Origin of the sequence: Chitinophaga sp. Ak27 (assembly GCF_012726295.1) — a bacterium.
Taxonomy (GTDB): Bacteria; Bacteroidota; Bacteroidia; order Chitinophagales; family Chitinophagaceae; genus Chitinophaga.
This window is the reverse complement of the sequence record NZ_JABAOB010000001.1, coordinates 576,714-692,056: the sequence shown is the minus strand read 5'-3', so window position 1 is coordinate 692,056 and position 115,343 is coordinate 576,714. Positions and strand designations below refer to the sequence as shown.

Annotated in this window: 79 protein-coding genes and 2 pseudogenes (2 of these 81 cut by a window edge); 56 read left to right on the top strand and 25 right to left on the bottom strand. The window is 47.9% G+C overall.

The window, feature by feature from the left end; translation table 11 throughout:
• Positions 1–215 carry the final stretch of a carboxypeptidase regulatory-like domain-containing protein gene (locus HGH90_RS02705; protein ID WP_168763467.1) on the top strand. 3,049 nt of this gene lie to the left of the window's left edge, so 215 of the gene's 3,264 nt are visible here — the last part of the coding sequence; its start codon lies beyond the left edge, outside the window; it ends in the stop codon at positions 213–215.
• Between the two features lie 21 nt (positions 216–236).
• Entirely contained in the window at positions 237–2,411 is a 2,175-nt protein-coding gene (locus HGH90_RS02700) for an IPT/TIG domain-containing protein (protein WP_168763466.1), read from the top strand.
• A 130-nt stretch (positions 2,412–2,541) separates the two neighbouring features.
• Here HGH90_RS02700 and HGH90_RS02695 read toward each other — a convergent pair whose 3' ends face one another.
• Entirely contained in the window at positions 2,542–2,919 is a 378-nt protein-coding gene (locus HGH90_RS02695) for a hypothetical protein (protein WP_169190332.1), read from the bottom strand.
• Positions 2,920–3,524: 605 nt separating this feature from the next.
• Here HGH90_RS02695 and HGH90_RS02690 point away from each other — a divergent pair.
• The 7 genes from HGH90_RS02690 (at position 3,525) to HGH90_RS02660 (ending at position 10,161) form a co-directional block, all read left to right on the top strand.
• Positions 3,525–5,069 (top strand): S8 family peptidase, encoded by a 1,545-nt coding sequence (locus HGH90_RS02690; protein WP_211172573.1) that lies wholly within the window; start codon positions 3,525–3,527, stop codon positions 5,067–5,069.
• A gap of 339 nt (positions 5,070–5,408) precedes the next feature.
• Positions 5,409–5,555: a hypothetical protein gene (locus HGH90_RS02685; RefSeq protein ID WP_168763464.1), complete on the top strand. Its 147-nt coding sequence runs from the start codon at positions 5,409–5,411 to the stop codon at positions 5,553–5,555.
• Between the two features lie 168 nt (positions 5,556–5,723).
• Positions 5,724–6,197 carry a hypothetical protein gene (locus tag HGH90_RS02680; RefSeq protein WP_169190331.1) on the top strand — a complete coding sequence of 158 codons (474 nt, stop codon included), beginning with the start codon at positions 5,724–5,726 and terminating at the stop codon, positions 6,195–6,197.
• A gap of 50 nt (positions 6,198–6,247) precedes the next feature.
• Entirely contained in the window at positions 6,248–8,128 is a 1,881-nt protein-coding gene (locus HGH90_RS02675; protein WP_169190330.1) for a GMC family oxidoreductase, read from the top strand.
• 24 nt (positions 8,129–8,152) lie between these two features.
• Entirely contained in the window at positions 8,153–9,223 is a 1,071-nt protein-coding gene (locus HGH90_RS02670; protein ID WP_168763461.1) for a ferritin-like domain-containing protein, read from the top strand.
• Between the two features lie 46 nt (positions 9,224–9,269).
• A complete protein-coding gene (locus HGH90_RS02665; RefSeq protein ID WP_169190329.1) occupies positions 9,270–9,533 on the top strand; it encodes a hypothetical protein in 264 nt (87 codons plus the stop codon).
• A gap of 49 nt (positions 9,534–9,582) precedes the next feature.
• Positions 9,583–10,161, top strand: coding sequence for a hypothetical protein (locus HGH90_RS02660; protein WP_168763459.1), 579 nt, complete (start codon positions 9,583–9,585; stop codon positions 10,159–10,161).
• 109 nt (positions 10,162–10,270) lie between these two features.
• Here HGH90_RS02660 and HGH90_RS02655 read toward each other — a convergent pair whose 3' ends face one another.
• From HGH90_RS02655 to HGH90_RS02640, 4 genes are all read right to left on the bottom strand, one after another.
• Positions 10,271–10,798 (bottom strand): class I SAM-dependent methyltransferase, encoded by a 528-nt coding sequence (locus HGH90_RS02655; RefSeq protein WP_168763458.1) that lies wholly within the window; start codon positions 10,796–10,798, stop codon positions 10,271–10,273.
• A 317-nt stretch (positions 10,799–11,115) separates the two neighbouring features.
• The gene (locus tag HGH90_RS02650) at positions 11,116–11,991 is read right to left on the bottom strand and encodes an AraC family transcriptional regulator (protein WP_168763457.1); all 876 of its coding nucleotides are present in this window, start codon (positions 11,989–11,991) and stop codon (positions 11,116–11,118) included.
• A gap of 67 nt (positions 11,992–12,058) precedes the next feature.
• Positions 12,059–13,075: a zinc-binding alcohol dehydrogenase family protein gene (locus tag HGH90_RS02645; protein ID WP_248276960.1), complete on the bottom strand. Its 1,017-nt coding sequence runs from the start codon at positions 13,073–13,075 to the stop codon at positions 12,059–12,061.
• A 9-nt stretch (positions 13,076–13,084) separates the two neighbouring features.
• Positions 13,085–14,596, bottom strand: a complete 1,512-nt coding sequence (locus HGH90_RS02640) for an alpha-L-fucosidase (RefSeq protein ID WP_211092931.1) — start codon at positions 14,594–14,596, stop codon at positions 13,085–13,087.
• A 334-nt stretch (positions 14,597–14,930) separates the two neighbouring features.
• On the opposite strand from HGH90_RS02640, the gene HGH90_RS02635 reads away from it, so the two are divergent.
• From HGH90_RS02635 to HGH90_RS02595, 9 genes are all read left to right on the top strand, one after another.
• On the top strand, positions 14,931–15,542 hold the full coding sequence (locus HGH90_RS02635; protein ID WP_168763456.1) for an RNA polymerase sigma factor: 612 nt from the start codon (positions 14,931–14,933) through the stop codon (positions 15,540–15,542).
• Positions 15,543–15,700: 158 nt separating this feature from the next.
• Positions 15,701–16,777 (top strand): FecR family protein, encoded by a 1,077-nt coding sequence (locus HGH90_RS02630; protein ID WP_168763455.1) that lies wholly within the window; start codon positions 15,701–15,703, stop codon positions 16,775–16,777.
• A 371-nt stretch (positions 16,778–17,148) separates the two neighbouring features.
• Positions 17,149–20,733 (top strand): SusC/RagA family TonB-linked outer membrane protein, encoded by a 3,585-nt coding sequence (locus HGH90_RS02625; RefSeq protein ID WP_169190328.1) that lies wholly within the window; start codon positions 17,149–17,151, stop codon positions 20,731–20,733.
• A gap of 36 nt (positions 20,734–20,769) precedes the next feature.
• Positions 20,770–22,371, top strand: coding sequence for a SusD/RagB family nutrient-binding outer membrane lipoprotein (locus HGH90_RS02620; protein WP_168763453.1), 1,602 nt, complete (start codon positions 20,770–20,772; stop codon positions 22,369–22,371).
• Between the two features lie 134 nt (positions 22,372–22,505).
• Complete coding sequence (locus HGH90_RS02615; protein WP_169190327.1) at positions 22,506–22,958, top strand: SRPBCC family protein; 453 nt, start codon at positions 22,506–22,508, stop codon at positions 22,956–22,958.
• Entirely contained in the window at positions 22,939–23,274 is a 336-nt protein-coding gene (locus HGH90_RS02610; RefSeq protein WP_168763451.1) for an ArsR/SmtB family transcription factor, read from the top strand. Before HGH90_RS02615 ends, HGH90_RS02610 begins: the two co-directional genes overlap by 20 nt.
• A gap of 24 nt (positions 23,275–23,298) precedes the next feature.
• On the top strand, positions 23,299–23,664 hold the full coding sequence (locus tag HGH90_RS02605) for a nuclear transport factor 2 family protein (RefSeq protein WP_168763450.1): 366 nt from the start codon (positions 23,299–23,301) through the stop codon (positions 23,662–23,664).
• 116 nt (positions 23,665–23,780) lie between these two features.
• On the top strand, positions 23,781–24,668 hold the full coding sequence (locus HGH90_RS02600) for an AraC family transcriptional regulator (RefSeq protein WP_169190326.1): 888 nt from the start codon (positions 23,781–23,783) through the stop codon (positions 24,666–24,668).
• 72 nt (positions 24,669–24,740) lie between these two features.
• The gene (locus HGH90_RS02595) at positions 24,741–25,463 is read left to right on the top strand and encodes an SDR family oxidoreductase (RefSeq protein ID WP_168763448.1); all 723 of its coding nucleotides are present in this window, start codon (positions 24,741–24,743) and stop codon (positions 25,461–25,463) included.
• Positions 25,464–25,595: 132 nt separating this feature from the next.
• Here HGH90_RS02595 and HGH90_RS02590 read toward each other — a convergent pair whose 3' ends face one another.
• From HGH90_RS02590 to HGH90_RS02585, 3 genes and pseudogenes are all read right to left on the bottom strand, one after another.
• Complete coding sequence (locus HGH90_RS02590) at positions 25,596–29,252, bottom strand: hypothetical protein (RefSeq protein ID WP_169190325.1); 3,657 nt, start codon at positions 29,250–29,252, stop codon at positions 25,596–25,598.
• A gap of 263 nt (positions 29,253–29,515) precedes the next feature.
• Positions 29,516–29,653: pseudogene (locus HGH90_RS31715) on the bottom strand (IS5/IS1182 family transposase); the annotation flags it as partial.
• Complete coding sequence (locus HGH90_RS02585; RefSeq protein ID WP_168763446.1) at positions 29,649–31,139, bottom strand: PLP-dependent aminotransferase family protein; 1,491 nt, start codon at positions 31,137–31,139, stop codon at positions 29,649–29,651. The gene HGH90_RS02585 and the pseudogene HGH90_RS31715, both read right to left, overlap by 5 nt.
• 68 nt (positions 31,140–31,207) lie before the next feature.
• Here HGH90_RS02585 and HGH90_RS02580 point away from each other — a divergent pair, with 68 nt between their 5' ends.
• The 11 genes from HGH90_RS02580 (at position 31,208) to HGH90_RS02530 (ending at position 47,763) form a co-directional block, all read left to right on the top strand.
• Positions 31,208–31,813: an FMN-binding negative transcriptional regulator gene (locus HGH90_RS02580; RefSeq protein WP_168763445.1), complete on the top strand. Its 606-nt coding sequence runs from the start codon at positions 31,208–31,210 to the stop codon at positions 31,811–31,813.
• 10 nt (positions 31,814–31,823) lie between these two features.
• Positions 31,824–32,360, top strand: a complete 537-nt coding sequence (locus HGH90_RS02575) for a GNAT family N-acetyltransferase (RefSeq protein WP_168763444.1) — start codon at positions 31,824–31,826, stop codon at positions 32,358–32,360.
• A gap of 38 nt (positions 32,361–32,398) precedes the next feature.
• Entirely contained in the window at positions 32,399–32,839 is a 441-nt protein-coding gene (locus HGH90_RS02570) for a YqgE/AlgH family protein (protein ID WP_168763443.1), read from the top strand.
• 241 nt (positions 32,840–33,080) lie between these two features.
• A complete protein-coding gene (locus HGH90_RS02565) occupies positions 33,081–33,641 on the top strand; it encodes an RNA polymerase sigma factor (protein WP_168763442.1) in 561 nt (186 codons plus the stop codon).
• A gap of 106 nt (positions 33,642–33,747) precedes the next feature.
• Positions 33,748–34,896, top strand: a complete 1,149-nt coding sequence (locus HGH90_RS02560; RefSeq protein ID WP_169190324.1) for a FecR family protein — start codon at positions 33,748–33,750, stop codon at positions 34,894–34,896.
• 283 nt (positions 34,897–35,179) lie between these two features.
• Positions 35,180–38,521 (top strand): TonB-dependent receptor, encoded by a 3,342-nt coding sequence (locus HGH90_RS02555; RefSeq protein WP_168763440.1) that lies wholly within the window; start codon positions 35,180–35,182, stop codon positions 38,519–38,521.
• 6 nt (positions 38,522–38,527) lie between these two features.
• Positions 38,528–40,276: a RagB/SusD family nutrient uptake outer membrane protein gene (locus HGH90_RS02550; protein ID WP_169190323.1), complete on the top strand. Its 1,749-nt coding sequence runs from the start codon at positions 38,528–38,530 to the stop codon at positions 40,274–40,276.
• A gap of 119 nt (positions 40,277–40,395) precedes the next feature.
• Positions 40,396–42,102: a family 43 glycosylhydrolase gene (locus tag HGH90_RS02545; protein ID WP_169190322.1), complete on the top strand. Its 1,707-nt coding sequence runs from the start codon at positions 40,396–40,398 to the stop codon at positions 42,100–42,102.
• A gap of 628 nt (positions 42,103–42,730) precedes the next feature.
• A complete protein-coding gene (locus HGH90_RS02540; RefSeq protein ID WP_169190321.1) occupies positions 42,731–45,202 on the top strand; it encodes a beta-galactosidase in 2,472 nt (823 codons plus the stop codon).
• Between the two features lie 21 nt (positions 45,203–45,223).
• The gene (locus tag HGH90_RS02535) at positions 45,224–46,837 is read left to right on the top strand and encodes a glycoside hydrolase 43 family protein (protein WP_169190320.1); all 1,614 of its coding nucleotides are present in this window, start codon (positions 45,224–45,226) and stop codon (positions 46,835–46,837) included.
• A gap of 341 nt (positions 46,838–47,178) precedes the next feature.
• Positions 47,179–47,763, top strand: a complete 585-nt coding sequence (locus tag HGH90_RS02530) for an RNA polymerase sigma-70 factor (protein ID WP_168763435.1) — start codon at positions 47,179–47,181, stop codon at positions 47,761–47,763.
• 121 nt (positions 47,764–47,884) lie between these two features.
• On the opposite strand, the gene HGH90_RS32235 is transcribed toward HGH90_RS02530, so the two are convergent.
• Complete coding sequence (locus HGH90_RS32235; protein ID WP_410493670.1) at positions 47,885–48,415, bottom strand: hypothetical protein; 531 nt, start codon at positions 48,413–48,415, stop codon at positions 47,885–47,887.
• On the opposite strand from HGH90_RS32235, the gene HGH90_RS32230 reads away from it, so the two are divergent.
• The 5 genes from HGH90_RS32230 (at position 48,414) to HGH90_RS02505 (ending at position 57,331) form a co-directional block, all read left to right on the top strand.
• Positions 48,414–49,160, top strand: a complete 747-nt coding sequence (locus tag HGH90_RS32230) for a FecR family protein (protein WP_410493669.1) — start codon at positions 48,414–48,416, stop codon at positions 49,158–49,160. The genes HGH90_RS32235 and HGH90_RS32230 overlap by 2 nt on opposite strands.
• 231 nt (positions 49,161–49,391) lie before the next feature.
• Entirely contained in the window at positions 49,392–52,742 is a 3,351-nt protein-coding gene (locus HGH90_RS02520) for a TonB-dependent receptor (protein WP_169190318.1), read from the top strand.
• 98 nt (positions 52,743–52,840) lie between these two features.
• On the top strand, positions 52,841–54,640 hold the full coding sequence (locus HGH90_RS02515) for a RagB/SusD family nutrient uptake outer membrane protein (RefSeq protein ID WP_168763432.1): 1,800 nt from the start codon (positions 52,841–52,843) through the stop codon (positions 54,638–54,640).
• A 41-nt stretch (positions 54,641–54,681) separates the two neighbouring features.
• Entirely contained in the window at positions 54,682–55,779 is a 1,098-nt protein-coding gene (locus HGH90_RS02510) for a discoidin domain-containing protein (RefSeq protein ID WP_168763431.1), read from the top strand.
• A gap of 31 nt (positions 55,780–55,810) precedes the next feature.
• On the top strand, positions 55,811–57,331 hold the full coding sequence (locus HGH90_RS02505; protein WP_169190317.1) for a discoidin domain-containing protein: 1,521 nt from the start codon (positions 55,811–55,813) through the stop codon (positions 57,329–57,331).
• A gap of 65 nt (positions 57,332–57,396) precedes the next feature.
• Here the strand turns inward: HGH90_RS02505 and HGH90_RS02500 are convergent, their stop codons facing one another.
• From HGH90_RS02500 to HGH90_RS02490, 3 genes are all read right to left on the bottom strand, one after another.
• Positions 57,397–58,332, bottom strand: coding sequence for a DUF6454 family protein (locus tag HGH90_RS02500; protein ID WP_169190316.1), 936 nt, complete (start codon positions 58,330–58,332; stop codon positions 57,397–57,399).
• Between the two features lie 146 nt (positions 58,333–58,478).
• Positions 58,479–60,569 carry a family 20 glycosylhydrolase gene (locus tag HGH90_RS02495; protein ID WP_169190315.1) on the bottom strand — a complete coding sequence of 697 codons (2,091 nt, stop codon included), beginning with the start codon at positions 60,567–60,569 and terminating at the stop codon, positions 58,479–58,481.
• Between the two features lie 167 nt (positions 60,570–60,736).
• On the bottom strand, positions 60,737–61,099 hold the full coding sequence (locus HGH90_RS02490; RefSeq protein ID WP_168763427.1) for a winged helix-turn-helix transcriptional regulator: 363 nt from the start codon (positions 61,097–61,099) through the stop codon (positions 60,737–60,739).
• A 106-nt stretch (positions 61,100–61,205) separates the two neighbouring features.
• Here HGH90_RS02490 and HGH90_RS02485 point away from each other — a divergent pair, with 106 nt between their 5' ends.
• Complete coding sequence (locus HGH90_RS02485) at positions 61,206–61,958, top strand: SDR family NAD(P)-dependent oxidoreductase (RefSeq protein ID WP_169190314.1); 753 nt, start codon at positions 61,206–61,208, stop codon at positions 61,956–61,958.
• Positions 61,959–62,029: 71 nt separating this feature from the next.
• Here HGH90_RS02485 and HGH90_RS02480 read toward each other — a convergent pair whose 3' ends face one another.
• Complete coding sequence (locus HGH90_RS02480; RefSeq protein WP_168763425.1) at positions 62,030–62,752, bottom strand: AAA family ATPase; 723 nt, start codon at positions 62,750–62,752, stop codon at positions 62,030–62,032.
• 231 nt (positions 62,753–62,983) lie between these two features.
• Here HGH90_RS02480 and HGH90_RS02475 point away from each other — a divergent pair, with 231 nt between their 5' ends.
• On the top strand, positions 62,984–64,399 hold the full coding sequence (locus HGH90_RS02475) for a PLP-dependent aminotransferase family protein (RefSeq protein WP_168763424.1): 1,416 nt from the start codon (positions 62,984–62,986) through the stop codon (positions 64,397–64,399).
• Positions 64,400–64,401: 2 nt separating this feature from the next.
• Here HGH90_RS02475 and HGH90_RS02470 read toward each other — a convergent pair whose 3' ends face one another.
• Entirely contained in the window at positions 64,402–65,262 is an 861-nt protein-coding gene (locus HGH90_RS02470; protein WP_168763423.1) for an AadS family aminoglycoside 6-adenylyltransferase, read from the bottom strand.
• Positions 65,263–65,408: 146 nt separating this feature from the next.
• Between HGH90_RS02470 and HGH90_RS02465 the strand changes: the two genes are divergently transcribed.
• From HGH90_RS02465 to HGH90_RS02420, 10 genes are all read left to right on the top strand, one after another.
• The gene (locus HGH90_RS02465) at positions 65,409–65,987 is read left to right on the top strand and encodes an RNA polymerase sigma factor (RefSeq protein ID WP_168742393.1); all 579 of its coding nucleotides are present in this window, start codon (positions 65,409–65,411) and stop codon (positions 65,985–65,987) included.
• Between the two features lie 63 nt (positions 65,988–66,050).
• Positions 66,051–67,208: a FecR family protein gene (locus HGH90_RS02460; RefSeq protein ID WP_168763422.1), complete on the top strand. Its 1,158-nt coding sequence runs from the start codon at positions 66,051–66,053 to the stop codon at positions 67,206–67,208.
• Positions 67,209–67,349: 141 nt separating this feature from the next.
• Positions 67,350–70,712, top strand: coding sequence for a SusC/RagA family TonB-linked outer membrane protein (locus HGH90_RS02455; RefSeq protein ID WP_168763421.1), 3,363 nt, complete (start codon positions 67,350–67,352; stop codon positions 70,710–70,712).
• A 10-nt stretch (positions 70,713–70,722) separates the two neighbouring features.
• Positions 70,723–72,219 (top strand): RagB/SusD family nutrient uptake outer membrane protein, encoded by a 1,497-nt coding sequence (locus HGH90_RS02450; protein ID WP_169190313.1) that lies wholly within the window; start codon positions 70,723–70,725, stop codon positions 72,217–72,219.
• A gap of 1 nt (position 72,220) precedes the next feature.
• A complete protein-coding gene (locus tag HGH90_RS02445) occupies positions 72,221–72,976 on the top strand; it encodes a DUF4397 domain-containing protein (RefSeq protein ID WP_169190312.1) in 756 nt (251 codons plus the stop codon).
• A 20-nt stretch (positions 72,977–72,996) separates the two neighbouring features.
• Positions 72,997–73,923, top strand: coding sequence for an ABC transporter ATP-binding protein (locus HGH90_RS02440; protein ID WP_168763418.1), 927 nt, complete (start codon positions 72,997–72,999; stop codon positions 73,921–73,923).
• A 9-nt stretch (positions 73,924–73,932) separates the two neighbouring features.
• Positions 73,933–76,266 (top strand): Gldg family protein, encoded by a 2,334-nt coding sequence (locus HGH90_RS02435; RefSeq protein ID WP_169190311.1) that lies wholly within the window; start codon positions 73,933–73,935, stop codon positions 76,264–76,266.
• Between the two features lie 11 nt (positions 76,267–76,277).
• Positions 76,278–77,585, top strand: a complete 1,308-nt coding sequence (locus HGH90_RS02430) for a MutS-related protein (RefSeq protein WP_169190310.1) — start codon at positions 76,278–76,280, stop codon at positions 77,583–77,585.
• Between the two features lie 10 nt (positions 77,586–77,595).
• Positions 77,596–78,912 (top strand): MutS-related protein, encoded by a 1,317-nt coding sequence (locus HGH90_RS02425; RefSeq protein ID WP_168763415.1) that lies wholly within the window; start codon positions 77,596–77,598, stop codon positions 78,910–78,912.
• 28 nt (positions 78,913–78,940) lie between these two features.
• Positions 78,941–80,425: a S41 family peptidase gene (locus HGH90_RS02420; RefSeq protein WP_169190309.1), complete on the top strand. Its 1,485-nt coding sequence runs from the start codon at positions 78,941–78,943 to the stop codon at positions 80,423–80,425.
• A 67-nt stretch (positions 80,426–80,492) separates the two neighbouring features.
• On the opposite strand, the gene HGH90_RS02415 is transcribed toward HGH90_RS02420, so the two are convergent.
• The 6 genes from HGH90_RS02415 to HGH90_RS02390 form a co-directional block, all read right to left on the bottom strand.
• The gene (locus tag HGH90_RS02415; RefSeq protein ID WP_168763413.1) at positions 80,493–80,870 is read right to left on the bottom strand and encodes a 5-carboxymethyl-2-hydroxymuconate Delta-isomerase; all 378 of its coding nucleotides are present in this window, start codon (positions 80,868–80,870) and stop codon (positions 80,493–80,495) included.
• A 93-nt stretch (positions 80,871–80,963) separates the two neighbouring features.
• A complete protein-coding gene (locus HGH90_RS02410; RefSeq protein ID WP_169190308.1) occupies positions 80,964–84,386 on the bottom strand; it encodes a carbohydrate-binding protein in 3,423 nt (1,140 codons plus the stop codon).
• Between the two features lie 118 nt (positions 84,387–84,504).
• On the bottom strand, positions 84,505–85,956 hold the full coding sequence (locus HGH90_RS02405) for a RagB/SusD family nutrient uptake outer membrane protein (RefSeq protein WP_169190307.1): 1,452 nt from the start codon (positions 85,954–85,956) through the stop codon (positions 84,505–84,507).
• 30 nt (positions 85,957–85,986) lie between these two features.
• Positions 85,987–89,256: a TonB-dependent receptor gene (locus tag HGH90_RS02400; protein ID WP_169190306.1), complete on the bottom strand. Its 3,270-nt coding sequence runs from the start codon at positions 89,254–89,256 to the stop codon at positions 85,987–85,989.
• Positions 89,257–89,519: 263 nt separating this feature from the next.
• Entirely contained in the window at positions 89,520–90,731 is a 1,212-nt protein-coding gene (locus HGH90_RS02395) for a FecR family protein (protein WP_169190305.1), read from the bottom strand.
• A gap of 123 nt (positions 90,732–90,854) precedes the next feature.
• Positions 90,855–91,439, bottom strand: coding sequence for an RNA polymerase sigma factor (locus HGH90_RS02390; RefSeq protein WP_168763408.1), 585 nt, complete (start codon positions 91,437–91,439; stop codon positions 90,855–90,857).
• A gap of 176 nt (positions 91,440–91,615) precedes the next feature.
• Between HGH90_RS02390 and HGH90_RS02385 the strand changes: the two genes are divergently transcribed.
• Positions 91,616–92,161 (top strand): hypothetical protein, encoded by a 546-nt coding sequence (locus HGH90_RS02385; RefSeq protein WP_168763407.1) that lies wholly within the window; start codon positions 91,616–91,618, stop codon positions 92,159–92,161.
• Here the strand turns inward: HGH90_RS02385 and HGH90_RS02380 are convergent.
• Positions 92,158–92,448: a hypothetical protein gene (locus HGH90_RS02380; protein ID WP_168763406.1), complete on the bottom strand. Its 291-nt coding sequence runs from the start codon at positions 92,446–92,448 to the stop codon at positions 92,158–92,160. The two genes, HGH90_RS02385 and HGH90_RS02380, sit on opposite strands and share 4 nt — an antisense overlap.
• 10 nt (positions 92,449–92,458) lie before the next feature.
• Complete coding sequence (locus tag HGH90_RS02375) at positions 92,459–93,085, bottom strand: hypothetical protein (protein ID WP_169190304.1); 627 nt, start codon at positions 93,083–93,085, stop codon at positions 92,459–92,461.
• Positions 93,086–93,089: 4 nt separating this feature from the next.
• Here HGH90_RS02375 and HGH90_RS02370 point away from each other — a divergent pair, with 4 nt between their 5' ends.
• Together HGH90_RS02370 and HGH90_RS02365 are read left to right on the top strand one after the other, a co-directional pair.
• A complete protein-coding gene (locus HGH90_RS02370) occupies positions 93,090–93,257 on the top strand; it encodes a hypothetical protein (RefSeq protein ID WP_169190303.1) in 168 nt (55 codons plus the stop codon).
• Between the two features lie 36 nt (positions 93,258–93,293).
• The gene (locus HGH90_RS02365; protein WP_168763403.1) at positions 93,294–93,437 is read left to right on the top strand and encodes a hypothetical protein; all 144 of its coding nucleotides are present in this window, start codon (positions 93,294–93,296) and stop codon (positions 93,435–93,437) included.
• Positions 93,438–93,511: 74 nt separating this feature from the next.
• Here the strand turns inward: HGH90_RS02365 and HGH90_RS02360 are convergent, their stop codons facing one another.
• A complete protein-coding gene (locus HGH90_RS02360) occupies positions 93,512–93,898 on the bottom strand; it encodes a hypothetical protein (protein ID WP_169190302.1) in 387 nt (128 codons plus the stop codon).
• Between the two features lie 179 nt (positions 93,899–94,077).
• On the opposite strand from HGH90_RS02360, the gene HGH90_RS02355 reads away from it, so the two are divergent.
• The 4 genes and pseudogenes from HGH90_RS02355 to HGH90_RS32220 all read left to right on the top strand — a co-directional run bounded on the left by HGH90_RS02355 (position 94,078) and on the right by HGH90_RS32220 (position 112,773).
• Positions 94,078–95,262, top strand: a complete 1,185-nt coding sequence (locus tag HGH90_RS02355; RefSeq protein ID WP_169190301.1) for a hypothetical protein — start codon at positions 94,078–94,080, stop codon at positions 95,260–95,262.
• A 227-nt stretch (positions 95,263–95,489) separates the two neighbouring features.
• The gene (locus HGH90_RS02350; protein ID WP_169190300.1) at positions 95,490–103,325 is read left to right on the top strand and encodes a SpvB/TcaC N-terminal domain-containing protein; all 7,836 of its coding nucleotides are present in this window, start codon (positions 95,490–95,492) and stop codon (positions 103,323–103,325) included.
• Between the two features lie 82 nt (positions 103,326–103,407).
• Positions 103,408–108,987, top strand: a pseudogene (locus HGH90_RS32225) (neuraminidase-like domain-containing protein); the annotation flags it as partial.
• Between the two features lie 1,419 nt (positions 108,988–110,406).
• Positions 110,407–112,773: a hypothetical protein gene (locus HGH90_RS32220; RefSeq protein WP_410493673.1), complete on the top strand. Its 2,367-nt coding sequence runs from the start codon at positions 110,407–110,409 to the stop codon at positions 112,771–112,773.
• Between the two features lie 81 nt (positions 112,774–112,854).
• Here HGH90_RS32220 and HGH90_RS02340 read toward each other — a convergent pair whose 3' ends face one another.
• Complete coding sequence (locus HGH90_RS02340) at positions 112,855–113,166, bottom strand: LamG domain-containing protein (protein WP_317166135.1); 312 nt, start codon at positions 113,164–113,166, stop codon at positions 112,855–112,857.
• A 312-nt stretch (positions 113,167–113,478) separates the two neighbouring features.
• On the opposite strand from HGH90_RS02340, the gene HGH90_RS02335 reads away from it, so the two are divergent.
• The gene (locus tag HGH90_RS02335) at positions 113,479–113,904 is read left to right on the top strand and encodes a hypothetical protein (protein WP_169190297.1); all 426 of its coding nucleotides are present in this window, start codon (positions 113,479–113,481) and stop codon (positions 113,902–113,904) included.
• Between the two features lie 3 nt (positions 113,905–113,907).
• Here the strand turns inward: HGH90_RS02335 and HGH90_RS02330 are convergent, their stop codons facing one another.
• Positions 113,908–114,360 (bottom strand): macro domain-containing protein, encoded by a 453-nt coding sequence (locus tag HGH90_RS02330; protein WP_168763396.1) that lies wholly within the window; start codon positions 114,358–114,360, stop codon positions 113,908–113,910.
• 195 nt (positions 114,361–114,555) lie between these two features.
• On the opposite strand from HGH90_RS02330, the gene HGH90_RS02325 reads away from it, so the two are divergent.
• Both HGH90_RS02325 and HGH90_RS02320 read left to right on the top strand, forming a co-directional pair.
• A complete protein-coding gene (locus HGH90_RS02325) occupies positions 114,556–114,861 on the top strand; it encodes a DUF493 domain-containing protein (protein ID WP_168763395.1) in 306 nt (101 codons plus the stop codon).
• 126 nt (positions 114,862–114,987) lie between these two features.
• Positions 114,988–115,343: the 5' portion of a YceI family protein gene (locus HGH90_RS02320; protein WP_168763394.1), read on the top strand. 316 nt of this gene lie beyond the right edge of the window; only the first 356 of its 672 coding nucleotides appear in the window; the start codon lies at positions 114,988–114,990; its stop codon lies beyond the right edge, outside the window.

Sequence of the window (115,343 nt, the reverse complement as noted above, 5' to 3'; positions counted from 1 at the left end):
TGACTAACCTGTTGAATAAAGATTGGGGAAGAGCCTATTTCTCTCCCAATACTTTCAACTCTACCGCCAGTGTGGGGTTGACGCCGGTATATCCGGGCAGGCAAAGCAGGGAGAATTACCCGGTATATACTTTCGGGGACCCTGGAAAGCCTTATGCTACGGACTTCTTCGGTTCCCGTTATCAGCTGCAGCTGGGTATGAGATATTCATTTTAGGTGTTACATCAAATAAAAGCAATGAAACAATATTTATATGTGCTAGCAGCTATGTTGTTCTTACTGGCGGCCTGCAAAAAAAATCGTGATGAAATGGTGCTGCCATTGTCGATCAGCGGATTCCTTCCCAGCAGTGGAAATCCCGGTACAGTCGTCACTATCCGGGGTACTGGTTTTGGTGCTGGTATCGGCGGCAATACGGTGTCTTTTAATGGCGTCAGCGCTACGGTTGTCAGTGTGAGTGATACGGTGTTAATTGTACAGGCGCCTGAAAAAGGAAGTACCGGTCCGTTGACTATTACTGCCGGTAATCACACGGCGACCGGCGCCGTATATACGTACCAGGCGTTGAGCATTCACCAGGTGTCGCCCGCGAATGGACCGGAAGGCACCAATATTTATATTTCCGGCGCGGGCTTCAGCAGCCTGGCAGGGCCGGCAGCAGTATCGATTAACGGTCACCCCGCTATTGTATCGAACTCAAATGATACTTTGTTGACGGCCATTGTGCCGGCAGGCGCGGGGAGTGGTGCAGTGGAGGTAACGGTCAACAATACCCATGCCACCGGCCCGGTATTTACTTTCCAGTCGATCGCCAAAATAAAACCGGCTACCGGTGGCGCCGGTACGCTGGTTACCATCAACGGAACAGGCTTCAATACCACTGCAGCCAACAACGTAGTGGCATTCAACGGCCTCCCTGCAACAGTGGTAAACGCTTCTGAAACTGTGCTGCAGGTATTGGTACCGGCACAGGCAAAAGCCGGACCTGTATCCGTTACCATTAATGGACAGAAAACTGCAGGCCCGGTGTTTACGCCGGTGCCGCCACCTGCCATTCGTACCATAGCGCCGTTGAGCGGTCCCGTAGGAAGTATCATCACGATTACCGGCGATAACTTCAGCAGCCTTAGCGATGAGGACACCGTTTTACTCAATGGTAAACCGCTGACGATTATGAGCGCTACCAGCCAGCAATTGACGTTGACGGTGCCGGTTACAGCTACTACCGGTATATTGAGAATAGCGGTCAACGGCCAGGCTATCAATGGGCCGCAGTATACGGTGCAGGCGCTGGGTATCACCCAACTCCTGCCAGACAATGGCTTGGATGGATCCGTAATTATAATGAAAGGAACCGGGTTTGATAAAATAGCTACCAACAACCGCGTATCTATTAACGGGCTGGAGGTGACCGTCACCGCTGCCACTGACACTACGTTAACGGTAACTATGCCTGCCGGTTTCACCACCGGCTCGCTCAACGTAAGTACGGGCAGCTTGTCTGCCACTGGACCCTTATTCCGCAGAGCCGGTGTCAGTCTCTTCTATAAAGGTGCTATGGCATCCGGTAATGTAAGAGGAGTGGTGGTAGACAGCAAGGGCAATGTGTTTACGGCCGGCGACGGGCATATTGGTAAAATTACCCCGGATGGCACTGGCAGCCTGTTTGCCGGTGGCGACGACAGGGGGAATACTGATGGTACAGGCATTAATGCACGGTTCTTTGCTATCTCTGGTATGGCTATCGATGCACAGGACAACCTATATGTGAGTGATGCATTTAACAATAATATCCGCAAGATAACGCCTGCTGGTAAGGTGAGCACCTTCTATGCCGGACTGGACTTCCAGCCAAAATACCTCGCCATCGATGCCACTGGTAATTTATATGCAGGCTCGGATTATAACGGCGTTTTCAAGATAACCGCCAATGGTGCGCAGATAGCGCAGGTGGCCAGGAATGGTATTGCTTCCCAGTTTAGCTGGTATAACGGTTACCTATATATGTCGAACGTAGATGGAGCTATAGAACTGCGACTGAACATAGCTACGGGAGAGAATCTCGTATTCGCCGGCGCGTTTTACCAGAGCGACTATATCGATGGTCCGAAAGGGATAGGCAGGTTAAACGGACCGGCCGCATCAACGTATGACCCGGTATCCGGCCTACTCTATATCGTAGACAGTTATAATTATTCCATCAGGACCATTAATCCGAACGACGGCACCATCGGCACCATTACCGGCGCAGAAGGAAGTTATCAGCCTTTCCGTAGCGGTAATAAAAACGGAACGCTGAAGGAAGCGCTGCTGAGCCCTACCAGCGGCTCACCATTAGCAGTAGATAAAGCCGGCAATATTTACCTGGTAGAAGAAAACCTGGGACAGATCAGGAAAGTTACCCTTAGATAGTCAATCAACACAACGCTAAAACAACAACTGGTCCGCAGATGCTGGTATCTGCGGACCAGTTGTTGTTTTGTAGGGTTGATTACCGGTGAAAATTCACTGAACAAAATCCTGATGAAGCTACCTGTTGCAGTTAGCGATTACAGTCAGCGGTCCATGTTCTGCCATTCCTGGTAAATCCAATTACCAGTTTATCTTTATTGATAGTGATTAGTCCGGTACCATCAGATCCAACGCTGGTTAAGGTATTAGCATCTTTTTTTTCAAACTGTACACCGGTGAGGTCTGGAATGCCATCAGAAAAACGGAAATCATAACGGGTATCTACCTTGGTAACGAAGACGCTGCCGTTCGCCTGACTAATATTTTTTTCATTATCGATGTAGCCGACTTTTCCCCTGAAGGTACCTGCAAAAATATCTGTATCTGCCGGGTCAGTATTTTTACTGCATGATGCAAGTGCGATGGCGGCTAAGAGTAGTATCCCAACAATTTTAAGCATAGATTTCATAAATTAAAATTTATGGTTACAGAATAATAGTCTGTACCAGAAATACAATTAGCATACCAGAAGCGGGTTGTGAAACTATTTTCCTGATCACACTCATCCTTTGAAAAAGCCCTTTTTACGCTATAGTGCGGGCTTACATGGCTATTTTGGGCGCCTTATTATTTCACAAGCAGACTGTAGTGAAAGCACATGCATTAATTATCAGGAACGTGCCTGGTTTTAATGAGCAAGGCTTTTTTATATTAAAGAATTATTCCTATATTTATTGAAGCCCTGTTGCTTGCTTTATTAATTAATAGCAGGCACTAATAGCCAAATGCTCTGCTCCGCATTCCACCTGCACAGCAAGCCCCAGCAATTTATATAACAACATCACTTTTTGTTTACGTTGATGTAAATATTTACATGCTTCCAGGGGCATATAACTTTTATATCTATACGAAATAAAAAGCGGTTTTTACTGCCGGCCATTTGATGGTCTGGCAAAGAGAGTATTATTTTTAGCGGAGCCAGGTTTGCAGCATATCCGCTAATGGTAAGCTATTGAATTAACCCGATACCCAACATCTTTATCCATTTATTTTTTAATCAATCAATTCTTACAGATGAAAACTTCTAATTTGCTGATGACCGGAGTAATGTGCCTTGCCTTGTTCTCTTGTCGAAAAAATGAAAACGCTCAAACAGGTACCATTTCAAACGAGAAAAATCCTGTGGCTGCAGTACCAAGATCTGAAATCAATCGCTTTATCCGTGAAAAATTAGCTGATAGCGGATACTTTAAATGGGAGATGGCAGGCAATGATATTGCCTGGAGCGCCCTGGTACAGGGAGATAGCATCCTCTCAGTAGGTTATCAACCGGCAGATTTCAATGATCTCTCTCATAATATTCATGCTATTGATCTTAATAGCACCAACTGGAGGGAAGCAAAACAGCAGGTAATTAACCTGATCCTGGAGAATGAAAGAAAGGACAATCCTGCTTTGACAGAAAGGGAAGTAGTGTTGTTATCCCATACCAGGCTGCCGAGTATCAATGTAAAAGTTAGCCGCATGGCTACCTTAAAATCATTGAGGAACGCTAAGTTGGTACGATATGCCGAACCTATTGGCTATGGGGCTTATATGGCGGGCAAGGTTGCTGACGGCAAGGCAGGAGTGGAATCTACGCTGCTGAATTTTGGATGTGGCAGTAATACTGCTGAACCAGGCCTGGTGGCAGGCGCCGACTACACAAACATTACACCGGGGACAAAGCAATCCTGGAATTATGCTTATCATAATATTCCGCAGGCCTGGACAAAATCTACCGGCAGTGGCGTAAAGGTAATGATCATTGACACCGGTGTGAGTGCCGATCAGCCGAATTTTGGCAGTTTGTTTAACCAGGGATCTTCTTCGGGCAGAACTATTCAGAAACTGGTAACTTACCCGGGAGGTACGCCTGATGATCTTTGCGGCCATGGCACCAGCATGGCAGGTGCTTTGGCGGCTCCCAGAGGTACCAGTGGCAGCGCGGCAGGCATTGCCTATAATAGTAACCTGGTAACAGTGCATGCTGCTGAAAATGTGGTGATCCTGTCACCCGAGACTGTAACCGGTGTAACTAATGCATATGTCCTGGCTGGTGACGATCCGGATGTAAAGATTATCAGCATGAGTTTGGGCACCATCATCGATGTGAGTGTGATCATAGATGCTATTCGTTATGCCTATAACAAACAGAAGTTGATCTTCTGTGCAGCGGGCACTTCTAATAGTTTTTTCGGAAGTTTTATAGGTGTTATTTTTCCCGCAAATCAGCCGGAAGTATATGCAGTCACCGGTATGAAGGATAACCTTACGGACCGTTGCGGCAATTGTCATGTGGGAAGCAAGGTAGCGTTTACCGTGGTAATGGAAAAGGCCTCCAATGGCCACCTGGCGCTTTCTACGGCTATGACGGGCAATGATCCTTCTACCGTTGGAGGTTCCTCTGTAGCCACCGCCAGTTGTGCAGGTATTGCTGCTTTGGTGTGGAGCAAATATCCGTCGTATCCAAAAGACAGTATTGTGGCACGTATGATCAGGGCAGCCAGTTTGAGCCAGCATAAAAGTAGTCAGTTTGGTTGGGGGAATGTGGACGCCAGCTTAGCGGTAGGTCAGTAGAAAAATCAGCTACATAGAAGAGAGGTATCGAAAGTAATTTTATCCGATTTTTATTCGGACCCTGGTGAAAGGAAATTTCGTTTACGGAATTTTTCTCCGTCAAATTACTTTTGATACCTCCTTTTTATTAATGTGCTATGCCTAAGGTAATAAGGATTCCAAATGATTTATAATAATCAATTTCTTTCTTTTAGAAATTTATTCTACATTTATAAAGAACTACTATCCAGGCCCTGCTGCCCGTAATATTACAGAACCAATAGCAAGTACGAGAAATAAGAACAGGCAGCCGGCAGATATGAAAAATTCTGATGAATCCCTCAAATACGTGACCAGAAAATGTTTACACACATCGAAAAGGAAGTCTCCCTGCTTCTTTATTCCTATGACGGCTGCTCTGCAGGCCAATACCTCGCAATACCCGGCATGACCGGTGTTCAGCAACCACGGTATACTATTATACAATTTGAAGTCACGGATGCCTAGCTATGCGTAGGCTTTCCGGAAAGATGTCATGTGGCGGCACAGTGCCGGCGGGTATGCTATGCCCACAGGTATATGAATAATTAGCAGCCCATATACGATGACCCTATTTAAGGGGCCGCGTTACAGCGGTCTTCTCTCCTGTATATACTAAAATTTAAATTGCATTTTATGGAAAAGACAACAGCTGGTCTGGACAATTTTATTGCCATTTCAGTACCACTCACCGGTTATTCCAGGGTAGCGCTACTCGCTACGGGGATGGCTGCCGACTATTACCATGCCGTACGCCGTATTATCGGTGATGACCGGATGAACGATTTCCTCTCAGTGGCGGCAGATATCCTGCAGTATACTCATGGCAAAGCCCCCGCACAGGAACGGGAAATCAGGCAGCAGTTGCTGGCCAGTTTGCTGTATGGGCCTATTACCCGCAATATTATCCAGCTATGGTACTGGGGCGCCTGGCTTCCCTTGCCTGACGCCTGGATCGCCAAATATGGTAAAGGCGTCAAAGGCAATGAAAATCATTTTATCTCCCCTGCAGCCTACCAACAGGGATTGATATGGCAGGTAATGGGAAGTCACCCGGAAGGTGCCAAACAACCTGGTTTTGGCTCCTGGAGTATTGCCCCTTTGTCATGATAACAATTACGACTATGCGAAGTTACCTCATCCTGTAAAAATCCTCAGAAATGGAAAACAAAGAATATGATGTAGTCATTGTAGGCTCCGGGATTGCCGGGGCTATTGTAGCTAAAACGCTTACCCAGGCCGGTAAACAGGTGCTGCTGCTGGAAGCCGGGCTGGAAGCTGGTATGGCATTCGACGCTGATGGCGCCTATAAGAATTACCAGGAATACCTCCGTTCTTACTACCTGGCCCTGGCTAAAGTGCCCAATGCCCCTTATCCTGATGTAAAAGATGCGGAGTCGCCCAATGTGCTGGACATGACCCAGATCAACGGGAAGCCGGATACCAAGGGATATTTTGTGCAAAATGGTCCCCTGCCTTTTGCCAGCGACTATGCCCGCGCGGCTGGAGGTACCACCTTGCATTGGCTGGGTACCTGCCTGCGGATGCTACCCAACGATTTTAAAATGCATTCCAGGTACGGACAGGCGGTCGACTGGCCCATCGACTATGAATACCTGAAGCCTTATTACGAAATGGCAGAGCGGGAGATAGGCGTGTCATGCGATGTGCAGGAACAGCAATACCCTAATATGGGCGGCGATTTTTTCGGGAAAGATTATGTGTTTCCCATGTATAAAATTCCACAGAGCTATATCGACAAACATTTTATAGAAGGGCTCAATGGTCTCAAAGTATCGCTGAACGGTGATGTATATGTACCCTGGTGTACCAGCACTCCACAAGGCAGAAATTCTACGCCCAATGAAAAATACCGCTATGCGGGCACCGGATGGAATGCTACCAAACAAAAACTGGAATTGCAGCCTTTCCCCAAGAGGAGCGAGGTATATGAGCCGGTAGGCGCTATCTGGGATCCTTATGCCGGGCAGCGTTGCGAAGGCAATGCCAGCTGCGTACCCATCTGCCCCGTGCAGGCAAAATACAATGCGCTGAAAACACTGAAGAGCGCCAAAAAAGAACATCTCACCCTGATGAGTCAAACCGTAGCTACTGAAATCCAGATCGACTCCACTACAGGCAATATCACGGGGGTGGCTTATAAGCAATACCCACAGGCCGATAGCAAGGAATATGTAAGCGGGGTAGCCAAAGGAAAGATCTATGTGCTGGCAGCCAACGCCATTGAGAATGCCAAATTACTGCTGGCCTCCGACGCCTGCAAAACCAGCGACCAGGTAGGCCGTAATCTCATGGACCATATGGTGCTGCTCACCTGGGGACTAATGAAAGAAAAGGTATTCCCTTTCCGCGGTCCGGGATCTACTACCAACATCCCTACTTTCCGTGATGGCGATTTCCGTAAACAGCATGCCGCCTGGATATCACCGATCGATAACTGGGGCTGGGGCTGGCCTACCGGCTCACCTGATACAGACCTGGATCATGCCGTATCTACACTCAACCTGTTTGGCAATGACCTGAAAAATTACCTGGGTGATTTATTGTCGCGGCAACTGCTGCTGCATTTCGAATGTGAGCAGCTACCCGAAAAAAGCAACCGGGTAACTATCAGCAAAAAATACCTGGACAATATCGGCAACTACCGCCCGGTGATCGACTATAACGTGTCTGATTATACGAAAAAAGCTTTTAAAGCTTCCAAAAGCGTATCGGATCAGATTTTCGCCGGTATGGGCGTACAGGATTTTACCAGCTACCCGTCTAATGAACCGGATTATACCACCTATGAAGGACAAGGGTATGTTTTCCGCGGTGCAGGACATGTGGTAGGTACGCATTGCATGGGTACTACGGCTAAAAATTCGGTAGTGAATCGTGATCAGCAGGCCTGGGATCATAAAAACCTGTTCCTGGTAGGGGCCGGAAATATGGCTACGCTGGGAACTTCCAATCCCACGCTCACCCTGGCTGCTCTGTCGTTTGCTGCCGCAGAAAATGTATTGAAAGCGCTTAAATAATCATTCATTTAATCCATCCCACATATGGAAACGAATCAACTGATATCCGGCATTCGCCACCGTCTGGTGCGAAGCGGAGAACCCACGCTGACAGATTTTAACAAGATCACTACGCTGGATAGCCTGCGTAAACATTTACAGGTAGCTATTGAGCTGGAACATTCTACCATTCCGCCCTACCTGTTTGCCTTGTATTCCATCCGGGAAAATACCAACGAGGTAGCCTCCAGGATCATAAAAGGAGTAGTGATGGAAGAGATGCTGCACATGATATTGGCTTGCAATATCCTGAATGCTGTGGACGGGCGTCCGGATATTTCGCATCCCGGCTTCATCCCGGAATATCCTACCTACCTGCCTCATAGCAACCAGTCGTTTGAAGTAAACCTGCAAAAATTTTCCAAGCCGGCTATTGAAACTTTCCTGAAGATAGAAAAGCCCAGCGGGAAAGGCGCTCCGCCGGAAGCAGACCGTTATGCTTCTATCGGGCAGTTCTACGAAGCTATCCTGGATGGTATGGAACGGCTGCAGGCAAAAGGAAATATTTTCACCGGGAAAGCATCGCGGCAAATTACCCCCGAACAGTTTTATGGCGGTGGCGGAGGAGTAGTGGTGGTACACGACCTGGCTTCTGCCCACGAAGCCATTGCCGAAATAGTAGGGCAGGGCGAAGGCATTGATGGTACTATAGAAGACAGCGATCATCTGTTATTCGGAGAAGAGGTAGAGTATGCCCACTATTTTCGCTTCAATGAAATTCATGAAGAGCGCTACTACCGGCCAACAGATACGCCCAAAAGCGGTCCTACCGGGGCAAAGCTGCCCGTAGCCTGGGACCAGGTATATCCTGTCAAAGAAAATATCAAGATGAAAGATTTCAAGAAGGGCACGGAAGAATGGGGCAGGATGTACCAGTTTAATAAAAGTTATTGCGATATGCTGCGGGCTTTACACGATACGGTAAATGGTGATAAGGACAAATTAAGAGAAGCGGTTATCATGATGTACGACCTGAAGTACCAGGCATTGGGATTGATGAATATACCTATGGGCAATGGGTTACATGCAGCGCCCAGTTTTGAGTATGTGAAATAACAACCCCTTTTTCCTTCTACTAAAACAAATTATCACATGCCATCATTTGCAATTCCCCGGTCTGAATGTGAAGAACCCCAATGCTGCGCTGCGGGAGGTATTAGCCAACCAGCAGATAGGCAAGGTAACTACCTTTGTATTGGATTCTTCCGGCTTACTGAATATTCTTTTTACACAGCAGCATGTGACGCCCAATAAATTCAGTGCCGTATTCTGGGTGGAAGAAGTTGTTTACGGTATTTTTCAACAATGCCGGGGCGTGTGCCCCGGCATTGTTATACTTTATGGTTTGTTCAAACATCCCCAATAGAAAGTCGCGGAATTTTGCTTAAGTTCAGGGCGGATTTAAAAACTATACTATGCTCCAACGACTCTGTTACTGCCTGCTGCTAATGATCAGCCTGCCGGCCCTGGCTCAGAAAACCGCTGAAAACCTTCATTTTACCAGCAGCAAACAACAGCTGATCGCGGTATATAAAGGCACTATTTTCGTAAATGGCAACAAAACCTACCAGTTGTCGCCCGATAAAATCGTATATAACAGCCGGCGTAACCGTCTTATTGAAGACGGCGGAAATGTGTTCCTGTTCCTGGAAGTGACCGCTGCTCCCAATAAAAACAGGTTGATTGTATTCGGTATCAACAACTCCATTGCCGATTCTCTGCTCAGCGCAGTAGCTTCCGATGTAAAAGACTATGACCACGATGGGCAGCTGGAGTTTGGCGGCAGCGAAGCGCCAAAGGCACATCCTTCGGCAGATTCTATCTACTATCTCCCTTCCCGGTTTTATGAAATAAAGAAAGGAAGAATCAATGTAGATGCCGAGTATACAGAGAAGATAGATAAGAAAGTAAATGGCGTATACCTGGCAGATCCGTTAGATAGCAACGGTAACTGTTGTAAAGCCATTCCTAGAACCAAAGGTCGCCCCAAATAATCACGCAAAGGCGGAAAGCAGCAAAGCAGCAAAGGGAGTAAGTTTTATACTTCTTTGCTGCTTTGCTGCTTTCCACCTTTGCCTGCTTCATTCCTCGTCTTTGCGTGCTTTATTTTCTACTGAACAGCGCCGCGTACATTTTCCCTGACCGGAATACGGAGGGGCGTTCATTTATTTTAACCGCGTTACCAAAGCCTTGCTGCCGGAACAGCTGTGCCAGCTCTTTAAAAGGAACAGGATAAGGTACCCATGTATTGGCGGAAGATGTATCGTATTCGACTACGAGGAAAACACCATTGGGCTGAAGATGAGATTGTACTTGCCGGATAAAAGCGGCTTTATCAGCCACATAGTGAAGGGAGTTAGCCATCAGGAGGCCATCCAGGTGTTGAACAGGCAGCAGCGTTGTTACAAAATCCAGTTGCCCGGTGCGAATGTTTACCCCTGGAGGGTTGGGTAAAGACTGTAACCTCACTGGCACTTTATCATAGGCGTACACGGTACTGTTGCTGCCCAGCAAATGCGCCAGTGCATAGGTAAATAAGCCGCTGCCGGCGCCTAGGTCTGCCCATATCTGGTGGGGACTCCTGTTGAAATAAGGGTGATTAATCAGTGAAATAGCGTCGCTCAGCTCCATAGGGTGTAAATATACACGACAACCGGAAATTTTCATGAATAGAGGGATGCGCGCTTTATCCCGTTTTATAAGTGAAAACCAATATCCTCATAATTGACTACAGTGTCCTTAAACGGAAACCCATGCATTTTAGCACAGGCAAGCGAAGCCATATAACGTGGCCCCCTATACGGCATAACAGATTAACGCAAATTTCGATGGCACTTCAACAGCCCGGTAAATAGTACTTTATCGGAAAGGGCGGTAATAAGACATATGTTGTCTCTGTTTCACCGGCCGCCGGACGATTGTCCGGCGGCCATTTTTTACTGTGGAGATCATCTTACATCCAGGCGGCAATGAAATTTCTTATACTCCATGGGTGTTTTACCGGTGATCAGTTTAAACATGTTAATGAAGTGGGAGAGGGTGTTATAGCCGCATTCATAGCAGATTTCACTGATGCTGGCATCTGATTCTATCAGCAGGTTACAGGCATGACCTATCCTGAGTTCCGTGATAAAGCGTACATAGGTAATGCCTTTCTGTATTTTAAAATACCGGCAGAAGGAAGTGCTGGTCATGTGCATGATGGCGGCTGCTTCTTCCAGGCTGACTTTATTTTTAAAATGGGTGAGGGTATATTCCATCACTGCCTTTAGCCGTTCATTTTCATGGTGACCGGTGTTAGCCGGTATACTTTGAGTAGATAGCAACCGGTAGTCGCCGCTGTCGGCAATCAGGAAAAGGATTTGCAGCAGCGACAGCAAGCGGCTACCGGGCGATTGCTCGGGCAGCTCTTCCATCATGCGGGCTACTTTGGTGGCAGTGGGTGCTTCTACTTTCAGGCCCAGTCGCGAAAGCGATAACAGGTGTGTGAGCTTCCGCATTTCCGGTAAAGCAGTGAGCATCGGTGTAATATCCTGCTTGAATAAGGCTACTACGGCTTCCCCGGAAACATCTTTCTGTTCGCATACAAATGTTTCCTCATGGCGGAAAGCGTGGGGAAGGTTAGCGCCAATCAGCACCACATCCCCGCTTGCAAAAGGACCGATATAGTCGCCTATCAGCCAGGTGCCGGAGCTTTTCTTAATGTACAGCAGCTCCAGTTCAGGATGATAATGCCAGTTATTGCGCATTTTTTCCCCGATATCCCTTCTCACGGTGAAGGAACACTCGGGGGAGGTAGATACATTTTTTAATACTGCTTTCATACACGTGGTGGATTAAGACAGTCATCAGATAGCGCTAAAATAGTTGTTTTCTGTCATCATTCCTTATTTACAGGGTCACCATCGCTTTAACCACTTTGGTGGCCGGATCGGCCAACGAGGGGAACGTATCTTTTATTGCCATAAAATCGATGTGATGGGTGATATAGGCTGCCGGGTTGACGAGTCCCTGTTGAATAGACCTGATCACATGCTCAAAATCGGCCCGGGTGGCATTCCTGCTGCAAAGCAGGGTAGTTTCCCGTTTATGCAGTTCCGGGTTGGAGAAGCTCAGGACTTCCTTTTGCAGGCCTACCAGTACGTAGCGGCCTCCATGCGCCAGGTAATAGATGCCATTATTCATGGCTTGCAGGTTGCCTGTGGCATCCATGACTACCGTGGGCATATCGCCCCCGGTGATGGCTTTTACTTGTTCCCTGGCATCGGCATCGCGGGCGTTGACTGCAAAAGGGATCTGGAACCTGGAGGTGCAATATTCCAGGCGTTCGGCATTTACATCCAGCGCGATTACCTGTGCGCCGGCAATACGGGCAAACTCCATGGCGGCGAGGCCTATTGGCCCTGCGCCGGTCACCAGCACATATTCGCCGGGTTGTATGGCTGCCCGCCTCACGGCATGGGCGCCAATTGCCAGCGGTTCTACCAGTGCCAGCGCTTCGTAGCTCAGTCCCTCGCCATGCAGCAGCGATGCAGAAGGAATGGAAATATATTCCTTCATCCCCCCGTCGCTATGTACGCCAAACACATTGATTTGCTCGCAGCAGTTGGGAAGTCCCCGGCGACAGGCAATACAGGTGCCGCAGCTGAAGTAGGGAATGAAGGTAACGGCCTCACCTTCCCGGAAACCAGGTGCATTGTCAAAGGCCACCAGCTCCCCGGATAATTCATGTCCCAGTACGCGGGGATATTGAAAGAAAGGCTGGGTGCCTTCAAAGGCATGGAGATCTGTGCCACAGATGCCTATCCGTTTAATTTTGATAATGGCATGGCCCGGTGTTAATACAGGTAAGTCCGTGCGTGCATAGGTCAGATGACCGGGAGAAGAACAGATCAGTTCGTACATCATATCGTTGTCTTATTTCAGGCTGATTTTCAGGCCGGTAACGGTCCAGGAGGGGAGTTGTGCCGGCATATCTATCACCAGTGCATCTGCTTCCACTTTCCATTTCAGCGGTTCCTTACTACCCAGCAGTTGTATAGCTGTAATTTTTTTATGATTCAGGTTGGCGTTGCTGCCTAATGCTTTAATCCGTACAGCCCTGGCGGGCTTGTCGAGGATATACGCGTAAAGGTAGTTGTTGCGCGTGGTAAACCGGATATCTTCGGCGGTATATTTTATTTTGTCTTCGTTAAAATTGCCTGCTTTGACAGTGGCCGTGTTGCCGGATTTCTCTCCGAAAACTTTCCAGGGGCGGCTACCATAGATACCTTCTCCGTTTACAGCCATCCATTGGCCTATTTCATCCAGGGTATGCAGGATATCGGGTTCCAGGTCGCCTTCCGGTGTTTGCACGATATTGATCAGCAGGTTCCCGTTTTTGCTGACGATATCGGCGAGCATGCGCAGGATATCGGTAGCCGATTTATAATGCTGCCCGGTACGGTAGTACCAGTCGCCGATAGAGGTATCTGTTTGCCAGGGGAAGGGGCTGATACTATCCTGTACGCCTCTTTCCAGGTCCTGCGCCCACTTGCCATCAGACGGTTGCTTACAATTGTATACGGCTGTCGCCTTGCCTTTATGGTATTGCAGGTTGTCGTTGTAAAAGTTGGCCAGCATACTGCGCCCGGTATCTCCAAAGGGTAGCTGGCTATCGGAATAGAGCAGGTCCGGATGATAGGTTTCTACCAGTTCTTTTACATCGTCGTACCATACTTTCATCCAGGCGGGGTTGGTGGTGAGCCAGCCATTGTCGTTGTCGGCGGCGCGGGTATGATACAGCGAGGCATAGGCAGTGTCATTGCCATCGTAGGGAACGTCTTTGTACTGGCCGGCTTTATCGGCGCGATGGCTGGGCTGGAACCAGGTGTAGCTGGCGGCCAGGTGTTCAGATACGCCGAAATAAAGTCCCTCTTTTTTGGCCGCCTTTTGCCAGAGTCCCACTACATCTTTTTTCGGGCCCATTTTTACGGCGTTCCAGGGGTGGATGCGCGAGTTCCATAGGAAGAAGTTGTCGTGGTGACTGCCCATGCTCACGAAGTACCGCGCCCCGGTTTTTTTATAGAGTGCCATTAATTTTTCCGGGTCCCATTTTTCTGCTTTCCATAATGGGATGATATCCTTGTAACCAAATTTGGATGGATGCCCGTAATGTGCCACGTGGTATTGGTAGTCGGCGCTGCCTTCTTCATACATTTGGCGGGCGTACCAGTCGCCCATACGAGGTACGGCCTGTGGTCCCCAGTGTGCCCAGATACCAAACTTGGCATCACGAAACCAATCGGGGTACTTGTATTGTTGAAGGGATGCATCGGTAGGTTGATAAGGGCCTTTTGTAACGGGTAGTTGCTGTGCCACTGCTGCCTGGGTCATGGCAATGGCCAGGGTAGCCGCATACAGGGTGTGTTTGATAAATGGTCCGGTCATAGTAGCAGTGTTGTTTAAAATCAATGTCCGTCAAAAATAAGATGATCACTTCCCGCGCTGGTCGACAATTTTATCTGGTTGATAGTGTATTTTGTCTTTTTACCAGGGGGCAAATCCCCTGTAATATTTTGCCGGAAGATGATAACCGTTTTATTTACATTTATTGTTTTGGCCGGCCAGCGGGCTGGTTGACTGATATTTTTATGTGCATCACAGATGCTATTTGAATGATTTTTGATCAATTGCTAAAAAATAGCTACATTGACAGTACTAATAAAAGTTTTAGCCAGCTATTATTAAGACCAAAATCAGTTTTGCTGTAAAAGATCCACGCATGCCTGCAATGAGAGATGCTCGTTTTGACGAAGCGGCTTTATGGAAGCGATTTAAAGCTGGTGACAAAGCTGCCTTTACCTTCATTTACCGGGAATATACCGTGTACTTGTTTCAATATGGTTTTAGGTTTTGTACCGACCAGGAGAAACTAAAAGACATGATCCATGATCTTTTTATAGAAATATGGAATAGCCGGGATCACGTGAGTGAAGATGTGGCCATACGGTTTTATTTGTGCCGAAGTCTTAAGTATAAATTGATCAGGGCTAATTACCAGTACCGGAGTATCGCCGGCAAGCAAGACCAATACCTGCACGATCATATTCAGCCGGAAGCGACGGTAGAAGAGCAAATCATTGATTCGGAAACAAAGGATTCACGCAGCCAGTTGCTGAACAACGCCATTAAAAAGTTATCCCGGCGTCAGCAGGAAATTATTATGCTCCGATTTTATATGGGTTTTACCAATGCCCAGATAGCTGAAATGATGCATATGAAATACCAGTCTGTCAGCAACCTCCTTTACAATGCGCTGGGACGGATTAAAGAAACCCTGGAAACCACTCCTTTTGCCCGGCGTTTGCTGAAAACCTTTTATTTCTTTCTATAAACGGCCTTTATTTCTTCTTTGCCATCCCTATGAATGTCCTTTATGGAGGGGCGTTTCAAAGAAAAGTTAAAAAAACTTTATTTTTTTTGAGTATAAAAACAAAGCTTTTGTCATTTATGATAAAAGGGCAGTTTTATTGCCGTTTAAATCATCGTTGCATGAAGTATTTTGGAGAGGATACCTGGGAATTTATACAGGACGACCATTTTGTTCAATGGGTATTGTTTCCCGATGCGGCCAATACCGCACGGTGGGAACAATGGATGGCAGACCATCCCGAGCGGGTGCCTGTGCTGGAAAAAGCCCGGACAATGGTGCAGACTTTGGGTAAAACTGTTCCCCACAAAGTAGACCGCCGTTTACTGGACGAAATATATGCCTCTCTTGATCAATACCTAGACAAGGAAGTGCCTTCGCCTGCGCCAACTACCGCCAGGATAGCTTCCCTGCGTAAATGGTGGTGGGCGGCAGCAGCTGTAATAGCGGGTGGTATCGCGATGGTATCCATCTCCCGGAAATCCGCCACTAAAGAAAACCTGCTGGCCGATAAACTGCAAAGCCATATGGAACAGCAGCAGCTGGTGCGGGTTAATACCAGTACTACCGACCAGGTAGCGTGGCTGACAGACGGCTCCTCTGTTATATTAAAAACAGGCGCCACCATCAAGCACGACGCCTTTCTTACCCAATCTAAAAGAGAAGTATACCTGAAAGGAAATGCTTTTTTTGATATCGCTAAAGATGCGGAACGGCCATTTTATGTATATACGCCCAAAGTAGCCATCCGCGTACTGGGCACCAGCTTTAATGTATCGGAAGAAAGTGGTAGCCTCACGGTTACCGTAAAGACAGGAAAAATTGCCGTGTGCAGCATGACTGATAAGCAGCACAGTTATATTATTACACCCGGTCATCAATTGCGGTTCGATGCCCGCACTGCTGCCTTTGTAGCCGATTCGCTGAACAGCGAGCAGCTGGCGGCCCTCCAGCCGGCGGCGGAAATACCCGCTTTTGCGTTCGATAATGCACCGGTCCTCAGCATTTTTAAAGCACTGGAAAGCGCCTACAGTATTAAGATTAATGCCAGCGAGGAAACGTTTGGCAAGTGCCTTATTACCACCACTATCAGGAATGAAACGTTTGAAAATAAGTTAAAGATTATCTGCGCGGCTATCAACGCCAGTTACGCTATCAGGGACGGCCAGGTATTTATTACCGGCAAACCCTGTAACTAACCGTATTGTTCATTTATAAATCGCTTGTTATTCACTTGTAAATCACTTGTAATTCTCGAAAAACGAACCCAATGTTTACATAATGTATCAACCAAAAAAGAAAGTGGCGATGCGCTAACATCGCCACCCGGGTAATTTTTCCTGTAATGTCTGGACAACTGCACAGGAAATGAATTGTCGTACTAATCGATTTTATTAATCACAACAAAACATTTGAAGTTATGCACAAATTTGCAAACTCCAACAGGACTGTCATATTTTTTATGAGGGTTGCCTTACTACAAATAGCGCTTCTGTTTTGCCTGATTACCTGCACATTCGCAAAAAATGTTCACGCGCAGGAAGTTTTGAGTAAAAAGGTGTCATTAAATATGCCACCCAGTGATCTGCGCAGTATACTCAAAACTATCACGGAGAAAACATCCGTCAACTTTACCTATAGCAATAATACGCTGCCGGTGCGCCAGCGTATTGCGGTTACTGCCCGCGATGAGCAATTAGGAGAGGTATTATACCGTTTGCTTAACCCATTGCACATCACTTTTGAAGTGATCAATGAACAGATTGTTCTGAAGAAAGAGAAAAGTAATGAAGGTGGTATGGAGATAGACGGCCTGAATGCACTTTTCCAAAAAATCAGCGGCTTCGTAAAATCAAAGGAGGGCGATCCCCTGCCCGGCATTAACGTAATGATTGCCGGCTCCAACAGGGGGACCGTTACCAATATAGATGGACACTTTGAGCTGGAAGCCAAGGATGGCGATGTGCTGATCTTTTCTTCTGTAGGTTTTGCCCAGCAACGGGTGACCGTTAGCGGTAATGGCATCATGAACATCGTGATGATATCTTCCGCTACCTCGCTAGACGCAGTGGCCATTACCGCATTGGGTATTAAAAGAAATATAAGAACACTGGGCTATTCTCAGGAAGAAGTTGGTGGTAAAGAAGTGGCCCGCTCCAATGCGCCCAACGTGTTGAATGCACTGGCAGGTAAAATGGCCGGTGTAAACGTGACCAGCCCCAACGGCGTGGATGGAGGTACTACCCGTATCCTGATTGGTGGTAACAATACCATCCAGGGCGATAACCAGCCGCTGATCATCGTAGATGGTATGCCGATGGCCAATGACCTTGCCCGTCCTTATGATGTACGTTCTGCTCCCACTGGTAGCGCCCTGTATGCCGGCAATAATGCAGATGCCGGCAATACCAGTGCCCCCAAAGATTTCGGTAGCCCGATCAACATGATCAACCCGGAAGATATTGAAACCATCAGCGTACTGAAAGGCCCAACCGCCGCCGCATTATACGGTGGTAAAGGCGCCAACGGCGTTATTCTCATCACCACCAAAAAAGGAAATAAACGCAATGGCCTGGGCGTGGACTATACCTATGGTTATAAAACCGTAGATCCCTATCGCTATCTGCAATTGCAAAATGAATATGGCGCAGGTGGTATGGTGTCCCTAAATGCTCCTCAATACCTCACAGACGCCAACGGTAATAATCCGCGGCTCACAGAGAACTGGAATGGTATGTATGTGGATCCAAAAACAGGCTCTGGTCCTTATGGTATCAATACCTACAACCAGGTAGGATGGCCCGGCTCCGGCGTTTCCTGGGGGCCAAAAATGGATGGTAAAATGATTACCTGGTGGGATGGTACCCAGAAAGCGGATGTACCGCAACCCGACAATATCAAATTGCTTTTCCGCAACGGTATGCAATCTTCCCACAACGTATCGTTATCTGGCGGTAATGAATGGGGATCTATCCGTGCGTCGTTTTCCCGGTTGGATAATTCGGCCGTATTACCCAACAGCAAATACTATCGCAATACTTTCAACCTGGGCGCCAATATGAAATTAACGAAGAGAGTTAGTGTACAGCTCACCTCTTCCTATATCGTGAACCAGTATCATAATCCTCCGCAATTGGGTAATGATGATGGTAATTCCTGGATGAAACGCCTGGTATATAATGCTGGCAGAAACTATCGGGGAGAAGATATTGCCATCTACAAAAATCCTGATGGTTCTCAGAACCAGCTCACCAACTTCCCCTGGGTAGGTAATGGTGGCGCTACTGTATGGAACATCCTGGAAAATAACACCGACCAGAACAGGCGCAAATTACTGGCCGGCGTACAACTAAATTATGAAGCCACCGATTTCCTGGATTTCATTTTCCGCGGTGGATTGGATAATAACACCAACGAGCTGACGACTAAAAATACACCGACAGATGTGTTAGGTATCAAAGGCTACTATGCCCATGGCGTAGAGCGCGACAATGCTTCCAACATGGACTTCATCGGTACCCTGCATAAGGATAAAATATTTGGCGGCGACTTTAACGGTAAGTTCTCATTGGGTGGAACCATCTACCAGCGGGAAGCGGCGGGTATGTTTAACTACAACGATAACTGGGCAATGCCATATGTATATTCGCTGAATTCAGGTACTTACCTGGGTAATCCGCATCCGACCACAGAAAGCCAGTTGCGCAAACGCATGAACTCTGTGTACAGTTTCATTAACCTGTCTTACAAGGATTACCTGTTCCTGGATATCACGGGCCGTAATGACTGGTCTTCTGCATTACCTAAGGGCCAGTGGTCTTATTTCTTCCCGTCTTTCGCCGGTAGCTTTGTATTTTCCGATGCCTTTAAAATTGATCCGTCTGTATTGAGTTTCGGTAAAGTAAGAATAGCCTGGGCACAGGCGGCTACCGATCCGGCTCCTTACCAAGTTAACTATACTTATGGTACCTCTACGTTTGCAGGACAAGCAGCTACCATGCTGCCAGGTAGTTTACCAGCGCTGAACTATAAGCCAACTGTTAATACTACTGCAGATTTTGGTTTGGTGTTAGGCTTCCTGAACAACCGGTTGAATGCTGATTTCAGGTATTATAAAGGAAAATCGCGTAACCAGATTTTAGCATCCCCGCTGCCTATCAGCTCAGGCGTGAGTAGCATTATTGTGAACTCCGGCGTACTGGAAAATTCCGGTATAGAGTTGATCCTGCGGGCAAAAGTCATTGCGCAGAAGGACTTCGGTTGGGATGTCTCTCTTAACCTGGCACATACAAACAATAAGCTGCTGTCTTTATCTGATGGAACTGACCGTGTAGATATGGCCAGTGCCTGGAATGACGGCGGCGCGCACGGTCCCGTAATATCTGCCCATGTAGGCGACCAGTTTGGTACCATTTACGGTTATGACTATGTATATGATCCGAAAACACATCTGCCATTGATGGTAGCAAGTCCTTACGGCAAGCCGGAAATGAATGGTACATTGTACCAGGCTACTGATGGACTGGTGCCATTAGGTAACTCAACGCCTAAATTAACCGGTGGTATTACCAACACCTTTACCTACAAAAATTTCTCAGTAAGTGCATTGATTGATGCAAAAATAGGGGGTGATGTATGGTCAGGTACCTATGCAACTATTATGCAGCAGGGACAGGCAAGAGAAACGTTGAAAGAAAGAGATGGAGGCGGATTGCCGTACACCACACCGGATGGGACCAAAACCAATTGGGGCGTGATTTTACCGGGAGTGTTTCCTGATGGTAAGATCAACGACAACGTAGTACACTATTATTATAAATATATGCCTTATGGTGTGTGGAGCAGTACTGACCTGGGTAGTGGTGTAAAAGGAAGTGACTGGATCGACAGGAATGCCGTTCTGGAAAATACCTGGGTGAAGATGAGGGAAATATCCATTAACTACCAGGTGCCATCAAGCTTTATTAAACGGACAAAAGTATTCCAGTCAGCATCGCTGTCACTCGTAGGAAGAGATCTTTTCTATCTCTATACTTCCTTACCGGATCATATCAACCCGGAAGGTGTGAATGGCGCAGGCAATGCCCAGGGACTGGAGTATATGTCTTTGCCAAGTTTCCGTTCATTAGGTTTCCAGGTAAGGGTTTCTTTCTAAGGGAACAGATCTACTCACCGATTAAAATGTGCAAACATGAACAAGACAAAAAAAATATTCCTTTATATAGCGGGTGTTTCGATGACGTTGGGCGCCTGTACGAAAGATTTCCAGGATATCAATACCACTCCGGGATTGCCTACTACCACTACCGTTCCTCCCATGGTAAATGGGGTGATCAGTACCCTGTTTCTGAAAGGACAAGAGCAGGCGGCCATTCATAATGAGTATTATTATCCCATCACCCAGCTGGCTACCATTAGCGGTAATTCTGGTTACCTTGTGCAAAATGGCGCTTCCGATATCTGGAACGACTACTATGCTGCGCTCCAGAACATCAACCAGATCCAGGATAAGATCAATGCTTATACGGGTGATAAAGCGGAGATGGATAATATACAGGGGATCACTTACATCCTGAAGGCTTATAAAACGCTGCGTATAAGCGATCAGTTTGGGGATATGCCTTATTCTAAAGCGGGACTGGCCTACACCAATGAGTCGGCTAATTTCAGGCCGGCGTACGACTCCCAGGAGAGTATTTATAAAACTACCCTGGACCAGCTGAAATGGGCTTCCCAGCACCTTACTACCGCTGCCAATACACCTGGAGGCAAGCCGTATGTAACGCTGGGCTCTTCTGAAACGCTGTTCAACAACAGCATTACCATGTGGCAGAAGTTTGGCAACTCGTTGTTGCTACGTTATGCCATGCAGATAGTAGAGAAAGATCCCGCTACAGCTACTCCTTACCTGCAATATGCGCTGAGTGGGATACCATTGATCGGGGAACATGAAGATGCGGGGATGTGGCCACAGAAGCTGAACAATTACGTATTAAATGATAGCCGTTTCTGGTCTTTCACTTCTCATAAATTTGTGCGCATGAGTACTACCTGCTGGAATATGCTGGCAGATGGTACCGCTGATGCACAGATCTTTGATCCGCGGGCGAAACTGTTTTTTGAAACCAACCAGGCTGGCAAGTGGGCGCCACTGGCGCCAGGCAGCACAGCCAGCGATAACACCAACCCTTACCAGGATAAAAGGGATGCCGACTTTTCAAACAAAGACAACTGCGTATTCTCCCCGGTGAATTACCTGTTGGTGAGGGATATCTACTATCAGCCTGAATTGTTCATGACCGCAGCAGAGGTGCATTTCCTGAAAGCGGAAGCTTATGCGCGTGGCCTCGGTGTAAACAAGGACATGGTCAGCGCCGGCAATGAATATTTCAGTGGTATTACTTCTTCCGTTAACTTCTGGGATTCTATTGCACATACCACCAATGTAACCAATGATAACTGGTCGGCGGTGGCGCCTCCAAGTCCTACGGCGGTGCAGATGGCAGCACTTTTTGCCAATCCTAAGGTGGCCTTTACCGGTACAGATGATCAGAAGCTGAATAAAATTTATGCGCAGGAATGGCTGTCTTTCTTCCGTCAGCCCTGGCTTGCCTATAACCTGTGGAGAAGAACCGGTCGTACCCCGCGCGATGGTAACCCGGCTGCTTATGTCAACTTTAACCGTTTGCAATATCCGCAACAGGAATCAGTGAACAACACTGCCAATTATAACGACCAAGCCAACCGCATGGGAGGAAACTCAACTACGGTGAAGGTATGGTGGATGAAGTAAGTTTTATGCATATAATAGTTATATAGAAGGCCCCGGGGAAGTATTTCTCCGGGGCTTTTTACTGCCCGCACAAAAATAAATTTGCGTAACTCAAAAGTTACATATACTTTTGGGTAACTTAAAAGTTACATATCATGACTAAGACCATTCGTCACGAATTTTTCTTTGCGCATCCGGTGGAGAAGGTTTGGACCTACCTGACTACCGCTGAGTTGATGTCGCAATGGTTAATGCCCAACGATTTTGAACCCATTATCGGGCATGACTTTCAGTTCAGGACCAAACCAATACCCAGCCTCGACATAGACGGCATTATGTATTGTAAGGTGCTGGAGATAGTACCCTTTAAGAAGTTGACCTATTCCTGGAAAGCAGGCCCCGGGAGTGGCAAAATATCATTGGATTCGCTGGTAGAGTGGACGCTCTCATCGGATGAAAAAGGTACCACCGTTAAACTGGAACATAGTGGCTTCCGGGAGATAGAAGATTTCAATATCTACAATGGCATGAACGATGGATGGAGGCAGAAGCTGCAGAAAATCGATGATCTTTTAAACGCCGTACCACATGATGCAGCCAACGCCTGATATATTCCAGGCTATTGGAGATCCCAGCAGGAGGCAGATCTTACAGCTATTGTCGCAGGATACGCTCACCATCAATGCCCTGGCGGCGCATTTCGAGATGAGTCGCCCCGCGGTGTCGAAGCATATAAAAATACTGCACAGCACCGGGTTCATTGTCATAGAAGACAAAGGTCGGGAAAGGTATTGTACCCTGCACCGGGACGGCTTCCAGGCTCTGCAGCAGTGGATCAGCTTCTTCGATGTATTCTGGCAGCACAGGCTGAAAAAGCTGGAGAATTTATTGGATAATACCGGCCATAAAAGTAAAGGCCATTGATATGAACCGCTAAAATCAATGATTATGACAATGCTCAGTACCCAGGACGTGGCCACCAGGTTTAATGAACTGGCCATGCAGGAAAAATGGTTTGATATACAGGAGGAGCTTTTCTCTGCAGATGTAAAAAGTATAGATCCTGCTGACTCTCCTTATTTTGGATTTGCGGAAGGCAAAGCAGCCGTGCGCAAAAAAGGAGAAGACTGGGTAAAAAAAATACAGGAAATCCATCAACTGACTACCTCCGCGCCAGTAGTAGCCGGGCGGCACTTCGCCGTGAGCCGGATGATGGACTTTACCGTAGCGGACTTTGGAAGAGTGAAAATAGATGAGATCATGTTGTATGAGGTAGCGGATGGGAAGATTATATCTGAACAGTTCCTGTATTAACAAGAATATTTTCACGCAACGGCGCGAAGAAGCAAAGCAACGAAGAGCCTTCTTGACAGCTTTGCTTCTTCGCGTCTTCGCGTGAACAAACCTTTGAAAATGGTTATCTTTAATACATGGAAAGTAATACCCTCGTTAAAAATATTCCCCGCAGCCCGATGCTGGGAGCCAACGGACAACCCATACACTTCGATATCTGGGAAGTCAACGGCGAACACAGGGAATATCCCGCTATTTTCCTGAAGCCACACCGGAAGGATTACTACTTCCTGGTATTGGTAGAAGAGGGCAGCAGCCGCCATTGGGTGGATATGCAGCCTTATACGCTGCAACCATCCCGTTTTTATTTTTCTGCTCCTCACCAGGTGCATGTAAAAGAGCAGGCAAAGCCCATGAAAGGTATCATACTCCGGTTTACAGATGCTTTCCTGGCCAGGGACGAAACCCGTTCCCTGAAACAACTTCCTATCATCCAGAACCTCCATAATGGACATGAGATCAGTCTCGACGCCACCGCCATGTGCCATATCAAAGATACGATGCAGCATATGGTGGCAGAGTACCATGCACAGGACACCTGGCACAACTCCATGCTCATTGCCTATTTGCAGGTATTGCTGATCTTCCTCAGCCGGTTATATAACGAACAGTTCCAGGATGCCGTGCAACCCGGGCGGGAGCTGCTGAAGCATTTCACCGCTCTCGTAGAGCAACATTACCGCGATCTGCACGAAGTAGCTGCCTATGCCAGTCTGATGAATATCAGTGCCGGTCACCTCGGAGACACCATACGGGAACAGGCGGGGAAAACCGCTATTGCGTATATCCATGACCGCGTGTTACTGGAAGCGCGGCGGCTGCTGTTTCATACCGATCACTCTATTAAAGAAATCGCTTACGAACTGGGCTTTGAGGACGCATCTTACTTCAACAGGTTTTTTAAACGTCTCGGCGGACAAACGCCCTTACTATACCGGAACGCCACCCGGAAAATGTACCATTAATGCCGGTGCCGATACCATTTATCGGCATTCCGGGCTCCTAATTTTGTACCATCATTTTAAACAATAGATGGTATGAAATCAGTATTTATTACAGGCGCCAACAGGAGCATAGGTTTTGAAACCGCCAGGCGTTTATGGAACGACGGCTATTTTGTATACATAGGTAGCCGCGACGAAGATAAAGGTAAAGCCGCGGCCGCGCAGATAGGCACTGAGCGTATTGCCGTTGTACAACTGGACGTTACCGATCCGGCCTCTATCCAGGCAGCGCGCAACCAGGTAAGCAACACCACCGGCACCCTGGATGTATTGATCAATAATGCGGGTATTCTCGGTGGTTATTCTCAACAAGCCACCAATGCGCCTGGCTCCACTATCCGGGAAGTATTTGATACTAACTTTTTCGGCGTTATCAGTTTAACCCAGGCATTGATGAGTCTTTTGCAAAAGTCTGCCCAGCCAAGGATTGTAAACGTTACCTCCGGTTTAGCTTCGCTTACCAACCACTCCGATCCGTCGTGGAAGTATTATAACGTAAAAGGCGCTGCCTATGGTCCTTCCAAATCTGCATTAAATGCCTATACGGTAGTACTGGCGTATGAACTGAGAGATACCACCTTCAAGGTAAATGCCATAGATCCGGGTTATACTGCCACCGACTTTAACCAGCACCGGGGAACAGGCACTGTAGAAGATGCTGCCGCTATTATTGTACGCTTTGCCACACTTGATGAGAATGGGCCGACGGGAAAGTTTTACAGCAATGATGCGGAGGGCGGTGAAATGGCGTGGTAGTAGTGGACTTCAGGCATCTGCTATTCTTCGCAATGCCGGCAGCGGCAATTGTTTACATTATTAATCGTATCTTAACTATCAAACCATTCGCATAGTAATGAAAATAAAATGGATAAACCCTGGTCTTCATATCTATATCTGCTCAAGAACAGCAGCAAGCGTATCATCATCTCCTGCTACAATCACCGGAATTTTTTCTCCATGATATAATATATATCCATCTTCAGCTTTTCCACCCATGTTTTCGATCAACCTTCTCTTATCTTCCTCACTTTTGCAGATGATAGCAATCACATTTGACGGTAGTGGTATCCGCTCCCAGAACATTTGTTCATTATTACTAACTCCCTCCGGGCTATCTTGATTTATGGCACTATTAAAAGCGCTGTTCCTTCCACTTTCTGTTTGCTGTTGCCATAGATCAAAAGTGTCCAGCGTTCTGGCCGTATCCAGCTTCTTAGCAGCTTCCCCACCTGGTGCATTGCCCATGAGGTCGGTGGAGCTATGCCTCCACACCATGTCTGATGCCAGTATCTTCGGATGGAGCACTATTTGTGCCTTCTTGTCTCCACTGCCTACGCCATATCCATGCGCTGGCCATTTAATATGTTTCTTACCAACTGCCCTTGTATACACAGCCAGTCCACCACCTCCCAGGCGATCTGCATCACGTGAATAATTTCCATAGGGCCCCTCCCTCATATAAGCGCTTGAAAGGAATCCACTTTTAAATGCACCTGGTATATATTCACTGGAAATACCATGTACTAATGCCAATGCATTCTCTGCATCCACCTCCTTGGGCTTTCCAGGTTTATTCGCTGATCTGAATTCCGGTGTTTTCCCTTGTTTGAAGAACGTACCCTCCTTGGGTATCGTCTTTGTAATACGTGTACCCGAACTGCTACGGGGGTAGAAATTTATCAAACGTCGCTTTGTACTGGCAGAACTGTCTTTCTTCGCGTCGGAAGTGCGTATTACCGATATAGTGATTTTCTTTTTCAGGAGAACATTCTTTTTCTCCAATCTTTTTTTGGAGGAGGGCGCTGTAGCTCGTGATGTTGGTGAGGGGCCCGAGAATGTGTTCAATATTCCTAAAATATCCACCGGGCCAGCCTGTGTGCCGGTATTTGCAAATTCAGCGAAAGCTGCATGGAGGAGACTATCCGACTTCTTTACGGCCTCAATGCCATGGTACTCGAAGTAGCTGGCCAGTTCAACTGGATTTTCCACGCTTGTTTTAGCACCTCCGGTATTACCAGCCGTATCGAGAATGAGTTTCATAACGGCATCAAAATGTTCGCTGTCTTTACTTTTATCCATGGCCCCCGAGCTAAATAATATATTTCTATCGCGCTTATAAGATCCTTTCATGTCCGGGTAAGAACGCACATATTCATAAGAATCAGCACCGGCTATTAAAGCTGCGCCCTGTTCCTCACTGGTCATGTCATTCCATTTTTTCTTACTGATTGAAACTGTACCTTTTAATTTTAAACACCTTATTGCCCACTTATACGCTTCCTCTTTAATTCCTTCAATGGGCATGCTTTTACTGTTCTCTCTAAACTTTTCTTCGAACAGCTGTCCCTGCTTCCCTTCTGCTAACTTGTCATCTTCACGCATGTTGGCTGCATCATGCCATAGCGCAGCCATGGACAATGCTGCCAGATGGTCCTGATCAGTGCTGAACTTTATTTGCAGCGATGACGATTGAGATATCGTATTCACTAATTTCAGTACGCTGGCAGATATCCTTAACCCATGCCCCAGGCCATGTGCTCTCCTTGCCCTGTACTTTTCATCTGTTTTTCTCTTGTTACTGACATTTTTAAACGGACTATGATACTCTTCCCTGGCCAGATTATACATTCCCTGCTGGAATACATCTGTCGGTGAAACATCCTCAGGTATTTCACCGGACGAAACCTTTCCTGTATCAGCAAATTTTCCAGGGTCATCCACCGTAACCAGCCGTTCGAAATGCGTGCCGCTGGAATAAATGGGGATAATAGGCTTCTCTGCTGCAACATTCACCGGAGCTGTTTTCTGAACGCCTCCCATAAAATCATTTTCAAATAATTGAATGCTTTTTCCATGTATGATAGCCAGAGCTTCCAATTGCTCAGCATTCAGCCAGTGATACTGATGTTTCAGCAAGGCGAGATAAGCATCATGAACTTCCCGCTTTTCTAAAGCACTTTTTAAAAATAATTCGGTATCTATTTTCCCTTTTTTATAGGGTTTAAGCAACTCATATATTGAAGATGCCTTTACTTGCATTCGTTCCGGCAATACACCCATAAGTTCCTCCGCTTTAATGCCCGGATTAATAACAGTACCGTCATCACCTACAACGTTCAATTTCACCAGTTCCTGTAATATTTCACCACCGCTGATACCTTCTATAACATCATTAAAGGTAGTTTCCGTTATATGTTTGTTTATGGAAGCCTCATAGTTGTCTGCATTGGCAGCATGGATGGCCCACTGTAAATTGTTTCGCAGTTCACCAATAGAAAGCTCTTTTCCACTTTCTTCGCTTTTCTCTTTATCTGTTCCTTCTTTCCCGCTCACTTTCATACTGCTACCTTCGTTGTTGATATGTTCCTGCAGCAGGTTATAAGATACATGCCTGATGGTATTATTACGACCGGCATGCATTAATTCCATGGCTTCTGGAGACAAGAGTTCATTACTATAATTTTCGGCAAGCTGTCGCCTTATTTCCTGGGCATTTTCGCATACCAGTGTACCAGTGTCATTGGGTGTTCCCAAAAGCGCATGAATGGAACAATTTCCATCACCAAGGGTTGGCTGTGGTTTCAGGCCAAATGTTCCCAGGTGATCAGATTGTGATGACAATGTATAATCGGCCTTCCCTTCATCAAACGTAAGTCCTTCAAGTATGTTACTGCTGGTTTCATGTAACACCTTTTCATCAACATCAAAATAGCTACTGATTTCATTCGTTATATACTCGCGCATCATAACCTTGTTTACATTCGTAAAAAAGAGCAGCGTTTCTGCTCTGGCATGAAGATCGTATATAAATTCCCGGGGAATCCCCTGGATGATATCTTCTTCTTTTTCAAGGTTGTCAATCGTACTTAGCTCTTCTTTTCCGGGAGATATACTTATTTCCTCTTTGGGGACAGACACCACAGATTCTGGCTTTTTGACTGTTGAAGAAGATATAGCCTTTTCATTCGGAGAAAATGAGTCAGGTTTGTTGATCCGTGCAGTGCTGTTTTTATCTGGCAGCTTGTGTGTGGGTGTTTTCCTGAGATGCGCAGACATAGATGGCCGATTCGCTGCAACTTTCCATCGATTAAGATTTGTACGCATCACATTAGCTCTCACACTTGTATCCGTCTTGATATCTTCCAAGAACGTGTTTATCTCAGCAAGCATCTTCGTCTTTTCACCGCGTTCATTCGCCATTTTCCTGATGGCAGCGAAACGTTTTTCCTGTTCACCCGTCACTCGCTGTATCAATGGCGAAACAATGGGCGGCACTACTCGTAATGGCTCAGATGTTCTACCCGCATCTGCCATAGCCTGAAAAGATTGTGACTGTTTTATTACCAGGCTATTGTTTGCCATAGCCTGGAGCACCGTGGCATGTTCAAGATGGGTACTATTTTCTACCTGCGCTAACAGGGCTCTTTCGGCAATAGTCTGTGGACGGTTATCAATTGCCTGTCCGCTGTTCTCTGTTATAGCCGAAGAATTCCCCATGTTCTCCGGGGCTTTATGTTGCTGCGTCTTATTTAACTGGGTTTTCATGAACGTAAGATGGTTATGCTTTGCAGAGATAGGGATAAGTCAATATAAGTTACAAATAATTCACATCACACAATCAAAAATAGTGATCCTCTCCAACTACAATACATATAAAAGGAAACTGATATCATTACTATAATCAGAACTTATTTTATAGATACCTGACAATATTTCTTAAAATGATAAAAGCAAAAGCGAGATGAACAAAAGCCTGATAGCGTTCGATATCTCTATCATGACGATTAATAACGCGTTTGAGGGCATTGGGCAGAAGAGGTGTGCCCGGCGAGTGGAAGACCATTAGCGTCAACAATGACCATGAGCTTCGTACCTTTGCCCCGCTTGGTCTTTCCCACCTGGGCCCCTTTTTTAGCCACTACAAAAGTGCCATCAATGAAACTATGAAATAAGTTCTGGCAATGATTTTAAAATGGCTATACTGGCGGTCATATCTTCTTTTGTGGAGGAGGCAAACCCCAGCCGGATAGCGTTGGTGTGATAGCTGGGATACTGATGTACTTTTCCGTCGGAAATATATAACCCTTTCTGAGCGGCCTGCTGTGCCAATGTTTCGAGATTGATGTGTTCCGCAAAGTTGGTCCATACCGTCATGCCTCCTTCGGGAATGTCGAAGTGGACCAGCCCTCTCAATTCCCGCCGCAGCAGGTCGCAGAAAAAATCCCTTCTCTCTTTGTATACAGCCAGCGTTTTTCTCAGGTAACGTTGTACAGTGCCGTCGTTGAGGATTTCGGCCATGGCATTGTCCAGGATATGATCCCCTTGCCTGTCCAACAGCATACGCACGCTGGCCAGGTGTTGTATCACGTTTTCGGAAGCCACTAAGTAGCCAATACGTACGGCGGGAGAAAAGCTTTTGCTGAAGGAGCCGCCGTAGATTACCATGCCCCTGTCGTCGGCGCTGGCCAGGGGCAACAGGGGGCGGTTCTTGTAATGGAAGTCGTAGTCGTAATCATCCTCAAAAATGATGAAGCCATATTCCTGCGCCAGTTGCAGAAGTTCCAGCCTACGGTCGATCCGCAGCGATACCGTGGTAGGGTAGTGGTGGTGCGGGGTTACATATACCATGCGGACTTTTTTCCTGCGACAGATTTTCTTTAGTTCCTCCGTTACAAGGCCATGTTCATCTACGGGGACGCCTATATGTTCGGCGCCGGCATGCAGGAAGTTTTGCTCTGCCCGCCCCCAGCCTGGTATGCCGGATACGATGATGTCGCCAGGCTCAATTAGCCCGTTACACACCAGGTTAAGCCCCATTACCGTTCCGTTGACCGACAGAATATTTTTGGGGCTCGTGTTGAGTCCCCTGGTGTCGTTGAGGTAGTTGGAAATGGCTGTCCTGAACAGCTCCGGCCCTTCGGGGCGACTGTAGCTACCGAATTTATGATACAAGCCACCACGGGTCAATTGGCCCCGCCACGCCCGGTAGAGTTCTTTCAACGGGGCAAGGGAGGGGTCGGGAAATCCATCGTCTAAATGTAATCTGCCGGTAACGAGCGGCAGCCGTGCGGTGAGGTATGCGGGAGCAGGCACCGAAAAGCCGGCTGTTTCATTGGACCCGACAGTAGGTAAAGGTTGCAGCGGCTTGGGCTGCATGGTGGGCAAATGCCGGGCAACGAATGTTCCCCGTCCCACAAAGCTTTCCACCCAGCCTTGTGTTTGCAGCTCTTCATATGCCTTGGCGGCAGTGATCCGGTTGATTTGCTGCCATTCGGCCAGGTCGCGCGAGCCGGGCAACTTTTGCCCCGGCCGGAGCCTCCCCTTTTTTATCAATGCCAGCAGGGCATCGGCCAACTGCAGGTATACGGCGCGTTTGCCGGTATTTTGCAGGCGGATAGCACTGAATATTTGTCTTGAAATTGGCCTATTCATTTTGTTAAAATTGGTCTACTAAGATAATCCAATTGCCTGGTATTTTTGTATTCATTAAATGCAAGGATATGTACACTCCCCGTTCTTTTCAGTTCCAGGACCAGGAAGAAATGATTGGCTTTATGAAGCAATACAGCTTTGCCACCATCGTTACCATAAAAGACCGATTGCCCATAGCCACACACTTGCCTTTTGTGGTAAACGACAACACTGGCAAACTGGTGCTAAGCGCCCATTTTGCCGCGGCCAATGAGCAGGCTAAATATATTGAAACCACTCCTGCCCTGGTCATATTTTCCGAACCGCATGCTTACATTTCGCCGGTACATTACGACAAGCACGAAAGCGTGCCCACCTGGGATTATATCGCGGTACATGCATATGGGCAGGCTCAGGTCTTAAGCGACACAGCCGCTAAAGTAAAGGTGCTGGAGCAAATGATTACCTTTTACGATCCGGCTTACCTGGCCCAGTGGCATAGCCTGCCTGACAAATACCGGCAAGGCATGATACAGGGCATCGTGGCATTTGAGCTGGAAGTGACCAACCTGCAGGGACAAAAGAAATTAAGCCAGAATAAAACGGCGGCAGAGCGGGAGCGCATTGCCGCACACCTGGAAAAGAGTGAACAACCCCTCGACCAGGACCTGGCACGTCATATCAGGAATCTATAAATCATGTATCATGGAATTTACGTTACAACCCGTGCTGGAAAATGAACAGGTGATCCTGTTGCCATTAGAGGAAACTGACTTCCCCGCTGTGTATGCTGTTGCCTCCGACCCCAAAGTGTGGGAACAACATCCTAATAAAGACCGCTGGCAGCATGATATATTCCGTACTTTCTTTGAAGGCGCTATCCAGAGCAAAGGTGCATTTAAGATCGTGGAGAAGGCCACCGGCCAGGTAATTGGTAGCACCCGTTATTATGACTTCGACGCCACCGCCAGTGGCGTGGCGATTGGCTATACTTTTTATGGAACCGCTTATTGGGGAACCGGGATTAATCCGGGCGTGAAAAAATTGATGCTGGACCACGCTTTTCAATTTGTTGACCAGGTGTATTTTCATATTGGGGTCAATAATATCCGCTCCCAGGTCGCCATAGGTCGATTGGGCGCAAAGAATATCGCTACGCAGGAAGTGAACTACTACGGGGAACCGCCTAAGCTGAATTTCTTGTATCGCATCGGCAAAGAAGAATGGGCGGCACGTAAATAGTACGAAAAAAAGTACCTTCATGATACAATGTAGAACCAATGAATGCAGGTATGTTTTTGCGCAGTACCCCACTGCTGGATGATAGTTTTTTTGAGCGTACCGAGTTGTTTATTACAGAAGTGAACGACAAGGGCGCGATGGGTTTCGTTGTCAACAAGCCCTTTCCCCGTAAGTTCAATGAGCTCGTGGAGTTCCGCCATAGCATTGCCTTCCCGCTGTATGATGGCGGTCCGGTAGACCGGGAACATCTTTATTTTATTCACCGGCGGCCGGACCTGATTGAAGGCGGTGTGCTGGTAGCCGGTGATATTTATTTAGGGGGAGATTTTAAAGCTGCCGTAAAATACATAAATAATAAAACGATCACAGAAAACGATATACGATTGTTTATCGGCTATTGTGGCTGGGATTCGTTTGAGCTGGAAGAAGAAATAGCGGAAGGCAGCTGGGAGATAATAGAAACGGGGAACCTGTTTTAACAGGATCTTTTCCGGATACCTGAGATGCTTTGTGCGGGCAATTTGGCAAAAAAAGCATCTGAATTTGTCAATTCCATGGATAAATGAATGAAGTACATACTGGATCTTTGAAGACGCAGTATCCTATTAACGGTACCAGCGCCAAATCAGCGAAATATGGCTGTTCAGCAGCAAGTGAACAACCGTGACATTTTTATTTAGTTCAGTCCATGTATTATAGTTTGCATAAGCATTTGCCCGGATGATAAATCAGCTTTCTGACAAGGAAATATTATCACTCGGAAACGATGATGCCGCTTTCCGTGTATTATATGAAAGATACTGGAAAAGCTTATACCATAATGCTTTGGCCCGGTTGGGCAATCACGAAGATGCCCAGGATATTGTTCAGGATATTTTTGTCAGTTTTTGGCGTAATAGGGAACATATACAAACAGATGGTTCTTTTTCCTTTTATTTATTTGGGGCATTAAGATTTGCTATCATTAAGCATGTATACAGAAAGGCTGAAAAGGGCACTATTTTGCCGCTGTCGGTAATGCACCTGGAGTTGTCTGAAGTAGCTTTAGGTAAACACCTGGAGTTGAAGGAGCTTCAATCTGTGTTAGAGGATGAAACCAGCAAGCTGCCAGCCAGGATGCAGGAAATTTTCCGTTTAAGCAGGGATGAAAACCTATCTCTATCCGAAATTGCACGGCGTTTCGATATTTCAGAACAGACGGTTAAGAATACTATTACTACCGCACTAAAGAGGCTGCGCTCAAGGCTTCGCGAATATGCCTCTCTTTTTTTCCTGATTTAATTTTTTAAACACTAGTACTTCCACTTTAATCCCGGTATTTGTATGACAGGGAATGCTTTCGGATTGATAAACCTGAAGGGAAAATTTCCGGTTAAAAACAGAAGGAATGAAGTATCCCAATGCAATCAGGCTTTTAAGACGATATCTAACCGGGAAGGCAACTCCCCATGAGGTAGAAAAGATTAATGATTGGTATGGGCCTGTTCAGCAGGATATACCAGCTACGACAGATTTGGATAGCGTAGAAGAGCAGCTTTGGAGCAAGATCCAATGTAAGATTGTCGATGACCATAAAATAGTGCCGCTTTATCAAAGGCCGCTATTCAGAGTAGCAGTAGTGGTATTGGGAGTGATGGTATTAGTTACCGGCGCCATATTTTTTTTACAAAGAAGTCGGCATTTGCCAACATCGTCGCTGCCGAAAGTTTTGGTCAACGACATTCCAGCCCCTGCCGCCAACAGGGCCGTGCTTATACTGGCGAATGGCGAAAGGATATTGCTGGACTCAGTTACCGGCACAGCTGCCGCGGGCGCTTCATTGGCCCGGGTCACTAATGGCAACGTTGCTTACCGGCAGATACCAGGCAGCAAATCTTTAGGGCCAGCGGGTAACAATACTTATAATACCTTGTACAATCCGCCCGGAAGCAAGGCTATTTCACTTTCCCTGGCAGATGGCACCATCGTATGGTTGAATACAGGTTCCCGTTTGCACTACCCCGTTGCGATGGAGGGGGCAGAAAGGCGGGTAGAGGTAGAAGGGGAGGCTTATTTTGAAGTAGCCGCTGATGAGCACCGGCCATTTGTTACCGTTAACCTTAAAAGAAATGTCGAGGTAAAAGTGTTGGGCACTTATTTTAATATCAATACCTATGACGATGAACCTACGACTAATATCACTTTGTTACAGGGAGCCATTCGTGTCAGTAAAGATCATCAATCTGTGGTGATGCGGCCCGGGCAGCAGGCGAGGATAGGCAGCCGGTTACAAACAATAGATAACGCCGATGTAGAAGAGGCGATTGCATGGAAAAACGGGCGCTTCCTGTTTCCCGAAGGGACCGATATACAAACAATTATGAGACAGGTAGCCAGGTGGTATAACGTAAAAGTCATATATGCCGGAGATATTCAACAAAAATTTGGCGGATCAGTCTCCAGGTCTTCCAATCTATCCCAGGTACTGAAAATACTGGAGGCCACAGGCAGTGTTAAATGTAAAATGGAAAATAATGCCATCATAGTCAGCCCGTAGCGGATATCAACCAGGTAACTTAAGTATTTAAAGAAAGATAGTATTGGCTCAAAAAACAACCGCTCCGGGTCGCGACCGGAGCGGCGGTAAGTTGAGTTAATAACTCCACGTTCCAATGAAAATGTAGTAGTGGAAAAAAGTAATCCGGACAGACTACCTATTTATTAACCACATTGCTCCTTTTAGAAGGGTGAGCAAAATGAAAAATGAATGTATGCAATTTAATGCAATTAGCAATGCTTTGCCTGGATGGCGAAGAAAACTACAACTAACGTTAAGGATCATGAAACTCTCTGCAGCCTTTCTGTTTGTTTCTGTCATGCAAGTGGGGGCCACAGCGTATTCCCAGGTTACGCTGTCGGTACGGAACATGCCTTTAGGAAAAGTTTTTACACTTATTAAAAACCAAACCGGCCGGGAAATATTTTATGCAATGGATTTACTCCATCCGGCGGAAGATGTAACCCTGGAGTTAAAGAATGCATCGCTTCGGCAAGCGATGGAAGAGGTCCTGAAAGGGAAAGGGCTCTCTTTTGAGATAATAGAAAAAAACATTGTTATCACCAGGAAAAAAGCAGAACTGTCAAAGGCTGTAGAAGAGCAGGTGATCACGGGTAGAGTAACGGATGAAACAGGTAAACCTTTGCCTGGTGCCTCGCTTAAGTGGAAAAATACCACACAGGGAACGAACACTGATGCCGCTGGTAATTTTTCGCTGAAAGTGCCATTCGGCGGTGGAATGCTGGTAGTTACCTTCGTGGGTTTTGAAATGCAGGAAATACCTGTTTCAAAAGGTGGCAGTATGCAAATATCCCTGAAATCATCTACCTCCAAACTGGAGGACCTGGTGGTAGTTGGTTATGGCAGCCGGAAAAGGGCCCTGTTAACTTCCGCAATATCTACCGTAAAGGCGAAGGAGTTTGAATCGATACCTACCGGAAGTTTGTCTAACGTGTTGCAAGGCCGTTTGTCTGGCACCTATGTGCAAACAGGAACCGGATTCCCAGGCGAAGGGTCGAGTATCCGGGTAAGGATAAACACTTCCTGGAACAACTCTCCCCTGGTATACGTGATTGATGGGGTAGTAAGGGATGAGCAGAGTTTTAACGCCCTGGATGCAAATGAAGTGGAAGACGTAACCGTTTTGAAAGATGCTGCTTCTGCAGCGATTTACGGCTCCCGCTCCTCCAACGGGGTATTAATGGTAACAACCAAAAAAGGTAAAAGTGGTAAGCCTTCTTTTACAATTGGTTCTACTGTAAGCACCGAACGATATACACAATTACCAAAGTATATGGAGGTGGGAAAATCGATGGATGCTATTTCCAGTGTTTACAACAATGTCGGACCTGATGAAAGAGACTGGATTATAAAAAATAACCCCGATGGGATGGCGATGTTCAAGGCTGTTTATCGTAATCCGCGTGATCAGCGATACACGGCCAGCTTATCGGGAGGTAGTAATGACGTTACTTATTATTTAGGAGCTTCTTACTATAACCAGGATGGTTTTATGCCTAAGCTGAACTATAATAAATATAACCTGAGAGGTAATGTGCAGGTGAAGTCTATCAAAAACCTGACAGTGGGTTTAAATGTTAGTACCAACAGCGGTATCTATAATGGTTATAGCTTTGGGCAAACAAGTAAGAATTCATCTGAGCAGGGTTTCTATAAAAACCTGATGTATATGAATCCGTGGGCGCCTCCCTACATCGATGGCAAAATTCCGGATGTTGGTTGGATTGGTAACCCAATTGCCCTGCTAACAGGCCCTGGTTATAGAAAGAACACTAACCAGCAAATTGATGCGTTGTTGAATTTTGAGTACAAGATCCCTTTTGTGGAAGGGTTAAGTGTAAATGGTGCATTCAGTAAAAATTACAATAACAATTTTACCAAAGAATTTGCTGCGAAAGTACTCCTATACAAATTTAAAATGGCCGGTACCAATAGCAGGTTGTTTACCAATGAAATAATCGGCACTACTTACTCCAATTCACCGAATGAAGAGTTTGTGGCTAACGCGAATGCACAGAGTCGTTCTTACCAGCTCAATGGGCAAATTAACTACCACCGTTCATTTGGAAAGCACCAGGTGGAAGCAAATGCCATTGTTGAGCAGTACGAGTATCACTTTAACACCATGAGTGCCGCCAGGAAAAATTTTCCACTATATCCGCAGGACCAGTTTTTTGCAGCATCTGGGGATAGTAAGTACTGGTCTGCCAATGCCAGTGAAGATCAGGATGGGCGCTTATCTTATATCGGGAGGGTTAACTATAACTATGATGAACGTTATTTGCTGACTGTTTCGGCGAGAAGAGATGGCTCTATAAAATTTGCACCGGATAAAAGGTGGGGCATTTTCCCGTCTGTTTCCGCAGGCTGGATTATTTCCAATGAATCCTTTTTTAAAAATAGTACAGAACTGAGCTTCGTCGACTTCCTGAAAGTACGTGGTAACTTTGCACAAACAGGTAACGATGCCATTGGCGGCTGGGGATGGCTGGAACAGTATAATATTTCCACCAACAGTTATTTTGAAGGAACCAACGGTACCCCTAAGCCCAGGTTAACCTATGGAGGAATTCCCAATCCCGCACTTACCTGGGAAAAATCAAATTCTGTGGATCTTGGGCTTGAATTAGGCGTGTTCAGATCAATTAACCTGACAGCCGACTTTTGGTCCAGGCATACTTATGATATCCTGGGAGCGCGTATCCTGGCAGTGCCGAGGGAATATGGAGCAGATTTGCCCAAAGAGAATTATGGCATCGTGAATGGCCGGGGCGCTGATTTCGAAGTGGAATACAAAAAGAACCTGGGATATGGATTTTCCTTGGATGTAAAAGCTAATTTCGGTATCGCGGCAAACAAGGTGATAAAGAAAGATGTTGCCGCCAATGCGCAGGATGTGGATAATCCCAATGGAAAATCATTGTCTTACCAGGCTGGTTACGAAACAGCAGGTATCCTTCGTTCCAAGAGTGATATTGATAAGCTGCCGCAGGGGTACACCATTTTTGGCGCTAAACCAGAATTGGGGATGATGAATTTCCTGGATATCAGCGGTCCTAACAATGTTCCGGATGGAAAGATCGACGGTTACGACAGGGTTGTACTGGGCAGTAATTTTGGCCCAGGTGGCGCTAAAGAATCTTTCGGGTTACTGTTGAACCTGGGGTGGAAAAACCTGCACCTGGAAATGTTGTTTTCCGGCCTCACCGGCTTTAAAATAGCCTATAACGACCCCTGGGGAAAACAATTCAGCGGAGGCAATCTTACACCGATCTATCATGAAGATGCCTGGTCGCCCGAAAATCCCAATGGAACACACCCTAAGCTATATTCCTGGGGGGATGCCAGGGCTAGAGGATATGTGGAAGTATCCAACTTTAATAGCTATCCTGGTGGCTTTGTCAGGCTGAAGAACCTTAATTTGTCGTATTCACTTACTGGAAAACGCATGCAACGGGTTGGTTTAACAGGTGCCCGTGTATGGGTTTCCGCTGCAAATTTATTTTACCTCTCCAGGTTTAAGTTTTACGATCCGGAATTAAGTGATTATTCAAGTTATCCTGCTTCAAAAACATATTCTCTGGGTTTAAATATCAATCTGTAATCTGTTATGAAATATCATCTTAGAAATATAACTATTGCATTGGCAGCAGTTGTCGCAACTGGTAGCTGCCAGAAGGTATTGGATAAAGACAACCTAACGGCTGTGGATCCTACTATGGTATGGAGCAATGTTAAAATTGCCTCTGCTTACCTGGATGAAATTTATGCTAACCTGATGCCCGATAATCCTTATGGAACAGGAAATGATACTGATGAGGGGGTAGCTTATCAAAAGCAAACAAATGATTGGTTTGTGGGCACTGCTACTTTTGATAGCAACGACGATTTTGATGTGTATAAGAATATACGGTCTATTAATACCTTGCTGGGCAATATTGACAAGGCTACTTTTGGACAGGCGGATAAAAACACCATCAAAGGCCAGGCGCTGTTCTGGAGGGCCTGGGCTTATCACCGGCTTGTAAGCGCCTATGGCGGGGTGCCACTGATACTGGAGGCACAGGCGCCTACATCGGATCTTTCACAGTTACAGAAACCAAGGAACAAAACGTCGGAGTGTGTAACCCAAATTGTAAAAGATCTGGATGATGCGATTGCTCTGCTGCCGGAATCCTTTACTGGCGAAGACGTGGGTAAGATCGACAAAGGAGCTGCGATGGCCTTTAAGGGAAGAGTATTGCTGTTTTTTGCCAGCCCGCTATTTAACGGACTCAATGGCGTAGCCTCCTGGCAAAAAGCCTATGATGCAAATTTAGCTGCCAAACAGTTTTTGGATACGCATGGTAAAGGATTGTATAGCCCATATAGCAAAATATGGGATGATAAGCTGAATAAGGAAGTGGTAATGGTGCGCCGCCACAGCTACCCGCAGGATACTTATTTTCAGGGTGGTCTGATTCCGTTGAACTGGTCTGCCGATGACGTAGGCGCTGATAAGCCTTCACTGGAATTGGTGAACGCTTTTCCAATGAAAGACGGAAGCGCATGGGATGCGATGCCAAGGCTGTACGACACCCTTTTCAGAAATCGCGACGACCGGTTCTATGCTAATATTTACTATAATGGAGCACCCAACCAGTACCTGCAGGGCATGCGCGATGAAAATACTTATCTGTGGACCTACTTCAATACGGTATCCGATTATGACAGTCCTGTGGGAATAGAAGGAGATCATAACCAGGTAACCTCAGACCCATTGTGGAGTAATTCCAGTTTTTACCGCATTAAAGCCATAGATAAGAATATAAATAAGAGCCAGGTATGGCAGGCTTCTGTCGACTGGATTGAAATTCGCTATACTGAAGTGCTGATGAACCTGGGAGAATGTGCCAATGAAGTGGGTAAATCCGGGGATGCGCTGGACGTGTTGAAACAGATAAGAAGCCGTGCGAGTATTTTGCCGGGGAGTGGCGGTAACTATGGCATTAAAGCCACCTCGCAGGAACAGATCCGCGAGGCCTACAAGAAGGAGAGTTTTGTAGAGTTTTGTTTTGAGGGTAGACGCTGGAATGACCTGCGCCGCTGGAAAATGTTTGGATATTTGAATGCGCTCCCACAGCGACATGGATTGGGTATTGCATTGAAGCCCGGCCAAACAGGGGCGGTAGGGAATCCCAAGGCTGATATTAATGTCATCTGGAACCAGTTTACTTACACCGTGATACCTACTGATAAACAGAACTTCGCGCTGAAAGATCAGTATTACATCTATGGAATTCCTAAAAAAGTACTGGACGGAAATCCTCTGCTTACACAAAATAATAACTGGGGAGGAGGATTTGATCCTTTGCAATAGAAGGCCAACGATTTTTACAAACAGGTATGGGAGAAACAGGGTTCTCATACTTGTTTGTTTAGATTGGAAGAATGAAATTTAATAAATGCTTGCTTATAAAACGTATAATCATAATACAGATGAGTCTAAAATACCTGATCGCGAGTTGTTGCCTGTTGTTGAGCTGTCAGACCGTTTGGTCGCAACAATCTTTCACATTTTGTAATCCGCTGGACCTAAATTACCGTTTTGCATATGATGATGCCAGCTACCGGGAAGCAGCTGACCCCGTAATTCACCTGTTTAAAGGGAAATATTATCTGTATGCATCTAAATCGGGAGGGTACTGGACTTCGGATAACATGGTACAATGGAAATATCTGCGCTGTACTACATTGCCAGTGGAAGACTATGCGCCAGCCGTTGAAACGATCAGGGATACTGTTTTTTTCATTGCATCGGGAGGAAACCCCAAACTATATTACAATACCGACCCGCAAAAAGACAACTGGAAAATATACAATGCCCATTTCCCTATATCTATGACAGATCCTGCTATCTTCCGTGATGACGATGGCAGGATATATTTTTATTATGGCTGCTCTGCTACTAACCCCATCATGGGAGTAGAACTGGATCCTGACCGGCGGCTTGATACCATCGGTACACCGCAAGTATTGATTGATCACCGTTTCAGGGAGCATGGCTGGGAGGAGCCTGGAGAAAGTAACAACAACGGGAAAGCGGGATGGAACGAGGGCAGCTGGATGAACAAATACCAGGGGAAATATTACCTCCAGTATGCGGCGCCAGGTACCGAATTTAACGGTTATGGCGATGGCGTGTATATAGCCGATAGGCCGCTGGGGCCATTTACCTATATGGATAATAGTCCGTTTAGCTATAAACCACGGGGCTTTATTAATGGAGCTGGCCATGGCTGTACTTTCCAGGATAAATACGGTAATTATTGGCATGTGACTACCATGACGATTTCGGTACGGCATATGTTTGAACGGCGTTTAGGCTTGTTCCCTGCATGCTTCGATAAGCAGGGACAGTTGCACTGTCTGACAGCCTTTGGCGATTATCCGATGAAGATGCCGGACCGGAAAATAGATATTAAAGCGTCTTCGCTTTTTACGGGTTGGATGTTGTTATCTTATCATAAGAACGTAGCGGTTTCTTCGGCTTTACCCGGCCACGACCCCGCATTGGCTGCAGATGAAGAGGTACGTACCTGGTGGAGCGCTGCCAGCGGTCGTTCTGGAGAATGGTTACAGATGGACCTGGCAAAGGAGTGCACAGTAAATGCGTTACAGGTAAATTTTGCCGACCAGGATAGCCGGCTGCAGGCCACGAGCACCATCAAGCCTTACAGGTATAAAATAGAAGCGTCATCGGATAGCTTGCACTGGAAGCTACTCGTTAATAAGGCACGGAACGATGCCGATGTTACCCATCACTATATTATGCTACCTAAACCTACTCTGGCCCGTTATATCCGGGTTACCTGTTTACAGGTACCGGACGGATGCTTTTCTTTGTCCGACCTGCGGGTGTTTGGTAAACATGCAGGCCACCTGCCTAACGCCGTGACCCAGGTATCAGTCAGCAGGGATAAGGCTGATAACCGCCGGGCTACGGTTTCATGGAATGCCGATGAAAATGCCACGGGGTATGTGGTTTACTACGGTACAACCCCGGAAAGTCTCTATACGTCGGTGATGGTTTATGGAGACCATCAATTACGGCTAACAGGGCTCAATAAGGATATTCCTTATTATTTCCGTGTAGATGCTTTTAATGAGAGCGGGGTAAGTAAAGGAAAAGAAATGAATAATTAGATATTAAAGAGGTTATCAGAACTCCGAAAGAGATGAAGCGTTTTCCTGAATAAAAACAATGCCTTTATTTTAAAATTTCACGCTTAAGCCGGCGCTATTCCTGGCGCCGGGTAATTTAAAAAGCTCACAACAGAAAAAGACAACCAGGAGAGCATGTTATGGATGACGATGATGGAATCTGAAAAAACGCTACCGGATACCCCGACCACTTGCCATTTCGGGCAAAAAAAGCATTTGAAATAGTCAGTTTTATGGAGAAATAAATGAAGTGCATGCCGCATCTTTGGCGGCGGTAAAAGTGAGATACCCGGGCCATGAATTGTTGAGAAAACAATCAAAGGTCCATCAGCAATATGGAAAGGCTTCCCGATAAAAGCAAGTCTTTTATTTTAAAAATTCACGTTTAAGCCGGCACTAGTCCTGGTACCGGGTAATTTTAGCAGGCAACCGCTGAGTGTAAAAAACTTTGCAGCATTGATGGTACAAAATGCTATCCGCGGCGTTGTACTAACATAAATGGAAAAAGGGGTATTCCGGTGTTTTAATACAAGTTGGCGTTGGCCAATAGGTGTTGATGGTTAACCTGTTTACCACGGCTATTGACAGATAATTTTTAAACAGAGAAGGAATGAGACGAATCCTCGGTGTTACCCTGGTATTGGCATTTATGGCAAAAGTCAACATCAGCGCTATGAGTATGCATAGCGATACCACCCGGTATTTCCCGTATCCGGATAGGATACGCTATGATGGCAGCTGTATGACTATTGACGGAAAGGATATATTTATTTACAGTGCAGCCTTTCATTATTTCCGTTGCCCGCAGGAGCTCTGGAGGGATCGTTTCAGAAAAATAAAACAAGCCGGATTTAATACGGTAGAAACTTATATCCCATGGAACTGGCATGAGCGTACTATGCCGGATAACATCAGCGATACCTCGAAGTTCGATTTCCGGGAGCTGAAAGCCTGGTTAAAGATGGCCCAGGAAGAATTTGGTCTTTATACTATTGTGCGCCCTGGCCCATTTCTATGTGCGGAATGGTCGGGAGGCGGATATCCCCGCTGGATAAGCTTGTTTGGGCCGGGAACAGGAGAGCTCTGGCTGCGTGGAGCAGATCCGGTGCATGTAAAATGGTCGGAACACTGGTTGAATGCCGTGTCAAAAGTAGTAGCCGGAGAGCAGCTTACCCGAAAAAAGAAAGGACAGAAGGGCGTGATCCTGTTCCAGCTGGAAAATGAATATGATGCGCATGATACGCCCAACAAGGACGTACTTTTAAAAGCATTGTACCGTTCGGCCAGGAGCAATGGTATTGAGGTGCCATTGTTTACCTGTCTTACCAATGAGTGCCGGGCCAGCAAGGACGAGGAATTGTCGCAGGTGTTCGATTGCGACAACTATTATGTAGACCTGACTGAAGCGCCCAGTTGTGCCCGCCGGATGGTGAACTTGCGCAAGGCACAGCCGGATGCCCCAGGTATGGTGACTGAATTGCAAGGTGGTTGGTTTTCGCTGGTCACCGGCCGGTTAAGTGAAGAAAATTATTCCGATGCCCGTCATTTAAAGGCGATCAGCTTAATGTCGTTGTTGGGAGGTGCTACGGGGATCAACTATTATATGTTTTATGGCGGAACTCATTTTGCAGGGTGGGGCGCCCGTGGAATGACCACCAGCTATGATTATAATGCGGCTATCCGCGAAAATGGCGGGGTAGGAGCCAAGTATACCGTAGCAAAGGAGATAGGCGATTTTCTCCGGGTGTATGGCGGCCAGTTGGCCCGGTCGGCTGGTGGCCCTTGTGAGTTGCAGGCATCCGGTAAATTGTTTGGTGGCGTTCGTGTAGCGCCGGATGGTACCCGGTTTGTTTTCCTGCATAATACAGATCCGGACCATGGTGTAAAAGAAAAGGTGACACTGGTGCCGGGAAAAATAGACAAGCCATCCGTTCCCATGTATAATATTAATCAGCATGGCGAAAGAATACTAATACGCGACACGGATACCAGTGCGGCTGGTTCGCTGGCTATGGCAGCTTTTACCATTGAGGCGGATTTACCGGCGCTGGGCGCTGGCATCCTGGTACTCCCTCCGGGAGCATCACCGGAGCAAGGGGAGTGGTGGCCTAAAGCGGCCGTTGCTACCCCGCGTCCGGTACTTAACATACAACCTGTACGTATTGCTGTTGCCAAACGGGTAGAAGACCCGGTAGCAAAGGCGGTGTGGAAGCCATTGCCAGCGGCTACTTCCTTACCGGCGTTGGGAATCAGCGACTTCCGGTATAGTCTTTACCGGTCGGTTTTTCAGCTCACTTCAACGGAGGTGAGCAGGGAGCCGTATTTGTTGTTTAATATGTTCACACGTGATATTGTTGCTGTAACCGTGAATGGCGTACCGGCAAAAAGACTTTTCCCTGATCGTGCGGATGCACAGTCCTGGCCCACCCGGAATGCCGACAAACGGATTGGCAATAACGAATTCGACAACCGTTTTGAGGTGGCCGGGCTATTGAAAGCCGGAACAAACGAAATTGTAGTTGCCTATGAAAATTTAGGACATGCACATGGGTACATGCCTATGGAAGAACCGGCGGGCATCAGGGCAGGAGGCCTATCGGTAACGGATACCCTGTTATCACATCCTTTGAGCTGGGAATATGCAGCAGATGTAGCCGGTATTACGCAAAACTACTGTCAACCTGGTTTTGATGCATCTAGCTGGGAGAAGATGGCATTGGATACAACGGGCGACCTACCGCGTAAAGGCAACCGGATCCAGCCCAAAGACAGGCAGACGGGTTTGTTTACCTGGTACCGTATTGAATTTTATCTCCCTGATATTTCATCCAATATATGGATACCCTGGATGGCCAGGATTAATGCTTCGGGCAACGGCTATATGTGGTTGAACGGTCATAACATAGGCCGGCATTGGGAAACAGGACCGCAGCGGGAATTTTATCTCCCCGAATGCTGGCTAAATATGGGAAAACAAAAAAAGAACGTATTGGTGTTTGGGCTTAGGCAAACAATCAACGGCGCACAGCTTCATGCGGTGGAAATCAGGCCCTGCATAGAAGACGCCGCATTCAAACAGTAAAATATTAAAGTAACAGGAACAATGAAAAAGATATTACTTCCGCTTTTGGGGCTGTCTATGTGGTTTGCTTCCGGCACGGTTTCCGCGCAAAAAGCAGGTGCAGGTATTGGGTGGACGGCAGACAACGGCGATGGAACCTTTACAAATCCGCTTCAATGGGGCGATTGGCCCGATCCTGATGTGATCCGCGTGGGCGATTGGTTTTACATGGTATCTACCAGTATGCATTATGTGCCCGGCTGCCCGATATTAAGGTCTAAAGACCTGGTGAACTGGGAAATGGCCGGTTATGCAGTAGATCGCTATAACGAAGATCCAAGGTACGATATGAAAGGCGGCACGTTATATCTCAATGGCTCGTGGGCTGCTACCATCCGGCATCATAACGGTTTGTTCTACGTTGGTTTTTGCACCCCTTATGGATGGGGTACCGAGAAAGGACATTTTTCTATCTGTACGGCAAAGGATGTGAAGGGACCCTGGACCAGGACCATCTTCCCGGAGTTCCTGTATGACCCGGGATTATTTTTTGATGATGATGGCAAGGTATACGTGGTGCATGGCCAGGGTACACTGTACCTGACTGAGCTGGCGCCTGATGCCTTGTCGGTGAAAGGAAAGGCGGTGAAGATCTGGCAGGGTGGAATTGAGCGTCCGCAAGGCTCTTCGGCGCCTAATGACAAATACGGTATGGAAGGATCGCACGTATATAAGATCAATGGTTACTACTACATCGCTAATGCAGCCGGTGGAACAGAAGGATGGCAGGTTTGTTTACGCAGCAAGTCTATTACAGGTCCTTATGAATCGAAAATCATTTACCAGGACGAAAGTTCTTATCCCAATAATGGCCTTCACCAGGGTGGTATGGTGCAATTGAAAAACGGTGACTGGTGGTTTATTATCATGCAGGATCGTGGTCCTATTGGGCGCGTACCGCATTTGCTGCCGGTAAAATGGGTTGACGGGTGGCCCATATTGGGCGATAACGGGAAAGGATTTGTTACCGGAAAAAAGCCGGATGTGGGACGCACCTATACGGTTATGGCGCCGGCAGCTTCGGATGAGTTCAATACCACTCCGCTGGGATTGCAATGGCAATGGAATCATAACCCGGATAACAGTAAATGGTCTCTTACCAGCAGAAAAGGATATATGCGGATGCAGGCTTCGTATGCAGGGGCTTTAAAGGAGGCGCGTAATACGCTTACACAGCGGGTACAGGGGCCATCCAGCGAAGGTAGCGTGGAAATGGATATTACCGGGTTAAAGGAGGGAGATGTAGCAGGCTTAGGCATTTTCCAGGACCCGTATGCTTTTATCGGTGTTAAAAAAGAGGCTGGACATACGGTATTAGTAATGATCAACGATGGCAAAACCATAGACAGTATAGCAGGAATATCGCAAACGAAAATCTGGTTGAGTGCGGCTGTTACGGATAAAGGGTTTACGGCCAGCTTCTCGTATAGTTTGGATGGTAAAAAGTTTATTCCCTTTGGAGATCAGTTGAAAATGGGGCTAGGTTATCCGTGGACAGCCAACCGTTTCGCGCTATTTAATTTTAATACACTCGCTGGAAATGAAGGCGGTTATGCAGATTTTAACTGGTTTCATTTTACCGGTGGAAGGCAATAAGGAGTAAAAAAGAAGATGCTTTTATTAATAGCACGTGGAATAGCTCAAACCTGGCCTCCCGTTCCCGGGAGGCCACTCTTTTATAACAGGGGCAATTTTTTCCTCAGCCGGGGTAATTTTTTGCAAAAAAATGTACCGCAAAGAAAACATGTAAATAAATCAATTTTAGTGTAGTTTTACGAAGTATCGCCCGATACTTTAGTGAACATGCAATTTTTTATTCCTGATGAAAGAAGAGTAGGGGCTACAAGCGACAACTGTCCTGCCGGCTACGGCAGTTTTTTTCAATCGCCGGAAAATCTGCATTTTTAATTTACTAACATAAGGTGCTTGCCTGTGCTATGGTTTTAGAAGTATTAGATGACGAGGATTGTTATAATCGGTTAAGGGCAGGAGATGAGTCCGCGTTTCGCCACCTTATTGGCGTATATGGACCTGCGCTTTGTCGTTATGCAGATAGGATCATCATGAACAGCGCTGCCGCAGAAGACATTGTTACCGAGGTATTGGTAAAAGTGTGGGAGAAGCGGGAAACGTTTCACTCCTTTACCAACGTGAAAAGGTTCTTTTATGTTGCCGCCAGGAATGCCTCGCTGCAATATATCCGGGACCGGCAGCGGGAACAACGGAAATTTGAAGCATTTAATGAAGTGCATACAGATATAGCGGTAGATGAAGTGATTTACGCAGAAATGATGGTGGAACTGCAAAAAGCCATCGCCGCATTGCCGGCCAAAATGCGGGAAGTATTCATCCTGGGATATATACGTCAACTTAGCAACCAGGAAATAGCCACACAATTAAATCTCTCCGACCAAACGGTTCGCAACCAGAAAACAAAAGCCCTCTCTATTATCAGGAGTAAATTGGGGCACCGGTCTCATTTGGAAATTTACCTTGCATTATTACTGTTGTTTCGGCAATAAGCGAAAATCTGCTGCCAGGGCGCCTTGGGCGCTTCTTCCCATGTTGCGGTGGCTATATTTACTTCCCTGAAAAAAAACTTTGTAATACCGATGGTACAAAACGTACCATGCGGCGTTGTCATTATAGATAGAAAATTCCTTTGCATGCCATGAAAGAAGAACGGATAGATGAAGCGTTGCGCATAGCGGCGCTGATACAACAATTGAAAACCGGAAATATTACAGCGGAGGAGTTACAGGCGCTGAAAGCCTGGATAGCGGCAGACAAAGGGAATGAAGCCCTCTTCCAGCGGCTCAGCGATCCTGCACATTGGGAAAGTGAGTTGCAGGCTATAGAAAAATATGATGCACATGCATTGACCCAACGGGTAATGACGTCGGCTGGCTTATCATTGCCGGCAACGGATGCAAATACCAACCGCCGGGAGCCACGCCTGTGGAACCTGTCGGCCTTTTGGAAATGGACGGCAGCGGCAGCAGCGGTCTGTTTTGCGGCTATTCTCATCCGGCATGTCACGAGTAAACAGACACCGGGACATAATGTGGCGATTAACAGCGGTGCTATTAATCCTGGTGGCAATAAAGCCACACTGGTATTGGGAAATGGCGCAACCGTAGCTTTAAAAGATAGTACGGCTGATAGCGTGGCCATGCAGGGAGGTAGCCTGATTGCCCAACAGCAGGCAGGCGTATTGGTATATCAGCGGGCCGGCGCGGTGACGCAGGGCGAAACCTGGAATACGGTGTCTACCCCCAAAGGAGGGAAGTATGAAGTGGTGCTGTCTGACGGTACGCATGTTTTTCTCAATGCCGCTTCCACGGTGAAATTCCCGGTACCCTTCAATGAAAATGGCCGGGAAGTAGTGCTCACCGGCGAGGCCTATTTTGAGGTGTCACATACACCGGGTGAAAAGGCAGCATGGCCTTTTGTCGTAAAAATACGGCGTGCTGGCGAAGATGGCGGAGAGGTAAAGGTACTGGGTACCCACTTTAATATCATGGCCTATGACGATGAGAAATTCGTAAAAACTACGCTGGTAGAAGGTTCGGTGAACATGCACAAAGATGCAAATACCGTCATACTCAAACCCGGGCAACAATCGGTATGGTTTCCGCAAACCAACACGCTACAGGTAAGGCCAGCCGACCTCGAGGCGGAAATTGCCTGGAAGAACGGACGGTTCCTGTTCCGGTCTACCGATATAAAAACTATTATGAGACAACTATCCCGGTGGTACGATGTAACTGTCGACTACGACGGAGATATGACCGATATCCGGTTTGCCGGGAATATAGAGCGAAAAGAGAATATTAAAGAGTTAATAGAAATATTGGAGGCAGACGGCCGGTTACGCTTCCATATCACCGGAAATAAAATTATTGTATCACGTATTTAGAATAAGGAGGAACTGAACAATGAAATAATACCATTTACACCACGTATCAACCAAAAATAAACCGGAATCCGCGGCCAGGCGGTATTCCGGTAGAAATGTCCGCTTTCTTGACAAGGCGTAGTAATCCTGTTATCAAAAACGAAACTATACAAATATATGTATTTGCACGTGCAAAATGCGCGCTCATTTTATGGGAGTTGGCGCAGAACCAGAATCTTGCTACACATCGTTATGAGACTTGCTTTTTTTGTTATGTTGGTCACCTGCTTGCAGGTCCGGGGCAACGCTTATTCTCAAAAGATTAATTTATCTGGGAAGAACCTTTCCCTGGAAAAAATATTTTGGGTAATCGGCCAGCAGAGCGGTTATCAGATGATTTATAATCCTGACCTACTGAAAAATACCTCCAGCATTGACCTCAACGCAAAGGATATGCCTTTGCGGGACGTACTGGATAAATGCCTGGACAAACAAGGGCTTACCTACGTGGTCAGGTATAATACGATCATCCTGAAAAAATCGGTGACGGCCCCGGAAGCAGAAAGTGCCACCGCGCCACCGGTAACCGTTCGTGGGCATGTAACCGATGAAAAAGGACAACCCCTGGAAAGGGTAGGCGTACAGGAGAAAGGTACCGCCAACGGTGTTTACTCCGACAAAAAGGGTGAGTTCGTGATCCAGGTGAAAGATGGGCATGCCATCCTGCTGTTTAAATACCTGGGATATGCCACGAAAGAATTACCGGTAAATAATCAAACCTACCTGGAAGTACAGCTTGCGCCGTCTTCTATCGGTATCGACTCCGTGGTGGTGACCGGTTTTAACACTAAACAAAAGAAGATCAGTATCGTAGGTGCTATCACTACTATTTCTCCACAGGAGTTAAAGACGCCTTCCAGTACGCTATCGTCCTCCTTTGCAGGTAGGCTATCAGGGGTTATTGCGCGGCAATCTACCGGGGAGCCTGGTAGTGGCGCCCAATTCTGGATCAGGGGGGTATCCACTTACGGAGGAACCGGTGCATTGATCTTCCTCAATGGCGTGGAAATATCTGCCGGCGATCTTAATAGTATTGACCCTAGCAATATCGAAAGCTTTTCTATCCTGAAAGATGCTTCGTCTACCGCATTGTATGGCGCAAGAGGCGCCAATGGCGTCATCCTGATTGAAACCAAGCGCGGTAAGATCATGGACAAACCGAAGATCTCCGGGTTAGTGGAAAGCACTGTTTCTACTCCCACACAGATTGTGAAGTTTACCGATGGTGTTTCTTACATGAAATTGTACAACGAAGCACTACGGAACGACAACCCCTATAATGCCGACCGTTACTCCCAGGAAAAAATCAATGGCACCGCGCAGGGACTGGATCCTTACATCTATCCAAATGTTGATTGGTATAAAATGTTGTTTAAGGATTATGCACTGAGCCACCACGCCAACCTCAATGTGACGGGAGGCGGCCAGGTAGCGCGTTACTACATGGGTATTGCCTATTATAAAGACATGGGTATCCTGAACAACGGTTTGCTGACCGGGTTTAAAAATAATATCGATAACAACCGTTTTAACTTCGTGAACAACGTGAGCGTAAAAGCCACCAAGACCACGGAGCTGGAACTGAATATCAATGCCGACTATTACCGGAACACCGGCCCTGCCAACAGTGCCTCTTCCTTGTTTGGTAGCGTAATGGGCGCTAATGGCGTGGATTTCCCCGCTTATTATCCCACACCCGCCGATGGCGCATTGGATCATATTTATTTCGGTAATAAAACAGACGGTTTCCTGGGAGCCAATACCCGCGATAATCCGTATGCGGATATGATCAAGGGATATAGCCAGTCAGCTGCTTCCACACTGTTGACCACATTGAGAGGAAAACAAGATCTGAACATGATCACCAAAGGATTGAGTTTTAATGCACTCATCTCCTTCAAGAACTGGTCTAGCAGCAGCATTACCAGGACTTATACTCCCTATTATTATACATTGGATAGCTATAGGAAAGAGGCAGACGGAAAATATATTTATAACCTGAACTGGATTGCAGCAGCCGGTGGGTCTACGGCATTGGGCCAGTCGGGAAGTAATAGTGGCGACAGAACACTATATATGCAAACCACCCTGAACTATAACCGTGTGTTTAATGATAAGCATGATGTAGCTGGTATGCTGGTGTTTTTAAGAAATGAATATAATACCAATACACCCGGCGGTGATATTGTGGACGCTTTACCGTCCCGTAAGCAGGGCTGGGCAGGCCGCCTGGCCTATGGTTACGACTCCCGTTATTACCTGGAGGCCAACCTTGGTTATACCGGCTCTGAAAACTTCGCAGCAGGCCATCGTTATGGTTTCTTCCCTGCCGGCGGGATTTCCTGGGTAGCTTCTAATGAATCATTCTTTAAAGACGCGGCATGGACCAGCCATATTAACCTGTTGAAAGTCCGTGCCTCCTATGGTTTGTCTGGTAACGACCAGATCGGGGGCGATCGTTTTCCTTACCTCAGCGTAGTGAATATGAATGCCGGAAACGGTTTTACCACCGGCTATAACTTCGATAATGGTATGTCGGGCATTCAGATTACCCGTTACCCCAATAATAATATTCAATGGGAGATCAGTAAAAAATTGAACCTGGGCGTGGATTTGGGCTTGTTTAATGATCTTACCCTGAATCTTGACTGGTTCCGTGAAGAACGCAGCAACATTTACCAGCAACGGGGTACCATACCTGCTACAGCCGGCGTATCGAGCGCATTGCCGTATTCCAATATCGGGCGGGTGCTGAACCATGGTATAGATGCTACGCTCCTGTATAATCATAGCTTTAACAAGGACCTGCAGGTTTCTTTCAGGGGAACATTTACTTACGCACGTAACAAAATATTGTACTACGATGAACCGAATTATGCAGCATTGGGTCTTCCTAACCTGTCATTCATGGGGCATCCGCTGAATACCAATTTTGGCCTGGTAGCGGAACGTTTATTTATCGATGATAAAGAAGCGGCTAACAGCCCTGTATTTGTGGCCTCCAAAGCCGGGGATATCAAGTATAAAGATATCAATGGCGATGGAGCGATTAACAACAACGACCGGGTGGCCATGGGGTATCCACGGGTACCTGAAATTGTTTATGGCGCCGGCTTTACCGTTACCTACAAGAAGTTTGATGTAGGCGTTTTCTTCCAGGGCCTGTCGCATATGTCTGATTATATCAGCGGGGCCCGGCCTTTCGGACGTTCGCAGAATAACCTGATTGCAGCCATTGCCGATAATCATTGGTCGTCCGACAATCAAAACCTGTATGCCTTTTACCCGCGGTTAACCGCATTGGAAACGGCTCCCAATAATGAACAATCTTCTTCCTGGTGGTTGCGCGACTTCTCTTTCCTGCGTTTGAAGCAAGTAGAGATAGGCTACAACCCGGCAAAGATTGTCAGGGTATATATGAGAGGTATTAACCTGCTTACGTTCTCAAAGTTCAAACTATGGGATCCTGAACAGGGTGGAGGTAATGGTTTAGGATATCCTCCACAGGCGGTTGTCAATTTAGGCGCGCAGTTTAATCTCTGATAACATCCATTCACCAGCTGAAAAAGAAATTTATGTATCTATTCAAACGCAAATATATATTCGGGGGTCTTTTAGTTCTTCTTTTATCATCAGGATTATTGTCCTGCAAGAAGTATCTCGACATTGTGCCACCCAACACGGCCACTATCAATACGGCTTTCCAGAACTATAATACGGCGCTGCGGTTCCTGTATTCGTTATACGCCTACATGCCCACTGAAAATGATGCCAGCTACGGTAACATCAGTGCATGCGCTACCGATCAGGCTATTACCGTATGGCAGAATAACGTTATTTCAAGGTTATTGAGAGGGGAACAAAACTCTTCCAATCCATTGTTTAACTATTGGGAAGGAAAGAACATTGTTTCCAGTGTCAGTCTTTTTGAAGGTATCCGGCAATGCTATATCTTCCTCGATAATGTAGATAAGGTTCCCGGTGTTACCGCTGATATTGCGAAGCGCTGGAAAGGGGAAGCAATTTTTCTCACCGCTTACTATCATTATATCCTGTTGCGCCAGTATGGACCCATTCCGCTGATTGATCACCAGGTAGATTTCAGTAGTACAGCTGGCAATGATATTTTTCCGTTCCGTCAATCCTACGATTCGGGTGTGAATTATATCGTAAGAAAATATGATGAAGCCATCAGCTTACTACCTAACACGATCCCTGCTCAAAATGAACTCGGACGGGTCACTACCGTGATTGTAAAAGCCATGAAAGCACGGCTGTTACTCACAGCTGCTTCTCCGCTGTTTAATGGTAACAGTGAGTTTTACGCTAGTTTCAAAGACAGGAATGGCCAGCAGCTGATGAACGTTTCGTACGACAAAGAAAAATGGAAGCGCGCTATTGATGCTATCAAGGAAGCAATAGATGCTGCCACACAGAGTGGAAAGCGCTTGTACCAGTTTGCAGATTATAAAGGGCCTACCAATATTTTTGAAAAAACACGCCGCGATACCGGGATGATTGCTTACCGCTTTGCGATGGTAGATCCGTGGAACGTAGAGTTGATATGGGGCTATTCCGTACCGGAAGGATGGTACCAATGGCAGCAGAACTGTGCCCCGCTAACAGGTAATTCTTACAATGGTATTGGCCCAAGTTTAAGAACGGTGGAAACTTTCTATACCGAGAATGGGCTGCCGATAGATAAAGATCCTACCTGGGCGTATGCAAAAAGATATGAGGTAGATCCTGATGAAGGCACCATGAATGTGAACCTCCACCGCGATCCCCGTTATTACGCATCTGTGGCCTATGATAACGGTAAGTTCCTGGTGAATGGTACCGCCGAAACCATGCATTTCAAAGCCGGAGAAGATCAGGGATGGCGCTCTGGAGCCACCAATTACTCCAGCACCGGGTTCCTGGTGCAAAAAGTAGTGCATCCCCAAACTGTAGCAGACGACAACAATTTTACCATTGTTCACTATCCCTGGCCTATCATCCGTTTGGCAGAGTTATACCTCTCTTATGCAGAAGCATTGAATGAATATTACGGTGTGAGCCAGCAACAACAGGTGCTGGATAACCTGAATATGATCCGGCAAAGATCCATGTTGCCTACAGTACAGGCTGCCTGGGCTATTGCCGGCCATGCTCCTGTATTTACCCAGGATGAAATGAGGGATATCATACGCCGGGAGCGCACCATAGAGCTGGTGTTTGAAGGGCAGTACTTCTGGGATGTACGCCGCTGGAAACAAGGCGATAAATACCTGAACCAAACCATTTATGGGATGAATTTCCAGGGCGCCGACGAAAGCACCTTCAACCAGGTAACGCCCGTGATGTCCCAGTTATTCCGTACACCGGCCAGCTACCTGTTCCCCATCAGCGTACAGGAGCTGAGCAAGAATAATAACCTGGTTCAGAATCCCGGCTGGTAGCCGCTTTGAAAAATAATTCATCATCCAAACAACTTTTCGTTATGCTACATAAAAAGTTATTATTAGCCATGCTTTCAGGGCTTTTATTTCTTCACCTGGTGAGCTGCAGTAAGAAGGAAGATGCAGGTGCACCGCCTCCTGCGTTGAGCAACGTAAAAGGTACGCCAGGTTACGGTGAAGCTATCTTTACCTGGGATGCTATTGGCCGAAGCCCCAAAGATTCTGCCCTTTATCTCTATACCTCTATTAGCTACACGGATACTGCCGGAAAGGTGATGGAACAGAAATTCAGTCGCTATACCGATACCGCCGTGATAGGTAGCTTAACCGACAAACCCTACACCTTTACCATCAAAACAGTAGGGCCACAGGGGGCCGTGAGCGCGATGACTACCATGTCGTTAACTCCCAAACCACCGGTGTACATTGCGATTGCCGGTACCATCAAAATCACTGCCTCTATAGGCGGCGCACGCGTGGCGTGGGAGAATAACTCCGGGAAAACAGTGATCGTAAATGCAGCGTACACAGATCCGGCCACTAATAAAGTGGTGAGCAAAGCTTTTACATCAGCAACACAGCAGGGCGTGGGTTATCTCTCCGGTATGCCCGGGGGAAGCCCGGTTACGGTAGTGGTAACGGTAACGGATATATCCAGACGCCAGTCCAACCCCGTGAGTGCTACTATTACTCCGCAGACCGAAGTGAAACTTTCCCGGACCGGCTGGTCTATTGCCGGATTCAGTGACCAGGAAGCAGGTGGTGAAGGACCTGTGAGCGGTTATGCTACTGCAGCAATAGACGGCAACATCAGTACATTCTGGCATACCACCTGGTCGACCGCTGAAACTCCTTATCCGCACTGGATTGCAGTCAATATGGGTCAGGTGGCTACTATTTCAAGGTTCGGCCTCGTGAACCGCCAGAACAACCACGGCGGACAAACTGAAATACAACTGATGGCCAGTACAGATGGACAAACCTGGACAGACCTCGGCACTTATCCTTTCGTACAGAAGAATGATGAGCAATTCTTTTCTGTACCGCCTCAATCCTGGAAGTACGTGAAGGTGGTGCTTACCAAAGGCCCCAATTTCTTTGGGTTCCTGGCAGAGATCAACCTGTATGGCGCACTGTAAGTATTTCTTGACTTTAAAATAACACATGCATATGAGCAAGGTTAACCTATGGATGTATATTTTTTTGACAGGTATGGCGCTACCGTTTATGTATTGCGCCAAACATTCCGGAACGACTACGGCTGATGATAAACCAGCCGTGGAAGTGAATAAGAGTACCTATAAGCTGAACGTAGTATATTTTGTTCCACAGGGACAGGATACCCTGCTACGCTACCGGGAGCGGATGACGGATATGTTGTTTTTCTTCCGGGATTTTTATGGTAAAGAGATGAATCGTAACGGGTTTGGTAATAAAACGTTCGGGCTGCAGACCAATGCCGCCGGTACACAAGTGACATTTTCGGTGGTTCGTGGCGCCCATCCAGCATCTTCTTATAAGTATGACGGCGGCGCAGGCCCCGAGATGGAAGAGATAAAAGCCTACTTCCTGGCGCATCCTGATGAAAAAAGAAGTGAGCATTACCTCGTAATTACGCCGGTACCGGATGTTACGCATGCCGACGTTCCTTACTACGGCATCGGTAACTGGGCTTTTATCCTGGACCACGACCAGCTGGATATCAAAAAGTATGGACCAGGTATCGACTGGGTAGCGGGCAATGCGCATGAACTGGGTCATGGCCTGGGTTTGCCGCACGATAAGGAGAAAAGGAGTGAAGCCAACACCATAGGTACTTCCCTGATGAGTACTACAGACTTTACCAAGGGAACGATGCTATCGAAAGCTGCCTGCGCTATTTTAAACAACTGCGAGTTGTTTAACAACGCCACAGTAGCCGATTACCAGCAGTCTTTCAAAACGTATGCGAAGACAGTGCATATCAGTTATGCCAATGGTAATATGGTAGTCTCCGGGCGTTTTTCTGCTGCCCAGCCGGTGAATGGGATTAATGTGTACCAGGACCCTGATGCCAGTCCTGATTCTTACGATACCCCCAGCTGGTCAGCCGCTCCTATAGGAACCGATAGTTTTAGTATCTCCACGCCGATAAATGAGCTCTGGGATCTCCAGGGTAGCTATGAGCTCAGGGTAGACGTGCTGGGTAATAATGGTTATCGACAAACGATTGTTTCCTATCACTATTCGTTTATTAACCAGGCGCCGGTGCTCGACCCGGCTATTGGTTCCCAGCCTGAACTTCCGAAAACAGGGTGGGTGGTTGCTGACGTAGACTCAGAAGAAAGTGGTTACCCGGCTACCAATGCGCTGGATAATGATCCGTCTACCTACTGGCATACACAGTACAGCGGGTCTGAGCCCACGCATCCGCACCAGCTTACAATTGACATGGGCGCCTTGCATCAGCTGAAGGGCCTCACATTCCGGGATCGCCAAGGCGTATGGCCAGGCATTAAAGAGATGACGGTGTATACGAAAACTGCTACCGGTAGCTGGACGTCGCAAGGTGTGTTTACGTTGAGAAAGAGCGATATGGATCAGTTTATCTCCTTTGCAGCCCCGGTAGATGCCAGGTATTTCAGAATCGTGACTACCAGCAGTTATGATGACGGGAAGTCTTGTTCGCTGGCAGAAATTGGCGCATATTGATTGATGAATGCTTATATGTTAACGGCCCGCAGGTGTATGCCTGCGGGCTTTTATGTGGGTAGGACTTATACGGGAGTTGCCGCAGACGCTTCATAAATAAACAATGTCGACTCATTATCGTCTGGCATAAAATAGCCCCGTACTTTATCCCCTTCTCCTAACTCAAAGAAGCTGGGATTCTGTGTCATAACAGCATCCGTGGCAGGTGACCACAGTTCAACGGGCAACTGGTGCACTGGTTGATATGAGTCCAGATTAATGATTTCTATACCTCCAAGGGAAAACAATGGCTTCCCTGGCCGTTTGTAGGCGTTAAGCCCCGTATATAGCATTTCTCCACCGCCCAGGTATTGATTATCCTGGTAGTCGATGTAATAGGCATGGTTGGGTAAGGGAGAAACGTTGGTATGGCGTAGCTTACCTGTTGCATTCAGTGCCCATTGATAGAACCGGCGCGAACCCCAGCTGACGCCGTGTAAAGTGTTGGTATCAGGGTTCCTGGCAATGCCGCCGATATGGTCATTCCATCTAAACATCTCTTCCAGAACCATCTGGCGGGGATCGAACCGGTAGATGATAGCCCTGCTGTCGGGCCGATATTCGGCAGCTGCTATCCAGATGTGCATGCCATCGAAATCGATGCCGCTGGGATGAAAGATGGCCCCTTCGCCAATGGCAATATCTGCCAGCAGATTGCCGCCGGCATCGATTTTAAAGAGGTGTCCTGCTCCGGAGGATCGGTCATTGCCGGGATGCACCTCTACAGAAGATACCCAGTAATCTGTTCCGATCTTAACCATGCCCTGGCAATGGAAGGTGTTGAACAGGATCTTAATCGCTTCTACCTGGTTCCAGGGAGTATGCCGGGTGAGGGATTTCAGCCGTTTGCTTAAAAGGCTTTCTGGCCTTTTGGGTTGAGGTAGGCCATCAAGATTTGGTGATAGGCAAAGTGCGCCCAAAGGCAGCAGGCTATGTTTTAAGAAATCTCTTCTTGCAGGCATGATGTTATCCGGGTTTATGTGGTAATGTTACATAAATACCAATAACATCAATATTATAAAATTAATAACAAACATGAGTGGCTATAAATGGTATACCCGGGCTCAAACGAGCCCGGGTATACCATTTATGTTTCAGGAAACGCCCGTTATTTTAATTTATCCGCGATGTTCCATACCTGTATATCTTTTATCACGCCTTTGAAGGCATGTGCAGTATCGCCAATATTTTGCAGTGGAAATACCAATGTTTGTACAACCGACATGGAATCTTTGGTGCCTGCAAAACCTATCTTTTTCTTCGCCAAATTTTGTACCAGTTGCCCATTTGCGTATAGGCGAGTGCCTTTGCAATCCCCGCTGATAGCCAGTTGTGTCCATTGATTAGCCGGCACGGTATAATCGAACGTATAATCGTAGCCTTCCCGCGAGAAGCCCAGTTTACCTGTTTGTTGTTGTTTGAGTTTAACAGTGGCATGGGGGGAGCTAAATAATACAGCATTGGGTGCATTAGCGGCATCAGGTTTAACGGTAAACATTACGGTATAGTCATACCCTATTTCGGGAATGGGCGTTTGTGCGAAACTCCGTCCTCCGTTGATATGCAGGCCATCGTGCCGGATGACCGCATTGGTTGTTTTGCCCAGATTTCTTTGATTGCCGGAATTGTCTTTGCTCTTATTTTTTCCAGGTTCATATTGTAACACCAACCCGTTCTTCCCTTTGAGTTTGCCGCGCATATTGGCGCCGGGGCCTTCGCCGGTATTAGCGGCATTGGCGGCAAACACGGCATAGCTTTGGGAGCTGTCGGCGCCTCTCCACATTTTTTGAGCGAGTACCTGCATCGCCGGGAATACGCGGTCGTGTACATCCTGCTCTGTGATGCCGTTGCCTACATGATCATTCCATACGGCAAAAGAGCCGCCCATGATTTGCGGATCGCCGTCTTTAAACCGTACATCCCCTACCTGTATGGGTTCCCATTTGTTGTATAGTTCACGTACATCGAGGTAATCGTAGTAATAGCCCGCCGCGGGAACAATGTACAGCCATCCATCGGGGGTAGAGATCATATTGTATCCAAGTTTTGCCATGGCTACCGGGTCGGCATAGCCGTTATACCATACATTCATTGTCACATCTTTTACCTTCACCGGGGTATTGCCCTGGGCATGTGTGAGTGCGCCCCAGACCCGCGCTTTTTTCCCATAGCTTTCTACGAGGCGTATGTAATGGTCGGTGAATGCGCGGAATTGCTCTGCTGCAGCTTTGGCATATTCGTCTGTTCCGATGTGCACTTCCGGGCCTGTAAATACCGGTTTAGGGCCCGACAGGTATTCCATGAATACACTGTCAATGACCTGGTAGGTAACCGGGTTATCCAGGTCGAGATGATCCATGCCATATTGTTTGCTGCCAATCTCGGGGCGGAGTTTGGTGAAGGCGAGGGAGTGCGCCGGTACATCTATCTCCGGAACTATATTCACACCATAGGAAGCTGCCAGCGCCTGCAGGTCCCTGAATTCCTGTTTGGTATAGGAGCCGTCTTTGGAGGTAAGCCCGGGATAGAAATCGCTCTGCAGGCGGAAAGCCGCATAGGTGCTATCCCAGTTTTTTCCAAAGAATTGCTTAAAACCGTTATCATTGAGGTGTATGTGAAAATCGTTCATTTTATAGTAGGACATGAACTTCACATATTGCCGGAGAAAATCCAGGCTGAAGAACTTACGTCCTGCATCGAGCACAAAGCCACGAACACCGTATCGGGGATAGTCCCTGACTGTGCCGCAGGGGAAATGAGTATGGAGACTGTCCTGTTCTAATACCTGCAACAGGGTACGCGTGCCCCAGAACACGCCCCGGGCACCAGGCGCAGCTATATTCAGTACGTCCTTTCCAGCGGCAATCTGGTAACCTTCTTTACCGAGCGACGTATCAGCGCTGTTGAGCAGGAGAAAAATGTCGCCCGCGGCAGGTGTACCGGTCTTGATAGAGAGAACAACACCGTGGGTTAACGGCAGGAGGTCCTGTTGCAGCACCTGCGCAGTAGCAGATAAAGCGGCTGCCGATGTCGGCTCCAATACAATTGCACTGGTCGGTTGAAGGGTAAATTGTCCCTTGCCACCCTGCCACTCCTGCAGGCCAGGTATTACAAATGGAGCGGGATTGGTGGTTTGCGACCAGGCATTACCCTGAAATAATCCCAGCGCTAAACCGGTAATAAGAAAAGTTTTTTTCATTTGATGAGTCATAACATTGTTCACTGATTGGTTGCCTCACAGGCATTGGTAATAGTAATTACTATCGCGTATCTAATGTAATCACTTCCGGCTGATTTTCTGTATCCGGCTATGTAAAAGGCAATATAGGAGGGGTATTGGTCAAAATAGCGGAAGGTCTTGAATGCCTATTTCATCGTGGTCATGCTTCGCTGTTTGTTGCCCCAGGTACTTAACATTTTAAGGATTGGTTCTAATTCCCGTGCCATCTCAGTTAATTCATATTCAACCCTGGGAGGTACTTCAGCGTATACGGTACGTTTTACCAACCCATCTTGTTCAAGTGCTTTCAATTGCAGGGTGAGCATACGTTCTGTGATATTGGGAAATGCTTTTTTTAGTTCCCCGAAACGCAGTGTTTTGCCTTCCAGTTTACTAAGTATGAGTAATTTCCACCTGCCGCCTATCATGTAAACAGCATAAGTGAGGTCACATTCAATGATGGTGGATTCGTTGCGGGTATATGTAGAATTTATCTTCCTGGTTGCCATTACTTACATATTTGTTCGTACCATACAATTGACGGTAGAGTGCATAAAATTAACTGCTCGCCACTACTTTTACAAAGAATTTTTGAAGGTAAAAAAGATTAGCATTATGGATCTCTATTTAAAAGGAAAAACAGCCGTGATTACTGGCGCTAGCCAGGGATTTGGCCGCGCTATTACAAAAGAGTTGGCCTTGGAAGGTGTAAAAGTATTAGCCATCGCCCGCAACAAAGAGTTGCTGGACACACTCCAGAAAGAAATTATGGTTGCTGGTGGTGTAGTACCCGTTGTAATTGTACAGGACCTGATGGCACCCGATGCCCCGCAATTGATAGCTGCAGCTGCATTATCCAGCCTGGGGCAGGTTGATATACTGATTAATAATGCAGGTAGAAGCCAGCCGGTAGATGTTGCCGGCGCAGCAGATGCATGGGAGGAGTCAATGACGCTTGATTTCGAACGTCCACGTCAGCTTACTGAAGAGCTGTTGCCTCATTTTATAGCACGTAAACAGGGAGTTATCCTGAATATTACGAGTTCTTATGAGTTGCGCTCCATTAATGTATCTGCGGTAGCGAAGGCATCGTTGGTAGCCTGGTCGAAAGGATTGGCCGGGCAATTGGGCCAGCATGGTATCCGGGTGAACAGTTTGCAGCCGGGACTTATTGATACGAATAACACCAGGCGTTTTTTTCCTGACGAAGGGCGTGCGGAATTCGCCGGGAAAGAAATTCCATTGGGTGATTTCGGTGAGCCGGAAGACATTGCCAACATGGCGGTTTTCCTGGTGTCGCCCCGGGCAAGGTATATCACGGGTAGCGTAGCGGTGGTAGATGGCGGTATGCGCAGGTATCCATTTTGACGGAATAGGGGCGAAACGAAGTTAGGGATTCATCAAAAGGTTGGCAATATGTTGATAGCCTTTTGATGAATTTATACTTCCGCCATTGTGGCTTGTAATTCCAGTTCCGCGATGAGCCTGGATTTTACCTGGGTAAACGCCGTATCCTTTGCTTCGGCAAACGAGATGTTATAGGCGCGGTTTATTTGTTGTAAGTGCGGCGGGAAGGGCGCCAACAGTTGTTCGTAATAATTGTCCAACTCTTTCGTACCGGGCATTTCAAAACGGATGCGCAATTGAAAACGCCTTAATATGGCTGCATCAATCATTTCAATATGGTTAGTGGCACAAATGAGCAACGATTTTTCGGGATAATAATCGATCAGCTGTATCAGCGTATTCACCAGGCGCCGCATTTCTCCTACATCTTTATCATCATCGCTGCGGGCTTTACCAATCTGGTCAAACTCATCGAGGAAGAGGACGGCGCCTTCCCTGGCGGCTTTATCAAAAACAGATTTGATGTTTTGCGCGGTTTCCCCGATGCGGGGGCAAACAACATTGCTCAGGTTCAGTATCATCAAAGGCTTGTTCATGGCGCCGGCAATGCCTTTGGCGGTAGTGGTTTTCCCACAACCGGAACTGCCGAATAACAACAGTTTGTTATTGACAGGAAGTCCATATTGATGGAGTGCGTGTATGAACCGGTGCTCTTTGATGAGCTGCTGAATGGCTTGCCTGTTTTGACCCGGGAGGAAAATATTCTCGAGCTGTATGGTTGGTTGATCATGGATGATCAAATCGTATATATTCATTCGCGTTACTGTTATGCGGTTCCCTTTTTCGCGCTGACGCAAACGGGACAACCGGCGTGATAGAAAATTGCTTTTCCCATGATGATGCAAATTTAGTTAATATTTTACTGGTATGATGAGTGCCTGGCTGTTATCACTTCAGCAGCCAGCCTTTTGTGTGATGATGAAACAAAAGTATACTATATTTGGACCAGGTAACTAGTGCAGAATTTTTAAAATAAGGTAGTCCAGATGTTAAGAGCATGGAAGTTGGAAGTACAATTGGATGAGCAATCGGAGAAGGCCATCTATCTCCAGGTGGCAGATGCCATCATAAAAGATATTCATTCCGGCAGGCTGAAGTCGGGCGACGCATTGCCGGGAAGCCGGTATCTTTCGCAGCAGTTGAAACTTAACCGGAATACGATAGTGGAGGCGCTGAATGTATTGCTGATAGAAGGGTGGCTGGAATCAAAGGAAAGGCAGGGCACCTTTGTAGCCGCCACTTATCCTTTTCACCCTGATGCACCGAAGAAAGGCGTGAGACTCACTGCTGCTCCGGCGACGAAGCCCTGGCGTATTTTTTTCGATGATGGTTATCCGGACAGTAAAATAGCGCCCATCGCTGAACTGGCAAGGGCCTACCGCCAGATCTTCAACCGGAAAGCAAAGTGGCAGATGATGGGATATGGGACAGAGCTGGGCGACCTGGAGTTCCGGAAGGAGATGGCGCAAATGCTGAACCATCAAAGGGGAATGCATACACAGGCTGGGATGCTTTGTATTACGCGCGGCAGCCAGATGGCGCTCTACCTGGTAGCACAGTGTCTACTGGAGAAAGGAGATTACATTATAATAGAAAACCCTGGCTATAAGCCTGCCTGGAAGGCTTTTGAGAGTACAGGCGCTCAATTGTTGCCGGTAAATGTGGATGAAGAAGGGATGATGATAGCCGACGTTATCCGGCATCTGAAATCACGAAAGAAGATCAGGGCTATCTACCTGACGCCACACCGCCAGTATCCTACCACCGTTACCTTGAGCCTGCAGCGCCGCCTGAAGCTGGTGGAGCTGTCGAATGAGTACGGGTTTACGATTGTGGAAGATGACTATGACAATGAGTTCCACTTCGGCTACCGTCCTGTATTGCCCCTGTCTACTTTTACTGAATTAAAAAAATATGTTTATATCGGCACCATGAGCAAGGTTGTTGCTCCGGCGTTGCGCATTGGTTACCTGGCCACCAGCGACCTGCAGCTGCTCGACAGAATAGCTGCCCTCCGTAAGATTATTGATGTTCAGGGGGATAATATTATGGAGCAGGCGGTATTACAGCTCATCAGGGAGGGGACTATCAAACGGCATATCAAAAAAGCCAGCCTGCATTATAAAGCCAGGAGAGATGCTGCTGCGGTGCTGCTGCAAAAATACTTGAAAAATAAAGCTACCTGGCATATCCCCGATGGAGGGCTGGCATTTTGGATCATGCCCAAAGTGCCGGTGGACTGGTGCCTTATCTCTGAAAAGTTACAGGCAAAAGGTATTAAAATTATCTGCCCGGATAGTTATAGCTATGATGCCCCGGTAAATGGCATCCGGCTGGGATATGCTTCCCTGGGAGAAGAACAGCTGGAAGAGGGAATACAGGCGCTGGCTAAGTTGCTATAGCATTAGCGGGACCTGCTATCCTCGAGGTATTTCCGGATATTATTTTCCATTTCTTCCGGGTATGGATAATCCAGCTTCCGCGATAATGCGGTTCCCAGTTCGTGGACTATATCTGCCATAGCAAATAGCGCCTCCCAGTTATCTGCTATGCTGCTCCCTGAAAATGTTTTTTCTATCTTTTTCCACAGTGCCGGTGAGAGATATTTTTTGAAAAACCGCCCATATTTGTTGGTCGTAACACGCCATTGATGCTCGCTTCCAATATACCATTCAATGAGAGGCACGAGGTACTCCGTGCGGATGTTGGTTTCCGACATGAACTTGGCATAAAAGATTTCATCGCGGGCCAGGCATTTGGCAACGTAAGTGGTATCCCACCAGAAATCATTGATGATCCGTGTAAATTCTTTTTCGGTAGGTGGTTGTATCCTGCCAACGTCGTACATGGGTGGCTTTAAATCCTTTGTAAGCTGATCTTTGTCCAATAATATTTGGTAGCCAATGTCCCAATCTTCCGGTAGTACAGGCGCCTGCGCATCTTCGAGAAATTTATGGCGGCTGTAAAGTTTGAAGTCTACTTTAACCCTGTCATCATACAATACCATCTTCATCCCATGCCTGCCATCAAAGCAAGTTTCATCTTCTTCGATCATCGAAATGGGATGCCCGAAAATTTTCAGCCAGGAGTTGTCGGCAAGATAAGGCGCGTTATCTTCAAAGACCAGTTCTATATCGAGGTCGCTGAATTCGTCGACAGGGGCGGAGGGGTTAGCCAGGGAACTGGTTAATAATAAAGCCCTGATATCCCGGTTGCGCTTTGCCCAACCTATAATTTCTTCCAGTTTTTGGTCTCTCGTTGTCATACAGCCAGATTAGGTTCCTTGTAGGTAAATATAGGCTGTTCCCGCTGATAATTACAGGCTCCCTGTCCTGTGTACTATTAAATTTGACAATTAGTATTAAATTTACCCCTGCCGCAGGGAACGGGAGCTGACGGCATTTTATTGGGATGAATGAACTGGAACTACTGCAACAACTGGCGCTCGGCAACCGCGATGCGTTTACTGCTATCTACCAGCAGTACCATGGCGGCATCTATAATTACTTGCTGAAATTCACCCGGAATCCGGCGCTTACGGAGGACCTGGTGCATGATGTTTTCCTGAAGATATGGGAAATCCGGTCGCAGCTGGATATTAAGTCGTCGTTTGCCGCCTACCTGTACCGCCTGGCCCGTAATACCGCCCTTACACAACTGAACCGCATTGCCTTGTTTGATACCATCCGCGACGAGGTAATGCATCGCGCTTCCCTGGGCATCGACGACCAGTCGCTCATGAATGCCGTAGAAGCTAAACAATATGAGGAGCTGTTGCACAAGGCTATCAATAGCCTTCCGCCACAGCGCCGGGAGGCGTTTATCCTCTGCCGGCAGCAGGGTAGAAGTTATGAAGAAGCCGCCGCTCTTATGAATATTTCCCGTAATACCTTTAAACAGCACCTGTCGCTCGCCGTTAAATCGATCCGGGAATACCTGCTGGAGCATGGCAATATTTCCCTACTGATACTGTTGGTATCCCTGAAATAAAAAAAAGTTGGATTTTTTTTCCAACGCATCCACCCATTTGTTTTATTCATTAGTCTTATTGATATGGAGCCAAAAAATTTTCCTGTTGCTGACCTGCTGCAAAAATACCTGGATGGTACCCTCACGGATGCCGAGAGTATTGCTTTGTTTGCATGGCTGAGGGAAAATCCTGTGAAGGAAGATACTCAACTGGAGCCCTTGCTGGAGGCGGTATATCACCGTTCTTTCGGCGAACCGCCGGCGCTTTCGCCGGCCGCCAGTACACGTATCCTCAATAGGTTAATGGACAGTACTGCCACACCGGTAGTGCCTTTACGCCGTCGTTGGCTCCGCTATGCCGCCGCTGCGGTGCTGATCCTGGCCGCAGCCGGTACTGCCATGCTGGTCATGCGCCACCGGGATACTACACCGCCGTTGGCCGGCAACGTGGCTGCTCCGGCCAAACAAGGCAATCATGCCGTATTAACACTGGCCGATGGGCGGCAGATACAACTCGACAGCGCCCATGGCAATATTGTGCAGAGCGGGGAGCTGAAGGTGAACAATGACAGCGGCCAGCTGGACTACGAGGGGAAGGCCGGTAATATGGAATACCATACCCTCACCACGCCGCGGGGAGGCCAGTATAAGCTGCTGCTGCCCGATGGCACCACGGCCTGGCTGAATGCCGGATCCAGTATCCGCTTCCCCACCGCCTTTAATGGTAAATACCGGCAGGTGAAAATGACCGGCGAAGTATATTTCGATGTAAAACAACAGGCTAATAACCCGTTTGTGGTAGACATAAATGGTAAAGCTACGGTAGAAGTACTGGGCACGGCGTTTAACGTGAACGCCTATACGGACGAACCAGCCATCCGCACTACCCTGTTACAGGGCAGCGTCAGAATGACCCACCAGGGGAAATCCGCCATACTCGAACCCGGCCAACAGGCCATTGCCAGTCACGATCAGTTGAATGTGACCAGCAACACCGACACGGAAATGGCCGTTGCCTGGAAGAATGGACTGTTCCGCTTTGATCACACTCCCCTCGATGAAGTACTGCGACAGCTAGCCCGCTGGTACAACGTAGAGGTGGTGTATGAGAAAGGTGTACCAGACGTTCCTTTCAGTGGCGAAATAAAAAGAGACCTCGATCTGAAACAAGCACTGATCGTGCTGGGCAGCATGGGCGTGCATTGCCGGGTCGATGGCAACAAACTGATCATTATGCCGTAACATTCCGTCATGTGAGCCATACCTCGTATTCTCATCAACAGGTTGCATGAACATACAGGCCTTGTGCTGATTAAAAGCTGGAAAGCTACTGGCGGAGCTTTGTCCTGACTAAAATTAATTATTTAATCAACCAGAATTATCATGATTCCAGCATCCAATTTTTATAAACGGTTTGCCCGGAGGAACCGGCTTTTTAAAAAGCTGACCGTAGTGTTGCTGATGACCTTCAGCCTGGGGGTGTCCCTGCAGGCAGGAGCGCAAACAATTACCTATAGCAACAAAAAAGCTTCGTTGCAGCAGGTGTTTGCAGAGATCAAGAAACAGTCGAACTATGTCGTAATATTTAATCCAGACCAGATAGACGCTAGTGTCACTATTCCAGTCAATGCCAAAAACCAGCCATTAGAAGCATTTCTCAAAACCGTCTTTTCCGGTATGCCGGTGAGCTACAACATTGTAGGGACCACCATCGTACTATTCAGGAAAACCAACGGTCAACCGGAGATAACGCCCGACGACAAAACGCCCACGCGTGATGTGTCGGGCGTGGTATCCGATGACAAAACAGGCGCCGCACTGATGGCAGTGAATGTGGTGATAAACGGTACCAGCAAAGGAACACAGACCGATGAAAAAGGATTATTTACAGTAAAGAAAGTAACAGAAGAGGATATACTGACCTTTTCCTGTATTGGTTACCAGAAGATATCCGTGCCCGTAGTCAAACTGCTTTCATCCTTTAATGTGCGGATGAAAGCTGCTACCAGCGAATTAGACCAGGCCGTGGTACAGGCATATGGTGTTACCAGTAAACGCCTGGCCACCGGTAATATTACCAAGATCACCGCCAAAGAAATAGAAAGACAGCCTGTGCTCAATCCCCTGCTGGCCCTGCAGGGACAGGCGCCGGGGCTGTTGATCACCCAAACCAGCGGTTATGCCAATGCGCCGGTAAAAGTGGAGATCAGGGGGCGCAATTCCCTGGGAAGTAACTTCCTCGGCGACCCGCTTTATGTGATTGATGGCGTACCCCTGACCGTACTGGACTTACCTGGTTCCATACATAACGGAGGGATTTCTTCCGGCTTCGTACAAGGCGGCTTTTCTGCTACCGGTGGACAAAGCCCGCTGTTTAGCATGAACCCGCGTGACATTGAAAGTATTGAGGTACTGAAAGATGCCGATGCTACCGCCATCTATGGTTCCCGCGCTGCCAATGGCGTGATACTGATCACTACCAAAAAAGGCAAGCCCGGCAAAACCAACTTCTCCCTGGATATTAACCAGGGGTATATCGATGTGCCGCACCGCCGCAATATGCTGAATACCCAACAGTACCTGCAAATGCGCCGGGAAGCCTTCAAAAATGATGGCGTGGCGCCCACGCCGGCAACTGCAACAGATCTGATGGCATGGGATACTACGCGCTATACCGACTGGCAGAAAGTGCTGCTGGGCACCGGTAGCCAAACATCGGTCATGAGCAGCCTCTCCGGTGGAGATACCCATAATACCTTCCGTATCAGCGGCAACTACGCCCGGCAGGTAGATGTGCTCAGCAAAAGCGGTTCTAACCAACAGGCTACTCTGAGCGCCAATATCGGTCACCGCAGCCAGAACCAGAAACTCAACGTTTCCCTGGGAACTACTTATTCCTATACACATGTGGACGCAGTATTTGCCCTTCCTTCCATATTTATGCTTCCGCCCAATGCGCCTCCCATTTACAACAGCAAGGGTGACCTGAACTGGGACGAGTGGAATGCCACCGGCAACGGAGGCGGATTTCCCTTTGCTTATCTGAAACAAAATAATATTATTGAAACGAACCAGTTCAGCAGCAACCTGGGAATCAGTTACGAACTGCTGAAAGGGTTCACGGTTTCTGCTACTGCAGGCTATACGAACATGAATGGCTCCAGCAACCTGTTTACGCCGATTGCCTCGCAAAATCCCATCCTGAATCCCACCGGCTCCGCCAATTTTGGAACTACTAAAAATACCAACTGGATCATCGAACCACAGATGGCCTACAGCCGGTTTGTTGGCAAGGGCGATCTGAAAATACAGGTGGGTGGCTCGCTGCAATCGACCATCACCGACGGCGCCTCTACGTTTGGAATAGGGTACAGTGATGATAACCTGCTCCGCAGCATCAACAATGCGCCCATACAAATTAGTTCAGAGGCCTATGCCCGCTATAAATACGCCGGGTTATTCGGACGTATCAACTACAACTGGAATAACAAGTATATCATTAACCTCAATGCGAGGAGAGACGGATCTTCCCGTTTTGCTCCCGGCAGCCAGTTCGGCAACTTCGGTTCTATAGGGCTGGCCTGGAATGCGTCTGAAGAGCCCTGGATGAAGCAGTTGTTGCCCGACTGGGTGAGCTTCGTAAAGCTCCGCACCAGCTATGGTATCACCGGTGGGGATGGCTCTATCGGCGACTACCAGTATTTATCGCAATGGGCTACCACATCGGGTGGACGGCCGCTTAACCCCTATAACGGGCTGCAACCTATCATCCCTATTCATGCAGTAAACCAGGAATATCAGTGGGAGTCCAACAAAAAATATGAAGCCGCCCTGAGCATCAGCTTCCTCAACGACCGGGTTAACCTGGAAGGCGCTTATTACCAGAACAGGTCCGGTAACCAGATCACACGGATTCCTACACCGAAATACACCGGCTTCAGCGCGGTAGTGGGCAACTGGGCAGCGGAAGTAGAAAACGCCGGTTGGGAAGGCTTTGTACGCGCCCGCCTGATCGATAAAAAAGATATCAGCTGGTCTATGACCTTCAATATCTCAACCAACAGGAACCGGCTGATTGCTTACCCCGGCATTGAGCAGTCGCCCTACTATGCCATTTATAAAGTAGGACAGTCACTCAGCACCGTATATGTGTTGCACTACCTGGGCATAGATCCGCAAACCGGGAAATACGCTTTTGTAGATCTCAATAAAGACGGCCTGATAAATGTTAACAGCAGCGTACCGGCGGGTACTGCTGATGACGATCGTTATGTAAAAGTGGATACGAATCCTAAATATTATGGGGGTATCAATAACTCATTTACCTATAAAGGCTGGAGCCTGGACCTGTTCTTTGATTTCAAACGGCAGATTGGGTTAAATCCATATGTGGTAATACCGGGCGCCTTCGGTAACCTGCCGGCAGACGCCATACAGGATCACTGGCAGAAGCCGGGTGATATTGCTACCCGTCCAGGATTCACCAACGGTTTTGGTACCTCTATCGGATCATCGGATGCCCAGTATATCAATGCTTCTTACTTCCGCCTGCGTAATGTGGCGCTCACCTACAGCCTGCCGGAAAAACTGGTGGCCAGGGCGCATATGACCGCCTGTCGTGCGTTTATTCGCACGCAGAACGTATTTACCATCACCAACTATCCCGGTATAGACCCGGAAGTACAGGACCTCTCCAGTGTTCCTCCTTCCAGGACGATTACCGGTGGCTTATCCTTTAACTTCTAAATCAACAGCTATGCAGAGATATCAGAGAAAAATTGTGATCGCTTCCGGCTGCCTCCTGCTGGGAATGTTGGCTGCCTGTAAAAAGCTGGTGACGGTACCTGATCCGATCAACACAATTTCTACCGGGCAGGTATTCAGCAGTGAAAAACAGGCCAACAGCGCTATGGCGGGTGTATACACCCGTATGATCAACGGTGAAAGTACAGGTGATGCGAGTGGCGCCGGGCTTACCAGCTTCGCTGCGGGGCTATCTACGGTATTAGGTAGTTTGTCGTCTGACGAATTGTATAACTACCGCGGTACTACAGAACAATCATATTACGGGCTTGCTACCAACAAGCTTACCGTTTATAACAGCGACCGGCCCTGGGCTATGTGGGAGAGTGCCTATATCGCTATTTATGGCGCTAATTCTATTATTGAAGGAATAGCAGATTCCAAATCATCTATGCTGAAAGATAGTGTGAGAAAGGCGCTTGCCGGGGAAGCAAAGTTCGTGCGTGCTTTCAGTTATTTCTATCTCGTTAATTTCTTTGGAGATGTGCCGCTGGCCATGACGGTAGATTTTAACCAGACGGCCCGCCTGCCACGTGCACCACAGCAGCAGGTATATCAACAGATGCTGCAGGATCTGAAAGATGCGGCAGCTTCTATGCCGGCTGATTATCCCACTGCCAACGGCGAGCGTACAAGGCCCAACCGTTTTGCCGCTACCGCACTGCTGGCCAGGGTTTATCTGTACCTCGGCGATTATACCAATGCTGCTGCTGCGGCAACCACAGTGATTAATAACTCGGTCGACTATACGCTGGAGAGCGATCTTAACAAAGTATTTCTCAAAGGCAGCCGGGAAGCCATCTGGCAGCTGCAACAGTCGCTGCAGGACATGTACCTGAGAGATGCCACCCCCGAAGGATTTGCGATGATACCCAATGTACTGAAGGTCGGAGTAGCCAGTTTCTGTCTCACTCCTTCGCTGTTATCAGCTTTTGAGCCGGGTGATCAGCGCCTGGAGAAATGGACAGACAGCACTGACAATGCCACCGGGACTGTTGGCCAGCCTGGAGTTACCCGCTATCCGTTAAAATATAAGGTTGGTAGTCCTAATAGCAGTTTTGGTATGCCACCGGCAGAATACTATATGGTATTGCGCCTGGCGGAAATGTACCTGGTGCGTGCAGAGGCTGCGGCCAATGGTGGTCCGGGAGGTAATGCTACGGCTATCGCCGATCTGAATATGATCCGTAGCCGCGCAGGTTTGCCTGCTTTACCGGCCACCCTTAGCAAAGAACAGCTGCTGGCCGCTGTAGCAAAAGAAAGGCAAACAGAACTCTTTGCCGAATGGGGACACCGCTGGTTCGACCTGAAGCGCACCAAACGGATGCATGACGTGTTATCGGCCGTTCCGCTCAAACAACCCTGGCTGGGCGACTTCCAGGCATTGTATCCGATCCCAGTACCAGAGATTACTGTCAACCATTTCCTCACTCAAAATCCGGGCTACTAAGATGAAATCATACTTTTTCATATATGCATGGCTGTTAGCTACCGTATTGGCATCCTGTGGCAAGGAATCGGTAGCCCCGCCAGGCGCCGCTTCGCTCAACATTGTCAATGCCGTAGCAGGCAGCAGCTGGCTGGCGCCCAACCTGAAAGGCGGATTGCCGTTCGACTTCTACCGTTTGAGATTGATACAGTACGGCCAGTTCAATACCATCAACAATCACTACAGCTCCTATAGCGGGGAACAGCCCTTGTGGATATACAACTATCCCGATACAACCGATAAGGATGTACCATTGCTCAAAATGAAGCTGCAATTGCCCATAGGGTCCATGCACTCGTTGTTTGTGACTGGCACCCTGGCTCAGCCGGATAGCCTGCTCGTAGAAGAGCACCTGCCGTATCACCGCCTGGGCGACAGCACCACCGGTATCCGGTTTATGAATCTCTCTCCCGGCAGCAGGCCTGTGAAAGTAGTGATGCAGGGCAAGAATAAACCGGAGGTGACCAGCATCGCCTATAAAGCCATGTCAGATTTTATTATTTATCCTGTGAATACCTACTACGGAGACTATGTGTTTGAGTTCCGGGACGCAGCCTCGGATGCTGTTATTACCACTTACACGGCAACGGGTATACGAAATCCGCCGTTGCCGCCGAACCGGCATCCCTGGCTGTACCAGAACGCCGCCCTGGCGCTGATAGGCATTCCCGGAGGCACTGGCACCCAGCAACAAACGGTAATGGTCGTAAACTATTGATCCAACATTCAACAACCGCTATGAGTACAATACTAAAAATAGAGGGGCTCTCGCACCGCTACAGCAGCGCATGGGCTATACGTGACATCAACCTGGAAATTAACCAGGCAGGGGTAGTAGGACTACTCGGCTCCAACGGTGCTGGTAAATCCACCACCATGAACATCCTGTGCGGGGTGCTGAACCAAACCGAAGGCCAGGTAACGGTCAATGGCATCAACATGCGGGAAAACCCGGAGGAAGCCAAGAAGAACATCGGCTTCCTGCCACAGAACCCGCCGGTATATACTGATCTTACGGTAGATGAATACCTGGCTTACTGCGCCCAGCTGCGCAGAATGGAGAAAGGAAAGATAAAACAGGCGGTAGAAGAAGCCAAAGAACGGTGTGGTATTGCCCACTTCAGCACACGGCTGATAGGCAATCTCTCCGGCGGCTACCGCCAACGTGTAGGCATTGCGCAGGCCATCATCCACAAACCCAAACTGGTAGTGATGGACGAGCCCACCAACGGGCTCGATCCTAACCAGCTGATCGAAGCCAGGAAATTAATACGGGAAATAGGACAAGACCATACGGTATTGCTCTCCTCCCATATCCTGTCGGAAGTGCACCTGCTTTGCCGGGAAATAGTGATGATAGAAGGGGGCCGGGTGATCTTCTCCGACTCGATGGACGCTTTCAACAACTATGTACAACCACACAGCGTATTGACCCGCATGGAAAATCCTCCTTCCGCCACAGAACTGATGAAGATACCAGGGGCTACCAAAGTGGAATTCCTGAGCGACCGGCAGATACGCATTTATTTCGATGGCGACCAGGATATTACTGAAAGAATCATCAGCGCCAGCGTTCAGCAAGGATGGAGGCTTCGGGAGATCAACCTCGACAAAGGCCTGCTGGACGATATTTTCAAGCAATTATCCATTCAATCTCTCCAATAATATTCTTACATGAAGATGATATTCAAGATCGCGAGAACAGAATTGCGTAACCTTTTCTATTCTCCGGTAGCGTGGTTTCTTACAATTGCCTTTATGGTACAATGCGGCATATATTACACGTATGCCTTGTATCCCGTGGCCAAATGGCAGGAGGTGCTGCAACAGAATACGCCTAAGTTCAAAGACTTCGGCCTGTCGATGACCAACGGCATATTCCTGGCGCCAGATGGCATTTTTTCGAACGTATTACAGAACTTATATCTTTTTGTGCCGCTGCTGACCATGGGGCTGATCAGCCGGGAAATCAACAACGGCACCATCAAACTACTATATTCTTCCCCGGTAAAGGTAAGAGAGATCGTGTTGGGTAAATACCTGGCGATTATGACCTATAACCTCTTGCTGGTAGGAGTTGTGGGCGTTTTCATCGTAACGGGTCTGATTAATATCCGGCATGCAGATTACGGTGTGCTGTTATCAGCCGCACTGGGCTTTTACCTGCTCGTATGCGCCTATACGGCCATCGGGTTGTTTATGTCGAGCCTTACCACTTACCAGATCGTATCTGCGATAGGCAGTTTTATCCTCATCTTCGTGCTGAGCCGCATTGGTGGCCTATGGCAGAAGTACGACTTTATCAGGGACCTTACTTATTTCCTGTCTCTCTCCGGCCGTACCACCAAGATGTTGAGAGGACTGATCACGACCAAAGACCTGGTGTATTTCATTGTAATTGTATACATGTTTGTAGGCTTCACGCTGATCAAGTTAAAAGCCGGCCGTGAGTCGAAGCCCTGGTATGTGAAAGCCAGCCGATATGCGCTGATAGCGTTGACCACGCTGATAGTGGGCTACTTTACTTCCAGGCCGGGATACATCGGTTACTGGGATACCACCGCCACAAAAAGCAATACCCTGCATGCCAATACCCAGGAGATCATTCGCGACATGAAAGGGGAGCCGCTGGAGGTAACGCTGTATTGCAACCTCTTTGGAGGCGGCGTTGGGCGCGGCTTACCAGAAAACCGCAACGACTACCTCTGGACACTCTGGGAACCTTACCTGCGTTTTAAACCGGATGTGAAGTTCAACTATGTGTATTATTACGACGTAGCCGATAACGACAGTACCCTGTATAAAACCTGGGTGGGCAAAAGTGCGAAAGAAATTGCGGAAAAGATGTGCGAAGGCTACGATATTAAACCATCGCTGTTTACACCAGGCCCGGAAGTACGCAAAGTAATTGACCTGCAGCCTGAGAACTATCGCTTGGTGATGCAGTTGAAATACAAAGGCAAAACCACTTTCCTCCGTACTTTTGATGACGCCGCCTTCTGGCCGGAAGAACAGCAGGTGGCTGCTGCCTTTAAACGCCTGCTCCAGCCGGCAATGCCGAAAACTGTTTTCCTGACCGGCAACCTCGAGCGCGATATTACCAAGAAAGGAGAGCGGGAATACTTCTATCATTCGTTAGCTAAGGACAATCGTTATTCCCTGATCAACCTGGGATTTGATTCTGATACAATGTCTGCCGATACACATGATATCCCGGAAGATGTGACCACGTTGGTGCTGGCAGATCCTAAAACTACGCTGAGTGCCACTACTATGGACCGTGTAAGCCATTATCTCCATAAGGGTGGTAATATGCTGATATTGGGTGAGCCTGGCAAGCAGCAGATGCTCAACCCGTTGTTGCAGGGACTGGGCGTGCATATGTTGGATGGAACGCTGATAGAGCTATCTAAAGATGAAATGCCGCATATGGTAAAGCCTTTTATCACCCGCGAGGCAACAGATCTTTCCCAGGAACCTATCCTCGTGCTGCTGAAAGACGGATTTAAGACCGGTGAAGAAGATAATATGCCTATGCTGATGCCGGGCGTGACCGGCCTCACATTTACTACCGACAGTGGTTATACGATTACTCCGTTGCTCAACACCGCAGCAGGCAAGGTTTGGCTGAAAGCTGGCGCCCTGGTGACCGATTCGGTGCCACCGGTATATAGTCCCGCAGAAGGTGATAGCCAGGCGCCTTATTATACTACCGCCGTAGCGCTTAGCCGGAAAGTGAATAGTAAAGAGCAGCGTATTATTGTGAGCGCCGACGCCGATTTCATGAGCAACTTACGCCAGGGGGGAGCATTTCTCAGCCGCTCGTATTATTCCTGGCTCGATTACGGCAACTTCCCGATATATACGCCCAGACCAAAGGCGCAGGATACCCTACTGACCGTTGGCACCATCGGCGCAGGTATTCTTAAAATCGTATATGTGTGGGTGTTACCCGGGTTGGTATTGCTGACAGGAACCATATTATTGATCAGGAGAAAAAGAAAATAAAATACACGGGCATGATATTGCAAACAGATGACCAGACTATAGAAGATCTCCGGATATTCGGGAAGCGCGACAGCAGCGGCATCTACGACCTGTATAACCATACCCATACCCGGGGAGGTGAAGCGATACTGGGAGATATGTTCCGCCATCCTTTGTCGGACCGGGGAGAGATTAACCGCCGAAGCAGCATCATTGAACATTTTGCGCGATATAACATCCGGTTTCCATTCAATGCTTCTTTGTTTGACATGGCAGAGAAATACCTGGCTAACGCCGATGCGCAAACGAAAAATGCCACGCGCAACGCTACCCTGGGGGAAAAGGAAATTAACAACGGCGTAGGCGCCGTCATCGAGTTGATTCAACAGGTAGGCGCCTTCGTTCATTCGGATGCGGTAGAAGGCATTGCAGCCTATGCCCGCGAACGCCAGGATATTGTGAGTCTGCTGGCAGATCCGGCGCTGGCGCCGGTACATGGAGAAAAGGGCAAAGGAAAGCTGTCGTATGCGGCAGTAACTGCCTACGACCTGCTATTCCGTACCCGGGAGCGCCAGCGCATAGAAAAGATCCTGCAGCATGTATATTACCTCGACGTATATATTTCAGTAGCAAAAGTAGCCACAGAACAGCGTTTTATATTTCCCAAAGCGCTGGAAAAAGGCGGCGATATGTTGTTGCTGGAAGGGGTATATCACCCCGGCCTGAAGAATGCCATCGGCAATAATGTGCGGCTGAATACCACAGAACATGTCATCTTCCTGACCGGGGCTAACATGGCGGGGAAGTCCACTTTCCTGCGTTCGCTGAGCATTGCCGTATACCTGGCACATATGGGATTCCCTGTGGCGGCGCGGCGGATGGAGTTTGTAGTGCTGGACGGCATTTATACCACTATCAACCTGCCCGACAACCTGGGTATGGGCGCCAGCCACTTTTATGCGGAAGTACTGCGGGTGAAAAAGATTGCCACGGAGTTGGGGGCAGGCAAATCGCTGCTAGTCATTTTCGATGAACTCTTCCGTGGCACCAACGTAAAAGACGCTCATGAGGCCACGGTAGCCATTACCGGCGCTTTTACCAAAAAGAAGAACAGCCTGTTTGTCATCTCTTCCCATATTGTGGAAGCAGGAGAAGACCTGAAACAATATCCCGGGGCGGGATTCCTCTACCTGCCTACCCGTATGAACGGGCATACGCCGGAATATACGTATACCCTTGAACGTGGGATTACAGATGACCGCCACGGGATGATCATCATCCGCAACGAAGGGATACCGGATATCCTGAAGAATGGCCGTAAACGTGCATTGGAACAATAAAAGAACTGTTATGAGCTTCAATATCGATAAACAGACCGTAGATGAACTGAACCTGCTGGGTAAATACCGTAACGGTTCTGTATACCACCTGTTCAACCAGGTGAAGACGAGGGGAGGAGAACAGGTACTGGACAACATCTTCCGCCATCCATTGGAAGATGCGGCGGCGATCAACGAAAGAGCCACAATTTTCCGCGCCTTCCAGGAGGCGCAGCTGGCCTTTCCTTTCGATGCCCCGCAGCTGCACCTGATGCGTGAGTACCTCGACGGCAGCGCACCCCGCAGCGCCGCCGTAATCATGATAGATACCCTTATCAAAAAGGTTCTGGCCACGCTCACCCGCGATGAAAGATATCGCAGGAAAGTACAGGGGCTGCAGGCCACCATCGTAACACTGAAACGGTGCTATAGCTTCCTGCAAACGCTGCCCGCCACTACCGGTCAATATACTGCACGGGTAGGTGCCATCAGGGATATCCTTGCGAATAACCAGGTAGATAAGCTGATGAATATCGATATCTATCAACCGTTGTCGGTGAGTACACTCGCCTTCTATGATCATTTATTAAAGGGGCGGCTGCGTGATGCGATGGAACAGGTATTGACCTTTATTTATGAACTGGATGTAAACATCGCTGTCAGTGATGTAGCGAGGACTAAAGGTTTTACTTATGCCACCGCGCTGCCGAAAGGGAAAAACAAATTGACGGTTACCGGTTTGCGGCACCCATGCCTGCAGGGAGCCGTGGGCAATGATCTGACCATGGAAGAAAATAGTAATGTACTGTTTCTCACCGGGGCTAATATGGCTGGTAAATCTACGCTGATGAAATCAGTCGGCATCGGGTTGTACCTCGCCCACATGGGTTTCCCGGTGGCGGCAAGCACGATGTCGTTTTCCGTAAGGGAAGGCATTTGTTCTTCCATCAACGTAGCAGACAACATCCACCTGGGATACAGCCATTTCTATGCAGAGGTGATACGCGTGAAGCAAGCCGCCGAAGCCGCTGCCAGTGGTAAACGGTTGCTGCTGATGTTCGATGAGCTGTTTAAAGGCACCAACGTAAAAGATGCTTTCGACGGTACACTGGCGGTTACCTCCGCTTTTGCAGAGTACCAGGACTGCCTGTTCATCGTATCTACGCATATTATTGAAGTGGGAGAAGCATTGAAAGGAAATCCTAACATCCGGTTTGCTTTCCTGCCAACGGTCATGGAAGGCGCCCGCCCGCGTTATACGTACCGCCTCCAGGAAGGGATTACGGAAGACCGGCAGGGGATGATGATCATCCGCAACGAAGGTATCCTGGAATTAATCGGCTCCTGACGTTTTCATACATTTCAAAACAATTTACATGAAGAGATTGATCATTTCCAGCGCCGCAGCGTTGCTGGCGCTTTGCAGCATGCGCGTATCCGCCCAGGAGAAAAAACTGGCTAACCTGACGAAGGAAGACTTCATTGCAGATTTTAAACTGGCAGTGGAGATACTGAAGAAACAGCATCCTAATCCTTATAAATTCATCGACTCCATCAGCTTCCAGCGCAAGGTGGATTCGCTGATGGAAAAGGCAGCGGGGCAGCCTGACGTACTTTCCTGCCTGCAGTATTCGCCCATCTATCTCGTCAGTGATGTGCATACCAACCTGGGTGTGAGCAACGATAACGCGAAAGAACTGTATAGCCTGATCCACCTGTTTCCATACCCGGTGGTTATAGAAAGGGGTAAGATATTTATTAATATCAAAGGCGGCCCCATTCCTTTTGGTGCGGAAGTAACCAGCATTAATAATATGCCGGTGAAAGATATACTCCAGGCGTTGTCGGCCTCCGCCTACAGCGATGGCCATATTACCACTGGTATGGATCGCCTGTATCCTAACTTCCAGGTGATGTACAGCCTGTTGTCGCCGAACCAGTCAACGTTCCAGGTAAGTTATATTACGCCCGGCAGCAACGACACCAAAAAGGTGACACTGCCTTTCGCCGATCCTACACAGGCATTCCATGCCAGCAAGATGGGAGTATTCCCGGTAAACCTGTTGCAGCGCGCCTACTATATCTACAATAACTATTACGACGATACGAAAACCGGTGTGCTCACCGTCAACACCTTTGCCATCAATGAATCAGATGCTTACAAAGAATTCAGCGAATTTTTTAAAGAGATCAACAAACGCCAGTATAAGCAGGTAATCATCGATGTGCGTGCCAATGGTGGTGGTAACCCGGCTATTTCCGCATTGCTGTATTCGTTCCTCACCAATGCGCCGTTCCGGAATGTATACAACTACCGCACCCGCACCATCGATATTGCCTACCCGGAATATGCTATCGCAGAAAATGGAAGACGCTTGTCGGACGAAGATTTACAAACCCAGAAGAACTTCCTCTACCAGCGTTTCGACAAAGACAGCAGCGGATTATATATCGGCAACGCCCGGCTGCGTGACGGCTTGCTCGAAAACTTTCCGCCCGACAAAGATGCCTTTCATGGTAAAGTATATGTTCTTACCGGTGGCGGCACCGTATCAGCGGCCACTTATTTTGCCGCACTGGTACAGCAGAATAAAAGAGGCCTGATTATCGGTAAAGAAACGGGTAGTGGCGCCGCCGCCACTACGGCAGCCTGGTTTATGAAATACCTGCTGCCCCGCACTAAAAGCATACTATCAGTGCCGATGTCGGAGTTGTATTTCTTCAATGCTACAGCAGATAAAGGTCACGGCATTCTTCCTGACAAAGAAGTGCCCATGAATAAATTTGTCTCATACATCCAGGCCAGTAAAGACCCGGAGCTGAGTTATACCCTGGAATTGATTTCAGGAGAAAAGCATTAATTAGTGGCAACGGTTGATTAGGGGCCATGCGGCGGGAGCTGCATGCGCCCTTTTTGTTTCAGCATATTTAAAAATGCCTGTCCTTCCCCACATTCGCCGGGTTAATCAGTGCCCGGTTACAATACGTATCCGGATCAAAATCATCCACATTGATAGATAAGAAAGATACCTCCGGTAATAACGGCGCCAATTGCTCTATGATAGCGCTCGATAGGTGAGATTTTTGCTCTTTAGTACGCCCACCCATAATACTGGCGAAAATATGCAGGAAGCTATCCTTTCCATCACCCAGTTTGTAGTGCGTGAAAGCGTTGAGCCGCACTTTAATATCGTTTTTGGCAAACAGCCCGGTAGATTCCGCAGCCTGGTACACGGTATCCATGATCCGTTCGGGGGATTGCAGTCCCAGCACATTGTTAGAGCATTCAATTACAAAATGTGGCATATAGAAGAATATTATCTCACCTAAATATACGTAAAAAGTAAAGCTGGTCTATGCAGACCAGCTTCACATAAAGCACAATGGCGTGTGCGATCATTAAATTTTAACTACCCGGAAAGTTTTTGTTTTGTTCTCTCCTTCCAGCTTCAGGATATAAGTACCGCTTGGCAGCGTACTGATGTTTTTGTTGAGTTGCCTTTCTCCTTTCGGGATCATCCATTGCCGCAGGATGTTACCACGTATATCCATCAACGTAACCATCCGGTAAGTAGCGCCGTTCAGGTTAATGGTTAACTGCCCGTTCGTGGGGTTAGGGTAGGGCAGCAGTTGGGCCGGTGTGGCGCTTTCCGCCATTGCTTCGGGCTTAATATAAGCCATGCGGGCGGTAGAAGTATCTACGGCGCAGTTGTCGATGCTGAACCAGTTGAACTTAAAGGCGCCCGATTGCACATGTATGCCGGTATAGCTGAGTGCAGGCAATGTGATCGTTGCCTTGATAGTGCGCCAGGTACCGCCGGTAGATGGAATGCTGATGGTACCAAAATTAAACCCGCTATGTCCTATCCATACGCTGGCAGCGGCGGTAGACGATACGCGGATGCTGATGGTATATTTACCTTTTACAGGAACATTCAGGGTGTTATATGCCCACCAGTCGTTGACATGCAGGTTGGTGAAATCCTGGCCTCCTCCCACATCGGTACAGGTTTCCAGGATAGGGCCTGTTGCCCGGTTGGAAGCGCTTTCAGCTTCGTATTTATCATTTACTGTACAGGTATAGCCCGTTGCTGCGACTGCTGTGGCGGATATGGCGCCGGAGCTGGCGGTTACGCTATAGGTGCCCACTGCATTACCGGCGGTAAATACGCCGGTGGTGTCGATGGTATTTGCCGGGTCGCTGGTACTCCATATGGGCTTAAAGGCAAAGAGGCTGTCACGCTGGTCATAGCCTTTGGCGATGAACTGCTGTGAGGCGCCTAATGGTACAGTTACCGTATCGGGTGTGAGTACAATGCGGGTAAGAGCTGGGGGTGTAATTACCTGTACGATGGCGGCATCTGTTATGCCAGCCGCCGTAGCCTGTACTAGGTAGTTGCCGGTAGTGCCTGCCGTAAAGAGACCGCTGGCACTGATGCTGCCACCACCGGATACTGACCATGCCGGCGATATTGCAAATATGCTGCTGTCTTGACCATAGCCTGCAGCGGTAAATTGCTGCGTTTGACCGGTATTCAGGGTAGCGCTGTCGGGCTTGATGGTAATGCGCGACAAGCCGATGGAATCAGCACGGAAAACGCTTAGCCAGTTGAAGTTCCATCCATCTTTGTTGGATACGATCCTGATGGTTTGCTGCCCCTGTTCCAATCGTATAGGCGCCGACGTAACCGTTATCCATTTCTGCCAACCGCCGCTGACAGGCAGGTTCACGGTTTGCAGGGTAGAGGTATCCAGCTGTATCTTCAGGCTGGCAAGCGAATTTACTGCTACACGGAATTGCAGGCGGTAGGTATCAGCCCGGGGCACGTTGAGGTCATATTCAAACCAGGTATTTGCGCCGATATAGCTTACATCCAGCCCTCCTCCTATGTCGGCCGTGGTTTCGGTGCAGCAGGCATTACTGTTGTCAAAGCTTTCTGCCTGTATTTTTACGGGTAGGTTCCGGTAATTGGTAGCCCGCACGTTGACGTTGGTATTGCCTGTTTTAGTAATAGTGTCGACGGTGGCGGTGGCGCTTACTTTGCCGGAGCTGTTCAGGGTTGCCAATCCGTTGGCCGTAATGGTATTGCCAGTGCCGGTAATACTCCATACCGGTGTAATGGCCATGGGATACCCGTTCTCATCAAACGCCTTGGCTGTATACTGCTGTTGTTTGCCAGCGAGGAAGGAAAGGTCTGCTGGCGTTACTTTAATGGTGTCCAATACTGGTGTACCCAGCCCTTTTTGGTAGATGCGTGCATAGTCTACCTGCATACTGTCTGGCCAGTCGGCTTCTACAATATTACCTCCCATGCCGCCGCCAATAGCGACGTTCAGGATCAGGTAGAATTTCTGGTCGAAAGGCCAGTCTTTCCAGTCGGTATGTGGATTGGGGTAGGTAAGGATCACCGTAGAATCATATATAAACCGGAGGGTGTCGGGCGCCCATTCCATGCTATATACATGATAAGCAGTGTCAGCATCCATTAGTTTCTTGCTGGCGGAAATACCGCCGCCATTGGTCCAGTTATGGTTTTGGGTATGAATGGTAGATAATACGGTACCGAAGTTATTACCCACATGTTCCATGATATCGAGTTCCCCGCTTTTGGGCCATCCACCGTAGACGCCGGAGGTAGGCATGAGCCAGATGGCAGGCCAGGAGCCGCGGGCGCGGGGAAGCTTGGCTCTTACATCTACGCGGCCATACAGGAAATCAAATTTCCCCTGTGTGATCAACATGCCGGATGACCAGGGCTCGGTGGTATTGCCGTTAGGGAAGTCTTTTTTCCCGGTGATCACCAGGTTACCGTTTCTTACACGCGCATTATCGTGTGTACTATCCGTATATACTTCCTGCTCTCCATTGATCCAGCCTTTAGGATGTGGATCTATTTTCCATTTGCTGGCATCAGGCATACCGTTGGTATTAAATTCATCGGCAAATACCAGGGTCCAGTCGGGATTGCCTTCAAATACCACGTTGCCTTTTACTGTATAGGAGGCCACGTTAGCGCTGTCCAGTTCGGCGCCGGCCACGGTGAGTTTAAGGGCGGTGCGGGAATAGTTAGCGGGCGAGTTGCCGCTGAGCGTCACCAGGGCAATCGTGTCATTGAGCCGCTGTACGTTGCCGATCGTAACGCCTGCCGGCAGGTTGGAGGCTACCCAGCTGCTGGTATGGAGCGTGGAACTGAATGCGCCTCCGTTTACCTTGGCAGTGAGCACGACGCCGTTTTCATTTCCCATCCTGATAGTGGTATCTTTTAAGACGATATTGGTAGGATTGGGCGCCTGTACCAGGTCGAAATACAGGATACCATTGGCTTTCTTGCCATCAATAAACTGTATGGCGATGGTGTTAAAGTCGGTCCTGTTTTTTACACTTTGAAAGTTGAAGGTGGCTTCTTCCCACTGGTTCACGCGGGAAGGTCTGTAGGTGAAGTATACCGCTTTGCTGTAATTGGTGCCCGGCTGCAGCTTAAACATGATATCTTCCTGAACGTTGCTATATACCAGCATTTTGAAGGTGCTGTTGGAAGAAAGATTGAACGAATCTTTCAGGGAAACGGAGGTGCTCATGTACTCAAAGCAGCTGGTGTCTTTGATAAATTTAGCTACCAGGGGGCTGGTATTGAGCCCGGATGGATTGGGATTAGGTACCCCAAACTGCACTTTCCCGGTAGTGGTGTTACCGGCATAGTAGGTCCATTTGCCGGAGCAGGGACCATGACCTTCCATATCATCCAGCAGAAGGTATTGGGCGTGGAGGCGGCTGCATAGCAGCATGCTCAACACCAGCAAGAGTGTAGACATCTTTTTCATAACGCTTCATTTTGGTGGATGGATCAGTCCCGCTTTATGCGGGGCTGATCCGGGTTTTCGGGTTTTGTTTACGTGGTTAGAGGATTACTTACATAGGATCATTTGCTCATCTAAAAGGTCATAAATTCGGGTTTATTACAGCATCTGCACCGGGTATGGGCATCCAGTAATTCGCTTTGGTAATGGTACCGGAAGGTGGCAGATCTCCCGGATTTTTATTGGCATTGGCTGCTTCTACCTGTTCCAGTCTTACCAGGTCGAACCAACGGTTCCATTCGCCGGCAAATTCCCAGGCGCGTTCATTTACCACCGCGGTGGCAAAATCAGCGCCGGACATACCTGCTGGCAGGTTAGCCAGTCCGGCGCGCTGACGCACGGCATTAATAGCCGTATAGGCGTCGCTGTTAGGTGCGCCGGCAGACCGTGCCTGGGCTTCTGCGTAAATCAGCAGTACATGTGCGTATCGCATCATAATTACGGGATTGGCGGACATATACACATTGCGCGCGCCTGACTGGATGGTGAATTTTTTATAGTAAGGATGTTTGGTGCTGGTTTGTTGCCAGGAAATGGTTTTGCCGTCGCTCAGCGTAAACTGTGTGCTGAAAGTGGCATCTTTCCGGGTGCCTGCCGGGAAATTGTTGAAGAAGTTGAGCTCCGGGAAGAAGTCGCTCCAGCCACCTTCATCTTCAGGCATGGTAGACAAGCCATAGAAAGAGTTATAGGTGATCCACTGTCCGCGGGTGAAGAGGGTGAATACGTCTTCCACGGTGCCGCCGGCGAAGATCTTCAGGTAATCGCCCTGGTAAAGATCAAATCCATACAACGTTTTATTGTCAATCACTTCTTTGGCTTTAGCAGCTGCCAGTGCATACCTTGACTGGTTTTTCAGCGGCCATCCGGCTTCCGTGAGATAAACATCTGCCAACAGGGCTTTGGCGGCGCCTTTATTCGGGCGGCCAGAGCTGCGGCGGGCATTGGGCATCCATTCTTCTGCTCTTTTCAGGTCTGCTTCTATCAGGGCATATATTTCGGCAGGTTTGCTCTTTTTCAGTGTGAGATAATCTGGCGAGTATATTTCGGAAGGGATGATCGGCACTTCTCCCCACAGCCTGGTGAGCCAGTAGTAGCAGAGCCCCCGCAGGTAGCTGGCTTCACCCACCATGGCGCGGATACTGTCGGGATTTCCTCCCTGTACGGCCGTATAGTTGTTGATGATATTGGTGGTAGATTGTATGGTTTTGTAACATCCTAACCAGATGGGGGGCATCCGGCCATTCAGGGAAGAAACGTTGAAGCGGTCGAATTCCCTGAATTCTTCCTTGTTGGAGCCAGCGTGGGTGGTAAGGTCATCGCCGCCCATCGTCATGGCTATTTGTGCCACGGAGGTAAAGCCACTGGTCCATGGTACCAGCAGGCTGCCGTAGGCGCCGGACAATACGGCTTCCAGACCTGCCTGGCTGCTGAGGGCGTCCTTGCCGGCTACCAGTCCACGAGGCTCTTCATTTAGCTGTTTGCTGCACCCCGCCGCCAGCATGAGGCAGAGTACCAGGTATATAGTATGTTTCATATTGTATCGTTTAGTCATGACCGTTATTTTTTAAAAGCTGAGTGTTACGCCACCGGTAATGGTTTTTACATTTGGATAAGTGCCATAGTCAATACCCTGCCTGATATCGCCTGCAGATGAATTGCTTTCCGGATCCAGGCCGCTGTAGTTGGTGATGGTCAACAGGTTAGTAGCGCTGATAAATACCTTAACGCCAAGCGCATTTTTCAGCGCTGATTTAGGAAGGGTATAAGCGAGGCTCACATTCTTCAGGCGCAGGAAGTCACCTTTTTCCAAGAAACGGCTGCTTTGCGTGAAGTTGCGGTTGGTGGTGCTGAACGCCGGTATATCTGAGGTTTCATTCACACCGGGAATGTAGCGGTCTTTGATGGCTGCCAGGGTGGCTTCGCGTGCATCGCCGCCATAGTACATGGCTGCGGCGCTGTTGTAGTTCAGGCGGTCAAACCCAAAGAGTCCCTGGAACAGTAAGTTCAGCGTAAATCTCTTATAGGCAACGGTATTATTCCAGCCGATAGAAGTTTTGGGAATACCGGTACCGATCACATGATAGTCGTTGGCGTCGATGGTGCCGCTATTGTCCAGGTCGAGATAGCGGGAGTCGCCGGCTTTGGCGCCGTACTGGCTGGCTTTGGCATCGCCGGGTTTCCAGGTGCCTAGGTAAGTGAGGCCCCAGATAGCGCCGAGTGACTGACCAGGCATTACCACAAATTCTGATTGGGGCGACATACCACCGCCTATTCTTCGGTTGTTAGGATCGAAGATGCGGGTTTTTCCTTCGCCGAGGGAAAGCACTTCGTTCCGGTTGAAAGACACGTTGAATCCGGTGTTCCAGGTCACGGCACCGTGGTTGATGACATCGCCGTCGATAGAAAATTCCCAGCCTTTATTCTGTACGGAGCCAACGTTCCTGGTAATGGGGTTACCACCGAGGTACATGGGTAAGGTTTCTACCAGCAGCAGGTCGCGGGTTTTCTTTACAAAGTAATCTGCAGTAACGTTTACACGACCTTTTAATAACCCGATATCTATTCCCACATCTTGTTGTTCGGTGGTTTCCCATTTCAGGTCAGGATTGCCGATGTTGCCCATCATCAGGCCCACGAGGTGACTGTTGTTGGTAAACGATGCGGCTATATTGGAATAGGATGAAAGTGTACTATAGGGACTAACGGCCTGGTTGCCGGTAAGTCCCCAACTGCCGCGTATTTTCAAGTTGCTGAAAGTATGCTGGTCCTGCATAAAGGATTCGTTGCTCACCACCCATCCGGCGGAAACGGAAGGGAAATGGCCGTATTTATTATTACCCTGGAATTTGGAAGATCCATCGCGGCGGATAGCGGCTGATACGAGGTATTTATCGCGGTAGCTGTAGTTCACGCGTCCTACCAGGGAAAATATCGCCCATTTTGAATAACCAGAGGAAGGGCTACCAGGGGTACCCAGTGCCAGGTTATTCCACTGGAAGTTTTCATAGGTAAGGTTGGATGCGCCGGCAGATGAGTAATTGGAAGTTCCTTGCTGGTATTCCATCACCGCCGTGATATCGATGTTATGTACCTGGTTGAATGTTTTCCGGTAGTTCAGTGTGTTGGTATTCTGTAACACGATGTCTTTGCCCGAACGTATACTGGAAGAGGAGACATTGTTGTTTGTGATTTTGCCGGCGAAACTCTTGTCGTCGGTTTGCAGGTAATTGGCGCCGTATTGCAGGTTGAACGTAAGCCCGGGAATGATATTGAATTTGAAGCCACCTATCATATTGGCGAGCATGCGATCTTTTACTGCCAGCCTGTTTTCGGTGAGCGCTACCGGGTTATAAAACAAAGACCCTACAGGGTCGCTGATAACGTAGCTGCCATCGGCATTGCGCACCGGCGTGGTAGGCGCCCAGGTGATGGCTTGTGCGAGGGGGCTGCTGGGGCCATCAGGAGGAATATCTACATTTTGTGAGCTGCTATACGAACCGGTGATATTGAGGAAAGTAGATACCCGGTCGGATAGCTTGGAATTAATATTGGATCTTACCGTATAGCGTTTATAGGAAGAGTTATTTATCACCCCATCCTGGTTCAGGTAATTGCCGGAAATGAAATAAGTGGATTTATCGTTTCCGCCGGAGAGGTTTAATAGATATTCCTGGGTGGGCGCTACGCGGAAGATTTCATCCTGCCAGTTGGTGCCACCTTTGGTACGAAACTCCGCGATCTGCGCATCGGTAAACTTAGGTGTGGTACCAACGGCTACCGCATGAGCATTGGCAGTTTCTGCGAAATCGGCTGCATTGAGCAAGTCCAGTTTTTTCAATACGGTGGATGATGACAAGCGGGTGGTGAAGTTGACGCTCAATCCGCCTTTATTACCTTTTTTGGTGGTGACGAGGATCACGCCATTAGAGCCCCTGCTGCCGTAGATGGCGGTGGCAGCAGCATCTTTCAATACCTGTATCGACTCGATATCATCGGGGTTAATAGCAAAGAAGTCTGCGCCTACAAAGCCGTCCACTACGTAGATAGGATCATTGCCTCCATTGATAGAGTTGGAACCGCGGATACGTATACGCACGGCGCCTCCGGGCGCCCCGGCGGAATTGGTGACCTGTACACCGGCGGTACGTCCCTGCAGCACCTGGTCGAGCCGGTTGACCGGCGCATCCTGGAAATCTTTGGAAGAGACAGATGTAATAGCGCTGCTGAGACTACCTTTCCGCTGTTCGCCGTATCCTACTACCACCAGTTCGTTGATATTGGAAGCGGAGGGACGCAGCATAACAGGCAGGTCATTCCTGTTGCCTACCGGTATTTCTATTTTGTTATAACCGAGGGAGGAGATGATCAATATAGCGTTATCGTTGGGTACCGCGATGGTGTATTCTCCTTTTTCGTTGGTCACCACGCCCTTGCTGGTGCCTTTTACCTGGATGGTGGCGCCGGGAAGCGGCTCTCCTTTGTCGTTGGTCACTTTTCCTTTTACTTCTTTTTCAACGATGGGAGCTGTTTCCCCGGGTGTGGCTTTCCGTTTTACGATGATCACCTTATCGGAAATAGACCAGGAGAGGGGTTGATCCAGGAAGCAGGCGTCCAGCGCTTGTTCCAGGGGAACATTTTTTAGCTGGAGACTTACTTTTCTTCCCTGTAATAGTTGTTCATCTGTATACAGGAAACTGTAACCGGTTTGCTTCCGGATCTCCTGGAAAATTTTATCCAGGGACGCATTGCGTTGTGATAGGGTAACTGTTTGTGCATACCCTGCTGCGTGGACCTGTAGCAGGGTGATGGTCATCAAAAGCACCGTTAATTTCATGATCAGTACCGTTTTTGCAGATAATCGTGGAAATTTTTTGCCCCATGCGGCACAAGTTTGCCTGCCTTGGGAAAAAAGCATCAATTGCATACATTTGTATGGTTTGGGTAAATAATGAATAATTGTCACAAGCGATTTTACATACAGACCCAGGCTTTACCGGGAGCGGTGCAACGCTTCCGGTTTTTTTGTGCCTGTATGGGTAAAGGGATAGTGGAACTTAAGGACTCATGATACCAGTTTTTTTAACGTATAGGTAAATGTCAGGGTGACACGATAATCTGTCTTCCCCTGATCTCGAAATGCACTTCTCCTGTCATTTCCATCATTTTTAATACCTGGGATACCGGTACGTTCCTGGGTATGATACCGCGGAAGTGTGCGGTAACAGGCGCTTTATACACCACCTCCATATTATACCAGCGCGCGATGAGGCGCATAGCGGAGGCAATGTCGTTGCCTTCCAGTTGTATGAACCCGTTTTTCCAGGCGATGGCTTCTTCTGTATTCACATGTGGTACGATGGCCAGTTGGTGATTTTGTTTATCTAGCTGGGCGCCTTGTCCTGGGGCCAGCTGTTGACTGCTACGGTGGTTACTTACTTTTACGGCGCCTTCCAGCAGGGTAGTCTTTATGAGGCCTTCATCTTCATAGGCCATGATATTGAACTGCGTGCCCAGTACCGTCACTTCGAGACTGTCGCCCCCGGTGCGTGTTGTTACCCTGAATGGCATGGCTGCATTAGGGGCTACGTCGAAATAGGCTTCACCGGTAAGTGCCACCTGCCTGCTTTGGCCGCTGAAAGCAACGGGATACCTGAGGGAGCTGGCGGCATTGAGCCATACTTTGGTGCCATCGGGCAGGGTCACCTGGAATTGCCCGCCCCGCGGCGTGCTTAAGGTGTTGTAGGAAAACGCTCCCGCCGTGTTGGAGTTGCCTGCTACAGAAGTATACATCAGTTGCCCGCCGGAAGGCCTGCTGATCCGGGTATTGCCTTGTTGTGCCAACGGTTCGCCATCAGTGCTGTCCAGCGGTACCTGTGTGCCGTCTGCCAGGGTGAGCATGGCTTTGTTGCCGCCGGGCGCTATATCGCTTTTGATCGCAGATGTAGTTGTTGCAACAGCGGGTGCTTGCGGGGACTTATGCTGCCATGCATACCAGCCAGCCGATAGCAATAGTAGTACAGCCGCAGCAGCGGGTATCCAGCGTAGTGGCCGGCGGGCCGGCAGGGCAATAACCGGTGTGGGGGTGGTGAGTTGATCTGCTGCCAGTATTTTACTGGCGATAGTATCCCAGTAGGCAGCATCATAGCTGGCAGCCGGAAGATCATTCTGCAACAACATTTCCAGCTGCTGCGTAATGTCACCGGTAAGGTCATCCCTGACCAGGTCAGACAGTTCCTGCAGCTCCGCATCAGTGGCCGAGTGATTCAATGCCTGCCGGAGCAGGTAGGTAAGACGCTCTTGTATCAACAATTTTTTGGTTGTTTTATGATTCTAAACGTGGATAACGTGGTATTTTATGCAATGTGACAAGGTCCCTTCTATATCAACAGACGCGCAAGCGATTATTTAGGACCTATGGTTCTGAAATTTTTTTTAGAGTCGCAATAACCACAATATAAGGGCGGGGAGCAGATGCCCCGATGCTTCCAGGTGCTTGCGGATAGCTTGTAGTGAACGTACCAGGGAATTTTTTACGGTGTTGGAGGAAAGGGAAAGTTGTTGGGCAATCTCCGGTATCTTCAGTCCCTGTTCCCGGCTGAGCCGGTATATCTGTTGCGCCCTGGGAGGAAGTTGGGCTACGGCAATGCCTACTTGCTTTATCATAGATGCATAGGCCATATTTTCCTCCATGCTGAAGGCTGGCTCAATGGGCGCCAGGGTATCCAGGGCCTTATGATGTACCGCCTGCTTGCGGAGATAAGTAAATGACTGGTAAAAAACAATACGCAGCATCCAGGATCGCGGCTGCTCGATGTCGGGCAGCTTGTCACGGCTAATCCATAACCGGAGGAAGGTTTCCTGGATAATATCTTCGGTAACAGCCGCTGTTTTAGTGATGTGCTGGGCTATGGCGCGGAATTGCGGTACATATATATGAAAAAGCTTCCTGAAGGCGTTTTCATCACCTTCAGAGATTGCCTGGAAAAGTTCTTTATCATTATATGATTGCGCATGCATGCCGGAGAGCCCCTTGTCGCTAAAGTAGCAAAATCTTATGGAAGATTTTTAATTTCCCGGGAATCACAGGGGAGGGAATGTTTTTAATAATGCATATCGAAACGGCCCCAAACTTATCACTTCCGGTGCTTTCAATAAAAAGATTATCTTGGCGATTACTTATCCTTTGTTTGAAAATGAATCTTAAAAGCCTGCTCCCTTTCGAGCAATATACCTTCGTTACGAAGCTGAGCATACCCGAAATAGGTAAACGGATTGCGGATAGTACTGCACCCAGGACGAGAGCGTTTTCGTTTCCTGAACGGCCCGCGGCGGGTAAATTATTTACAGGGTCTGTATCCGGTAACCAGTTTGAGTTAGCGAGAATCATCCAGTACAGGAATTCTTTCCTGCCAGTCATAAAAGGAGAAATGAATACCTACCTGGGAAAAACGGAGGTATCGGTCCGGCAGGCGCCGGCGCTCCCCGTACTTGTTTTTATGGGAATGTGGATGGGTATTGTTTCCCTGGTATGCATCGGAATGCTGTCGTATGGCGTCACACATTTACATCTATTGAAGCCGGGACTAACAATAATGCCTTTCTTCGTTCCTTTTATTATGTGGATAGGAGGTGCCGCCATGGTGTCTATTGGGTTTAAGTCGGAGAGTGGGAAAGCGAAGAAGTTGTTGTTGGAGTTATTGGAGGGAGAGGTGACAGGTAAGGATGCCAAGGCCTACTAGTACTCAATAGGTATTGCAGAAGGGCCATTGGCTATATATGCCTTTGCCGTAGCTTCTGCCTTATCTCTGGCGGATTTTCCGCTGATACATTTCTCAGAGCGCATATTGGAACTGTCAATGGTTACTTCATTGTTGTGCATATCATAAACTGCCCACCACCAGTGGTAATGATCCATCCATTCTGCTCTCAGTAACAGGCCGGCCCACTGAGCTGCGCAGTCATCTTTAAGATCTCCTTCCCAATTAATAGGCGCCATTGCTAATGCTTTTCTTTCTTCCCAGGTCATAAATGTAATTTTACCAGCTTGCGAAAAATACACTTTTTCCTTCTATAAAGTTGTCAATAAATTCCGTTGGAAAGTACACGGTTACCTCCGGACGATGATCAATATCGAGGTAAGAAGCGGCTTTCAACACATCTGCTTTATAAAAATAAGGTTTGCAGTTCACAAATTCGGAGTAGAATGGCATATTCATACCTTTTCTTTGGTAGCCAACTTCTTCGAAATAGATGACCTGCCGTTTAGAAAAAGCAATAGGGTAGGATATTTGAGTAGTCCAGAGCAGAGGACCTCCGGGATCAGTATTGTCTCTTAAATGTGTTTCCGTAATCATCTTCTCTTCAATATCAAGATTTCTTTCCGCTTCGATGTTGAAGATATCCATCGCCAGATCCTGTATGCTACCAGCCAGCAAAGCGCTATCAGCTTCGGAATAATCAAACCGGCTGATGTAGTAGTTGAGATATTGATTTGCCTGGAAAATATAAATGGTAAAGTAGTGAGTGGCTTCTACCAGGTCGCAGATTAGCTGCCGGTGATTCTCGACAAGTGGGGGACATTCTTCTAACTCATCTACGTAGAAAAAATCTACTGAATCATGCTTTTTATCTGTTGGCTTGACATGCCATAGGTCCAATCCCATTTTTATGAGTTTACCAGATAAAGATAATGAGAATGCCGAAAAATATGGCGGTGAAGTTATTTTCGCCATGATAGAGATTGGCATAGAAACATTATCCCCTTTCATTTATGCAATATATCCGCAGGGAAAATCACGTAAAAGGAGGATTTTATCTCTGTCTGTTTTATACTAAATTGTTAGCATTTCTAATCACTCAAACCGGTAATTTATGAAAAAGAAACCTGCTGCCAAATTGAAATTGGCTACAATCAAAGTTGCTGTGCTTAGTCAAACTGCTGTGATGGAAGACCATAACCGCACCCTACCCATTACACAGCACAAAACCTGTCCTGCTACTTATTGGGTATGTTAGTACTGTAGGCAACCTATTTGTCAGTAATGACAACCGGCGCATGGGACTCCATGCGCCGGCTTTTTTTAACAACGCTATGACTTATAATAATTTCGCTGCGCATTCATGATATCCATATTCCGGTCCCTTTTAAACTGTTTGATCTGTTCCCGTTTCTCCTGGTGGGAAAGACTGTTATCCAGTTTTACAGATTTGATTTTATCGGCGTAATCATTCCTGATATCCGCTATCTGCATATCCAGTTTGCTGGGTATTACTGGCGCTGCATAGTAAGGGTAGCCATAATAGAAACCGAATGGAGAGTAGAAGGGGCTGTAGTAACCATAACCACCATAACCACGGTTAATAATGATTGTACTGTGTCCATAGCCTCCTCCTCTGAAGTGTCCGCCCGGTAAATTTGCGAAAGCACTGGTACCTATTACTGACAGTAGAAATACCAGTAAGCATATCCGTTTCATAACTCTTTTGGTTTAAGTACACTTCTTAGACAGCCGATTAACAAGAAAAATTAATGGTATTTACAGCTTTAACATTACTGTAACGCCGGATGTTTTTTTAAGACAATACTTATCTTTGCCGCTGACCCAATGCAGACGTATGCCAGTTTCAAAGGACGGCTACCGATAAAATATACAGGATGAAGAAGAATTTCCCGATAGCTACATTGATAAGTGCAAGACAGGAGCTAGAAGCATCACAAAGAACACTCAAAAGCGACAAAGCCGCGTGGACGGCGGTTAGAAAAACCCTGAATGATGCCACCAGGAAAGTATTGGATGAACAGGTAAACCTGCTCTTTGCCAGGGATATTTGTGCGTACTTTTGGTCGGCTCAAAAGCCAGACTTAGACCAGGTGATGATGTCCCTCCGCCAATTATATCAGCAAGGTGCATCGGCGCGATCGCTCAATAATTATGAGTTGGGAGAATTTAACCTGGCCATGGTGGTAAAAAGTATGATGGATATCGAAGATCGGCAAGTGCTGGCGTTAACGCTGGAGCTGGTGCAACTCACCATCATCGCAGATGCAGATGTCTACTCCCAGAAAGCATATATGGGCAATGGAGGAAGTGTGTGCCTCGAGTTGGCGTGTGTGGGTCTCGGTTGGGGGTTAAGAGAAGGCGATACCTGTGCAACCACCCAGGAGCAATACATGGCCTGTTACCAGGTGTTTTTGTGGTTAATAGAAAAGCCGGAAGTTATGGCTGCGAAATACCATAACCTCGATCCCTTTGCCCTTTTCTTCGGGTTGCATGCTACCGGCTATGGTAATTATGAGGTAGTAGCGCCCATCCATGATAAAGTTACCTGCACGATGATTAGCCTTGGCTTCCTTCCTTTCAGTACTTCGTACCCGGAAAGCGAATGGTCTGACATGGGCTCGGTAAGCAGCTTCCTGGGAAGGACGAAAGATGAAAAGTGGATTAACCTGCTTTTTCCAAACGAACATCCACTGTTAATGAGATACCTGCAAGCGTGGGAAAAAGCTATGATACCAGCCCCATTAAATATCCTGCTCAATAATTTTTCCGCTTCAAATACCGGGAGAAAGATCTTTAAGGCCTCCTTTTCTCCAGGGCCACATTGGTTAATTGCCGGGATGATCAGGCATATTCCAGGAATGTTGTTTAGCCTGGTGACGAGGAATGAAAAACAACTGCTAGCGCCTTTCCTGAAGAATTATAAGCGACAGCTAAGCATTTTACAGAATGAGAAAGGGCAATCCCTGTTGCAGTATGCGCAGCACACAAGAGGTGTAAAAGCAGATACCATTCAATTATTACGAGAGGCGAATATTCCCTTTCCGGCGTATGGACAATAAATAATGATTACTAACGTTTACGGTTATACTTTTTTAAAATCATAAACATCTATAAACAGACCAGGTAAAAGCCAGCCCAGCATTATGGCTTTTGGTTTGTGTATAATGTACATATTGATACTGTTCTCCCCTGAATTAATTTTTTGCAATACCTGAAAAAAAAGATACCCGGTTACAAGAAAAGATTTATTTTTATTACAGAAACCCCAAAAAGTAAAAAGTAGATTATGCCTCTTCATGACCCCAAAAAAACGGGTAATCCTCAGGATTATCGCGGACAGAGCGTATTCTCATCTAACAACGATTCCGCCTCATCTTCTCCCGGCGATATACAGATGCCCGTTGTTGCATTGCCAAAAGGAGGGGGAGCTATTAAAGGTATTGATGAGAAATTTAACGTAAACGCTGTCACCGGCACTGCCGCTTTTTCCATTCCCATTCCATACAGCCCCGGCCGTAACGGCTACCTACCGGGTTTTGAGATGTCGTATCATTCCGGTAGTGGCAACAGCAGCTTCGGACTGGGCTGGGAAGTAACCATCCCGTGTATCAGCCGGAAAACTGAAGATGGGCTACCCCGATACCGCGATGCCGAAGAGTCAGATATCTTCGTTTTATCCGGCGCTGAAGACCTGGTACCCCTGCTGGAATGGAATGGCAGCGAGTGGAAAAATATACCCGTTCCCAGAACGGTAGATGGCACCTCCTACGTGGTGATGCGCTATCGCCCGCGGGTAGAAGGCACCTTTACCCGTATCGAAAAATGGACAGATACCAGCACTGCCCAGGTACATTGGCGCATCATTTCAGCCGATAACCATACTTCTTATTATGGGCTTACCACCAACAGCCAGGTGATTGACCCCGATAACGGAAGCCGCGTGTTTAAATGGATGCTTTGCCGCACACACGATGACAAAGGGAACCTGGTACAACTGGTATATAAACAAGAAGATTTTGCCGGTATTACTGCGCAGCAAAACGAAATTCACCGCCTTCATCATTGTACACAGTTATATATTAAGCAGATATTGTACGGAAACAAGCAAGCGTGGTACCTGGGCGATCCGTTACCGGATGAAAAGGATTTTCTCTTCAAAGTCATTTTCGACTATGGCGAACATGATACCGCTACCAATATCCCGAAAGATATAGACCAGGAAAAGAATAGCTGGACCTGCCGGAAAGATCCCTTTTCTTCCTACCGGTCAGGCTTCGAAATTCGCACCTATCGCAGGTGCTGCCGGGTAATGATGTTTCATTGCTTTCCAGCGGAACAGCTACCTATAAATCCCTGCCTGGTAAAATCGTTGCAACTGTTTTACGATGATAATCTTCCGCTCACGGGTAATGGCAGCCAGGTAAATGGTTATTCCTTTCTCGTGAAAGCCCGGCAGAACGGGCATCTTTGGGATGCCGGCGCCAACGCTTACCGTACAAAATATTTCCCCGAACTGGAACTGCAATACCAATCGCATGAATGGAATACCAGCGTACAGGCGGTAAGTCCCGATAACCTGGTCCACGCCCCGGTAGGCATCGATGATAAAACCTATCTATGGGTAGATCTCTATAGCGAAGGAATCGCCGGTATTCTCACGGAACAGGGCGGCGGATGGTATTATAAATCCAACCTCGGCAACGGGCAGTTTTCTCCTGCAAAACCGGTAGCCCCCCGGCCATCCTATGGAGGCCTCAACAAAGGCGTGATGATACAGGAGCTGGAAGGCAATGGTATCAAGTACCTGGTACAGGTAGATAAAAAATTCAACGGTTTCTTTAAGCTGACCGAAGACGCCACCTGGGAAGGCATGAAGTACTTCGAGCAAGCGCCGGTGCTCTATCCGAAAGAAAAGAATATGCGCTTTATTGACCTCACCGGCGATCATATACCTGATATGCTCTATACCGATGAATACCAGTTCCGCTGGTATGCCGGCGCAGGAGAAAAAGGCTTTGAAGTACCGGAAACCGTGATAAAAGCAACGGATGAAGAGCAGGGACCAGCCATCGTTTTTACAGACCAGGAACAATGTATTTTCCTCGCAGATATGAGCGGCGACGGTTTGACCGACATTGTACGTGTCCGGAACGGGGAGATTTGCTACTGGCCCAACCTGGGTTATGGCCGGTTTGGCGCCAAAGTAAATATGGACCATGCACCGGTATTCGATTATCCCGAGCAGTTCAATCCCGCCTACCTCAGGCTGGCAGACATCGATGGTTCCGGTACCACAGATGTGATCTACCTGGGTAAAAATAATTTCAGTGTATGGATGAACCTGAATGGTAACGAATGGGCAGCTGCGCCGGAAGTGATCACCGCTTTTCCCGCAGTAGACCAAATGTCGCATATAGCGGTGATGGATTTCCTTGGGGCAGGTACTGCCGCTATCGTATATGCGTCGCCGATAGCCAGTAACCCCTTGCAGTATATCGACCTGATGGGAAGCAGGAAACCGGCATTGCTGATTGGGTATAAAAATAATTGCGGGAGGGAAGTGACCATCGAATATAAATCTTCTACCTTCTACTACCTGGAAGATAAAGGGAGAGGTATTCCCTGGATCACGAAGCTCCCATTCCCGGTGCATTGTATTTCCCGCGTCACCACTGCCGATAAGATACGGGAAACTATTTTTACCAACACCTACCGTTATCGCCACGGCTATTACGATGCTACAGAGAAAGAATTCCGGGGATTTGCCCGGGTAGAGCAGGATGATACCGAAGTATTCAGCCAGTTTGTAGTCAATGTGGCGTTGAACGTGGTAGAAGAAGATCTGCACCAACCACCCGTTACCACCATTTCCTGGTTCCATACCGGTGCTTACCTGGCCAATCAGCGACTGTTGCACCAATGTGCCGCAGAGTATTTTAATGGCATTACGCCTTACGACATGCCAGATCCGATATTGCCGGTGGGTTTGCAGCCCTACGAAATCCATGAAGCATTACGTGCCTGCAAAGGACAGCACCTGCGCACAGAAGTATATGCGTTTGATGGCAGCCCGCAACGGTCCTATCCCTATACTGCCATGCAGGCCAACAATGAAATACGCCTGATTCAGCCCAAAGGAAGTAACCGTTATGCGTCTTTCCAGCTGCTGCCATCGGAAAGTATTACTTATGCCTATGAAAGAAACCCGGCAGACCCCCGTATTGCCCATTCCTTTGTATTGGAAACAGACGACCTGGGCTATACAACGAAAGCTGCTGCGGTAATATATCCGCGGTTAAGCCGGCCCGCTGCACCCAACGATATCCCCGATAAAGTATGGGACGAACAACGACAACTCCACATTACCTATAACGAAACAGGATATACGAAAGATGTGATCGCAGAGGATACCTACCGCCTTCGCGAGCAATGCGAATCGCGCGCTTACGAAGTAGGTGGTATCAGTCAACCTCCGGGCTTTTACCTGCATAGAACTGACCTGGCAGGAATACCTGCCGCTACTGTTATCCAGTACGAAGAAGAATTCAGTGGAGGTGTACAGAAGAGATTATCCGCGCATGGCCGCATCTACTACCTGAAAGATGATTTATCAGGTCCCCTGGCATTAGGCACGCTTTCTTCGCTTGGATTTGTCCATAAAAAATACCAGCTCACGTTTACCCAAAACCTGGTGACCAAATACTATGGTACGGAAGTAACTTCCTCTATGCTGGCAAACGCAGGTTATACCCACACAGAAGCCGATGTACACTGGTGGGCTCCCTCCGGGACGGATATTTTTTCTGCTACACCGGCAGCAGATTTTTACATCCCCACCGGCACCAAAGATGTATTTGGCAGGGAGCATCATATACAATACGATGCCCTGCATATACTGGTGGAAAGCAGCACGGATGCCATCGGGAATACCGTTAAGGCAGATAATGACTACCGCGTATTAAAGCCTCACCAGATTACCGATATCAATGGCAACCGCTCTGCTGTGGAAACCGACGAGCTGGGATTTGTTGTTAAAATTGCTGTGATGGGCAAAGCCGGTAGCAGCGATGGTGATACCCTGGCAGATCCGACCAACCGCATGGAGTACGACTTGTTTAACTGGGTGAATAATGGCAAACCTAATTATGTACACTGCTTCAGCAGGGAACAGCATGGCGCCGCCAACCCACGGTGGCAGGAAAGTTACGCTTATTCCAATGGCAGCGGCGCTGTTATCATGACCAAGAACCAGGTGAATCCCGGCAAGGCCAAAGTATGGAACAATGTTACCCATACAGTAGACGAAGTAGATGCCAATCCCCGCTGGGTAGGCAACGGCCGGACCATCTATAACAACAAAGGCAACGCGGTAAAGAAATATGAGCCTTATTTCAGTACTACGTTTGACTATGAATCAGAAGCTGAGCTGGTGGAAACCGGCGTCACTGCTACCCGTTATTATGATCCTACCGGACGCTTAATAAAAACTGTTTTCCCGAACGGCACATTTTCCCATATTGAATTTACCCCCTGGTATTTTAAGTCTTTTGATGTAAATGATAACGTAGCCGCCAGTCAGTGGTATAGCGACCGGGGAAGCCCTTTATCAGGCGATCCGGAACCTTCCGATCCGGAAACAAGGGCTGCCTGGCTTACTATACGCCATAACCTTACACCGGCCATGTTTCACTCCGATGCCATCGGCCGGCCATTGATGACCGTATCAGATTATGGTGCTGGTAAAACTACTGCCGTATGGGTGGAAACAGATGCGTTAGGGCGGTACTCAAAATCGTTTGATCAGCTGAAGCGATTGATCAGCTTTGGCGCCAGCAACATGGCAGGCGGACCTATGTATTCCAAAACAGCGGAGAAAGGCGAGAAATGGGTATTCCAGGACGTGCAGGGCCGTATATATAAAATGTGGAATGGTGGCGGACAGTACTATCGTTTTGAGTTCGATGACCTCGACAGGCCAGTGAGCAGCTATCTGAAAGTGGGTGCTACTGAATGGTTGTATGCCCGCGTGGTGTACGGCGACTTGTTTCCCGATGCACAGGCCAGGGCGCTCAACATGAAAGGCAAGATATACCAGGTATACGACCAAAGTGGAGTAAGTACGATCAAAGGCATCGATTTTAAAGGTAACACTACAGCAGCTGAGAAAAGGTTAACCAAAGATTATCAGCAGCTGATAGATTGGACACCATTGAAAGGGCTCATCGTCATTCCTGATATTCTTACCGCTGCTGACCCCCTGCTGGAAACGACTATTTATAGGTCGGCCGGTACCTTCGATGCGCTGAACCGGCCTATGACGGCTACCTTGCCGGATCAATCCATTGTACAGCCAATCTACAATGAAGCCAATTTTATTGCTACCCTGAATGTGAAACCCAGAGGGGTTGGGGCGTTTATACCCTTCCTGAAGAACCAGGACTACGATGCAAGAGGGCAAAGGCAAATGGCACAATATGGAAATGGCACGATAACGAAATATTTCTATGATCCGCTTACCTTCCGTCTGACGGATTTGCTAACGCTGCAAAAGGATACAGATACCGCGCCGGAAGCGCTGCAAAATATTTCGTTCACATACGATCCAATTGGTAACATCACCCAGATCAGGGATGATGCACAACAAACACATTTTTTTAAGAATACTGTAGTATACCCTGAGTCAAAGTTTGAATACAATGCCATTTATCAATTGACAAAAGCCAGTGGCAGAGAGCACGCCGGCTTGTCGATGGATACACAGCGTAACAATATGGACATCGCATTTATTCCGCAATTGCCGGAAATGAATAACAGTACGGCGGTGAGGATGTATACGGAGCAATATGATTTTGATGATTGTGGTAATATCCGGTGGCTGAAACACAATGCCCCCGCTGCCACCTGGCAGCAGCGGTATCGCTATGAATACGAGGATGATCCATCCAACGTGACCAACCGGTTAAAGGCCACCAGTATGCCGGGCGATGGGCCAGGCATATTTTCAGGTACCTATGTGCATAATGCAGGAGGGAATATGGCTTCCATGCCGCATTTATCGGCGCCCAACAGCCTGACCTGGAATTTCCAGTCTCAGCTGAGCGGTGTTAACCTCGGTGGTGGTGGACAGGCCTATTATGTATATGGCTCCGGCGGGCAACGGTGCCGGAAAATTATAGAACGCATCGGCGGAAAAAAGCTGCAGCGTATTTATCTCGGTGCGGTGGAAATCTATCAGGAAAGTACCGGGATGGGGACGCCCGATTTTGAGCGGTACACATTGCGGATAGCAGATAATGCCGGCGTCATTGCCCAGGTAGATACCAAAACCATTGATACGCTGGGCAGCGACCCGGGTACAGCATTAAACGCCCCGGTAGTACGCTATCAGTATGGTAACCATATTGGTTCCGCAGTGATGGAAACCAACAGTACAGGAGACGTGATCTCTTATGAAGAATATCATCCTTTCGGTACGTCTGCTTATCGTATTGCCAAGCCCGGTGCTGACCTTAGTATGAAGCGATATCGTTTCTGCGGTAAGGAAAGAGATGAGGAAACAGGTTTTTATTATTTCGGCGCGCGTTACTATGCGGCCTGGCTTGGGCGTTGGATCAGCAGCGATCCTGCGGGGTTTGTAGATGGATTGAATTTGTATTGCTATTGTTCCAATAACCCGGTGATGATACAGGACCCTACCGGTACCGATGGGGGACGGGTAACGATTTCTGGTCATGCTACCGGCCGCGAAACAGAATCGGATATCAGGAATGTATTGAGAAAACAGGGATATGATTTCCGCAGGATGCCTACCTGGGAACCGAATGCGAGTGGTACCGGCGGCAGGTGGAATTTCGGTGATGACAATCTTTACCGCATACCGCGGGGAAGTGGTAGTAGTCACCATAGTTCAGGTGCTACACATCCCAGTGGAGGCGGGTCGGGTTCCGGTTCAGGTTCCGGTACCACACCGCCGCCTACAGGCGCTGGCGCCGGTAGTGGGGGAGATGCGGGTGCGCCACCACCGGATACACATCCGCAAAGCGGCCCTACTGGTACGCCGGGAGGCGCTGCAGGTGGCACACCCGGAGGATCTCCCGGAGGAGGGCCTGGGGGCAGCCCGGGCGGATCTCCGGGCGGAGTACCGGGAGGTAGTCCGCAAGGCAGTGCCGGTGGCAGCCCGCAGGGTACATCTGGCGGCAGTCCTAACGGCACACCGGGAGGCAGCGGCAGCGGAGGAGGTGGTGGAGAACGTTCGTTCTGGAGCCGTGGTGGAGCTACCTTACTCGGTGGCCTGTTATTGTTGGGCGCCGGTTTGCTTACCATCTTCACTGCCGGTGCCGCCACGCCTTTGCTGGTGCTGGCAGCAGGCGCCATGGCCACAGCAGGCGGTGTAGCGGTAACGACCGCGAGTGCAGTGCAATTAGGTGTTTCCTATAGCGGGGGTACTACCGCAGCGCAAGACCAGGAGATGAGACACGCATTGAGTACCGTGTCTTCCCTCAGTTCACCGGGTGGATTGGTAGGCGGTACCGTGGGCGTGGCGGTAGATGGCGAACAGGGGCTGGAAAGAGGCGCGCTGATCGGAAATGTAGCAGAGTTGGGAACAGGGGTAGCCAGGTTCGGCATTTCCCGGTTCTCCTCCGGATCTTACCGGATGTTGTCTCCCGACCCGGCTTTAGCAGGACAGGGAGCTACGTTTGCACCAACGGTGCCTAGAGGCGTACAGGTGTTGAGTACGCATGGTGTGCCAGGCATGGTAGATGTAGGCGGTACGTTGGTGCCGGTAGGAGAGCTGGCGCCTACAATACAGAGTACTGCCGGTGGAAGGGCCATGGTACTTGCATGCAACGTAGCGCATGACCCGGCAGCGGTGCAGTCACTCGCTAATGAAACCGGACGTAGTATCACGGCATATACCAATTTCGTTGGTGCAAATGATTATAACAACATTGTGAGCTTTGCAGGTACGCACCTTACCGGCCCGGTAATGCCACCTGTTGTAACAGGACTTGCTACTCCAACGGTATTCAACCCAACTTATCTCAGCCCATATCTAAGTCTGACGCCCAATGTGGCTGCTCCTGCAGCCGCCACGGTAGGTGGGGTACAGGCCCAGCAATAAAACGTATAGCCGGCGCCGTGTTAACCGGAAGATTATCACGGCGCCCTGTACATCCCTCTTCATTGTTCTAATTCCAAAAAAAATGAAAGCACACCTCATCAAAGGGTTCATTAAAAGTTCCCGCACTGGCCACCCCCTCCACGGATTGAGGATAGAGGCCTGGAGCACCGAAGCACTCATCAACGTGCCACTCGCCAACGGTATTACCGACGAAAATGGCCGGTTTATGCTGACTTTCAACGAAGGCCTGGTACAGGAATTACTAAGGCATAACCCGCAGATTTATTTCCGGGTATGGCAGGAAGAAGTAATCCTTTCCGGCAGCCATGATGCAAAAAGCTGGAATGTACATGAAACAACAGAAGAAATAACGCTGGAGGTAGAATCGAAAAGCGGCCACGATGGCGTGCAAAGCGCTATTGTAACGGGTACAGTATATCAACCGGATAATACGCCTGCCCCACATCTCACCGTAAAAGCATTTGACAAAGACCTGCGCTCGGAAACCACTTTGGGAGAAGCCCTCACTGATGCCAACGGAAAATATAGTATCCCTTACGATCAGCGGCTGGTAGAAAGAAATGAGTACCAACGCGCGGATATCTTAATGCGAGTATATAAAGACAGCCAGCTGCTGTTTGAAACAGATATCAACGATATTGTATTCAATGCTCCCGCCCGCGTGAATATTGATATTCACCTGAAAGAAAGCCCAGGAAATACGTCCAGTGAATATGAAAACTATCTGCGGATATTATCTCCGGTAACTGGTAAAATAACACTGGATACCCTCGAGGAATCCACCACTCATCCGGACATCACCTTCCTAAACCGGGAAACCGGGATCGACTATCACCACCTCGAATACCTGGCATTATCGTATAGGATCCGGCAACAATTCCAGTTTGAGCCTGCCTTCTTTTATGCTATTTTCAGAGAAGGTACTTTACTGAAGAATGATCTCCAACAATGGCTTACTACCAGGGTGACCATCAACATCTCTTCCGATGTGAAATCCCTGGTATATGAAACGGCATTGGTAGACACCGACACGATCAGTACTGCCATTACAGATGCTATTGCTGCCCATATTATTCCGGATATCAGCAAAGTCCTGCCCGTTATGCTGCGGCAATTACAGGGGCTGCAGGAAGAAGCAAAGAAATATATACAGGAAGAAAGACCCCGTCAATGGGCTAATCTCCTGGTAGGCAGTGTCAAAGACGGGTCTTACAAAAAACTGGTGGAACTGATCAGTCAGAACGCCGGCGGCAACCTGCCACAACTGCTCAATAACCTGATAACTGCCAATCCTTTCTTGAATGCGGCTACTGCCAATGACGCCGCAGTAAACATTAACATCGCTAGTCTGCTGGGCACCGATGATACCCTGATACAACATGTAAAAGCTTCTGCAAAGATCAAAGATGAGCAGGAAGTGTCGCAACTGGCGGCCCTTTCTACTGACGAGTGGAAGAATATGCTCAACCGCTTACCTGATGAGCAACTACGCGCCAGCATGACCGCCAGTACCGATGCTTTGGATACGCATGCCACCATCCTGCAGGGGCGCTTCCGGCAAAAATATCCCCAGGTGGCCTTCATGGCTGACTTCAAAAGAGATCAGCCTGCCGCTATGGAAGAAATGAAACAACTGCCGGTAATAGACCTGGGAGGCAAACCGATAGATACACAGCTGAAAGATTCTCCGCTGTCGGACAATGCGAAAGCACAACTCCGCTCCCTGCAAAGGCTGTACAAGCTAACACCCGACTACAATAAAGCCAAAAAATTGCAGGCAGATCAACTCACATCAGCTTACCACATTGTAGGATTAGGACAAAAACAATTCGTTACCCGATACAGTAAAGATCAAACCTTTACAGAGAAAGAAGCAGCTGCCGTATATCAGAAAGCGGTAAATATTCATACTGCGGCGATGACACTTGGCGCCGAATTGAAAGAGTACGGCAGCGCAGGTAAGCTGAAAGCGCTAAATGGTGAAGCATTATCGTTAAAGATAGAACAGGTATCGAAAGATTTCCCCAACCTGAAAAGCCTGTTCCAGGAAACAGATCTCTGCGAATGCATGGACTGCCGGTCAGTATATGGTCCGGCGGCCTACCTGGCGGATGTATTGCAATTCCTGAAGAACCGCTTGCTGGCCAATGGCACCAAAACTGCGAAGGACGTATTGTTTACCCGGCGGCCAGATATCGGCGATATTGACCTGAACTGCGATAATGCTAATACGCCTATTCCCTATATCGACCTGGTATGCGAAGTGCTGGAAGATGCGGTGAGCCCCGACCTGGGTATTTTACTCGATAACAGCTATACTGCCGATATAGTCGTGGGAAAAATCAATGGTCATCTCCTGAAAGGTCTCACTGACAATGGCGTGAAGCATGTTACCGACCAGGCGCTATTGTATCCTAAGTATTCCGCAGCGGGCGTAGATACCTATATGTTGCGCGATACCCAAAGTACCACTAAGATATCGGCGGAAGGCAGCGGTTGGCGGGTAAGACAGCTTCGGCAGACACACCTGGGTGCTGCGGAACTAAATGCCGCCCCGGAATATGTAAATGATGCCGCTTACCAGGCGTTGTCGGTGTCACATATATCTTTCGGACTTCCTTTTGATATCTATCAGCAAAGAAGCAATAGCTTGCTGGAAATAGTGAATATAGAAAGGGCAGATCTGATGGACACGCTGGGAAACGCTGCTGGCCCTGATGCTCCATCCAAAGCAGCCGTATACCTGAAAATATCGCCGGCGGAAAGAACATTGATCGTAACGCCGGATCCCACTACCGCAGGACAGGCGGTTTACTGGAATACCGGCGCCCTCCCATTGATTACTACTTTGCAGGAAGTAGATGTATTCCTGAAAAAGAGTGGGTTGAGCTATGTAGACCTGCAACAACTGCTGACCGAATCTTTCATTAATCCCGGCAACAACCTGTTTATCCAACACCTGGATAACACCTGTGATACGGCAAAGAAGATCATTGCAAATCTTGACGAGCCGGCGCTGGACCGCATTCACCGGTTCCTGCGACTGTACCACAGAACAGCGATCAGCATGGATAACCTGAACAGTATCATTATGTATACTGACCTGGGTAACCAGCAACTCAATGATGCTACATTGGTATTGACCGCCGACCTCCTCAAGCTGCAAAACAGCCTGGGTATTACCTTAGAACAAGCCTTGTCATTTTATGGGCAGCAACCGGTTAGCTTGTATACTTCCGTATATCTCAACCGGATTGCTACCAACCCGATAGATGAGGCATTTACCGTAAAGAATATCGTGGCCAATGAACTCCTGCCGGTAGGTAGCCGCGATACACTCAGTGCGCATCTGACTACACTGGGATTAAGCCTGAAGCTGAAGGCCGCTGATATCACTTTTCTCATCAGCCAGTTGAATCCTGCAGATACTACGCTGACGCGTGATAACCTGGCATTCCTGTACCGGCATGGTTTGCTGGCCAACCTGCTGGGACTGAAAGTACAGGAACTGTTTTCGTATAGTAGCCTGGCTACGCTACCGTTATTTACCACGCCGGCTGGCACCAGCGGATTGGTAGCTAGCGTGCGGTTTATGCAGGCAGCCGGTTTTACTGTGAGCGACCTGCAATGGTTCCTGCAAAACAGCGATCCTACTGGTTTGCTCACAATGCAGGATACTGCCATTACTACCTGGCTCACTACCTTGCAGGGAGCCTATCAGCAAGCATTTAATGCTACCCGGTCTGCTTTTAACGCCGCATTAACGCCGGATGAAAATAAGAATGGCCTGAAGCAACAAATGAATTTGCTACCGGGAATAGCTGCTGCGGCAGTAGATAAGATGCTGGCCATTATAAGTAATACCTTCGCAGATGCTTTATCGCCACAGGCTTACGTGGCAGCCAACCTGGGCGTGTATTTCGATACCCTGGACATCCAGAGTAAGATCACCACCCTGCTGGCGCTGGCGCCGGGCGATCCAAATATTCCCGCTGCACAAAACGCGTTGATACAATCCTTCAGTACGCCTATCTCCCTGTATCTGTTCCAGGCTGCCAAAAAAACGGCGTTGTATAATGCCGTACAAAATACGTTTGGTACTACCGATGTCGTTACACAGGTATTGTTGCAATATGCTTCCTTGAAATTCCCTGGCCCGGCTAAGGTGCTCGGCGATGTATTATTGGACGATCTGCTGATAGACCAGGTAAATATGCCACCGGTTCCGCCAGTGATAACTCCTGCCGGATTTGAAAAGCAGTACCGGGCTATCCGGCTGCTAAAGCTCATGGTCAGTTATTTCAACAGGATCAGTATCCAGGCGAAAGACTTGCAGTGGTTCCTGCAAAACAATGCGGTGATGGGCTGGTTGGAACTGGATACCCTCCGGTACCAGGGCGATGTGCCCGCAGCAGATTTTGATAAATGGGTGAAATGGCAGACTGCATTACAACTAATGCAGAACGATGGTACGGTACAAAGCCCGGCAGATCCTAATGTAATATTATCCTGGACAGATGTATGGGGACAGGTGGCATCCGGTGCAGCGCAATTAGACACCATTCATACTCTCACCTTATTTACTGGTTGGGATATCAACGATGTAAATGACCTGGTTACCTGGTACGGCTATACGTATCCGGCAGACTTTAAGCTGCCAGCTACCTGGCAGCGGCTTGGCGCAGCAACAGCGGCTTTACGGCTGTTGGGTGTGCCAACGGTCACTGCTACGCAGTTCATTAAACCTGTGTTGACGAACGTGGAAGCGGACCTGATCACCCAGACATTGCGCAATAAATACGACGACAAGCAATGGCTGAACGTTATTCAGCCCGTGGAAGATGCGCTGCGTCCACAGAAAAGAGACGCACTGGTAGCCTACCTGCTGGCATTTAACCCCGACCTGAACGGACCGGACGACCTGTACGACTATTTCCTGATGGATGTATTGATGCAACCCGGTCAGCCGAGTTCCCGTATCGTGATGGCGCATGGAATCCTTCAATTGTTTATACAACGCTGCCTGATGGCGCTGGAACCAAATGCCATTGCAGACGTAACGCAGGATGATGGCTGGAGCCAATGGTTGTGGATGAAGAATTTCCAGGTATGGGTAGCCAACAGGAAAGTATTTCTGTATCCCGAAAACTGGATACAACCGGAACTGCGGACCGACCAGTCTTATTTCTTTGCTGACCTCATCTCAGAACTGCAACAGAATGAAATTACAGACGACAACGTGGAAACAGCCGCTATACATTATCTGGAGAAACTGGACGATGTAGCCAGCCTGGATGTGCGCGCCTGCTATTATGATGTGAGCACTTATACCATGCATGTGATTGCCCGGGTAAGAGGGGGTAGCACCTATTACTATCGCACTGGCGTGAAAGAACGCAAATGGGAACCATGGACAAAAGTGGATGTAGATATTTCCGGCGACCACCTGCTGGCCTATATGCTTAACAACCGGCTGTTCCTGGCCTGGCACCTGCCCACAGAAGAAATCCAGCAGGGGCAGAACGTGAGCATTCCAAGTACGCCTATTAATCAACCAGTGGCAGCGCCATTGAAACGCTATAAGATACAGCTGGCCACCAGCGAATGTATCAATGGGGTATGGCAGCCTAAACGAACTTCGCAGGATGTATTGTACACGGGGTATTACAATGACCTCAATCCCGTGAAAGATACTTTCCGCATGCTGGATTTTGATATGGGGACCGTGGGATATGGCATCCTCTGTACCTTTGACGGCTATGCGATCGGGATGTTCAATCTTACGGGCTGTAAAGGTTATCCGGAAGTGGCTAACTGGGGAGGGCAATCATTGCCTTATCTCGACCTGATCCCGGATTTTATGGATACCCGGTTCCTACAGATGCAATACCGGGAAAATGATAACCGGTCGCTGGATACTTTGTCAATGAGGAGCATATTGAGTCCATATAAATATGAAGCTATCCTCAATAAAACACCAGGCATCTTCCGAATCACCTATCCACACGAGTTTTCATTGATCGACTGGATTTATGTTGCCCTGGAATTGATGTCTGCTAAAAATGGTTATCGCACTAATAGTGAATTTGCCAGCGATAGGAGACTGGTGTTACCCATGGCCAGCTTCATGCCTTTCTTCTATGCCGATGGTTCCCGGGAGTATGTGATCATACCAGGGTTTTTCGGAGAAGATGGTAAGAATGAGCGCACCTTCAGCGACATTTATAAATTCGTGACAGACCTGATTGCGTTAGTTGTTAAGTATGTGAAAATCCTGCTGGCGGATCCTGCCCATGACCTCAATAAGTTGTTGCAGCAGTTGTACGCAGACCCGGAATATATCCGGCTTACGGCGGAATGGGATTTTTACAAGAAACATAAGCCCCAGCTGATGTTCCGCAATTTCTATCACCCGCTGGTATGTTATATCAAGAGCACAGTGTATAAAGGAGGATTGCCAGCTATTATGACTTATGAAGTACAGTCGAAGGTCAACAGTTTTAATTTTAATACGACCTATCAACCGCAGTCGCCTGTGGCAAAGCCTTATCCGGTAGAAAATATTGATTTTGATGCGGAAGGAAGTTATTCTTCCTATAACTGGGAATTGTTTTATCACCTGCCTTTCTTCATAGGCAACCAGCTGAGTCAGAACCAGCAATTTGAAGAGGCCCGGAAATGGTATCATTATATTTTTAATCCTATTGGAGGAGCCGGTGGCAGTGCTCCACAGAAGTACTGGATCACGAAACCTTTCCATGAGTTCTTTGATTATGTGAACCAACGTATCGATACTATCCTGACTGATATTGCCAGTGATCCTACCGGGACTGTTTATAAGGACCTGGTGAATGCTGTAGAAAGCTGGCGGGAAAATCCGTTTATGCCACATGAAGTAGCCCGTACCCGGCCACTGGCTTATCAGAAAGCGCTGCTCATGAAATACCTGGATAACCTGATTGCATGGGGCGACAACCTGTTTATGCAGAATACTATGGAGTCGCTCGTACAGGCAACGCAAATGTATATCCTCGCGGATAAGTTGCTGGGGCCAAAGCCCATGATCATTCCACCGGCGGTACCAGTTCCGGATGAAACTTACAACCAGCTGGAACTGAAGCTGGATGCTTTTAGCAACGCTATGGTAGACCTGGAGAACCTGGTACCTGACCTGAACCTGTTGCCACATAAGGGCGCAGAGCTGCCCACACCGCATAATACCGTGTCTTCCCTTTACTTCTGTATCCCGGCCAATGATCATTTGTTGTCTTACTGGGATACTATTGCAGACAGGTTATACAAGATCCGCAACTGTGAAGACATCAATGGGGTGCACCGTGTACTGGCATTATTTGCACCGCCAATAGATCCTGGTATGCTGGTGCGTGCAGCTGCAGCGGGGTTAGATATCAGTGCGGTGACAGCGATGCTCAATGCGCCACTGCCGTTGTATCGCTTCCATGTCATCTTGCAGAAAGCAACCGAGTTGGCAGAACAGGTAAAAGCTATGGGAGCCGCATTGCTGTCTGCCCTGGAGAAGAAAGACAACGAGGCATTGGCCCTGTTGAGAGCGGGCGAGGAAATAAAGCTACAGCAACAACTATTACTTATCCGGCAAACGCAGGTGGAAGAAGCTACACAGTCGATCGATGCCTTGCAGAAAACCAAAGCCATTTCCCAGAAAAAATTCGATTACTACAGCAGCCGTGACTTTATGAATGGATGGGAAATAGCCCAGGCTGGTATTTCTGCCGGTGCCATTATCTCTGAGATCGTAGCTACCGTATTGGATGCTACATCAGGCGGTACACATATGATACCTATTATTACTGGTGGGGGCGCCGGTTTTGGCGGATCGCCGGTAGTTACGGTATCTTTTGGTGGTAACAACGTAGGTAGTTCCACCGGGCAGTTTGGTACCCTGTTTCGCGGCATTGCTGGTATCCTGCATTCTACCTCTGGCCTGATTGGTAACATTGGCGCATACCAGCGCAGAATGGACGACTGGAACCTCCAGAAAGACCTGGCCAGCCTGGAAATGGCACAGGTAGACCAGCAGATAGTGGTGGCGAATATCCGTAAAGATATTGCAGTAAAAGAAACCACCACACAACAGTTGAGGATTCAACAGGCGCAGGAGGTGAATACATTTATGACCAGCAAGTATACCAATAAAGACCTTTATGCCTGGATGACCGGGCAGATCAGTACCCTTTATTTTCAATCGTACCAGCTGGCATTTGCCATGGCTAAACAAGCGGAACAATGCTATCAGTTTGAACTGGCGGCCGATAGTGATGTGATCCAGTACAACTATTGGGATACAATGAAGAAGGGACTCTTGTCGGGCGACCGGCTGCTGCTAGATGTAAAACGGCTGGAATCCAATTACCTAAAGAATAACCAACGTGAATTTGAGCTGACCAAGAATATTTCTATTGCTGCATTATCGCCAGAAGCCCTGATGCAGTTACGCAATACCGGTCAATGCGATATCAATATTCCGGAAATGTTGTTTGACATGGACTACCCGGGTCATTACCTGCGTCGGATCAAAGCCATTTCAGTAAGCATACCTTGTATCAGCGGTCCATTGGTGGCGGTATCCTGCACTTTATCACAGGTGAGCAATAGATACCGTAAGAATACACAGCTCAATCCGGCGGGGGCAGATGCTTATGATAAATACGTGGAAAAAGACGGCGGGGATGACCGATTTACGTACAACATTGGCGCCATCCAGTCTATTGCCACCAGCCACGCACAGAATGATACCGGGTTATTTGAACTGAATTTCCATGATGACCGATACCTGCCTTTCGAAGGCACCGGCGCCATTAGCTCCTGGCACCTGGAAATGAACGATCCGGCTTCGCTGGCACAATTCGATTACCAGAGTATCACCGACGTAATCATCCAGATGAGCTATACATCCCGGCAGGGCGGAGGGTTGTTCAAGAAGGAAACTACCGACTACCTGAAAATACTGTTCAAGAAGATCGTGGACAGTGTGCCGGTAGCGGGACTTTTCCGGATGTTTGACCTGAGGCATGAGTTGTCTGATAACTGGTATGCATTTATGAATGGCACCGGTACTTTCAGTGGTAGCCTTACCAAGGCGGGGTTACCGTATTTTACGCAGAATAACGCTATAAAGGTTACCATACAGAGCGTAGCCTTGTTTGTACTCACCAGCAACAGTGGTAACCTGATGGTATCTGTTAACGGCGCTGCCGCCCAGGCTATGACCAAGAATGCCAGTAAGTTTGGAAGCCAGATACAGCTGATAGACCCGATCAGCGTAATTACCGGGTCATTGAAGCTGCCCGGTGATCATATTGATTACAACTTTACCGTGCAGAACTTTAATGCCGTGAAAGGTACGATAGCAGGCGCCTGGCTGATTGTGAATTATACGATGGAGTAATGGAATCAACAGGTAAAAGCGTGATAAATGAAAACGCCCATGTAGCAACTGCATGGGCGTTTTCTATCCGAATAAACCAGGTTAGTTGTTCAGGTTCAGGAGCTGTTGTACTTCTGTAGCTGTCAATGTTCTGCCGTAGATACGGATTTCTTCCATTCCTCCTTTGACAAAATAGCCATTGGTAGGAGAATAGATATCATCGCGGCCAATATATAATTTAGCGGTAGCGGGGGCATTGGCAGGTAATACGCCGGTAGTTGTATTATCCAGCACACCATCGATATACATGGTTATTTTTTGCTGAACCAGGTCGTATATGCAGGTGACCATATGCCAGGAGCCGGTAGTGATCACTTTCGTGCTGTAGGCATTTTTGTTGCTTTCATAATTAATAAGTAGTGGGATGATTCAGTTCTGGTATTGGTTTAAAAAAAAGGGTTGTCAAATTAATTGTACAGCTACAGCATGTTTTATATGACGTCATATATACTTACAAAAGTATGCAAAGGAAGTGTACGCCTGAAGTTTAAAAAAGGCTAGTAAAGTTGAAAATTGAAAGGAAATTGCCGGTGTCCAATGATTTTGAAACGATTATTATTAAAAGCTATCTTGAAAGAATATTTTGTGTGATAACTTTATAGGAGTGAAGGGTATTACAGGGGAAAGAAGGGGTGTTGTTTTTTCATACTAAGGATATTTAACGCTATGACAGATTTATGGAAATTACAGCGGGATACTGCTTTTGTGAAACATGCTGAGAGCAAAAGCCTGTTGGTAGGCAGCCTGTATGAAAATGGTTATTTATTTCATTTAGCTACCAAAGAAGTCACTTATATCAATTGGTTCTACGGAAATCCCACTTGCGCCATGATCAGCGACGATGAGCAATGGGCCGTAATTGGTGGAGGAGAGCTATTAACTGTTTGGAAGAACCAGGCTATCTTCGATATTGCCCTGGCATGGCCTTACGATATGCGTCAATCCGGCCCCGGAATAGTGCATGTATTAACTGATCCATGGATGGAAGATGCGGCCGTTTGGGAGCTGCATATAGCTACGCTTGACGTACAAAAGGTAAGAGACTTCCGGGAATATATCGGTAAAGCATATACGGAGCTGATTATTTGGTAGTGTTTATCCTTTGAAATTCTCTACCACAAATAATGCTATATCCGGGTAGGCGGCTGCTTGCTTGTCAATTACCTGTTTTACATCGTCCCAATCCAGCTTTCCCAGGCCGGCACCGATTTTTGGGAGCGCAATTTTGTCAACGTGGTTTTCTTTTGCCAGCCAGAGCATTTTTCCGAGGGAGGTTGCTACTGCTTCGATAGTTGCTTTAGTCGTCCAAGACTGCTGTGTACCAAGATTGAATACCATACCTCCGCCATAATTATGCATAAAAACGTCTCCGGGAGTAAATTGCTTATTACGGCATAATTGCTTGTACTCCTGGTACATCTTAGGGAATTTTTCTTTGAATGTAACGGCAATTCCTTTGCCCATAGCGCCTGCGCAATTACACCCGTGTGCATAGTTGTTGACGCCGGGAATGAGGAAGATATCTCCTTCGTTGATATAAGTAATCATGGTGTGATGATGATGGGGGTTAAACGGTGTGCAAGATACTGTTTTTTGTACGACAATAGCCGGTACAAATAATGCTGGTTACTAAGAGGCAGGGATGTTAGCGTGGGACTGATGTGAGAGATAATCTCCCTCAGAGGCCGTAAGAATGTTTTTTTAAGCTAATTTTGCCAGTTAACGCAGCTAAACAGGTACAATATGTCAATAGATGAAAATAAAAATGCCAGCTTAAACGGAGATCCATATGAAAATTTTCGTTCATTACTGCAGCAATCCATCGTATTCCCTACTGAGTATACTTTTAAGTTCATCATAAAAGCAGAAGCCGATAAGATCAGCGCATTGAAATCTATGTTCGAGGGTACGGGTGCCCGCCTCACAGAGGCCAGTTCTTCCGGCGGAAAGTATAAGTCATTTACGGTACAGGTGCAGGTGCAGGATGAGGAGGAAGTGATTGCCTACTATAAGGAGGTATCCAGGATCGATTCGGTGATTATGCTCTAAACAGGCTTCTTGAGGATAGTAATGTAAAAGAATTGTTATAATATTGATATTTTTCAATGTGTTGTAACATGCTTTAAATTAAAACCCCTAATTTCGATGGCTTATACATAGTTTTAATTTAAATTTATGAAGCAAACAGTACCTGCATTTATCCTGCTGGCCACTTTGGCAGCATGTGGCGGTGCTTCTACCGACCAGGCGAAGACCGAAGAAAAGAAAGAAGCAGCTGTAGCCTCCGGCACAGCCTATGCAATCGACACCACCACTACAACCGTTCAATGGCGTGCTACCCACAAAGGTGGATTTGCGCCACGCTTTGGCACAATCAAAGTAACAGATGGTAGTCTTAACGTGGAAAATGGCGCTGTTACCGGCGGTAGCTTTAATGTAAACCTGGCTGCCCTGGCTGTAGATCCGGCATCCATTACCGAACCAGACAAGAAAGCATCTGACCTGGAAGGTCACCTGAAAAGCGGCGATTT

What these genes read in the sequence shown, in the direction of transcription:
- HGH90_RS02620 (WP_168763453.1), top strand. Translation starts at nt 20,770, where the DNA reads ATGAACAAGACAAAAAAAATATTCCTTTATATAGCGGGTGTTTCGATG.
- HGH90_RS02410 (WP_169190308.1), bottom strand. Translation starts at nt 84,386, where the DNA reads ATGAAAAAGATGTCTACACTCTTGCTGGTGTTGAGCATGCTGCTATGC.
- HGH90_RS02460 (WP_168763422.1), top strand. Translation starts at nt 66,051, where the DNA reads ATGGAGCCAAAAAATTTTCCTGTTGCTGACCTGCTGCAAAAATACCTG.
- HGH90_RS02550 (WP_169190323.1), top strand. Translation starts at nt 38,528, where the DNA reads ATGAAATATCATCTTAGAAATATAACTATTGCATTGGCAGCAGTTGTC.
- HGH90_RS02690 (WP_211172573.1), top strand. Translation starts at nt 3,525, where the DNA reads ATGAAAACTTCTAATTTGCTGATGACCGGAGTAATGTGCCTTGCCTTG.
- HGH90_RS02420 (WP_169190309.1), top strand. Translation starts at nt 78,941, where the DNA reads ATGAAGAGATTGATCATTTCCAGCGCCGCAGCGTTGCTGGCGCTTTGC.
- HGH90_RS02670 (WP_168763461.1), top strand. Translation starts at nt 8,153, where the DNA reads ATGGAAACGAATCAACTGATATCCGGCATTCGCCACCGTCTGGTGCGA.
- HGH90_RS32235 (WP_410493670.1), bottom strand. Translation starts at nt 48,415, where the DNA reads ATGGCCACGCTATCAGCCGTACTATCTTTTAAAGCTACGGTTGCGCCA.
- HGH90_RS32220 (WP_410493673.1), top strand. Translation starts at nt 110,407, where the DNA reads ATGATCATTCCACCGGCGGTACCAGTTCCGGATGAAACTTACAACCAG.
- HGH90_RS02440 (WP_168763418.1), top strand. Translation starts at nt 72,997, where the DNA reads ATGAGTACAATACTAAAAATAGAGGGGCTCTCGCACCGCTACAGCAGC.
- HGH90_RS02660 (WP_168763459.1), top strand. Translation starts at nt 9,583, where the DNA reads ATGCTCCAACGACTCTGTTACTGCCTGCTGCTAATGATCAGCCTGCCG.
- HGH90_RS02450 (WP_169190313.1), top strand. Translation starts at nt 70,723, where the DNA reads ATGCAGAGATATCAGAGAAAAATTGTGATCGCTTCCGGCTGCCTCCTG.
- HGH90_RS02455 (WP_168763421.1), top strand. Translation starts at nt 67,350, where the DNA reads ATGATTCCAGCATCCAATTTTTATAAACGGTTTGCCCGGAGGAACCGG.
- HGH90_RS02610 (WP_168763451.1), top strand. Translation starts at nt 22,939, where the DNA reads ATGATGCAGCCAACGCCTGATATATTCCAGGCTATTGGAGATCCCAGC.
- HGH90_RS02480 (WP_168763425.1), bottom strand. Translation starts at nt 62,752, where the DNA reads ATGAATATATACGATTTGATCATCCATGATCAACCAACCATACAGCTC.
- HGH90_RS02385 (WP_168763407.1), top strand. Translation starts at nt 91,616, where the DNA reads ATGAATCTTAAAAGCCTGCTCCCTTTCGAGCAATATACCTTCGTTACG.
- HGH90_RS02465 (WP_168742393.1), top strand. Translation starts at nt 65,409, where the DNA reads ATGAATGAACTGGAACTACTGCAACAACTGGCGCTCGGCAACCGCGAT.
- HGH90_RS02335 (WP_169190297.1), top strand. Translation starts at nt 113,479, where the DNA reads ATGACAGATTTATGGAAATTACAGCGGGATACTGCTTTTGTGAAACAT.
- HGH90_RS02650 (WP_168763457.1), bottom strand. Translation starts at nt 11,991, where the DNA reads ATGAAAGCAGTATTAAAAAATGTATCTACCTCCCCCGAGTGTTCCTTC.
- HGH90_RS02530 (WP_168763435.1), top strand. Translation starts at nt 47,179, where the DNA reads ATGGTTTTAGAAGTATTAGATGACGAGGATTGTTATAATCGGTTAAGG.
- HGH90_RS02430 (WP_169190310.1), top strand. Translation starts at nt 76,278, where the DNA reads ATGATATTGCAAACAGATGACCAGACTATAGAAGATCTCCGGATATTC.
- HGH90_RS02590 (WP_169190325.1), bottom strand. Translation starts at nt 29,252, where the DNA reads ATGAAAACCCAGTTAAATAAGACGCAGCAACATAAAGCCCCGGAGAAC.
- HGH90_RS02640 (WP_211092931.1), bottom strand. Translation starts at nt 14,596, where the DNA reads ATGACCGGACCATTTATCAAACACACCCTGTATGCGGCTACCCTGGCC.
- HGH90_RS02680 (WP_169190331.1), top strand. Translation starts at nt 5,724, where the DNA reads ATGGAAAAGACAACAGCTGGTCTGGACAATTTTATTGCCATTTCAGTA.
- HGH90_RS02425 (WP_168763415.1), top strand. Translation starts at nt 77,596, where the DNA reads ATGAGCTTCAATATCGATAAACAGACCGTAGATGAACTGAACCTGCTG.
- HGH90_RS02330 (WP_168763396.1), bottom strand. Translation starts at nt 114,360, where the DNA reads ATGATTACTTATATCAACGAAGGAGATATCTTCCTCATTCCCGGCGTC.
- HGH90_RS02415 (WP_168763413.1), bottom strand. Translation starts at nt 80,870, where the DNA reads ATGCCACATTTTGTAATTGAATGCTCTAACAATGTGCTGGGACTGCAA.
- HGH90_RS02375 (WP_169190304.1), bottom strand. Translation starts at nt 93,085, where the DNA reads ATGGGATTGGACCTATGGCATGTCAAGCCAACAGATAAAAAGCATGAT.
- HGH90_RS02495 (WP_169190315.1), bottom strand. Translation starts at nt 60,569, where the DNA reads ATGAAAAAAACTTTTCTTATTACCGGTTTAGCGCTGGGATTATTTCAG.
- HGH90_RS02645 (WP_248276960.1), bottom strand. Translation starts at nt 13,075, where the DNA reads ATGATGTACGAACTGATCTGTTCTTCTCCCGGTCATCTGACCTATGCA.
- HGH90_RS02625 (WP_169190328.1), top strand. Translation starts at nt 17,149, where the DNA reads ATGCCACCCAGTGATCTGCGCAGTATACTCAAAACTATCACGGAGAAA.
- HGH90_RS02600 (WP_169190326.1), top strand. Translation starts at nt 23,781, where the DNA reads ATGGAAAGTAATACCCTCGTTAAAAATATTCCCCGCAGCCCGATGCTG.
- HGH90_RS02445 (WP_169190312.1), top strand. Translation starts at nt 72,221, where the DNA reads ATGAAATCATACTTTTTCATATATGCATGGCTGTTAGCTACCGTATTG.
- HGH90_RS02695 (WP_169190332.1), bottom strand. Translation starts at nt 2,919, where the DNA reads ATGAAATCTATGCTTAAAATTGTTGGGATACTACTCTTAGCCGCCATC.
- HGH90_RS02470 (WP_168763423.1), bottom strand. Translation starts at nt 65,262, where the DNA reads ATGACAACGAGAGACCAAAAACTGGAAGAAATTATAGGTTGGGCAAAG.
- HGH90_RS02370 (WP_169190303.1), top strand. Translation starts at nt 93,090, where the DNA reads ATGAGTTTACCAGATAAAGATAATGAGAATGCCGAAAAATATGGCGGT.
- HGH90_RS02380 (WP_168763406.1), bottom strand. Translation starts at nt 92,448, where the DNA reads ATGACCTGGGAAGAAAGAAAAGCATTAGCAATGGCGCCTATTAATTGG.
- HGH90_RS02535 (WP_169190320.1), top strand. Translation starts at nt 45,224, where the DNA reads ATGAAAAAGATATTACTTCCGCTTTTGGGGCTGTCTATGTGGTTTGCT.
- HGH90_RS02355 (WP_169190301.1), top strand. Translation starts at nt 94,078, where the DNA reads ATGAAGAAGAATTTCCCGATAGCTACATTGATAAGTGCAAGACAGGAG.
- HGH90_RS02675 (WP_169190330.1), top strand. Translation starts at nt 6,248, where the DNA reads ATGGAAAACAAAGAATATGATGTAGTCATTGTAGGCTCCGGGATTGCC.
- HGH90_RS02605 (WP_168763450.1), top strand. Translation starts at nt 23,299, where the DNA reads ATGACAATGCTCAGTACCCAGGACGTGGCCACCAGGTTTAATGAACTG.
- HGH90_RS02400 (WP_169190306.1), bottom strand. Translation starts at nt 89,256, where the DNA reads ATGAAATTAACGGTGCTTTTGATGACCATCACCCTGCTACAGGTCCAC.
- HGH90_RS02580 (WP_168763445.1), top strand. Translation starts at nt 31,208, where the DNA reads ATGTACACTCCCCGTTCTTTTCAGTTCCAGGACCAGGAAGAAATGATT.
- HGH90_RS02560 (WP_169190324.1), top strand. Translation starts at nt 33,748, where the DNA reads ATGAAGTATCCCAATGCAATCAGGCTTTTAAGACGATATCTAACCGGG.
- HGH90_RS02540 (WP_169190321.1), top strand. Translation starts at nt 42,731, where the DNA reads ATGAGACGAATCCTCGGTGTTACCCTGGTATTGGCATTTATGGCAAAA.
- HGH90_RS02630 (WP_168763455.1), top strand. Translation starts at nt 15,701, where the DNA reads ATGAAGTATTTTGGAGAGGATACCTGGGAATTTATACAGGACGACCAT.
- HGH90_RS02505 (WP_169190317.1), top strand. Translation starts at nt 55,811, where the DNA reads ATGAGCAAGGTTAACCTATGGATGTATATTTTTTTGACAGGTATGGCG.
- HGH90_RS02685 (WP_168763464.1), top strand. Translation starts at nt 5,409, where the DNA reads ATGTTTACACACATCGAAAAGGAAGTCTCCCTGCTTCTTTATTCCTAT.
- HGH90_RS02555 (WP_168763440.1), top strand. Translation starts at nt 35,180, where the DNA reads ATGAAACTCTCTGCAGCCTTTCTGTTTGTTTCTGTCATGCAAGTGGGG.
- HGH90_RS02435 (WP_169190311.1), top strand. Translation starts at nt 73,933, where the DNA reads ATGAAGATGATATTCAAGATCGCGAGAACAGAATTGCGTAACCTTTTC.
- HGH90_RS02615 (WP_169190327.1), top strand. Translation starts at nt 22,506, where the DNA reads ATGACTAAGACCATTCGTCACGAATTTTTCTTTGCGCATCCGGTGGAG.
- HGH90_RS02655 (WP_168763458.1), bottom strand. Translation starts at nt 10,798, where the DNA reads ATGGAGCTGAGCGACGCTATTTCACTGATTAATCACCCTTATTTCAAC.
- HGH90_RS02575 (WP_168763444.1), top strand. Translation starts at nt 31,824, where the DNA reads ATGGAATTTACGTTACAACCCGTGCTGGAAAATGAACAGGTGATCCTG.
- HGH90_RS02390 (WP_168763408.1), bottom strand. Translation starts at nt 91,439, where the DNA reads ATGCATGCGCAATCATATAATGATAAAGAACTTTTCCAGGCAATCTCT.
- HGH90_RS02365 (WP_168763403.1), top strand. Translation starts at nt 93,294, where the DNA reads ATGAAAAAGAAACCTGCTGCCAAATTGAAATTGGCTACAATCAAAGTT.
- HGH90_RS02360 (WP_169190302.1), bottom strand. Translation starts at nt 93,898, where the DNA reads ATGAAACGGATATGCTTACTGGTATTTCTACTGTCAGTAATAGGTACC.
- HGH90_RS02700 (WP_168763466.1), top strand. Translation starts at nt 237, where the DNA reads ATGAAACAATATTTATATGTGCTAGCAGCTATGTTGTTCTTACTGGCG.
- HGH90_RS02520 (WP_169190318.1), top strand. Translation starts at nt 49,392, where the DNA reads ATGAGACTTGCTTTTTTTGTTATGTTGGTCACCTGCTTGCAGGTCCGG.
- HGH90_RS02545 (WP_169190322.1), top strand. Translation starts at nt 40,396, where the DNA reads ATGAGTCTAAAATACCTGATCGCGAGTTGTTGCCTGTTGTTGAGCTGT.
- HGH90_RS02510 (WP_168763431.1), top strand. Translation starts at nt 54,682, where the DNA reads ATGCTACATAAAAAGTTATTATTAGCCATGCTTTCAGGGCTTTTATTT.
- HGH90_RS02570 (WP_168763443.1), top strand. Translation starts at nt 32,399, where the DNA reads ATGAATGCAGGTATGTTTTTGCGCAGTACCCCACTGCTGGATGATAGT.
- HGH90_RS02485 (WP_169190314.1), top strand. Translation starts at nt 61,206, where the DNA reads ATGGATCTCTATTTAAAAGGAAAAACAGCCGTGATTACTGGCGCTAGC.
- HGH90_RS02325 (WP_168763395.1), top strand. Translation starts at nt 114,556, where the DNA reads ATGTCAATAGATGAAAATAAAAATGCCAGCTTAAACGGAGATCCATAT.
- HGH90_RS02585 (WP_168763446.1), bottom strand. Translation starts at nt 31,139, where the DNA reads ATGAATAGGCCAATTTCAAGACAAATATTCAGTGCTATCCGCCTGCAA.
- HGH90_RS02595 (WP_168763448.1), top strand. Translation starts at nt 24,741, where the DNA reads ATGAAATCAGTATTTATTACAGGCGCCAACAGGAGCATAGGTTTTGAA.
- HGH90_RS32230 (WP_410493669.1), top strand. Translation starts at nt 48,414, where the DNA reads ATGCAGGGAGGTAGCCTGATTGCCCAACAGCAGGCAGGCGTATTGGTA.
- HGH90_RS02565 (WP_168763442.1), top strand. Translation starts at nt 33,081, where the DNA reads ATGATAAATCAGCTTTCTGACAAGGAAATATTATCACTCGGAAACGAT.
- HGH90_RS02405 (WP_169190307.1), bottom strand. Translation starts at nt 85,956, where the DNA reads ATGAAACATACTATATACCTGGTACTCTGCCTCATGCTGGCGGCGGGG.
- HGH90_RS02490 (WP_168763427.1), bottom strand. Translation starts at nt 61,099, where the DNA reads ATGGCAACCAGGAAGATAAATTCTACATATACCCGCAACGAATCCACC.
- HGH90_RS02635 (WP_168763456.1), top strand. Translation starts at nt 14,931, where the DNA reads ATGCCTGCAATGAGAGATGCTCGTTTTGACGAAGCGGCTTTATGGAAG.
- HGH90_RS02350 (WP_169190300.1), top strand. Translation starts at nt 95,490, where the DNA reads ATGCCTCTTCATGACCCCAAAAAAACGGGTAATCCTCAGGATTATCGC.
- HGH90_RS02475 (WP_168763424.1), top strand. Translation starts at nt 62,984, where the DNA reads ATGTTAAGAGCATGGAAGTTGGAAGTACAATTGGATGAGCAATCGGAG.
- HGH90_RS02500 (WP_169190316.1), bottom strand. Translation starts at nt 58,332, where the DNA reads ATGCCTGCAAGAAGAGATTTCTTAAAACATAGCCTGCTGCCTTTGGGC.